Source organism: Faecalicatena orotica (assembly GCF_003149245.1).
GTDB classification, from domain to species: domain Bacteria; phylum Bacillota; class Clostridia; order Lachnospirales; family Lachnospiraceae; genus Faecalicatena_A; species Faecalicatena_A orotica.
Genome location: NZ_QGDL01000003.1, coordinates 1 through 115,343, shown reverse-complemented (window position 1 = coordinate 115,343; position 115,343 = coordinate 1). Strand labels below are relative to the sequence as shown.

The following is a 115,343-nucleotide window of genomic DNA, read 5'->3' as shown; positions in this document are numbered from 1 at the left end:
GCTGGAATTCCTTTCTCGATTTTATCAGTTGCGGGAATATTCCAAATAATCCAATGGGTGAATTTTTTTATTGGATGTGTTAAATCCTCTAACGTAATGGCTAACGTTTTGGCATTGGGCAACAAATTTTTAATAATAAACTCTGGTGATATGTTTTGTCCACGCCCAGTATATTCTATCGGGATTTTTTTACCCGTTTTCATTCCGGTACACACAAAATTCAATTCCGTCTTTTCCATAACAATAATTACCTTTCAATTTATTCAGCCCTAAAACTTCTAATTTTCCAGTTTAACAAACTGGAGGTTATGTATTATTTCAATCTACATTTTTACGAAATCTAATGGTAAAAACAAATGCTACAATTATCAAAATATGCAGTACAATATGATAAACATCAGGAACATATCTTCCATTTATACTCACAAGTTGAATGCAATCTTTGAAGTAGGTTATAAAGTGATAATAGGGATTATCATAAATATCCATTCATCTTTAAAAGCACCCTCAACTAAATATTTAGCCCCTATTTTCACACCGACCATTGCAAGAAAATACCAAATTAATAATATAATATTACTTATCAAAACACTTTTCTTCATATCTTATTCCCTATACAACTTCTAATTTTCCAGTTTGACAAACTGAAATTGTTACTACTCATATTTTAGAAATTCCTCCGTTTGGTCATGTAACTCGATAGAAGGATTTTCTTTTAGATGTTCCCCAGTTACTGTATTGACAATATCGTGTTTATTTTCGCTAAAAGTGGAATAGCCGTCAATCATTACCATGATTTGTGTAATTGCCTCATAAGTAACATCATACAGCATACTTTTAGTCGTTTTATCATCACACTTATGCTGTATCATGCAAATTTCAACACAGCTTTCTTGTATATTGGCTAAATGTTCAAAAAATCTTTTCTGCAATTCATTCATAATATACTCCTCCACAAAATTCTGATTTTTCTCTTTGGTAACTGGAATCTTACTATTTCTTTTTATAGGATTTAGACAATGAACCAATTGCAACTCCCAAAGCCAAACCTAATGCCAAATTATCCCACAAGAGCCCAAATAACAGTCCTAAACTTATTCCTATTGCTAAATTATTATTTGAATTTTCATCTTTATTTTTATTGTTTTTCATACCTGGCCCTCCTCATAAAAACTGGGCTTTAGTTATTGTCTTCCTTGCCTTATAACATATATAAATATAACCACCCAAAGTTATCTTGTACAGCATAATAAGTATACATGTCCAGTATACCATCAGTATCGTGTTTCTGGCAAATAAAAGAAGACGCTAATGCGCCTTCTCAGTTTGACTCTTTTAATTCGCTAATATATTTTGGTAATGCGCAATTTTGTCTTCCATTTGGCCCATCTTCTTTTTCTGTAGAAAGAGAGATATCAGTCGTGATAATATAATAAGAAGGCTGATTTCTTCCTGAGTCCATAATCGCAGCCCCGTACATTCGTCAAATCCAATCATTCCAGTGAATGTTTTATTCTCTATTATTGCACACTGCAGCGTGGATCGGATACCCTGTGCTGCTAAGATTTCTGCCTGTCCGGGATTTAATGTACGGATGTCCCTGCAGTAAAAAACTGTATTATCTTTAAAGAGGTCTTTATAATTTCCATGCTCGCTAAAGCTGAGATTCTGCAGATTTGCAATTTCTGATGTAACTCCCTCACTGCGCCATTCATATGTATTCGATGTATAGAGATTATCCTCTGAATTTTCAAATATATATGCCCGGCTGACATCGAACTTTTTCCCGATAATCTCCAAAACATCGTTTACAGATTTATCAAAGTCTTCCGAGTCATACAGGATTTCAAAAACATAACCCAGTAAATCACCGGAAAGACAGGCAGAATTATTCTCTGATTCAATTTTTGTTCGTGGCGTAAAGTATTTGTTATCCAGCCCACTCTCTGACGAAATATCATCATACAGCATATAATTGTTCTTGCCTAATTTTTTCACTTGATAAAGTGCTCTGTCTGCATTTGAATATAGATTTTTGAATGTTTCACCATTGTCTGGAAAAATAGCGATACCTATACTGCTACTGACAGAAACCGAATTCTTTTCATCTTCAAATAAATGGTCAAACGTTTCTATTAATGCCAGGTCATCACGGACTTCTGCCACATTATGCTCGATATAGTAATAAATTTCATCATATGGTCCGGAACTGGTCCAGTAATTACCAAAGTTATTGTTCTTTAAGGATGTGACAACGGAACGAGGATTATACAACCTAATTCCTGTTTTTGAATAATACCCGTCATACCAGCTCTTTAATCCTTCTCTTGTCAGGTGCGGTTTTTCTGTACCTTTCAGATACTTTTCATAAAGTTCATCTGTCTCTTCCTCCGTAAACCCGAAATATTTGGAGAACTTCTCTTCTGTTGCCATAGTATACTCCGTAAACATATTCAATTCAGAGCCACTGTAATACTTTGCAATCGGGAGGATTCCTGTCATAATTGTTCTGCCAAAAATGATACTTCAACAAACAATAATCGCTATTCACATGATATTAAAACTAAAAGATGCTATCCCCTCTTGCAAAGAAATAGCATCTTCTTAGTCTTAATAAAATTCTTGTTATACTTTTTCTTCTTTTTTACAATACTCCAGCACAGGAATATCACTCATGCCATATCCGTACCATACTTTCTGCATTGATATAAACCAATCTTTTCCGCCGCTTGCAGCCTTTACCTTGTGTTCCATAGTAGAAGTCACTTCAATACGCAAAAGGTTCTTTCCCTTCTTCCATGCATGAGTCAGTTCAAAACAAAATGGTGCGGCTATCGCATTTCCCACATATTTCCCATTACACCATACTTCTGCTGTCTCTCTGACTTGCGGGAGCTTTAGCATAATATAGTCTGCATCTCCCGGAAGCGTTCCCCCCGGAATCTGATACTCATAACAGATGGTTCCTGACCATCCGTCCTTCATGATACCGTCCAGACGTTCCGTAACCTCATAGGGAACAAATTCTCCGTTTTCTTTAAGGGAAATCGTCCATTTTCCGTTCAGCAAAGCAGTTCCTGTCATCTCTGGAAGTTCTTCTGTTGCCTCTATTTCTGCATCTGTCACTATAAACAGCGCACTCTCCATTGGATTTAATCGTACCGGTATACTGCCTCCCGCCAGTTTACGTCGGAAGATTCTGTTTTCCATAGGATCGTATCTATAGCATTTTCCATCAGCTTTGACTTTTAATCTTCCTTCAAAGGACGACCATGTAGACTCATTGAACAAAAAATAGACATGTCCTTCTCCTTTTTTAATCCCGTGATAAATCCGGATATCCGTATGGAACGGAGTAAGTGTTACATCTGTCATATCGGCTAGTATATCTGCCAAATCCAAAAGTCCTACTGTCGTTCCCTGAACATTCTTTGGAGCAAAATCCGAAAAATATACTGGGAAATCAACTGCTTTTGCCTTTTTACAGAATGCTGCTGCTTTCTCTCCCAAATATTCGCATCCCGGAATCACAAGAGCTTTATACTGCCTTCCATTCACTGTTAAAATCTTGTCTTTCAATTCTAACACTTCTGATGGAAGAATATCAAAATCAATCTGGTGTTCCCGTAGAATCCGTGCGCACTTCTGCATCTTCATCCAACGCTGACCGCTCCATGCAGCTTCCGCATGATAGAGGACGGCAACAGGGGCAGTATGCTGATAAGCAGACAAAATATGCGCGGTACGGTTCATATACGCCATCAGTTTTCCGAAAGCAGGGAACAGGATATCCTCTCCTCCCGCATAGAAGTGGGGCGGACAGTCAAAATCTGGAAATGCCTTTGCGGAAAAAGCATGAGGTACAAAATGATTCACACCGTCAGCAAGAAGGTGATCCGCAATATACTTCATGGTCTGAGTTCCTTCTGTCCAGCCATACGCGCCAAAACACTCGCATACACAGCGGTCCTTCTTCTTAGGGTCAATATGCGCCAGGGACGAACCGAGTTTCCCCAGAACATGATGATAAAATTCTCCGTCTCCGGAACCAGCAATAGATATATGCTCCACATTTGCGCCGCCAGCGGTAATCTGCGCGCCGATATCGTCGATTCCTGCCATATCCTGACCCCAAAGTCCCCGGAAGTAATGTCCTACGCTGGCGCCTAATCCCTCGGAAGCATTATTATCTTCGATAATGTGACCGATATATTCCACACTGTGATCTCTGCACCAGTTCCCGATCTGCTCGCTGAAACTTTTCTTTACCAGATCTGTAAGTGCGTTCATAAATGTATTCCGGATATCTGCGGTTTCCTCTGCGGTTCCCATCTCTCCCCAAAGTGCGGGAAGATTTACTGGATAGTTTTCTCCCCAGAGTTCTTTTAATGCTGTTTCCATTTCTTTACTCCATGGAAGCGGCATTCTTGTTTTTCCTACGATGCATCCCTGCGCATTTCCGGAAAGATTTCCGAGGAAAGGCTCATCTGAGAAAAATCCGGCGATTGTTTTTCCGAATTCATCCGCATAGCGCGCGTAATGAGCTTCGTATACCGTATCCAAAAGTATTTTACAAGAATCCAGAGCTACAAGATTGATGTAATCAGGAGATGCGCCGTTGTGGGTAACATAGAACGCAAATACTCTCCACATTCCCGCCGGCACGTCCCAGATGAGATATCCCTCTTCAATCTTGCCTGTCAGGACGACTGCCTCTTCCACATGATCTGGACCGTTGCCTATACCGCCGTCCAGACGGGCGGCAACAATTGCCAGCAGACAATCATCATCATAGTCCAGCGGCTGAGGTGCGATAGGATTTTGCGGCGTCGATGCCAGTTTACCTATATCAAGCCGAACCCTTCGCTGAGGTCCGAAAATATCCGTCATATTGCAGGCAAGATATTGTTTGTGAAGTTCTGCCGGTGCTGTCTTTACTGCTCCGGCAGCTGCTCCAGTGGGGAAATGCTGGTCGTCCAATATCCACACCTTCATATTCCGTTTTTTTGCCTCATCCAGAATGATATCAAGATCCTGCCACCACTTTGGCCCCAGAAAATCAGGATGAGGTCTGGATTCTAAGCAAACTGCCCTGATATTGGCTTCATGGATTGCTGTCATATAGGATCTTAATGTGGCTTCGTCTTCTTCATGGAGCCATAGAAATGGAAGAATATAGTTTTCTTCCATTCCATTTAAACACTCATTGATTGTTTTTAACATGCTTCTCCTCCTTTTTAACAGTACAAATCCGCATCCGAGGTTCCCTGCGCTTTTGCCATTAATTCAAAAGTTGCGTCGTTTGTCATTTTCAAAATCTCCTTCCGCATGTCTTATTTTTCAGACTACAGGTATCTCTACAACGACACTGTCCATTCCTTCTGCCGATACAGTCAGTCTTGCAGTTCCCTTTTCCTCTCCTGCACGTACCACTGCCAGTACGCGTCCATAAAAGGTCTTATGAGTCGTGTCATAATAATTTTCCTCGGTTCTCGGATCTGCCGAGCCGCTGGCCTGCAGGATGCCTGCCCCTGTCAGTGAAACTGTAACATCTTTCTGGACAGCGGTATTCAAGATACCATTTTCATCGGCCAGTTCAATATTAATAAAGCACAGGTCATTCGTGCCGGCACGGAGGCTCTCACTTTCTTTTTCAACCCGCAAACGCGGTGTACCGGCAGTTTTCAGACGGAAGCGTCCGGTCTCTTTCCCTCCGATATAAGTTACCGCCTCCACTTCACCTGTTTCATACACGGTATCCCACTGGCAGTAGAACTTTTTGAACTCGTCTCCTACAGGTTTTCTTCCCTGAGAGATACCGTTGATAAAAAGTTCCGCCTCCTCGGCGTCCGAATAGACTTCAGCTATGATCGGATGCCCCTCATATCCGGGCCATGTCCATGAAGAGATAGAATCCGTCCAGATATGATTGCCGTCAGCCGGCTTCTGGCCATAACGCCCCGGCCGCTGTACCGCGATATACGGCGTATGATTTCTTCCTCCCCATATGATTTCCCTCCAATAAGATATGGGACGCCTGAAACCTGTCAGATCGAAATCTCCGCTATATGCGGCAATCCACGGATAATCCCCGTAAAATCTGTCTATCTTATCATCTTCGTATCCGAAATGACCAATTCCTACTTCACCCAGATAATCCCATGAAGTCCAGCTGAAATCCCCAATGAGATATCCATGCTTTTCCACCAGTTCCCAGTTTTCTGCCAAAGCCGCCGGAGAAGTCTCCGAACCTACCACGATCCGGTTCGGGGATAGTTTCGGTTCGTTTTCATATCGCTCTGTCGTATAATTATATCCTATCACATCCAACACGCCGCAGGATTCTTCAATCCGCTCCTGCAGGATATCGCTGTTTAAAATCCATGAGCGCATATCCTGCTGCATATCTTTGGATACCTGATTGATCTCGCCGCTCTTCGCACCTGCGCTTTCCGGTTTCTGCGCTCTCATCATAGGCACAACTACATCCAGTATTGCTCCCGGAAGATTGAGCGCATTGGTAATATACCGGGTCTTGTCGATGGACCGTATTTTTTCCGCGATTTTTCTCCCCCATGACGCATCTGTAGGAGAGCCGGCTTCCGGTATCTCGTTGCCAATGGAATACAGTACTACGCAGGGATGGTTATAATCCTTGTACACCATCTGTTCTACATCCCGCTCCCACCACTCAGCAAAGCTGAAACCGTAGTCAAAATCACATTTACAGCTCGTCCATACATCTGTAAACTCATCCATGACCAACAGTCCTGTCCGATCGCAGGCGTCCAGCATTGCTTTCGACATCGGATAGTGGGCGGAGCGCAGGGCATTGTAGCCTGCCTTTTTATGCAGCCTTGCCCGGCGCAGTTCCGCATCTTCAAACGCAGCGGCCCCCAACATCCCATTGTCGTGATGGATACAGCCGCCTTTCAGCTTGACCGTTCTTCCATTGAGCTGCAGTCCCCGTTCCGGGTCCAAAGTCAACGAACGGATTCCAAACGAGACCGCTGTCTTATCTCTGATTTCCTCCGATTCCAGGATACTCTCACAGGTATACAGATACGGGGCGTCAAGGTTCCACAGCTTAGGATTCTTTACATAGATTCGCTGCTGTACCGTGAGTGTTCCCTCAGAAAAAACATGAAATTTCGTGCGCTCTTTCGCCACTTCCGCACCATCTTCATCCCGGATCACGGTTTTCAGCCATCCGCATCGAAATCCAAGATTCTCATTTTCTATCTTTGCCCGAACCTCCACAACTGCCCGATCGGATTCAGCAATCGGGGTAGATATCATCACTCCATCCATGGAGATATGCAGAGGCTCTCCCTTTATAATTTTCACATTGCGGTAGATCCCGCCGCCGGAATACCACCTGGAATTGGGCTGTGCTCCATTTTTGGCGATTACTTTAACCGTATTCTCTTCTCCAAAACGGAGAAAATCTGTGATGTTCACATAAAAATTGGAATAGGCATAGGGATGCTGCCCCGCGAATCCTCCGTTCACCCAGACGAATGCATACTGCATCACGCCCTCGAATTCCAGAAAGATGACTTTACCCTGGTCTTCCTTTGGAACAAAAAAAGTTTTGGTATATTCCAGATTCTCTGCTTTGAAAAAGGCGCCTCCGCCTGCCGTTGGATACTCCGGGCTTCGCTCTGAGCATATCATGGCGTCATGGGGCAGTTTCACGGGTTTGGGTTCCTGCACTTTCTCCGGATAAAAAAGTGCATCCAGAGCAGCAACACTCTTGCAGACCTTCCAGTTATCATTAAAATTTTCTCTAAGCATGATATAATTCCTCCTTATCCGCCGAATATATTGGATAGTTCAACCTATTTTCCTAACACGGCATCTATAAATCTTATCATCTTTTCATTTCCTGCTTTACCTGCCGGAGTTTCAGCCTGAGAAAGAAAGCCATGACCAAACTCCCCCATAGAAAGGGGGGGATAATACAGGTCACAGCGAACGCCAATTTCATCCAGCCTGACCTTCAGTTTCAAGGCGGACTGGATAAAGAAATGATCCGCAGTGCTTCCGGTAACAAAAGTTGGAATATAACTGTCCGCAATATGTTCCGGCACATCACAGAGGATGGAATTCGGACCATGTAGGAAATCTTCCTCTCCCACCCAGCATCCCAACATCGTATCCATCCCCTTTGGGTTTTTAAATGTATGAAAGCACAGGGCAGCTTCATCGATAATAAGACCTTTTATCTGCTCACGCCGGACTGTCGGTACAAAAGGAAATTGGGCAGCATAGGAACTGTCGGAAATCACCAGTCCATATATTTCAGTCATGTCCGCCCCAGCACTTCCGCCTCCCAGTAGCATCTGGTCAGAATCCAATCCATACTCTTTCCCATGCCCGCCTAAAAATCCCAATACCTGATCTACCTGTTTAATCTGAACAGGGAATCTGTATTCCGGAGCAAAGGCGTAGCTTGCACTGACTACTCCGATCCCTTTGTCTAAAAAATATCCGAACCATTCCCTCATGCCGGTGGGGTCCTTAGTCAGCGGATCTCCCATGCGGCGGTTCCCAAAAAGGAATCCGCCGCCGTGAAAGTAGACGAACACAGGTACTCCGTTTTCTCCTGCGCTCTCCATCCATTCTTTCTTCGGGAGATAAATATCCAAAAAACTATTCGGGTACTTCGTTCCATAAGGAATATCCGTAATCACACGCACGCCATCCTCTCTTACAATATCCACGGCTTCCGACTGTGCGTCAAAAGAATTTGGTTTACACTTAAAATACTTCCTACAGGCTGTATTCTGGATAAATCTTGCTCTTCGATCAAATTTAGTTTTCATAATGTTTGTCACCTTTTTCCTCATCCGCAATTACAGCGGCTTCCTTTTGAACACCGGGAGCATATTTACCCTCTTTCAGATCTGCCTCAATTTGTGGATAAATCTTATCCAAGGTATAAAACAGCATTATAATAATGCAGGTAATCGCCATAAGCGCCGGCATCCAGATATATCCGAAGCTAATCATATTCAACGTTTGCTGAGACTGAACCAGTGACTGCTCCACAAAGCCCGATATGCTGAGCATAAAACCAACAATAATCGTCCCAAGACTTCCGCTCGCTTTCATAGCAAAAGAATTTGCCGCGTTACCCATCCCCATATTACTGAAGCCGTTCTTCCACTCACCGTAAGTAAGCGTATCCTGGATAATACTGCCCGTGGGACCTGCTGTAATTCCGTATCCTAAGCCTTTAATAATACTGCCTATGTAGATAACCATAGTATTCATAGAGAACACAGGCAACAGGCAGCCGATCAGGTTTATTCCCAGCCCTACAAGCATAACATTTCGCTTTCCCAGTCTGGTCATAAGGGGAAGACTGATAAGCGTACCAGGAATCGCCGTCAGACTTATAAGAGATACAATTATGCCCTGAGCATCCAGATCATTCATAATATACTGAGAAAAATATACCGCCATAGTAGTATTTATCGTCAGTAATATGGCAATAAATACGCACACAACCAAAGTAGTTACCCAGAATTTATTTTTAATAAGAGACAGCAGTGATTTACCCGCGCTAATTTTCTCCCCTGTCACAGAGCGGAGTGTTTTATCTGTGATCTCATTTTCATTTCTCACCTGATTTACACGTTCATGTGTAAAAAAGTGATGAATCAATGTCAGGCAGACAAAGACAACCGCGTAAACAATCATAGCCATACTCCATCCTTTCTGACTATATTCATCTCCGCCGCCAAAGAACCTTGCAAAACGGAAAATCGTGTTGCTGGCAAAAATACCAGTTACCAGACTGAATATTCTTGCCACAACGCCGTTTCTTCCTCTTGAGATCTGGTTAGTAGTCATCAGACCATTTAATGACGTAAAGGAAATCCCAAGGGCTGTACCGCAGATTGTGGTCACCAAATTATAGGTGAGAAACATATAAATCACCTGACCTGCCCTCCCGATGCTATGAGGCACATTAAAGACGAGAAGCATGGAGATCACCATAGGCAGAATGAACCGAAAATACCATGGTTTCGCTTTTCCAATCTTGGTCTGCGTACGGTCAATAATGCGTCCCATGATCAGATCAGATAATCCATCCATCATTCTGGATGCAGCCAGTACACTGGTGGCAAGCAGCACATCCATCCCCAGAACCATCGTATAATAGATTAAAATGTAGTTTCCGATCATAGTTCCGGATACGTCGTTTGCTGCATTTCCGACGCCATAGGCGAGATGCTCGCCCCATCCTACCTTTGCATCTGACGCCATATTGATTTCTTTTTTCCCAAATAATTTTTTCATCATAATCTCCTTTCTCGCTTGTTATTTATCTATTTGATTTGGAACTTGTCTGAGCAGCTTGTCTAAATCTTCAATCTCTTCCTTTGTCCTGCCAAGCGCCTCCATAAGGAATCCCAAATTAAATTGATCTGCTATCACTTTCCCAGATTCTTTAAAGATGCCGCTGGAATAAGCGTCAATAGCATTGAGTACGGGAGTAAGCTCCTTGACCTCTGTAACAAACTTCCTGAGATGGCGGATCGAACATCTCACTGACAGAACCGGTTCAGCGTCTCCATTTATCTTGGTCTGACAAGCAGGGGCTCCCATTCCTTTCGGAGTAAGCCGTCCAAAGATATCCCAGAGAAACCCGACGGAATTCGGAACCCACTGAGGGATCCGGCTGCAGCCCTGTCCCAGTCCGATGTCTGACACTTCTCCGGTTGAAAAACCGTGTTCACCAAATGGATAGATGTGGCACTCATAGGTGATGGAATATTTATCCAGCACCGTCATGAAATCCACTGTGTTAGAAATCGGAACCACACTGTCATCCCGGCAAGCTGTCAAAAAGCAAGGCGGAGTCTCTGCATCGACATGATCTATTGGAGCAGGCGCGATTCCACCCGGCTGACATGCATCCGTAATCTCCTGCTTCAGCGCGGCGTATCCAAGGATTGCAGCAGCCGGACGATGCTTCGCCATCGTTGCGGCACATGCCGCCAGGTGACCTCCTGCGGAAAATCCGATAACAGCGATCTTGTCTGTGAGTACGCCCCACTCTTCTGCATGAGTTTCAATATACTCCATCGCCTGCTCATAGTCGTCCAGAGGATTCGGCCATGCTCTGTGCTCTCCTACGGAATAGCGCAGAACGAACGCATGAAATCCGGCTGCCAGATAGGGATATGCTACGATTTCCGCTTCCCAGTCAGAACACATGGCATAACCGCCGCCCGGAATGACCATAACGGCCGGACGTTCTGTAAATCCCCACGCTCCGCCTACTGTCTGTACCATAGCAGAAAGCGTAACATTTCGTTCTTGATTCAGGATGATTTTCTCAGTATTTATGGTCATTTTACTTCCTCCAAAAGTTCACTTTTTAAAACCTTTATAAGCCACTGCTCGCAATCTCTTGCATAAGCGCCTTGTTCCGCATTGATACGTCCGTCTGTGGATGGCTCGTAGTCCGGCCGGTTTACTTCCAAAAATCCATGCTCCGCATGTTCGTATTCTCTGAAATATACATTTACTCCATTGTCAATCAGCCGTTTCGCATAATTAAGCGCATGAGGTTTTAAATCATCCCTGCCGCATGCCACGATAACAGCCGGACAAAGTGCTTTTATCTGCTCATCCTCCGCCGCCATCGGTGAGATATGGCACTCTTCCAGATGTCCTTCCGGTACGACACTGCTGATAACCATGTTCATCCATCCGCAATTTGCCTCAGGACGAAGATCGACACAGGGATATACGAGAATCTGTAGTTTCATATCAATCCCGCATTCCTTTAATCGAAGTACTGTCCCTGCCGCGATATTCGCTCCGGCGCTGTGTCCGCCAATCGCCATTCTGCTGTTGTCAATTCCGTATTCTTCCGCATGTCCGGCAAAATATCTGACACAATCACAGGCTTCCGCCGACATTTCCGGAAGGGGAATCACATCTGCCTTATGATAATTGATATTGACAACGACTGCCGGTACACTCTCTGCAAGAAGCTGGCAAAAGCTTTCCATCATCATGGCATCGCCGGCGACCCATGCTCCGCCGTGCATATTAAAGAACACCGGCAGCTTTTCTGCGTTCTTTTTCTCAGGTCTGTAGATCAGCACGGGGACATTCTCTTTACTGTCTCCGCGCGGCACCGAAAACCGCTCCCCCACAGATGTTCTTTCTGCATAACCGGCTCTCATTTTTGCAAGGGAAGCTATCCCGATACCGGTCTTTTTGTCCGCCACTTCAATCCTTCCGATTTTCACTTTCGTATTCCTCCGTCTTATTATATTCGTTGTTCTTTTCATATCATTTCATGTTCTTTTTCATCTCTTTCCATGCACTGGATTTAAGCAGATACCGAAGGACGTGCATTGCACATCTCTGCAGATCGCCCAGTGCCAGATGACGTCCCCGGCGTATTCCTTTATAGGAAATTTTCTTTGATCCGTCCGGATTTTCACGAACAGAGGCGATGCCACTGTCTATGTATTTCTGAACCTCTTCTCCCACTTCTGTTCCTGCCAAAACGGTTGTCCTGCATATATCAGCGCCTTCTGCACACGGCAGGAATGAGCCCCATTCTTCGACAATATCCTGCTTAATTCCATCATATGAGATTACTGTCCGCTGCTTTACAGAACCATCCGTTTCAAATTCCGGTTCCCATCCTTCCAGTGCCTCTTCGATTGCTTCAACCTGGATTCCTCCCATGATGATGTCATTCCCTGCATGGATATCTGCCGGTTTGTAGGATTCGGAATGCCAGTCAGTCATAAACATACCCTGAAATCCCCATTCTCCGCGCACAATATCTTCCAGAAGCTCCCGATTTTCCGAAGAGTGTACTCCATTGACCTTATTATAGGATGTCATGATTGTCCCCGGATTCGCCTCTTTTACCACTATTTCAAATCCTTTCAGATAAATCTCACGAAGCGCCCGCTCGCTCAGGTTTGAGCTGGAAAATCCACGGTCTGTCTCCTGACTGTTGCATGCGAAATGCTTTAGTGCAACCATACATCCTTCATGACTTTGAACTCCTTTCGTAAAAGCCGCTGCCATCTTTCCGTTCAAAAACGGATCTTCTGTATAGTACTCAAAACTGCGTCCGCCCATAGGATCTCTGTGGATATTCATGCCGGGGCCAAGGATAACGGACTGATGATATGCCTCCATCTCTGTTCCGAACCCGTCTCCGGTCTTTTCCATCAGTTCTGTGTTCCATGTCTGTGCAAGGACCGTTCCCACCGCCCAGGCTGCCGTCGGTTTTCCGATCACGCGCACGCCTGCGGGACCGTCTGCGAGATAGGAATTAGGAATACCGAGCGTCTCCACATACTGTGCGGTAGTCCTTCCGGAAGAAGGAATCGCTTTTAACGGTTCTGCTTTCTTCTTCATCCGGCTGGGAACAGGATAGGGCGTTTCGTGGGAAACTCCGGTAACAAGACGAAGGAGTACTCCCTGATCCAGTGAGGCTACAAATTCTTCCATCGTCACCTTTCCTTCCGCCACATCCGGGAAGGTCGCATCCGGAACATTTCTGACAGTTTCAACCTTTTCTTTCGTCTCATACTTTAATCTGTACGGATTTTTCTCCACATACGGCTCATACTCCGCACCTTCCGGAATATAAGTCACGGTACATTCTGTGCCTGCGGCCGTGTGATCTTCTGCGTGAAATTTTGAAGCGTTGAGCATGAGCACAGGCGCGTCCGTCTGCTCATAGGTGATGGCAGGTGCTTTATAAAGATTCAATTCCTTTGGACACTGTACCTTTTTACCCAGCTTTTCAGTAATCACCTCATCGTCAAGTGACAATACTGCCGCAATTTCCGTCTCACGGCTGTTCTTTCCTACACGGATCAAATACTGACCTTTCTCCAGAACATAAGATGAACGTTCTGTATCAAAAGAGGCAAGCGATACCGTCTGAAAACTGATTTGCACAATTTCTTCCTCTCCCGGATTCAATTTCTTTGTTTTTACGAAGCCCCTCAGCTCCTGATACGGTTTCGGAAGCCGTTCGCTCTGCGGCGCGGACACATAGACCTGTACTACTTCTTTTCCTGAACGATTTCCTGTGTTCTTTACACGAACAGCCACTGTAACCTTCTGCTCGTCTGCATTCACATTCTCTGTTTCCATAGAAAATTCAGTATAGCTTAAACCGTACCCAAAGCACCAATGCGGAGTTACGTTAAAGCTGTCAAAATAGCGGTATCCCACGTAAATATCTTCCAGATAATCTTCCTCGTCCGTAATTCCGTCACTTGTAGAAAAAATCGCAGAAGCCGGATAGTCTTCGTACCTCCGCGCCCATGTATCTGTCAGGCGACCGGACGGATTCGCTTTTCCAAACAGAATATCTGACAGAGCCTTCCCTGCCATCATTCCAGGCAGGTTCATCAGAATTACTGCGTCGATACCCGGGATCTCTTCTATAAACCGCGGATCCATAACGGAAGTATTAAGAACTACCACGGTGTGTTCAAATCCTTCCGCAATCTTTGACAGATTCTCGTATTCCATATCAGATAAAAGGAAATCTCCTTTTTCATTCTTCCTGTCATAGCCTTCCCCTGTATTTCTTCGAATTACATATACAGCAGTCTTCGCTGCCTTTGCCTCTACAATTTCTTCCTCTGTAATCTCCGGCTCATCAATAAGGACCGTAATCCCACACCAGAGTCTCGTAAAGTCATCAATATCCAGTTCGTCATTGGCTTTCTTACTGGCCGCGGCAAATTTTTGCAGCCATCTTTCGGAGGTCAATTCACATCCGCTCTCTTTAAGTCCCTTTTCCACATTAATCTTAAGGGGAGGCTCAGTGGAACCGCTTCCAATTCCTCCAATAATCGTATCCACGGCGCCTGCTCCAAAAAGCGCCAGCTTTTTGTCGGAGAGCGGGAGTATTCCATCATTTTTTAAAAGAACCATCCCCTCTTCTGCTCCCTGCAGGCAGACCGCCTCTTCATTCTCTCCGGGCAGCGGTCCGATATTTCCCGGCCATCTTTTGATCCATTCATCTACAAAACTCATTTTTTACCTCCAGCTCATCTTCCTCTTTTTGTTATATTTACTGTATTACTTTATCGCTTCATCCACAATATCATCCGGCGGTAACTCACTTTTACTTTTGTATCATATTTCGATTTATTGGATTATCCGTTCCTACGGAAGAAAATCCATCTTTCCACAAATCATATGTGTTTCCCCCGTCCGCCTGCAACAAATATGTATTTTCTCTTTATTCGTAGTCCTCAATGCACCACTTATCTTTCCATTCAATCAGCACCTGTCCCTGCGGATGTGTCTTGTCAGGTTCCGTAAATTTCAGCGGAAGCCATACATAGTCCGCGACAGAAGTATCAACGCCAATTCCGAGAGATTCCCGGAACGGGATTTTTTCTGCAAGCGCCTTTAATTCTTTCTGCTTTTCAGCATTTGTTGCAGTATCCGGATCAGCGTAAAGCGAACAGGCTCTTTCACAGTCCTTATACAAAACATCCATTCTGTTTGGCAGCCACCGATCCGCGCACGCTATATAGAGATCTTTTTTCCCCGGAACTTTAAATACCGAAGAAATCTGGGAATGGAATGAAGTCTCACTCGAATCGTCTACATGCGGATTTCCTAATACCGTATATGGACCATGCCATGAGTCACCGACAGCAACCTCTGATGGATTCGGGTAATACCCGGTCGTTCCGCTGGTGATTATATAATGTCTTCCCTTCCGGACAAAATGCGCGGTCGCCTCACGGACATAAGGCGGAAGCGGATGCGGAAAGTGAGTACTGTAATAGCCTGTCACATCCGTATAGTCGTCTGTCAGATCCGCACAGATTGTCTCGCTGTGTACCCGTTCAAAATAGTAATATGCCTTATCATCCGGCGCCACTGCCAGATCAAAGTCACCCGCGCTCATTCCCAACGGCTTTATACCTTCGCGGACGATTTTATAAGGCCCTAACAAGTGATCTGCCGTCAATACGGTTTCTGTCTGCGGTCCATCTATCGTCATGATTTTCAGCCAGCAGACATATTTCTTTGTTACTTGATTATAAATAATATGCGGCCGGTCCATACATGCAGTCGGATGCAGGGAAGATCTTTTATCCTCTGTATTTGGCTCGATGATCACTCCCATATCTTCCCAGTTATACAAATCCGATGAGCGGTAGCATCGGACTCCCCAATGCCAGATAGAATCTTTTCCCGTTGTCTTTTCTTTGTTTTCACCATACCAATAATAATATCCGTCTTCATATAGCAGAGAACCGCCATGCGCCTGAATCCGCTTCCCTTCTGTATCCAGCCAGACCTGTCCAGGTCTTATACTATTATATACCATTTTTATATCCTCCTCGTGCTTTGGAAAAAGATGCTCTTTCCAATTATACTGTTTCAATAACAACTGATGTATCTTCACAACCTTCTGCCGAAAACCACACTGTTATTCTTCCTTTCTTTCCAGTACTGCGGACAGCCGCCATTACTTCTCCATCGTAAGTCTCCCATTCTGTATCATCATAATTTCTGAAAGGCTGCGGATCAGCGTTCCCATATCCCTGAAGTGTTCCTTCGCCTTCTACCATCACGATGACCTTTTTTCTGGCATATAGGTTGGGAGTCCCCATTTGATCTGTCAGCCGGCAGGTAACAAAAGCAATGTCCTGTCCATCCGCAGATATAGCGCTCCGATCCGCTTCAGCCCGAAGTTTCACCTGATCTCCGGCAGTTTTTAATTCATACCGCCCACTTTCTTTTCCGTTTTTATAAGTAACTGCTATCAGTTTTCCCGGTTCATAATAGACTTTCCACGCTGCGATAAAACCATAAGCTTTTCCGCACGGTTTCTTTCCAAGAGATCTGTCATTCAGGAAAAGCTCTGCTTCCTCATCGCAGGAATAAATATCCACCTCTGTTTCTTTTCCTTCCAGTCCCGGCCATGTCCAGCTGCTTATATTGTCTTTAAACAGCCAGTTTGTCCTGTTATACTCCTGTCCATACCGGTTTACTCGAATTACAGCAATATACGGTTCCTTTCTAAGCCCGAATACTATCTCTCTGAAATAGCTGATGGGACGTCTGTAACCGATCAGGTTGATGTCGCTGATATAAGAAAGCCGGTCTGGAAAATGATTTCCAAAATTTTTATTTCCATCATAATAAAATATCCCGCAGCCCGCTTCTCCGATATAATCATATCCCGTCCATGTAAAATCTCCCAGAATATGATGATACTCTTCCGCCGTTTTCCACAGATCCGCAATCTGTGCCGGAAAAGATTCTGTGGCGACAATCGGCTTGTTCGGATGAATTTCCTTCTCCAGCACATGCCGGTCCAACGAATAATTATAGCCGCAGATATCCGCTGCCTGCCCCGGTTCCTCCAATACTTCTGTCATCATCGGGTGGCAGGTAAATTCCGGGCCTTCTATAAACGTCATAAACATGTTCAACGCGCCTATTGTGTTCTCCACTAAAGACTTCTCTCCTGAATCTGAGGGAATATCTATCCCTTTCTCCTGCATGATAGACGCTGCGATTGCAGTGATTTTTCCAGCACCCGCCACGGCATTTAATCCGCTGCATCCGGTCGTCGTAAAGCGCGTACCGTCCACCTCATGAAACTTTGTACAAAGCCGCCGATTCCATCTCCCGCCGCTTTCATGTCCGATATCCAGAAGTTCATTTCCTGTTGAATAGATGATCACTGAAGGATGATTATAATCTTTACGAACCATTTTCTCAGCCTCTTCCTCCCAACACCTGTCAAACAGAATTGAAAAATCCTCCGCGTTTTTTTCGTCGTTCCACACATCTGACAATTCATCCATAACCAGAATACCATACTCGTCACAGGCCGAAAGCATTTCGCGGCTTACAGGGTTATGCGCGGAGCGAATGGCGTTAAATCCGGCTTCTTTTAATTCCCTCGCACGTTTTTTCTCAGCGGCAGCAAATGTCGCCGCACCGAGGATACCATTATCATGGTGGATACATGCTCCTCGGAGTTTTACCTCTCTTCCATTGATGCGAAGCCCTCGTTCCGCATCAACGGAAAGTACTCTCAATCCCGTCCTGACAACTGTTTGATCCAACTCTTTTTCTCCCTCAGCGAGCGTCACACAGATGTCGTACAGCGCCGGATGTTCTTCGCTCCACAGCTCTGCCTTCGGAATAAAAACAGTCTGCCGGAGTTTCTCCGTCTCTCCGCCATATACTGTTGCATAAACTATATCCTTTTTCACAGACAATCCTTCAAATGTTACCTCTGTATTAAGCTTTACTTTATGCTTTGATCTGCTGATATTTTGCAGTTCCGTCTCAATTTCCACCAGAGTGCCTTCTTCCGACGCCTCCTTTGTTGTAACCCTGACTCCGTCTTCCGCTATATGTACCGCCTCTCCTGTCAGCAGTTCCACATTTCGGTAAATTCCGGAGCCGGTAAACCAACGGCAGTTAGGTTCCCCAGTATTGTTGGCAACCACGCTGATTTCATTTTTCTGTCCATAATTGAGAAATTTATCAATATCAACGTAAAATTCTCCATAGCCATGCAGACAGCTTCCGGCAAAGTCTCCGTTCACCTTTACCCTGGCAGTTCGATATACACCGCCAAAAAAGAGTTTTACTGCCTTTCCTTCCCATTCTTTCGGGATATCAAGCATTTTTGTATATGTATACTCCCCTCCCGGGTAAAATCCGGTCTGTGCGCCGCTTTTTGTATTCTCCGAGGGAATCTCATGAATCATGGCATCATATGGAAGCGTGACATTTTTCGCTTCTGAAATGCTGCCTCCCCTCCTTTCCAGCAGCGTTCCTTTCTCTACTCTCCATCCGTCATTCAGCAATATCCTTTTCATAATTCCTTCTTTCCGCTATAAAGCTGCTCATTTTGATTGTGTCCTGTTACTTTCAAAATTTTTGCCCCACTATTTGCAGAGATTTATCAGTATACTCCATAAGCTCAATACGATTGCCGTCCGGGTCTGCAAACCAGCATTGCCATGTGAAGTCAGGTCCAAAGGTGATATCTGAAGTGGGCATAATCCCTTTATTCTTCAAATCCTTTACAGCTTTTTTTAGATTGTCGACCTGAAGGCTTAAATGGGAATATCCCACTCTTTCTTCGCCCGGTTCATTAAAAAGCTCCGGCATAATGAAATTTCCCATTGGATAGAAAACCTCCAATAACTGAGCGGGAACTATCTCCAGATACATCACCCATGGCATATCTCTTATTGATGAAAACTTCCTGAGCATACCGTCTATAATTTCTCCGGTTTTTTCTCCTAATGTCTTTGCCGCAACATACAGTTCCCTGTTTTCAGAAATCGCTTTTTCATAGTCAGCATAAGTCAACAGCGCTTTCTTTCTAAAGCCAAAACCATCACAATAAAATTTCAGAGTCTCACCCATATCCGAAGGATTAAATGCAAGATGAGAAATTGATACCACTTTCCAATTACAATTTGCTGTCTGCATACTTTATGTGCCTCCTTCAAAACGCCTGTAAGCTTCTATTGTTTTCTTTTACTTCCGAAATTCCCAGATTTAATATCCTGCTCGATTCGGGTATATTTTTCTCCGTCCAGATCATAAATAAACGCTAATACCACCATCCCTGCACATAATATTGCAGGGAATGTCGCATACATAAATGTAATCGCGCTCTGCGCCCCTGCTGCCTGAACTGATGCTGTGCTGACAAAGCCACCCCACTGTAATGCCCATCCAAGAGCTACTGTACCAAAAGCGTTTCCAAGTTTGTTTGCAAATGATCCGGCTGCGTTTCCCATTCCTACAGCTGAAAATCCGTCTTTCCACAGACCGTAAGTCAGAGAATCCTGCAGAATTGAGCCTGTCGGAACACTGGAAATACCAAAACCGATACCGCGGAGAACACCTCCAATGTGGAGTGCCATCGGAGAATTCGCTAATAACGGAAGAGCATATCCAATAGCCGCAATAGCTGAGCCAATGATAATCGTATTGCGTTTTCCTATCCTGCCAACAATAAATACAAGTGTTATTATGAGAGCCGCCAGCATAGTCACCGTATAAAGCTGTGTAATGGAAGCCTGCAGATCAAGATTACCCGCTACATACTGTGCATAGTATACTGTTGTACCACTGGTAGCGCCCATCAAAATATATACCAGCAAAGTGATTCCAGTACATATGAGCCAATATTTGTTTGTAATCAAACTTTTTACCGTCTTTTTCACCGGAATTTTTTCCTGTGCAGAATCTCCCGATTCTTTAATATCAGATACGCGTTCCCGTATAACCAGAAAGCAGATAAGGCTCAAAACTGCATATAAAATCAGAAACACAATAATAGTCTTTAAAAATCCTGCCTGCGTATAGGCGTCCCCTCCACCAAATGCTTCGCTGATCTTTAAAAAGTTACTTGTCACAACAAGCGGAACAATCACATTTACTCCAAGCATATGTATACCGCCGAGAAAACTTCTGGACTTTGCGTTCATCGTTGCATAACTAACGTATGAGAAATCCGGAACAGCCATAGCTGTATTGCAGACAGTAACCGCCAGATTGTAAGTCAGAAATACATATATGATCTGCATCGTCCCGTTCAGTCCGGCAGGCTGCCAGAATACCAGAAGTGCACAGATAATTGATGGAATGATCACCCGAAGATACCATGGGCGGCTTTTCCCATATTTACTTTTTGTATTATCAATCACTCTTCCCATGACGAGATCAGAAATACCGTCAAAAATCCTTGACATTGCAATAATAGAAGCCGCAATTCCCGGATCTATATGCATTACATTTGTATAGTAAACCAAAATGAACGTTCCAAAAAATATGGAATATGTCCCCACACTGGAAGCACCTGCCAGATATCCTAACTGCTCGTAAAATGGAATTGCCGCATCCGGACTCATATTTCTTTTATTCTTCATTCTCTTACTCCTCCTGTTTTTTATTAGATACCTCTATATTACCCTTCCTGACATAATTTCCGCTGACACACTTTCCATTCCTTCCGCAGAAGCCGTCACTTTTATCCTGCCTGCTTCTTTTTCGCTTCTTATAATCGCAATCACACGCCCATGCCAGGAAGTATAAACTCCGTCTGTAAACTTCTCTTCTGTCTCCGGATTTCCGCTTCCCACTGCCAGAAGTCTTCCCGGTCCCTCAACAGTTACGGAGATTTTCCTGTTTGTCATCATTTTCAGATTGCCTTTCTCATCCGTGACATGCACCGTGACATATGCAAGATCCTCCCCATCAGCGCGAATCACATCGTCCTCTTTGAGAATCGTAAGCCTTGTCTCTTCACCTGCTGTGACAAGGCTGTCTCTTGCGATTTCTTTTCCATCGCTGTCATAGCATACAGCCTCCAATACACCCGGTCTGTACGCTGTATGAAAATCGCATTTATACGCTTCCAGAGGTTTTCTGCCCATAGACTGTCCGTCCCGAAAAAGTTCCACACTGTCTCCTATACTGTATACTTCAATCTCCGCTTCTCTCCCTTCCTGTCCCGGCCATGTCCAGCAGTTCAGAGAATCTGTCAGGCGCCAGCGTCCAAGGGTATATTCTTCCCCGCTGTGGTTCACCGGACGGACGCCGATATAAGGCTTGTCATACGCTCCCCACATCACTGCCGAATAGTATGCCTGACTCTCCGGGAATCCGGTCAGGTCAAAAGAGCCGCAGGCTGCAGTCAGGCAGGGATAATCTTTGGAAAAAGGAGCCTGAGTCGTTCCATAGACCGGCTGACCCACACCGGCTTCCCCCAGATAGTCCCATGCAGTCCACATAAAATCTCCAATCACATAGTCATTCTGCTCCACAGCAGTCCAGTTTGTATCCATTGTTTTCGGAAATGTCTCGGTACTAAGGATGAGACGCTTTGGCGCCAGTTTATGAGTTCCTTCGTAAAGGTTGTGTCCGTAATTGTATCCCGGGATATCTACATAACTGATACATTCTCCGATCAAAGTTTCCAGATTTTCCGGTGTGATAGATGCCATGATCTTCGGGAGAAGAGTCAGGATGTCGTTCACATCTTCACTTCCTACATTCTTTTCTCCTGCTTTTCTTTTCTCAGCCTGCTTTGCAGCTAATACGGACAGCATACTGTTGACGGCGATCGTTGTAGGTCTTGTGGAATCCAACTGATGGAAGGCCTCATTCAGCATTCTGGATATCTCCGCTCCGGAAGGAAGTCCCGTATCCGTGATTTCATTGCCAATGCAGTACATCACTACGCAAGGATGGTTATAATCTTTTGAGACCAATGCCGTCACATCTTTCTTCCATTCCTTTGCAAAATACTGTGAGTAATCATAGGGAGACTGAGACAACTCCCATTGGTCAAATGTCTCGTCTAATACATACATTCCCAGCTCATCACAGACGTCCAAAAAATTTTTTCCCGCCGGATTGTGAGAATAACGGACCGCATTAAAGCCTGCTTCCTTTAATTTCTTTACTCGCCGATATTCCGCTTTGTCATAGGCACATGCGCCAAGCGGACCATGGTCGTGGTGGACACAGCCTCCTCTTAGCTTGACCGTGTTTCCGTTGATCTGAAATCCTTTTCCTGCTCCCCATGTGATCATGCGGATTCCAAACCGGGTCTGCGCTTCATCTACTATTCCATCCCCATTTTTCAGGACTGCTCTTAATGTATACAGTTCCGGATGTTCCGTATCCCAAAGTTTTCCGTTCGGAATTTGAACTGTTGAATACTCTCCAGCAAAAGATGCCACAATCTTTCCATCTTTGAGCACCTCGCACAGGATTGTCATATCTTCTGTTTTCTCTGCTTCTATACTGACTTCCACCTCCGCCGGATTTATAGAGACTGTCTTTATTTTGATTCCCTCCGGCTTAATATGATGTTTTTCGCCGGTCCACAGATTCACACTGCGGTAGATGCCGCTTCCGGAATACCATCTGGAATTTGGAGTCTCAGAATTATCAACGATCACTTTTAGCTCATTATCTTCTCCTATCTTAAGTCTGTCTGTCAGATCCACATAGAAATTCGTATAGCCATAAATCCAACCGCCCAATTCTTCCTCATTAAGAAAAACTTTGGAATTCATATAGACTCCCTCGAATTCTACCGAAACCGACTTTTCCCGAAGAGCTTCGGCCCCAAACAGATTTTTCGTATATATGTATTTCCCGCCCGGATAAAATCCAGTAGCATTCCCATTGGGAAGATCCGGCACCCTTTCCTCCGTCTGCATAGCATCATGAGGGATATTGATAAGTTGCTTCTCTGTTTCATGTCCGTCCTTCCAAAACAGCCAGTTGTCATTGATTCGTTCTTTTTTCATTTCTTTATTAGCTCTCCTTTATGTGAAATATCTCCTGTGATTATCTTTCATTAGTTTCCATACACACTGTTAAATACTTGTCTCAATCTTCTTCACAACACTCTGCACTCCACTGGTTATGATTTGGTTTACGATATCCAGAACATGGATTGCCAGACTGCTGTCTACCCTGCTTTTCGTCCCTGCCGCAATAGCTTCTGCCATTTGAGATGGTCCGATTCCCCTGCAGTTCCCAGTCAGATCAGAAACCGGCTCCAGAACAATCTCCTCACCTGCGGTCCTTGTTGTATTCGGTATCAATCTTACATCCCCGCCGAAAGAATTCATATCAGGCAGAATCAGTACTCCTTCCTCTCCATAAATGCGAAAATCAATAATATCCCACATATTGCTCTCGGCATTCATCATAAATGTTCCTGTGACACCGTTCTCCATCTGAAGGACTGCCGCCGCGATACTCTCCCCCTGCGAGTCAAACATACCGCCGTATCCGGGCATACCGGGCACCGAATGTTTTCTCACAGGTTTATAGTTCTGCCATCTGGCAAATACATTGTCCACTGGCCCTAAAAGTTCAACCAGCGCAGTCAGATGGTATACGCCGTAATCAAAACATATACCGCCTCCCGGCTCTCTTAAAAAGCTGTACAGGCTGGACAAAATATCATAATCCCTGTTTGCGCAGATATGGAAAGAAGTGACTTTCCCTATCCTTCCATCCTCGATTGCTTTTTTTGCCGTCTGTACTGCAGCGCCAAGAAACGTCTCGGGAGCCGCGCTGAGATATACGTTATGTTTTTCAGCAAGTTCTGCCAAATGCTTCGCGTCTTTCACCTCCAATGCCAATGTTTTTTCTGTATAGACATGTTTTCCCGCCAGAATCCCCTTTTTTACCAGCTCATAATGTGTCGGCGCAGGAGTCAGTATCAAAACCATTTCTATAGACGGATCTTCCAGTATCTCGTCATAAGTACAAGCGTGTATCCCATACTTTGCCGCAGCCTTCTGTGCGCTTTCAAAATGTGCCGCACAGCATGCCGTAATCTCAAGGTTTGTAAATCTTTTCTGTATATTATTGAAATAGACTTCACTGATCTGTCCACATCCTACCAGAGCAGCTTTCATTTTTCTCCCATGTTTTTCCAACCCTTTCCCTCCTTGTATTTTTCTGCCTGTATGATCTTTGCAACTTTGTTATATTTATTGTACCGTCCTGTGGTTGTATCAACAATGTCAGTAATCGTTCATTATTCTCCCATTTTATAACATATTTCAATCAAATTACTTTTTAGCTTTTTAAAATCGGAAGTTCAAGTCTTAAATCGTGTCATATTTTGATTATTTTCCCTTGTTATGTATCATAATTCGGTATATAATACTTTTATCCTTTCCTAAATGTGTTACATTAGTGATATAATCTGATTACAAAGGAGGTACTGACTTATGACTGTTATTTCTGATTTATCCGTTGTACAAAAAATAAAGGTTCTGGAGGAGGTCATCTCATTTCACGAAGTAGATGAATCTGCTCCCTTTTATCAGGAAATGAACACTCCCTTTACGATCTCACTCTCGGCATTCCATCCTGACTCCATAACTGACAGCGCTTTCTCTATTTTTACCCCGGATGTTCAGCTGAATCTTCCCGCTCTTGCACTCCAAAGGCATGATCGTATGCATCGGCATAACTGTTTTGAATTTACTTATATATTGTCGGGAAATATGTATCAGATCGTGGAGGGGAAACGTTATCTTTACACTTCGGGAAGCTGCTGCCTGATGAATAGAAACACACTCCATACCGAGGAGCTTTCATCAGACTATACGTGTATTTTCTTTTCTGTTTCTTCCGAATTTATAGAGCGGCTGACAAACTATGGAAATGATATGCTCTTTCCCATGGAGCAGAAACGTTTTGATAATCTGATTTTTCATTTTCTGGAACAGAATATGGAAGCAGACCATCCAGACTGCAAAGACTTTTTAGACTTTATCCCGCGCATCACGGAAAAAGAACAGAAAATCATAGTACATGATATTTTTGAAAAAATGCTCAGCACAATCCTGAATCCATACTACGGAGCGACTTACAGACTGCAGGACCTTTTTTTCCAGCTTATTGATATTCTGTGTGATTCTCGGTACTATCATGCTGAACATGTGACCGCAAAAAGCAATATGGAATCCCTGCTCTTCTCCCGTATTGACCAGATACTTGATGAACATCATGGCCGCATCAGCAATAAAGAACTGTCGCAGCTGCTGAATTACAACGGCACATATCTCGGAAAAATCGTTAAAAAATGTACCGGACAGAGTCTCTTTGACTATAGCATGAATTTTACAATGAAACATGCCGCCCATCTGCTCAAAAGCACGAAAAAAAGTGTATCCGAGATTGCCAGTGAACTTAAGTTCAACAACCGGACACACTTTTATCAAATCTTTGAAAAATATTATCAGACCACGCCCCGGGAGTATCGTGCTCAGCAGGCTAAATAGTCACAAGTGCGCTTCAGGGATTTAGGGAAATCTCCGTCGTCATCCACAACGAATTCCATGGTCATCCCGCCGTTGTAGCCTGCTTTTTCCAACTCTGCCGCAATGCCTTTTATGTCGATGATCCCAGTGCCAACCGGCGCAGTTGACATTTTCGTCCCGTCTTCTGCGTATTCCACCAGAAGACCTCCCGGCGGAGTCGGACGGTAATCTTTCATATGGACATAGCCGATTCTCCCTTCAAATGCTTTTAAGTATTCCAAAGGATCTTCTCCAACCAGAGTCATGTTGGCGCTGTCGTAGACCAGTTCCAGACCGGGAACCTTATCTAATACTTCCATCACATCCGCCGCTTTGCAAAGATGAAGTTTCAGATCCGGGGTATCTTCTATCACGACATGGCCGACTTTCTCTTTTGCATATTCCACGATGGGCCGCCAATGCTCTGTCAGACGCGTCCGAATCACTTCGGGCGCATACTCTCCGATTCCCTCCTGCGCCTGCGGGACAAGCATAAGAACGTCTGTCCCAAGCTCTGCCGCTGTATCTGCATCGTGCTTTCCCTGCTCGATTCGTCCTGCAAAACCTTCTTCATCCATCCGGGCATATTCGCCGAAGGCAATATAACTGTTCACAGACAGACCATGACCGGCAAGCATCCTCTTCACCCGCTCCAGACCAAGAAACTTTACCTCCCATGAAATCACATCCACTGCCTGAAAACCTGCTTCCTGGACCAAATCCAACATTTCCTGATATCCATCGACCAGATCTTCTTCATCCTGATCCGCCTGAAATTTAAAGAAAAGCCTGAAAAACATTGACATCGTCATTAAACCGGGTTTCTTCATCTCAGCATTCCTCCCTCTTAATTCCTGCACATAATCTGTCTGCGCTCTTTTTTAAATCTTCCATCATATCACCCAGACTTGAATCCTGATCCATGATGTGTCCTGTCTCCATCAGATGAAGTGTTTTTGACTCTTTTAAAATCTCCTCAAGAGGAAGTATCCCATCTCCAAGGGCTGTAAAGTTATAGCCGCCATTTTCCTCCTGCCCGCTCTCAACCATATCTTTAAAATGCAGGATCGCAATACGCTCCCCATAGGAACGCATCATCTCTGTCACATTCTCTCCCGCTGCTTTCACCCACCCTACATCTAACTGCAGGCGGATATCCGGGATCTGCTCCATAATATAATCAAGCGTATTTCTGCCATTCTCTCTCTTTATCTCAGCATCGTGATTGTGTAGCAGCAGTTCGATTCCCGCATCCTCAAATACTTTCACAGCTTCTTTTAACTCTTCACAGAACTTTTCCGCTTCATCGGGCGTTTTTGTCTGGGGGCTGAACACGCAGTAGCTGAGATTATTTTCCAGTGCGAACTGCTTTATCTGCTCTGCGACAGGCGACAGCGCTACCGGAAATGTTCCCGCATGGATTCCCGGAACTTCCACTCCCATCTCCCTGATATGCCGAATCTTTTCTGCCGCCGTATCAGCCATCCACATACTGCCGTCCGCATTCCATTTTCTGATTAACTCTTCTGCACAGTCTGACAGTTCCGCATCCTTATTTTCAAATATTACAAGCGGTTCTGCGGAGGAGTATCCCATCTCTTTAAGTTTAAGTATAGTGCCGTCAAAATCTTCTTTTAACTGTTTATTCAGTCCAAACAGATTTACTCCTATTTTCATACGCTTACTCCCCTTCTATTAGTTTTATTCCCATTCTGATTCCTTGCCGGGCACGCAAGATCCAGATATGCCGCTTCCTCTTCGCTCAGGCTGATATCCAGCGCATGGATGTTCTCTTTCATCCTTTCCGGTTTTGAAGTACTCACGACCGCGAAGGTATTCATGTTCTGGCGGAAAATCCATGTCATGGCGATCTGCGGTACGGAAACTCCCTTTTCCGCGGCCAGTTCCTCACACCGTTTCAGCCGCTCAAAATTTTCCGGATACGCGTATCCTTTCATTGCGGCGCTGTCCAGTATCTTCGAGGCACAGTCCTCATCCGCGCTTTTTAGCTTGCCGGAGAAAAAACCTCTTCCCAAACTGGAGTAAGCGATGACCGGCATCTGAGTCTCCTTGTACCATTCTCTCGCCCCTTTGTTCGCCGGACCTGAGATCGTAACGCATCCTCCGCCCCATGGATCTTTGACCTGATCTGCAAGACCGAAATTCGGACTCGATACACTAAACGGAATCATACTGTGCTTATAAGCATATTCATTTGCCTCCGCAATCCGCTCATGCGTCCAATTAGAGCCCCCAAACGCTCCGATCTTCCCTTCCGCGTGCATGGCATTAAAAATCTCTACGACCTCTCCTGCCTCTACTTCCGGATCATCCCGGTGCAGCATATAAATGTCGATATAGTCTGTCCTCAGATTGGAAAGAGATTTTTTTAAATCCTTGCGCATCTCTGTCTCATTGACGCGTTTTCTCCCAAAAACACTCGGATGTCCGCATTTAGAAAGGATTACGATCTCATTCCGGTTTTCTCTCGTTTCTAGCCAGTTTCCAAAGGACCGCTCCGCCAGACCGTAATTTCTGGCGGCGTCAAATGTATTGACGCCCAGTCCGTACATGGCGTCCAGTAGCTCATTTCCGTCTCCTCCGGCTGTAAAAGGCGCCATTGCCGTTCCAAACAGGATACGGGAGACTGGCTTTTTCACATAAGGAATCTTCTGATACTGCATATAGTTACCTTCTTTCTGCTCTTTTTTCTATTGTTCCAACCTCAGTCCTTATGACTTTTTTGAATATCTTATACCGATGAATACAGTATACTTTCTTTAAAGTACAGAGGCAATCACATAAAACGTTATTTCCAGCATTTATATGTATCATATACCGGTTTGAACAGCTTCAACATTCCAGTCCCAACACATAATCTCTGACTCCCATCATCTTCCACTCTACGAACCCGTCCAGTTTCTCGGCGTCAAACCGGATCGTAACTTTTCTTCCGGTCTTTGGCTGATAGATGGACGCGCAGCCTTCTTTATCCGCAAACTTATGATAATAACACCGTTCCACATATCCTGTCTGCGGTTTCTCCATTTTCAGACAGTTTTCTATATCTTCTGCTGCATGTTCATCTCTCGGTACGATTTCTTTCGCAGGAATCTCCACAATGCTGTCTTCGTCCAGCAATGGATATCTAGGATGCAGATAGGAACAGCTGTCCTTTTTTCCATTTTTCTGTCATACGAGCGGTCTTATCGCTTCATGTTTCTTCACAGCATAGGACAGGCCATTCACAAGAGTATGCTTTTTCTTCAGTCAGGTCTATGCCCATACTGTATATCGAGGGGATACCGTCCCGGCTGTCTTCACTGTTCACCTTATAAAGAGTAATAACCCATATCCTTTTCACACTCTGAACAATACTGGTTCTTACCATTTCGTTTTGCCTGATACATAAGGGCATCCGCTTTTGAAAAGAACTTCTCAATGTTCTCTCCTTCCACCGAAGGCTGCCCCTCGTAAATTCCGAAACTTAATGTAACATCTATGCCGCCCGGTTTTTCCTGAATTGTCTTAAGTCCTGTCTGTATCGTCTTCACTAAATGAACGGCGGTCTCCAGTTCTCTCCCTGGGAGAATCACAATGAATTCCTCACCCCCATACCGAAAGCACAAATCGTTTTGGAAAGACTGCTTCATGACATTCGCCACAGTTTGAATCCATTCATCGCCCACAAGGTGTCCATAGTTATCATTTATCTGTTTAAAATCATCAATATCACACAAAACACAAGTCAGTGGTATCTTCTTTTCAATACAGCGCTGCCATATCATAGGCGACATCTGCCCCAGCTTCTGTCTGTTATAGAGTCCGGACAGGGCATCTCTTTCGGCTGCTTCCTCCAGCAAAACCTGTCTTTTATAAGAGTTTATCCTGACTCCATAATATGTAAGGCTCGAAATTAAGGAAATAATAGCAAAAACTGAAAAATTAATAATATTTGCCAGAACGTCTTCTTTTGTATATAGACTTATGATAATAAGAATCAGCCCGCAGCCAGCCACATGAAAAATCATATAGAAAACTGGTTTCACAAACGAAACAATCGGCACAATTACCAGAATTGTAATAAAAATAATTCCTGAAAAGCTTCCATTGTAATATGTATCAACAGCCGTAATATAGACGGACCACACAATCAAAAATCCATCATACACTACACTTAGGGCTTCCACAATATGATATCTATGATCAATATCCCTGCTTACGGCTATTAAGATGATATATGCTGCTATACTACATAATAAAAGGGAGGTATATGCTATGAAATATGCAATATACTCCATGCTGCTAAAAAATCCTCCCCGCAGGAACCACATCCCCAGCATCATGATTTCGAAAAACATGATCGTTGGAACTGCTCTTTTTCCACTGGCCAAACTGTCAGCAGCTGCACGCTTTAACACGATTTCCCTTTCGGATTCATGTTCAAATTGATTATTAAAACTCAATTTTTCCAAAAATTCTATATTCATACGATTCGATTCCTTTATGTTTTCATACTGGGCGGCCTTTATACCGGCTTTTTATTTTATAATCAAAAATTTTGATAAATCTAGTTTACTATATTTCAGCCTGAGCGTCCATAACAACGTTGTTTTTGAGTGAAAATAAATACAACTGTTATAAGTGTCAACAAGAACTATGAAATAAAAAACAGGAATATCCTGTGGAAAATCATATGCTAAAAGGCACCTGATTCCACGGATATTCCTATTTTCGGGTTAAGGACTAACTATTTTCCCCCGAATGTAAAAAGAAATGCGATTTTCAATTTTCATAAAAAGAAATGCGGTTTTTCCCACCATGTTTTGAAGCATAAAGCGCTGCATCTGCATCTTTGTAAAAATATGGAAAACTTTTCCCCTTCGATGGTGCGATCCCCACGCTGAAGGAAACTTTGCCGCTTTTCCCTGACTCAGACATAAATCCTGATATATGGTCATTCAATTGTCTGATATATCTCTTAATCTGTTCCCTGCTGTGCACCTCCTGAAGGAAAATGCCGAACTCATCCCCTCCCAGTCTTCCGATAACTGCAGTTTCCGGAAAAGAAGCTTTCAGTAACTCTGCTATCCTAATCAGCACTTTATCACCAAACGGATGACCAAAAGTATCATTTATATCTTTAAAATTATCAATATCCAGCATAATAAAAATGCCTTCCTTCTGGTTGAGGAGACCTTCCACGGACTGAATAAATGTATCTTTATTATAAATCTTCAGACTCGTATCATATTCCGCCCTCTCCTGCATTGCAATCTCGCGACGCTTTGAATCGTTTATATTTTTCACATACATAATGCCCTTCTTCTCGCCAGTGACAATATCCGTGATCAGGCGTATAATCGTCACAACCCAGATATAGGTGCCCTCCTGCCCATTCAGCATACGGTATTCAAGCTTAACCTCCTGCTCTTTGTTTTGAAAGGCCTTATTAATATTTTTCATCAAAAAACATTCCAGATATGCTTCCCTGTCTTCCTCCTTCACATATTCTGCAATATACTCTATGGCAAACCGCTCATAATTGCTTCCTTCTTCTACATAGGCGCATATCTCGCAATTCAGTTGACATTTTTCATAAATATTTTTCGAAAAATTTATAATATAAAACGCAATAGTATCAGACAGCACTGCCATACGGTACTGTTCCTCCACAGCATAGACCTCGCCTCCTATTTTTTCCCGCAAGGTTTTCAGTGTTTTTTCTGCAAATCTAAGAGGATATGCTTCTATGTTTTCTTCTGTGACTACAGGAGCTGAGGCATGCAGACAGCAAATTTTCCAATCTTTCTCTTCTTTCATCAGGGTAAGAGATTGTGAGAACCTGCTTTTTGTTACTTTTTCATGGCATTTTGCTGTCACAATCACATCTGCACAGAGTACAGCTATATCTTCTCTGAGCATCCGTATCTCTATACGGCCAAAATCAAGGGTATGGGAAACTTCATTTTCATTTTTCTGGCCATCCAGGAAGACTTTTGTAACATCATATTTGGAAGTTACGAACCCCTGTTCACCGATTCCAATCCCCACTATGGAATCTGAAAGGCATTCCAAAACGCTATCCAAATCCTTTGAAATGAGGCCTCCATCTTCAAATTTATAAAGCACTTCTTTGATTCTGTCTTCCTCCGTCATATGCTTTCCCCCCTTATCTATATCCATCCACATCCTGAACCTTTGCTGGTTACTGCATTAAGTACGCAGGAGTAGACTCCGACAGATTATTCTACATTGGGCAAATATTTATACTTTTATTTTTCTTGGAACCTTATCCATATTATAATACTGTAAAATACTTTCATTTGCAATAAAAATAACTGTGATTCATACCTCCCGGAAGCCAGAAACTAACTGTAAATGGAAAACCGGGAAGGATATGGACGGTAATCACCTGACGGGTTCCCCCTCATACACATAATATTTCCTTCCTTTTTCCAGATATTTATCAATCTCCGCCCTGGCCAGGTCGGGCATATCCGTGGTGATTCCGGATGCACCCATCTGAAGGTAATTTGCCATATCATCATAATTATTGGATGTCCAGATATACACAGGAATCAGGCTGTTTCGAGCACGTTCCATAAACCTGTTGCTCGCAACGCCCTCCTCCACTGCGAGGAAATCAATATTATAATCCCAGACAGCATCCTCAATCTTCCCTGCACTGCCGAAAATGCAATAACCTACCCACCAGTCCGGGCGCTGTTCTTTCAACAGGGAAACACTTTTGTAATCAATCGACATAAATATACACTGCTTTTGTGCGCTGTTTTTTTCTACTACTCCAATCACTTTTCTGACAAGCTCCTCTTTCGTGTCTGAAGTTGGCTTTAACTCCACCAGCAGTCCTGCCCTGTTCTTCATTCCCTGAACTGCCTGAATCATCTCCTCAAACGTAGGGATTTTCCCCTGTTTTCCATTGGAAGTGATTGTCAGTTCCTTCAGCTCGGCAGCCGTCATGCTTTCTACCTTACCCGAAATGCCTGCAAGCCTCTTTAGGCTTTCATCATGAACAACAACAGGAACCCCGTCTTTTGAAAGCTTTACATCTATTTCTGCGTAGTCGGCCCCAAGACTAACAGCTTTTTCCACTGCGGCAATGGTATTTTCCGGTTCGTAGATACACCCTCTGTGGCCGATTGCCGGAGGCTTATGAACCAGAGGTGCTTCATTAAAATATCCGTTAATAACTGCCGCAATTAACAGGATGGCAAAACCTGCCCAGACTTTTTTGTGCTTTCTGGAATTCCAGAACTTTTTCCCTGTTCTGATAAGAGCTCTCCTGCCGCCCGCAGCGGCTGCAACAGTACGCCCCAAGGCCTTCGTATTCTTGATTCCCGGAAGTTCAGGGAGCTCCTCGTATTTATCCAGAATGTCAAACATAAATTGATAAATCAGTGCCATTGCCACACACTGAATCAGTACAAGAAGTATCCAATACAAGAATCCTGTACGAAATGACCCTGAATGAACCAAATATTTCAGCACCGATATATTGAAATCCTGACTTTGAATCAGTCTTCCCTGCAGCAGGTACACAATACCACCTTCTACGGCAATCCACAGGAAAAAGGCTCCCCAAAGCTTTATCTTATCCTTCCACTGCATGAGGCGGAACCAGTAAAAATTCTGTTGTACCGCTTTCAGGAAATTCGTACGCTTTAAAAACATGGCCGGTGGTACCAGGGCCAATGCAAGAAAGAGTATAATATATCCGGCCCGTCCAGCCAGAATACCCATACTGCCCAGAGTGGTCTTCTTAAGTTCATTCACCACAAATCTCGGGATATCAATCCGGCTGACCAGAGAATTCAGGTATCCCGCATGTACCAGCGGAAGGAATAATACAAAATAGACTCCTGCCAAAAGGATGGAAATATGCTTCAGCCCCTTCAGTGTCTCTGCGGAACTCCTTAAAATGTCTATAAGACCGGGCCGTTCCCCTTTCCTGCACCAATACAGTGTATGGAGGAGGCAGCTGATCTCATAACAGCACCACAGCGCGGCCGCCAGAAAAAGTACAATAGTAAGTATCAGTCTGACAGGTGAGAGGACGCTGAGGAACATCTCCTCATTAAATACCGGCGTATCCCCCAAGACCCAGACATTAAAAATCCAATTTAAAAGCGGCCCTATTACCAAAACAGAGGCAGGCTTAAAAAACGCTTCTACCTTCAATACTGCAAGACAGCTCTGCCCCAAAGCAAATGCTTTTCTTCTGTCCACTTTATCATCTCCTTTCCTGATCTGCTCTTTATTGTTAATTAGTATGACTCATTATAATCTTTGCCTATCTATGAGTCAATTATATATATATTTAATATTTTCTAAAGATTTTATAAGCTTACAAAAGGAAACTGGCAGGATAAATCACTTCGCCCTGCCAGTTTCCTTTTATATCTATTATTTTAGTTTCAGCCGCATATCATACCATACGGCACCACCGTGTACTGAATCAGACACCCCTTCATTCATAAACCCAAATTTTTCGTAATAATGAAGCAGTTTCTCCTTGCAAGTTAGTACTACCCCCAGCCGTCCCTGTTTCTTAGCGTCTTCTATTACCTCTCTGATTAATTTTTCTGCACATCCCTGCCTCTGGTATTCTGGAATCGTATCCACACCGAAAATCATCTGCCAGTCCCCATACTCATTATGCATAGATGCATTTTCATACATCTCATCACACAAAACCGATTTGTCCGATACCATTCCGTTCACAAAAGCGATGATTCTCCCATCATCCTCCAATAACCAGAAATGATCTGGATATGTCATCAGCCTGTTTTTGAATGCCTCCCTGTCAGCCGCTTCAGCTTTCGGAAAGCACGCTGCTTCAACCGCTGCTATTGCATCTAAGTCGCTTAATGCCGCTTTTCTTATAAACATATTACCTCCGTCAGTTCTATCCTTCCTTTACTACCATCGTTCTCTAATTAATTATTACCGATACACTTCAAAGTACCCCAGACTGCATCCCGTGAATTCGATATATTGAGTACTTGCTTCTTCCCCAGCCGACTCCAGCAGTTTTTTAAATCCTGCTTCATCCAAAGTACCTTTTCCGGCCTCTTTTTCTGCTAATTCTTTCACCTTCTGGTTCACCTTATTTATGAACTCCTCCCTTTCCTGCACGGTAAGTTTAGCGGCATCTGTGATGCGGTATGTGAATTCATATTGTCCATCGACACTGCCGACCTCTACTTTGTCCCCGTAAACATCTTCTATCAGTGGAACGTAGATATCCCCTGTGCAGCAAAAGTCTGTCTTTTCACCGGTATAAACTTCGGTCATCCTCGTATGGTATTCATCCAAAGCCCTCTGTACCGTATCGTGAAGGTATGTCCAGTTTTTGTCATTCTCAGACAGCGAAGCCATAACCATCTCATAGGCATACCCTGTCCCCTCCTCATCGCCAGTATCATCAATAAAAGCATTGTATATAGTTCGGTTATATTCGGAAACAGACATTTGTTCATAATTCTGCGGTTTGAATCTTTCCATCACCAGATTGTACTGCTTCTTTGTATAAGAAAAACTATCTTCTGAGGAGACATCTGTAGCCTCACTGCCGTTATCCTGCCTGAAATCATAAGGGGTATCCCAGTAATAGTCGAGATCAGCATTTCCGCCCCATGTGATTCCCCCGTCCAGAGATTTCAGCAGTTCTGTTAAATGTGAAGAAAGAGTTTTTTCCATCTTCTCTTCCTCTTTCAGTGCACCCGCCTGCTGCTTCATCATATATTCTTCCAGCTTATTGCCGATACTGTCCAGTAAATCATCGCGCTCTCTGACGGTCAGCTTCTGGTCCGTGTCCAGATTGTAGTCAAAGCTGAAGTCTGCATATGCACCCGTCAGCAGCACTTTATCCCCAAAAACATCTCCGTAGGTCTCATATAAAGCCTGACTGCTGTGCCAGGGAGCCTTCTCTCTTTCACATGTATTGAAGTGCTTTTTTTCACATTCATTCCATGTATTTCCCAGTGTAACCAATATAAAGTCCGCATTTTCATCTTCTTCTGAAAGCGTGGCAGAAACACGGGCTAATATATCTTCTGTTTTGTGGTACTCTTCCTCATCTTCCCAGTTCAGCACTTTATGGTTAAACTCTTCCACCGGCAGTTTCCCATATCCTTCCGTCTGGAAGGAAAGGAGAAAATCATAATCGGCCTTCGTGTACTTTTCTACAGGTTTTCCCCATCTGTATGCCTGATACCTTGTACCCGAAACAGCCTCAGGCTGTGCCGGTCTGGCAGGTGAGGATGCACACCCTGACATTGCAGCGATGGCCGCACTAATCAATAACAAAACGGTTGTCTGCTTTTTCTTATGGAACATATTGTTATCCTCCCCGCTTTAATAGCTTTCAATATTCGTTATTTTTCCACCGGTAAAAGAGATCTTATCTGTGGCATATTTTTTACCTGCTGTAGTCAAAATTTTCCGAAGGCCTTCTTCTGTAAAGGGATCTTCATAATTTTCATCTGCGTAATCCTGCATACTATGCATGATGTTCTGCAGGAAAGCATCTCTTTCCTTTACAGTCAGTTTATCCTGATGCAGGATGCGGTAACTAAACTCATAGTCTGCATGTCTGCCGCCTGTTACGACCCTGTCACCGAATACATCTTCTTCCAGTTCAAGTTCGACAGAACCATAGAACACAGGGTCGTTCTGCTCCCCTGAAAACACCTCATCCATACGTGCCGAATACTCTCCGAGGGATGCCTGAACAGTATTGCAGAGATAATCTGCTTCCGGATCGTCAGCAGGCAGAAAAGCCAGAATCTGTTCATACAATTCTCGCTGCCCGTCATTCTCCACAGACAGCAGTGCATTTATCCTGCGGTTAAATTCAGCGATGGACATCTCTTCATAACCTTTCAGTTTGATCCTCTTTAGCAGCTTCTGATACTGCGCCTTTGTATAGGAGGGTTCCTGAGGATATTCCGCATCAAAAACACTTTCCTGCACCGTTTCTCTGGATATGGTTTGCACCCCACTTGCGGAAGCACGCCCGGCAGGGGCAGAGGTTGCAAATACGATCGTGATAACCCCGATCAGGACAGCGGAAGCCACAAGGTTCTTCACTGATTTTTCCGGTGATTTCATAATGGCGGTGATCCGTTCTTTTAGGGCATTTCTGCTGAAGCAGTTTGCCAGAGGTGCAAATTCTGTCCGGCGTTCCTCCATTCCTACAAGTGTCAGTGCATAGTCGGCCCGGGACTGCTGTCCATACAGATGAAGCACGGATTCATCACAGGAAATCTCCAGATCACGGTTTGCCAGTATATACATGGCCCAGACAAGCGGGTTGAACCAATGCAGACATAATGCAGCGGCTAAAAACCACTTAATCAGGGCATCAAATCTGCGGATATGAGACATTTCATGTGCCAGAATATATCCCAGCAGCGCCTCATCAGACCAGTCTATCTCTGCCGGCAGCAAAATAACCGGCCAAAGTATGCCATAGGTCAGCGGGGCCTCTATTTGATCCGAGTACCGTACAAAAACAGGGCGCCTCAGGCGGTGACATTCGATCCACTGCCTGACCCACTGGCTTTCCGCCGGAAGTGATGTACGGTATATCCGCCGGTTCCTGATATGGCAGATCAGGATCCCAAGTGCCAGCAGCAGACCCCCGGCAAGCCATACAATGGCCCAGAAAGAAACGGGCACTGCCACTCTTCCGGATGAAGAAGCTGACGCCTGCGCAGCCACTCCCGGCAGCAGGATCCCGCTGCGTCCGGCATCGGAAAGCCCCGGTGTTACCGTGTAGATACTTGCCGGTGAAGATATGCGCACCGGCAGCAGTAAACGGGTTAATGCTACGGCCCATAACAGGAGAAATGCCTTTTTGGGCAGATGGTGAATCGTCAGGGAACGGACCAGTGTAATTGCCATAATGATTACCGATCCTTCGAGAGTCATCTCGATTAAGGACATCATAGATTGTCACCTCAATTCTTCAATCAGCGCTTTCATGCGCTCAATCTCTCCCTTGGAGAGCTTTCTGGCTCCAAGTAAAGAGGCTACTAGGAGGTCTGCAGACCCGCCGAAATTCCTCTGGATCAATTCCTCAGTCTCCTGTGTACAGATTTCTTCCCGGGTAACAAGGGGCCGGCAGTGAAATCCTGGATCGGTACGCTCTATAATTCCTTTATCAATACATTTACGTATCACCGTGTACGTTGTCGTCTTGCTCCATCCCACCTGTTCAGATAACTGCCCTGCAATTTCCTTTGCGCTGAGGCTGCCGCTGCTCCACAGGCATTCCATCACACGCCGTTCTGAATCAAAAAGTTTTAAGTCCATTTAACGCGCCTCCGTTCTACTGTAATAGAATATAGTTTCATTCTACTCGAATAGAACAGCGATGTCAAGAGTATTATGATAAGTTTGATCCATTCTGGCTGTTTCTTCTGAACTGCGGCAGATGGCCCTTATCATTATCCTGCTTAAGGCCGGACTTTCCCTCGATCTGTCAGATCTTAAAAAGGTGGGGCGGCCTGCGGTTATGATGTCATGTATCCCCGCCAGTTTTGAAATATTGGCTTTCTTTCTGTTTGCCCCACATATACTCGGTATCACAAAAATAGACGCCGCTGTTATGGGCGCCGTACTAGGAGCAGTGTCCCCGGCTGTCGTTGTGCCAAGGATGGTACAATTGATGGATATGAAATACGGTACATCCAAAAGTATCCCACAGCTTATTCTGGCTGGTGCTTCCTGCGATGATATCTTTGTAATTGTACTATTTTCAACATTTACCAGCATGGCACAGGGAGGGAATGCAAATCTCAAAGATTTTGTGAATATTCCTATCTCCATACTTCTTGGAATCGTACTGGGTGCCGCCGCGGGATTTATCCTCAGCCTGTTTTTTGAAACTGCATATGCACATGAACATTGTGTCAGAAACAGTATGAAGGTGATTATTGTACTTGGGACTTCGTTTATGCTGACGGCGATTGAGACATGGCTGAAAGATATCATATCGGTTTCCGACTTACTTGCAGTAGTAAGTATGGCCTGTGTACTCAAAATGAAGAGTACTGCGTTCGTATCAAAAAGACTGTCCGAGAAATTCGGGAAATTATGGCTTGCGGCAGAGGTTATCTTATTTGTGCTGGTAGGCGCGGCAGTTGACATTCGTTATACGATGGAGGCCGGACTGGCAGCAGTTGTAATGATTTTTACTGCTCTTCTGTTTCGTGCGGCAGGCGTTTATATTTGTCTTTTAGGGACCCGGCTTAATTTGAAAGAGCGCCTCTTCTGTATGATTGCATACATGCCGAAGGCTACTGTACAGGCAGCAATCGGCTCGGTTCCACTGTCATTGGGACTGCCCTGCGGCAAAATCATTCTGTCTGTTGCCGTATTAGCAATTCTTATTACAGCCCCTCTCGGAGCGATTGGAATGGACCAAAGTTATAAAAAACTGCTTTGCAGAGACAAAGACGGAGATTCCCATCTCCGTCCCTGATCCTTAAGTATTCGTTCTTTTCTGATATAGGTAAAGATAAAGTATCCGTTCCAGTTCTTTTATATCAACCGGCTTTGCAAGATGGGCATCCATACCTGCATGCAGTGCGGCCCGGACATCCTCTTCGAATGCATTCGCAGTCATGGCGACAATCGGTATACTCCCGGCGTCCGGCCTCTTCAGCCTCCGGATTGCCTTTGTAGCCTCATACCCGTCCATCTTCGGCATCTGGACATCCATGAGTATTAAATCATAGTATCCCTCTTCTGATGCAGCAACCTTATTCACCGCTTCCTCTCCGTTTACAGCCTCCTCAATCTGCACACCTGTATCACTGAGCAGTTCATAGGCAATCTCACGGTTTAATTCATTATCCTCGGCCAGAAGAATTCTACTGCCCGAATAGTCAGGCTTCCGGTCCACAAACTGCTCCTCTATGGATTCACCACTGCCGCTCAGTTCTCCCAACAGGCCGCAGATCTTTGAACGGTAAAATGGCTTTGAGATAAAGGCCGTTACACCTGCCGCCCTCGCCTCCTGCTCAATTTCCGACCAGTCATATGCAGTCAGCACAATAACCGGAATCCCATCGCCTAGTTTCATCCGTATCTGTCTAGTGACCTCAACACCATCCATACCCGGCATTTTCCAGTCGACAATGACCATATTAAATGGATCTGAAGTTTCCGCCTCACAAACTGCACACTGCACTGCCTTTTCACCATCTGTCACGAACTGGGCGCGCAGGCCCATCTCCTTCAAAAGTTCTGCCGCATTTTCACATGTCTGCACATCATCGTCCACAATCAGTGTCCTTATTCCAATCCATTCCTCAGGTACTTCATCTGCTTCAATATCCTGTACCTTGAGAGGTATTGTTACTGTAAATACAGACCCCCTGCCCAATGCACTCTCAACCTGGATATCGCCGTCCATCAGGTCAATTACATTCTTCGTGATTGCCATACCCAGTCCGGTTCCGGCTATCCGGCTGCTTGTCGAATCTTTTGCACGTTCGAACGGCTGAAACAGTTTATCCAGAAATTCCTCATTCATCCCGATTCCATTATCGGCACAGACAAATATGTACCTCTGGTAACCTTTACGTATGCACTGCTCCTGCCTTACCTCCACATGGATACAGCCGCCCTCAGGCGTATACTTTACGGCATTGCTCAGGATATTGAGGCATGCCTGCTGAATGCGGAGTGCATCCCCGGATACATCCTCATCCTTAATAGCCATATGTACATCCAGTTCCTGCTGCTTTTCATTCGTCTGGGGACGGATTAACTCAATCGAATTTGCAATCAGTTCCGCAAGATTAAATGGTTCCTCGCTCAGTGACATCTTGCCGCTCTCTATTTTTGACATATCCAGTACATCATTGATCAGACTAAGCAGATGGCTGCTGGAAAGGTTGATTTTTTTCAGGCATGCGGCCACTCTGTCCCTGTCGTCAAGATGGGCCGCCGCAATCGCAGTCATTCCGACAATGGCATTCATTGGTGTCCGGATATCATGGCTCATATTCGATAAGAACTGGCTCTTTGCGCTGTTTGCCGCCATTGCATTATCGAGCGCACTCTGAAGTGCCTGTCTTCTTTGTTCCTCCTCATATCTCTGCTCATCGATACAGCGTGAGATCAGAATTGCCAGCTTATCCTTTGAGTATGGGTTATCCACATGAATGATCTGTGTAGAGGTCCAGTGATAGACTCCGTCTCCAAAGCTCTGTTTTGTCTCCAGAAATACTTCTGTCTTGTTCTCTCCCAGAACTGTGTCAAGGTTTTCGAGTGAGAAGCGGGCCCTGAACTCCTCACGGCTGTCCGGATGTACACTGGATGCAAATACATCAAAGAACTCTGTGTAGGACTTCTGTTCCCCGAGACCGGGCATATCCTTGCTCTCTGTATAAATGAAAGTAACAGTATCCTTCGTCAGATTGATGCTGATGATTACCGGATAGGCATTAGATATCGCCCTGACCAGAGTCAGGCGTTCCTGGAGCTTCGCCTTCTCCTCTTCCTCCTCGGCCAGCTTCTTATCTGTAATATCGTGAAACGCAGCAATCAGAACTGGAGTGCCGTCCTCATCCAGCATTTTTTCTATAATACCGGCCGCCCATAAAAAACAGCCGTCCGATTTTTGGATGCGGTGCTCAAAAACATTTTTCCGCGAATGGGCAATCGTATCTTCAAGAACTCCCGCCATTTCCCTGTAATCATCGGGATAAATAATATCTTCCAGACACATTTCCCACATTGGTGTATCTTCCGGATAATCCAGAATTTTCAGGCCTTCCCTGTTCATCTGTATGATCCGGTAAGGCGGATCAACTGTCAAAAGCGCTACAGCATCCGGAATCGCATTATAAAGATGCCCGATATAGTCAGCCTGATTCCGGAGCTTTTTATTTGTCCTGTTTACATAACGGATATATAGAAGTATCAGCAGGCAGATTCCCACAATAATGCTTGCTATCAGCATCATGGAGCGCCTTAATATCTGATTTGTCTGTTCATCCACTACCTCTTTCGGAATAATGGAAATTAGATACCAGTCTGTCTCCAGTTTCAGCGGGGTATAACAGAATACCGTCTCCTCGCCCTGATAAACAAACACTGCATATCCGCTTTTCAGATTCTCCAGAGAGTCCCTGAACCGGCTCAGGCTTTTCGGGTCATTCTCTACTTCCGGCAGCATATCAAACAGATTCTGAACGGTTTTATTGCTGTCAGGATGCGGTGAACGGATCAGTACATCCCCCTGCCGATTGATCACATAGGAAAATCCGGCATTGTTATAAAATGACAGGCTGAAACTGTCAACAATACTCTCGATCTCGTACTCCTTCACGATCCATCCTTCTGTCCCGTCAGCCAGACTGACTTTTACAAACAGGTCAAACACATTCATTCCTGTAACACTGCTGATATGTGGATTGATAATCCCTTTTCCCTGCTTTGTATTCTCTAAGAAATTCCATGCATTCTCATCGATCACAGAACCATCCGGCATACATCTGCCGTCAGACAGATAAAGGCTGATCCCGCTCTCTATTTGTGAATAGCCGCTCATGGCCTCTTCTATATCTTCATCGCCCTCTCCCGGGCTGATTTCCTCTATGTTCTGTGCAGCCGTGCTCATTGTCTGGTAATCTTCTGTAAGCTGCACTTTCAGGGTACCGCACCCCTGTCTTGTACTCTCGGCAATTGTATTGACAGATTGTTCCCATAACTGTTCCTTAACACCTCTCACAAACAGGAACGTAAAAGTACAGAGCAGTGCGGCAACACACACAGCTGTTACTGCTATTTTCTTTTTAGATCCCCCGGAGCTTTTCTTTTCCATTACAAGGCTCCCCTTTCCAACTCTGCCTCTTTATCCATCTGATCCATGACAACTTCGAGTTTTTCCCCTGACAGCAGGCTCATGGAAGCTTCTGCCGTTAATTCCCAGACTGGCAGGTAAAGCAGGCTGTCTGTACCGATCACATCCCGCCCCTCCTGATAGCATGGGACCAGAGGCTGGATTTCTTCCACAGAAGAAGGGGTTCCACCTTTCAGTGGGCTGAATGATGACTGCTGGTCTGCCAATTTCCGGATGTTCTCCTCCTGCGTAAAATACTCCAGAAACCGCATCGCCGCTTCAGTATGTTCGCTCTGCGCATTCACACTCAGACGTACATCCGGATTGATTACAAGCAGTGAGCCATCCTCCAGAACCGGATATGGCACAACTTCAAAATCAAAATCTGGTTCCATATTATGTACGCGGCCGGCCGCCCACGCTCCAGTCAGCATAAACGGACATTCCCCTTTTACAAATTCTTCCAGATCGTCCGAGGTCTTCTTTGTATCAACAGCCTTCCCGGCATCGATGTATCCTTTACTGATGAATTCCTCCGCAACCGAAAAGCCAGATGTCAGATAATCACTGAGCCTGTCTTCCCCACTGTTCAGGCGCTCCATGACTTCTTTCTGTCTGCCCTCCTGATATGTATAAAAGAAGCCCTCCCCGATTGCCAGAGTCTTCAGTGAAATATCATTATTGGCAATAACCGGGGTAATTTCCTGCTTTACAAATATTTCACAGATTTCCTTCCATTCTCCCAGATTCTCCGGCACTTCCAGATCATACTCTCTTAAAAGATCCAGATTGCAATACAGCCCGAAGGAAGACACCGTTGTAGGCATCCAATAGATCTCTCCATTATCCATCATCTGGTCAACCATCTGATCAGTATATTCCTCTATGGTACTTAAATCCGAAAGATCCGCGAGCTGTCCCTTTGCCTTCAGTTCGAGAACCGCGTCATGGTTCACCATGAACACATCGTCTCCCTTGCCGGCCTCCATCCTCTTTTCCAGTGCGGTATAATAATCATTTCCCTTTAAACTTTCGTATGAAACCCGGATGTCGGGGTTTTCTCTCATAAATCCGGATATGATCTCTTCGATTACAGTCACATTCTCCGGTTCGTATTTGTTGCCAAAGAAGGTGATAGACGTAACGTCCTCCTTCGTTTCCTCATAATTAACAACACTCCCTTTTTCGGAACAGCCGGTAAGAAGAAAGATACTGGCTGCGGCTAAGGAGCATAATTGCTTTTTTCTGACTTTGTTCATGTTAATCTCCTGGTATGTCCATAATGTATTTTTTCGATCGGCCCATACACATTTCTATTAATTCTAACATACAGGAAATGAATGCGCAATGAATTTAGAAATACCCGATAACAACAAAAAAACGGCAGGACGCTGATATCCCGCCGCTTTTGGCAATCACCACATCTGGCCGTAAGCATACTTCAGCTAAAGATTCTTCCATACAGCCTCAATATCTTTCATATCCATCTGCTTTTCAATCTGGTTTACGATCTTGTCGCTGCTGACATTTGCCACATTTACTTTTCCGTAATCCATCCAGACATAACAGACGAAGCAGAGAATGCCGAGTGACAAACGGAAGAAAAAACTGTTTTTCGGCCTTTCCTGCATACCGTCGTCATACAGGTTATTGTAGATATTACCGTAACGTGGATGTACTGCCGGTACAAAGCCGTCCTCGTTATAAAGCTTTCTTGTCTGGCGGAGCAGTTCACGGCGCCGCGCCTCTGATTCATTCATGGTTCACGACCTCCTTGGTTTAAAAAAGGCATATGATACGTCTAACATATCATATGCCTTTTGTGCCCTTACTAGAACTTCCCGCCTCTTATCTGTCTGCAAGTTCATTTGTAATATCATCCCATGTAATTCCCCGCTCCACCATGAGAACCATTGCGTGGTAGAGGAAATCGGACATCTCATATTTAATTTCTTCCGGGTTCGGATTCTTGGCGGCAATGACGATCTCCGTCGCCTCCTCTCCGACCTTCTTCAGTATTTTATCGATTCCCTTATCGAACAGATAGTTTGTATAGGATCCTTCCTTCGGATTCCGTTTCCGGTCCAGAATCGTTTCATATACGGACTCAAATACCTGGAGCGGATTCTTTGCATCGTAATCGCTCCCCACTACGGGCTGGAAGAAGCATGTACGGTTACCTGTGTGGCAGGCGGCACCAACCTGTTCTACCTTCGCAAGCAGTGTATCCTTGTCGCAGTCGATCGTCAGTGTCTTTACGTACTGGTAATGTCCGGAGGTCTCGCCCTTCACCCACTGTTCCTTCCGGCTCCTGCTGTAATATGTCATCCGTCCGGATTTCACGGTATGCTCGAAAGCCTCCTCGTTCATATAGGCCATCATCAGCACTTCATTTGTCTTGTAATCCTGAACGATGACCGGGAGCAGTCCGTCTGAATTCAATTTAAACTCTGAAAAATCCATCATGCTCTCGAATGAGGTCATCTTAATCCCCTCTGATGTACAGATATTCTTAAACGAATTAAAGTCCATATCCCGCTGGCTGATGAACATACCGGATACCCCTTTTACACCACTGCATTTCAGAATCTTCAGTATTTCCTCCTGTTCCATTGTATCGGTTACTACGACACATGGAATCTGCGTCACATTCATGACTGAATTCAGGTCCAGCCTGTGCATAAAGATAATCTCCGTGCTGTACTCCTCAATCAGGTGCTGCTGTTTGAACAGCGCATCAAAATCATTCAGGGACACGGCAATCCGCTCTTTGCCGAAACGCTTGGATACCTCCTCAATCAGGTCTATGGACAGGTGTTTGGAAAAGTTCAGCATTGCACGCTTCGCGCCTGCATACAGAATCTTCTTCACATCCTCCTGTCTGCGGATATTTCCACCCGCAACCATCGGGATGCTGATGACACGGTTGATCCGCTTCATCAGGTCGATGGATTCCTCGTGTTCTTCATCAGAGCTGGATAAATCAAAGATAATCAGCTCATCCGCACCCATTTCTCCATAATGCTTTGCAAGAGAAACTACGTCTTCCGCGATCACTTCTCTGTCATCAAACCATTTTACAGCCTTCCCGCCATCAATAAAAATGCAGGGAGTCAATCTCTTGTAACTCATTTGTCATCTCTCCTTTATCCGATTAAAGGCTGCCCTTTGTGGACCACACCTCTTTCATTCTCGGTTCTTCCATTGTCGCCATGTCCAGCGCCTTTCCGAATGCTTTAAATAAAGCCTCCGCCATATGGTGGTTATTGCCCTCATCCAGTATCTTCAGGTGCAGGTTCATGGCCCCGCTGTAAGATACCGCATAGAAAAATTCTCTGACCATCTCCGTATCCAGACCGCCGACTTTTTCCACGGTAAACGGCGCACTGTAATTCAGATAGGGGCGCCCTGACAGGTCAATTGCACACAAAGCCAGTGTCTCGTCCATCGGAAGCATGAAGCTCCCGTAGCGTTTGATTCCGGCCTTGTCACCCAATGCATTGGCGATTGCCTGTCCAAGTACAATGCCTGTGTCTTCAACCGTATGATGGCAGTCTACCTCCAGGTCTCCCTTTACCTTTACTTCGAGATCGAATAAACCATGCCTTGCAAATCCATCCAGCATATGGTCAAAAAAAGCGATTCCCGTATCAATCTGGTTCTTTCCCCTTCCATCCAGATTGATCGTTAAAGTAATCTCCGTCTCCTTCGTTTTACGCATACAGCTTCCTGTCCTGTCCATCATACATCCCTCCCTAAAACAATTTATTGTTCTTCCTTCTCAAAACGGACTTTGATTGAGTTTGCATGGGCGGTCAGCTGCTCCGCCTCCGCAAACTTTTCAATATCCAGATGCACTGCCTCAAGCGCTTCTTTTGAATACGCTATGATACTGGATTTCTTCAGGAAATCATCCACGGACAGCGGTGAGAAGAACTTGGCGGTCCCGTTTGTCGGCAGGACATGGTTCGGCCCCGCAAAATAGTCCCCCAGCGGTTCGCTTGAATATTCCCCGATAAAAATGGCTCCTGCATTGCGTATCTTCATCATGACCTGATAAGGATCTTTTGTCACGATCTCCAGATGCTCCGAGGCAATCTCGTTCGCCGCGGCGATGGCATCCTCAAGCGTATCAGCCACGAGTATATGTCCATAATTATCCAGTGACTTCTGAATAATCTCTCCCCTGGAGAGCTCTTTCACAAATGCATCTACCTGCGCGGACACTTTCCGGGCCAGTTCCTCACTTGTTGTCACGAGAATCGCTGATGCCAGCTCATCATGTTCAGCCTGGGAAAGCAGGTCCGCAGCAACATATCTCGGATTGGCAGTCTCATCCGCAAGTACGAGGATCTCACTTGGTCCGGCGATGGAATCGATGCTCACGTGGCCGTATACTGCCTTTTTCGCAAGTGCTACATAAATGTTTCCCGGCCCCACGATCTTATCTACCTTCGGAATACTTTCAGTTCCATAAGCCAGCGCGGCGATCGCCTGTGCCCCGCCCACCTTGTAAACCGCTGTCGCACCGGCCTCTTTTGCGGCAACCAGCGTAGTCGGGTTCACCTTTCCGTCTTTCCCCGGAGGCGTAGCCATAACGATCTCATCCACTCCCGCAACCTTGGCAGGCATAATGTTCATCAGGACAGAGGACGGGTACACTGCCTTGCCGCCGGGTACATATACACCGACACGTGCAAGCGCCGTTACCTTCTGTCCGAGCAGCGTGCCGTCCGGTTTGCTGTCAAACCAGCTGTACTGCATCTGCTTTGCATGATAAGATTCAATATTCTTCAAAGACTTCCTGATGATTTCAATCAGAGAATCATCGACCGCATCGTAGGCCTCTTTCACTTCTTCTTCCGTCACAAGGATATTCCCCGCATTTACATCCGCACCATCGAATTTCTTCGTATAAGTAAAGACTGCCTCGTCCCCTTTTTCCTTCACTTCATCCAGAATCACATGAACACTTGCCTCATACTGGCCATAATTGTTGGGGCTGCGTTTTAAAAGGTCATCCAAAAGATTCTGTCTCGTGCTTTCATCTAATTTCTCTATACGCATTACGCTTCCTCCTGTAGTAAATTCCGAAGATTCATAATCAGTTCCTTGATCCTGTCATTCTCCATCCGCATACTTACCGGGTTGACGATCATCCGGGCGGAAAGCGGGCATACTTCCTCCAGTACGACAAGCCCGTTTTCTTTCAATGTGGAACCGGTCTCCACGATGTCGACAATCACCTCGGAAAGGCCCACGATCGGCGCCAGCTCGATGGAACCATTCATTTTGATGATCTCTACTGTCTGATGCTTTTTATTGTAAAAATAATCCTTCGCAATATTCGGATACTTCGTTGCCACACGGATCAGTTCATGGTGCTTTAAAAGCTCTGCCGCATCCTCCTGTCCGCACACGCACATCCGGCATTTCCCAAAGCCTAAATCCAGCACTTCATGGACCTTTCGCCCTTCTTCCACAATTGTATCCTTCCCGACTACGCCGATGTCCGCAGCGCCGTATTCCACGTAAGTCGGAACATCCGGCCCCTTTGCCAGAAAGAATTTTAATTTCAGTTCTTCATTTACAAAAATCAGTTTCCGGGAGTTCTTATCCTTCATCTCATCGCATGTGATTCCCAGTTTTTCAAGCATTTCCAGTGTTTTACTCGCAAGACGCCCTTTCGTGAGGGCAAATGTTAAATATCTCATATCAGACTTCCTCTATTTCCTTTTTCCAGCATTAATCAGCTTCTCTTCCCCGTTTTTCAGGTTCACCATCTCGATCGTCAGGTCATCCTTCAGATACAGCATGCTGACCGCCTGTGTCCGTCTGCCATACTCCAGATATTCCTCCCGCTCATCATCCGGATTCCTCTTGAGCATCTCTACGCACTTTCCTTTTGAACGGAAGTTCCTGGCAAGGGAAATCGCCCATTTCTGCGTCGCCTGCGTATAGACGATCAGGTTCGTATGTGCAGCCTCTATCTGTATTTTCTGCCGGCTTAAAGCACTCATTAGTTCATCTACAATAACCGCAAACCCGATGGACGGCGTATTCTTTCCAAATTTCTCAAGAAGATGGTCATAACGTCCGCCGCGTACAATGGCATCTCCGGTTCCATATGTATAGGCACGGAAGATAATTCCGGTATAGTAACCATAACTTCCACTCATGCTCAGGTCAAAAGTAATATGGTCCTGTACCCCGTACAGCGTGAGTATCTTATAGATCTGCTGCAGGCGGGAAACAGCCAGCTTCGCACTGATATTCGGTGCAATCTCCATTGCCTGGTTTAAAATTTCCACATCCCCGATTAGTTCGGGAAGTATCTGAAACGCCTGTTTGATCGTATCTTCAACATCCCGGTTGTCCAGAATCTCCTCTACACCAAAATAATTCCTGTTCGTGATCAGATGATGGATCTCTGTCCGTTCTTCCTCCTCAAGGCCGGTCGCCTCCAGAAGGCTCTGGATAAAGTCCACGTGGCCGATATTGATCTGGAATTCTTTCAGGCCCACTTTCCTAAGGCCGTCTGCAAGCATGGCAAGCAGTTCGGCGTCAGCTTCTATAGAATCCACGCCAATCAGCTCTGCCCCCATCTGGGTATTCTCCTTCAGCCTCCCTTGGTAGCTGGAATGATTGATGAATGTATTCCCCATATAACAGAGGCGGATCGGGAACTCCTCGTCCTCAAACAGCGTCGCAGCAGCCCTCGCGATGGAAGGGGTAATATCCGGGCGCAGAGCCAGTGTATTCCCATCCCTGTCAAAGAACTTATATAGCTCACGGGAGGAGATGGTTCCGATCTCCTTTCTGAACACGTCAAAATATTCAAATGTCGGTGTCTGTATGTCCTGATATCCGTAGAGGTGCAGGACGTCCAGAAGCTTTCCCTGTACGGACAGCTTCTTCTTGCATTCTGTATTGTAAATATCCCTGACTCCTTCAGGAGTATGTAATTTCTGTTCCATAGTTTAATGCCCTTTCACTTTATCGTGCTAATACGCTAAATTACTTTGTAAATTATACGCAGTTTCTTGTGCATTGTCAATCCCTGGAGTCTAAATCCTTCTGTATATAATCCAGATATGGCACAAAACAATTATTTTTCAGTTTCATAAAATAGGCAGGGTCCAGTTCTTCATAGCGGAAGCTCTTACGCCCGCCTTCTGAAGCCCTGTCCCAGAATTTCCTGATTTCTTTGTATCTCATATAATATAATTCGTTGTTGCTGCTGTAATAAATAATCAGAAAGGAAAGCCCTCCCTGTTTCTCAAACTTCTCCATAAATACCATCTGGTGCTCATGCACGTTCTGCAGTGGAAATGTATCCGCACTGCATTCCTTTGCATCAAAACAGACCGGAATCCCCTGCACTGCCCCGATATAATCCACCGTACTGATCTTGTCAAAGTAGGCCAGCGTAATATGGCGGCGCTCCTTGTCTATCCTGACAGGTGTAATGGGGGTCGGGATCTTCTGGATCAGCGCCAGCCCCATCTCTTCATATCGTTCATTCGTACGGTTGATCAGATCTTCCAGTGTCGATCCCCTTAACCCTCTGGAATTCCATGTAGCCATCTTATAAAACTCCCTTATCTGCTGCTATTTCGCAAAACTCCTTTGTAAGAGGCGCGATAAATTCTTTTTGGGACAGGTTCGAAAGTGCCCCTTTCAGTTCCGGGAAGATGAGCCTGTACGCATGAAGGAGCTGGTGCTCCAGTCCGTAAGCTTTCCTGTAGCTGTCGTTAACATTCCGGTTCCCGTACTTATAATCCCCGATAACCGGATGTCCTACTGAAGCCAGATGCGCCCGGATCTGGTGCGTCTTCCCGGTAATCAGGTGGACCTCCAGAAGCGTCACGTCCCCGTCTGCCTTCAGGGGGCGGTACTCCGTCTCAATCGGGTCTGCACCATCTGTCTTCACGGTACGGACAGTTACCTGATTCGTCTTTTCGTCCTTTGCTAAATACCCCTGTATCCGTGACGGTTCCGTTATATTTCCCGCAGCGAGGCAGAGGTAATATTTCCCGAGCGTCCTGTCCTTAAAGAGGCGGCTTAACTCCTGCAGGCCTTTCAGGCTTTTCCCTGCGGCGATCATCCCGCTTGTATTCCGGTCGAGACGGTTGCAGACAGAAGGCTTAAACGTCTTCAAATCCTGCTCTGAAAGCTGCCCGGAAGTAAGCAGGTATGTGATCAGGTGTTCCACCACCGACTCATCCGAATCCACCGCTTTCTGGGAAAGCATTCCTGCCGGCTTATTGATCAGCAGGATGTTCTCATCTTCATAGAGAATATCCAGTTTTTCCTTCGTATACTGCACCAGACTGCTGGAGAATCTGGCAATCGTTTCATCGGAAAGAAACAGCTTCACCTCGTCACCGCTCACCAGCTTTTCATTTCCCGCCGCTTTTTTCCCATTCAGCGTGATATTTTTCTTGCGGAGCATTTTATAGAGAAAACTCTTCGGCGCCTCATTCAGATACTTCGCAAGCATCTTATCCAGCCGCTGTCCGGCCTCGTTGTCTTTAATGATAATCTGCTGCATTCGTAAACCTTCCTACATTGAAATATTTAAGATAACATGTGCCATCTGTTCTTCCAGTTCCTTTGTGTCACTCTTTTCCACGGCCGCGATGGAATTCAGTCCCTCAGCCCTCGCCAGAAAAGCAGTGTAATTATTCAGGATCTTAACAGATACATCCGGGAACTGGTTCTGGTTCAAAATCCCCCTGATATGGGAGGCCGCATATTTCACGTCCACTTTTTCACTATTCGTATAGCCGAAAATCGTATTGCCGGATATCACGATGCAGTCCATCGGCATGACTTTCTCACGGCTTGTAATAATCATATCATATATCGCCGTAATATACCCTGTCTTGTCTTTAATTTCTTCTGCGCGGATACTTGCAATGGAAGGATACGGAAAACGGGTGATCACCCCCACCAGTGCTTTGGATGCAGGCAGGCAGCCGAGTATCGCGACAATTGTCAGAAGATTTTTCTTTGTGTGGGCCTGGCTGTAACCGAGAAAAAAGACCGCTGCCACAAGGGCAAAATAAATAATCGTGCGGATGATCTCCACCTTCTTCTTATAATCCAGATAGCCGGGATTTCCCTTTATTATCTTTTTCATTCGTATGTCTCCTCAATTCTCTATATCTAGTTTGAAAGTAAATCCATGATAACACGGTGAGGCATAAGCTTCGCGCCAAGCTCTGCGCCCTTCATTGCAATTCCATAAACGGATATTTCTTTTTTCTTCCTCACGTCGAGAAGTGCCTTTTTCACTACCCTGTCCGGTTTCGCCATCACGGCATCCTTCCATTTGTTGGGAAGTTTTCCCGAGACATCGAAAAACTCTGTTGCCACGGGTCCCGGGCAGACTGCTGTCACATAAATGCCCGTGCGCTTCAGTTCTGCACCAAGGGCCCTTGAAAAACTCAGAACATAAGATTTCGTAGCCGCATAAACGGCAAAAGACGGCTGCGGACAGAATGCCGCCGCGGAAGCCAGATTCACAACCCTGCTCCCAAGGCGCAGGTAAGGCAGGCAGATGAGAGTCATCCTTGTGAGCGCCCGGCAGTTCAGATCAATCATCGCCGTCTGGGCTGACGGTTCCCTGTGGGCAATCTTCTTCACCTCACCTACCTTCCCGAATCCGGCCGCATTCACAAGCATCCGTATATCCGGTGTTTCTTCCTTTAACGCATGTTCTAACTTCTGGTAAATCTCACCCTTGCATAAATCGCCTGCAAAGATCCTGCATGGAACGGCACTTCCTTGTGCAAGGGCGGCGAGTTTCTCCTCCCTGCGGGCAATGATCCAGATCTCATCCAGATTATGGTAAAAATACGGAAGCTGTCGGACAAATTCCCGCCCCATACCCGAGGAAGCCCCCGTTACAATCGCAATTCTCACATCAAACACCTTCTTCTCTCTAATCACCTTCCGGCTTTTTTCCTGCTGACGCTGCGGGCAGGCTTCTTTTGTAAAGGTCTGCCGGCTTTTGTTTTTCCCTGTGTCTGTTTCCCCACAGGGTGCTTCTCACTTGAAAACTTTCTGGGCCTGATCAGGCACTGTTTCCCAAACCCGACCAGATCCATCCGCCCCGCCTTTTTCAGCGCCTCCATCACAAGGTCATAATTATCCGGATTCCTGTACTGGATCAATGCCCTCTGCAGTGCCTTCTCATGCGGGTTCTTCGGTACATACACCTTTTCCATTGTACGCGGGTCAAGCCCGGTATAGTACATACATGTGGAGATGGTGGACGGAGTCGGATAGAAATCCTGTACCTGCTCCGGCATATATCCCAGATCCCGGCAGTATTCTGCAAGCTTCACAGCCGCTTTCATGTCGGACCCTGGATGGGAAGACATCAGATAAGGCACAAGAAACTGCTGTTTATGGAGTTTCTTGTTCATATCCTGAAATTTTCTTGTAAATTCCTCATATACCTGATGCTTTGGCTTGCCCATTTTACTTAAGACTTCATCCGCGACATGCTCCGGGGCAACTTTGAGCTGCCCGCTTACATGGTATTCGCACAGTTCCCTTAAGAATGTTTTATCCTTGTCTGCAAGCAGATAATCAAACCGGATGCCGGAACGGATGAATACTTTTTTTACCTTCGGCACATCTCTCAGCTTTCTCAGCAGTTCCACGTAGTCTCTGTGGTCTGCATCCAGGTTCCGGCACGGCTGCGGAAACAGGCACTGTTTCTCCTTGCATACACCGTGCTCCAGCTGCTTTCTGCAGGACGGATGGCGGAAATTAGCCGTCGGCCCGCCTACATCATGAATATATCCCTTAAAATCCGGCTCATTTGTTAAAAGCTCTGCCTCCTCCAGAAGAGATTCATGGCTGCGTGTCTGGATAATTCTGCCCTGATGGAAGGTGAGTGCACAGAAGTTACATCCGCCGAAGCACCCCCTGTTGCTGATCAGGCTGAATTTAATCTCGGCAATGGCCGGGACTCCCCCTGCCTTTTCATAGGAAGGATGGTACGTCCGCATATAGGGAAGTGCATAGACATCGTCCATCTCCGTCTGGCTAAGCGGTCCAGGCGGCGGGTTCTGGACCACATACAAGTGGTCTGAATACGGCTCCACAAGGCGTTTTCCTGTAAAGGGATCTGTATTCTGGTACTGCGTATAAAAGCTTTCAGCATATGCCCGGGGCGACTTCACCAGTTCACCATAGGACGGCAGGACCACCGCGTCATATACGGAATCAAGACTTTTTGTCTTTACGACGGTCCCGTCAAGATAGGTCAGGTCCGATACATCAATACCCGCATCCAGAGCCTCCGCAATCTCAATAATGGAACGTTCCCCCATCCCGTAAGATATGATATCTGCGCCGGAATCCAAAAGGACGGAGCGTTTGACCTTGTCAGACCAGTAGTCATAATGTGCAAGCCTGCGAAGACTCGCTTCAATGCCTCCCAGAATAACCGGCGTATGCTTATACGTCTGCCGGATCAGATTGCCATAGACGACTGCAGCATAATCCGGACGTTTCCCCATCTCCCCGCCGGGTGTATAGGCATCCTGACGGCGCCTCTTCTTAGAGACCGAAAAATGGTTCACCATAGAATCCATATTTCCCGCCGAGACAAGGAAGCCGAGACGCGGCTCCCCGTATACCGTCACGCTTTCTTTCACCCTCCAGTCCGGCTGTGCGATAATCCCCACCCGGTACCCGTGGGACTCCAGAATTCTGGTAATAATGGCATGTCCAAAAGACGGGTGGTCGACATAGGCATCTCCAGAGACATAGACGAAATCAACCCGGTCCCATCCCCTGTCCTTCATATCCTGTTTACATAGTGGTAAAAACCCCTGGTTCATCTTCTATACCTCATAGGTGTTATTTTTAATATCATAATAATCATGGATAAAATAATCGGCCAGACGCTTTTTCTCGGCCTCATCCGGTCTTGAAAATTCATCATCCACGGCACATACAGTCATCCCCGCATTTAAGGCCGCCTCAATCCCTTTCGGAACATCCTCGAATACCAGACAGTCCTTCGGGTCTACATTAAGGTCTTCGGCAACCTTCAGGTAAACATCCGGTGCAGGCTTTCCGGCGGCCACTTCGCATGCCGTTCTTACAGAGGTAAAAAACTCCTCCGCATGGAGTGCTTTCAGGACCGCATCTACAAGCTCTCTTGCGTTGCTCGTGGCGATCCCCATAAGGATCCCCTGTTCCTGCATCTGTTCCAGAAATTCACGTGCCCCCGGCTTGAAAGGAACCTTCGATGCATACAGCTCCATCGTCATGTTCTTCCATTCCTCGCGGACATCATCGAGGGTGCACTCCAATGACGGGAATGTATCCAGAAAATACTGTGCCGTTTCTGTGTAGCTCATCCCCTCGATCGCCTTATGGAAATCCTCCGGCTGTGTCAGGTTGTATTTTTCCATATATATGTCATCCACCTCCGGCCAGATCCACATGGAATCAACCAGTGAACCGTCCAGATCAAATATTACCGCTTTTTTATTCTCTAACATAATTGTGCTATCTCTTCCTTTGTCAATTCTCTGTATTCTCCCGCCGCAAGGGTTTCATCCAGCAAAAGAGGTCCCATACGGATACGTTTCAGGTAAACAACTTCCTTGTCCACCGCCTGAAACATCCTCTTCACCTGATGGAATTTTCCTTCCTGTATGGTCAGTTCAATCCGTGATATCTCGTCTGATTCAAGAATCTCAAGCTTTCCCGGCAGGGTCTTTTGCTCTTCCCCGATATCAAGGCCTCCGGCGAAAGCGTCCACATCCTCTTTGGTGACCTTTCCTGAAACCTCCGCGTAGTACACCTTGTCAACATGTTTCTTTGGCGACAGGAGCCTGTGGGCAAGCGCCCCGTCATTTGTAATCAGGAGCAGCCCTTCTGTATCCTTGTCCAGCCTTCCCACCGGGAACAGGTCCTTACGTCTTTTGCTTTCAATTAAATCAACCACCGTCCGGTCCCTTTTGTCCTCTGTTGCCGAGACAACGCCGGAGGGCTTGTTCAGCATATAATATTCATACTCCGTATAGCCGACAATCATCCCCTGGCAACAGACGGTGTCTTTCTCCGTGTCGATCTTCGTCTCCGGCTTTTTAACCACTTCCCGGTTCACGGTTACCTGCCCCTTTGCGACTGCCTTTTTCACCTCACTGCGGGTTCCTGTCCCCATGTCGGCAAGATATTTATCCAGTCTTAACTTCATATTTTTACTGCCCACTTCCCATCCATCTCCAGCCCGGGAGGTACTTATTCTTCAGTGTCTGGCCTAAAAGTTTGCCGAATCCGAGCGGATATCCGTCCACGCAGACCAGATACCAGCCTTTCTCCTTTGCAGACACCATATCTTCCAGATCCAGCGTATCCCCTTTCAGATACTTGATGACACGCTCATCCGCCAAAGGCAGGTCTAATACCCTTGCATAATCTTTACGTTTCAGGCACATGGCAAGTGCCTGGCTCGGTTCAAAGCGGTTTTTCTTTAGTTCTCCCAATAAAAGGCCGGAACGTAAAAAACGGACCCCCTTCAGGTCAGGCAGGCCTTCCGGCATATAGTAGACACGCTCTCCATGTATATCAAGGCGGGACGCATCCAGTTCCCAGTCCACATCCTGAAAAAATGCATCCAGTTCCTCAGGCAGCTTTTTCTTCCTCCCTGCCGTTTTCCCGGCCCTGTCTGCATCTGCTTCATGGTTCTCTTCACAATGCCCTTTCTTTAGCAGAGCAAGGTAATGCCCTTCCCCCTGCATCCTGTGGGGGAAGATGCGGACCGTCTTCTTAAGTTCCTGATTCCCGCTCTCCCCCGTTTCCGGCATTCCTTCGGCAAATCCTTCGTAAGGCCGGATACTGCAGATTTCAAATTCCGGATATTCTGACAGCAGATATTCGATCGTCTGCTCGTTTTCGGAAGGGTCAAAGGTACAGGTGGAATATAAGAGCATGCCGCCTGTCTTCAGCATAGAAGCGGCCTGTGTAATAATACTCCTCTGGATCTTTGAGAAGAATTCAGGTCCGTGTTCCTCCCATGCCTTCACCATCTTCTTATCCTTGCGGAACATCCCCTCTCCGGAACACGGGGCATCGATTAAAATCTTATCAAAATACCCCCGGAAATACTCCGTCAGCTTCCCGGGCTCCTCACTGAGCACCATCATATTCCCGATTCCGAACAGTTCCAGATTCTTCAATAATCCCTTTGCTCTGGAACTGCTGATGTCATTCGCAATCAGGACGCCCTTTCCCTGAAGCTTCGCTCCGAGCTCAGTAGCCTTCCCCCCCGGGGCCGCACAGACATCCAGCACCTTATCCCCCGGATCCACCGGGAGCCTGTCGGCCGGAGTCATGGCACTCGGCTCCTGCAGATAATACAGTCCCGCAAAATAGTACGGGTGCTTTGCAGGCTGAACACTATCCCCGTCATAATAGAACCCATTGTGTATCCACGGGATCGGCTCCAGCTTCCACGGCGCAATCTTTAAAAACTCTTCCACAGTAATTTTATTTGTATTCACACGCAGCCCGTAATGCCGCGCCTCGTCAAAACACTTCTCATAATCCGCATACTCTTCATGCAGCAGGCTTCTCATTTTCTCTTCAAATGCTATCGGTAAATTCATATCGTTTCCTCCACATGGGATTGATTATATCATAAATCCCTGACTCGTGAAAGACCCCGCTTACTAATACACACATTTGATTTTACGATTTTCCAGATACTTAAGAACCCAGTACGGATTTACACTGATCTCTTCCTCTCCGTGAAAAATGTAGATTCCTACATGGAGGTGCACCGGGAAGTTGCCTGTTGTCCCCTCTGTTTTGCTGTAGCCGGTGTCCCCCATATAACCAAGCAGGTCTCCGGCGCGGACCGTGTCCCCCTCCTCAATATCCGCATAGGAATCCATATGTGCATAGTAGAAATATGTACCACCGGGTGCAACGATCCCGAGCCTCCATCCCCCCTGTTCCAGCCAGCCTTTGTGGCGCACTACACCATCCGTCATACTGACGACCGGATAGAGTCCGCGTGTATTCTCCTCTGCCATAATATCAGTTCCCTCATGCCCCCTCTTTCCTCCATAGCTGCGCTCAAACATCCATGAATCAACAAAAGATGTCCCGTAATCCTTGCTGCCTGCCGGCTCCGGTATCGGGAAATACCTGACATCGTTCCAGATTCCCCTGCACTGGGCAAGGTAAGCATCCCATCCTTCCCTCCCTGCCCACTTCTTCTCCATTTCATACAACACCTGTTTATCCGGCACCGTTTTCAGTGGTTTCTTCCCAAAATCAGTTTCCAACAAATAAAGACCCAGGTCTTTTCCCGGGTCTTTTGTATTCTGTATGTAATTCAGAAACTCTTCATTCAGAGTCTGCCTCCTGAACCCGTCTGACGTAACCGTATCTTCATTCAGCCTTGCAAAGCCCCCTATTGTGAGAACTTCGTGTATACCAATCGTAAGAAACAGAGCCAGAAGCAGATTCAGGAGCACATAATTATGTAACTTTCTTCGCTTCACGCTTTTAAGAACAACCCCTTTGATATGTTAGTCATTCTAATATATGAAGCACTGACTGTCCTACTTGCATTCTTTCAGAACTTCTTTGATAATGTTCCACATTCTCCATGTGGACGCAATATCCAGACGCTCATTTACAGAGTGTATGTCATACATCCTCGGTCCGAAAGATACGCAGTCCAGTTCCGGCTTCTTGCCGGAGAGGAGTCCGCACTCTAATCCTGCATGGATCGTTGAGATGTTCGGCGTCTTGCCATATACCTTCTCGAATACCTCTGCTACGATCGGACGGATCTTTGAATTTTCCTTATACATCCATGCCGGATATGCCCCGGAGAGTTCATAGGTCCCGCCAAGGAATTCAGCCCAGCTGATGAAGGCTTCTTTCATTTCCTCCATTTTCGAAGAAACAGAACTTCTGATCAGGAAGACAAAGCTTACTTTGTTCTCTTCTGTCGTAACAACACCGAGATTGTCTGATGTCTCAACCAGTCCCTTTAAGGAGCGGCTGAAGCCATACACACCGTTCTGGCAGTTATTGATAAAGAAGATTACTTTCTTCATGTCCATGTCAGACATCACAGATTTCTCTATGTTCTCTGTCTTTGTTACGATAACCTCCAGCTCAGGTTCGTCCTCGCCAAATTCCTGTTTCCAGACATTCTCCATGTTCTCGATTATCATCTCTGCCTTTACACTGTCGTGTACGACAATCGTGAATGTGCAGGCTGACGGAATAACATTGTCTTTGGCACCTCCCTGGACTTCTGCCAGTGAAATATCCATGTTCTGGTTCAGGCGGTTCAGGAGACGTCCGGCAAGTTTGTTCGCATTGCCTCTCTGGTGGTGGATCTCCATTCCGGAATGTCCTCCCTTTAACCCTCTGATAGTAACCTCGAGGCAGTCTCCTGTTACCTGCTTTCTTCCGACCGGCAGATTCATGCAGAAGCTCAATCCGCCTGCACAGCCTGCAATAATCGTCCCCTCATCTTCTGAGTCAAGGTTTATGAGCATCTTTCCCTTCAAAGGTGTCAGGTCGATTCCGCCTGCCCCTCCCATTCCCACTTCTTCATCCACTGTGAATACTGCCTCAAGCGGCGGATGCGGGATCGTATCACTGTCGAGCAAAGCAAGTGCGATCGCCACTGCGATTCCATCGTCAGCCCCCAACGTCGTATCTCTTGCTTTTACAAATCCGTCCTCCACATAGAGGTCTAACGGATCTTTTTCAAAATCGTGATCTGAAACTTCCGTCTTCTCACACACCATATCCAGATGTCCCTGAACAATAACCGGCTCACTCTCTTCATACCCTTCTGTCCCCGGCTTTTTGATAATAACATTGTTCAGTTCATCCTGAATGACCTCGAGTCCTCTGTCATTTGCAAACTTCACGCAATAATCGCTTACTGCTTTTGTGTTGAATGTCCCCCTTGGAATCTGACTCAATTCTTCAAAATAGTGAAAGACTTCCTGTGGTTCTAATTCTTCTAATACTGCCATTGTTTCATTCCCCTTCCTGTTTAAGTTGCTATCATCATTTTGTCACAGGAGGCATAAAAAATCAACCAATTTCATATATCTTTATTAATATTTATTGTCAAAATTCACGAGGAGACCTTCTTATGAAACGTAATCTGGCCGGAATCGGAATTGTCATACTGTTTGCAATCATGCTGATCTCTCCGAAAGCGGTATTTAACGGTGCCAGTGAAGGTCTTCTTTTATGGTTTCAAATCATACTGCCAACCTTATTTCCTTTCATCATCATTACAAATCTGCTGGTCTGTACAGACAGTATCCATTACATATCCGGCGCCGTCGGGGCGGTCCTTAAGAAAATTTTTAAAGTATCAGACAACGGGAGCTTTGCCATCATCACGGGATTCCTTTGCGGTTACCCTATGGGGGCAAAGGTGACGGCCGACCTGATTGGCAGCAGCTATGTGTCCGAGGATGAAGGCCGCTACCTTCTCTCCTTCTGCAACAATACAAGCCCGGTGTTTATCCTGAATTTTATCGTCTGGAAAACGCTGGGGAAAGAAGAGCTCATCGCTCCATCCCTGCTTATTCTGCTCGGGACACCAATGCTGATGAGCTTCTTTTTCAGACGGTTCTACCTCAAAGGCAGAAAACAATTTTCCGGCTTAAAAGAAGCCGGGCACACAAAAGCAAATTGGAATTTTAAAATCGTGGATACATGTATTATGGATAGTTTTGAGACGATCACCAAGGTTGGAGGGTATATTATCCTCTTCTCGGTTATTCTGGAGCTTGTCCGGTCAGCACCCTTTGAGTTTCCGTTTATTACATATCTCCTGCCCACTCTGGAAGTGACGAACGGAATCGCCCTGCTTGGAAAATCCGCCCTGCCTTTTGACATGCAGTACTGTGCGATCCTTGCCCTGACTTCATTCGGTGGGATCTGTGCGGTGGCGCAGACACAGTGTATGATTCAGAAAACCAGCCTTTCCATCCTTCCGTATACATTAGAAAAGCTGGCAACCGCAGTGGTTACCAGCCTGATTGCTTTTCTGTATTTACATTTCACCTAAGCCGTCCTGAGGAATGTCATACTGGCTGCCATCGTCCTCAGGAACCTCGAGTTCTGCACGGTTAGTGCGCACAACATCGTAACACTCCTGAAGGGAATTGATGAGTCCGTCATACTTTGTCGTGTAGCTGTCCAGTGTATGGCCGATAATGCTCTCTGCATTCGCCAGCAGGTCATCTGTATACTGGATGGCTCCGAGCCGGATTGCATTGGCATCCTCTGTCGCGTTGTCTATAATCTCCTGCGCCTGAGCCGTTGCCTGGGTAACGATCTCGTTCGCCTGGGCATATGCCTGCTGCATGATCTCATGCTCGCTGACCAGCTCTGTCGTCTGTACCTGTGCTTCCTCAATCATGGCGTCCGCTTTTGCCTGTGCATCGGCAAGAATGGCGTCTCTGTTTGCTATGATCTTCTGATATCTCTTAATCTCATCTGGTGTCTTCATCCTGAGTTCCCGCAATAACTCATCCAGATGTTCCTTATTCACGATAATCTTTGTCGTAGACAATGGCTGGAACTTACAGTCCCTGTCAATGTACTCCTCGATCTCTTCAATAATCTGCTCAATGCGGCTGCTCATAGTTACACTCTCCTTTTTGCTTTCATCTTTTTCTCCAGTTCCACTGCTACAGCTTCCGGCACAAATTGTGATATATCTCCCCCAAAAGCTGCGATCTCTTTCACTGTAGTAGAACTTAAGTAAGAATATTCAATGCTTGTGGTCAAGAACATAGTCTCGACACCTGGTTCCAGTTTATGATTGGTCTGGGACATCTGTAACTCGTATTCAAAGTCAGTAATCGCTCTCAGTCCCCGGATTACGACAGCTGCCCCCTGTTGTCTTGCGAAATCAATTAATAATCCATTAAACAGGACAATTTTCACATTTGTCAAGTCTTTTGTTACTTCCTCTAACATTTTAACACGTTCTTCCGCAGAAAACAACGGCATTTTCGCATTATTATTCAGCACTCCGACAATTAACTCATCCACGATTTTACAAGATCTTCTGATCACATCGAGGTGTCCGTATGTAACCGGGTCAAAGCTTCCCGGATAAATTGCTTTTAACATATTTCTTCCTTTCCAGCCTTTTCAATTAAGACATGCTTATTGGTTTTGTAGGTCTTCTCCCTGATCAGGGAAAAACCCAGTTCTTCCAGGTATGAAAAATCAGTTTCTTTCGATGCTTCCACAATAATCACGGTATCTTCGTAAACAAGCTGTGAGTCTGCCAGATAATTGAGCACCTTCTTTTCAAGCTCTCTGTCATACGGAGGGTCCATAAATATAAAATCAAAGCTTTTTTCACCCTCCAGCTGATACAGCGCCGTCATAACGTCCCTCGTCACCGTCAGTGCCTTGTGGTCCAGCTTCGTAAACTTCAGATTCTCTTTTATAACAGCCATAGCCTTCGGATTATTTTCTACAAAGACTGCTTCACGGGCGCCGCGGCTCAATGCCTCAATCCCTATCCCGCCGCTTCCACTAAATAAATCAAGAAATATACTGTCGTAAATACCCGGGGCTATCATATTAAATAATGTCTCTTTGATCCGGTCAGTCGTCGGCCTTGTGTCAAGTCCGTCCAATGTCTTAAGTTGTAACCTTTTGGCAGTTCCTGCAATGACTCTCATCTTAAACACCCTCATTCTTCTAACTATGCTGAATTTTAGCAGAAAAAAGCACTTAGGTCAATCCTAAGTGCTTTTTCTTACGAAATTTGCTTATTTACCAGCCATCTGTCTTTCCTGCTGTTCGATCATTTTCTTAACCATATAACCGCCAACAGATCCGTTCTGCTTAGATGTTAAATCTCCGTTGTAACCGTCAGAAAGCGGTACTCCCAGCTCGCTTGCTACCTCATATTTGAATTTGTCCAGTGCACTCTTTGCCTCTGGTACGGCTGCTCTGTTTGATGAACGACTTGCCATGATAATTTCCTCCTTCTCGTAACTTTTCTTCGTTACTTTTTCAGATTTTTTAGTAACACTCTTGTGTGTTACAACCATAGTATATGGAGGATTCGCTGTTTTACTCTTGGAAGTTCCTTCCTTCTTTAGTGATTTTTGTAAATTGCTAAAAAAGGCGGATTTTACAGGCTTTTAAAGCATTTTCCCGGGAGCGTCAGAGCGTATTCTCCAGCATAATCTCAGACATATAGTGGTTAATATGGTCTCTCAGCTTTTCATGTCCCTCTTTTATCAGTTCCGGATCTTCCTCTAAAAGTTCTGCCGCGGCTTCATTCGCCATCTTCAGGATTTTAGAATCCTGGAACACGTCACCAAGCCTGAAATCCAGAAGCCCGCTCTGGCGGATTCCGAACAGATCGCCGGGACCCCGCAGTCTTAAGTCCTCGGATGCAATAAAAAATCCATCATTTGATTTATTCAAAATTTCAAGACGTTCTTTTGTCTCTTTTGATTTAGATGCACTCATAAAAATGCAGTAGGACTGGTGTTTCCCCCTTCCCACCCGGCCCCTGAGCTGGTGGAGCTGGGCGAGGCCGAACCGTTCCGCATTCTCTATCAGCATGACCGTCGAATTCGGGACATCGATCCCGACCTCTATGACCGTAGTGGAGACAAGAATCTGGATCTCATTCCTTCCAAACGCTTCCATAATGATATCTTTCTCCGCCTGCTTCATCTTGCCATGCAGATAAGCAATGTGGATGCCGTTTCCGAGAGATTCTTTCAGCATCTGGGTGTAGTCGATTACATTTTCCGCCTCCATGCTCTCGCTTTCCTCAACCATCGGGCAGATCACATAGCACTGCCTGCCCTCTGCCACCTGTTTCTGCATGAATTTATAAGCCGTGCCGCGGTATCCTGTGTCTACCACACAGTTCTTAATCGGAAGCCTGTTCTTAGGCAGTTCATCGATAACCGAAATGTCCAGATCGCCATAAAGGATGATTGCCAGCGTCCGTGGAATCGGCGTGGCGCTCATGACAAGAATATGTGGCATAACACCTTTTCCGGCCAGCGTCTCTCTCTGCTTCACACCAAAACGGTGCTGCTCATCTGTTACGACAAGCGCCAGATTACGGTACTGTGCCTTCTCCTGAATCAGGGCATGGGTCCCGATGATAATATCGGCCTCCCCGGAGGCAATCCGTTCATAAGCCTCCCGCTTCTCCTTTGCCGTCATCGAACCGGTCAGCAGTTCTGTCTTCAGCGGGATATCATACTGCCCGAACATCGAAGTGATATTCTCATAATGCTGCTTTGCCAGCACCTCCGTCGGGGCCATCATCGCCCCCTGATATCCATTCAGCCCGGCATACATCAAACCTAAAAGCGCCACTATCGTCTTGCCGGAACCTACGTCTCCCTGCACAAGCCGCGACATGATATGCTCTCCTGACATATCCCGCTTCATCTCAAGCCATACCTTTTTCTGTGCATTCGTCAGCTCATACGGGAGTGCACCTAAAAAGGCGTCGATCTTTTCCTGATCCCGGAACAGAAATCCGTTCTTCGCCTTGTCCTCCCTGCTTTTGAGATTCTTAAGAGATAAGACGAACACAAGAAATTCTTCAAATACCAGACGTTCTCTGGCATGGAAAAATTCTTCTTTATCTTCCGGGAAATGAATCCCCCTCACAGAATAATTATACTCAGCCAGACCATATTTCATCCGGATATCCTCAGGCAGGAATTCCTGCTTCAGATCCAGATATTCGACCGCCTGCAGCATCGCTTTTTTGACTGCATTATTCGTAAGCCCTGCCGTAAGAGGATAGACCGGCTGCAATGTACCCTGTTTCTCCTCGTACTTCGCACTCGGATAAAAGATCTCGGGATGTTCCATCACAAGTCCGTCGCGCCTTCTTACAATTCTGCCCCGCAGTGTAATGATGCCTCCGCGTGCAAGCGTATTTCTCAAAAACGGCATGCGGAACCAGATCACCTTCAGCGTCCCTGTAATATCCTTCAGGTATATCGTGGTAACCTGCATATTCCGGCTGCCGCCCACCTGTACCTTTCCGTATATGGCACCGGTTATGGCGACCGTCCTGCCCTCCACTGCCTCCCCGATAGATACCGGGTCATCATAAACATCATATCCTCTTGGATAGTATCGCAGCAGCTCGCCGATCGTACGGATTCCGGCTTTCACAAATAATGCCTCCGTCTTTTCACCTATTCCTTTTAACGCACTGATTTTAGAATCTTCGTTCATAGAATTATTATTCTCCTGCCTGAATTTCCTGACACGTTTTGGTCTATAACTTTCGAAACGGGTCAGCTGCCCTCTTCTGGGTGCTGGCCCGTTCCTGTATTTATGTCTTTCGTTATTCTACAGATAATACATAGTAGTAAATCGGCTGGCCGCCTGAATGTGCATCCACATCCACGTCCGGATACAATTCCTCGATCTGCTCTGCAAAGTGTGCCGCATCCTCCTCGAGGACATCCTGTCCATAATATAAGCTGATCAGTTCTGTATCGTCATCGACAAGCTGGGAAAGCATATCCTTCGCCGTCTCCTCTACAGACTGTCCGACAGAAAGGATTCCGGCATCGCCGATTCCCATGATATCTCCCTCATGGATCTCCTTGTCATCTATCTTCGTATCTCTGACCGCATAAGTAACCTGTCCTGTCTTAACGTTCTTGATCTCCTCATTCATCGTCTCCGCGTTCGTATCAATATCCGCCTCCGGCATGTAATTGATCACGGCTGTAATTCCCTGAGGGACTGTCTTCGTCGGAATTACCAGGATATCTTTATCCTTTGTCAGCATCTGTGCCTGATTGGCAGCCAGAATGATATTCTTGTTATTCGGCAGAATAAAAATGTGGTCAGCATTTACTTCATCGATTGCCGTCAGCATGTCTTCCGTACTCGGGTTCATCGTCTGGCCGCCTTCGATAATATAGTCAACACCCAGTTCTTTGAATATCTCATTCATTCCCTCACCGATTGAAACCGCGATGAAGCCGACAGACTTCCTCGGAACCGTAACCTTCTTCTCTTCTTTCTGCTGTGCGGCGAGCTTCTCAGCATCTTTGATCAGCTTCTCCTGATGCTCCTCACGCATGTTATCAATCTTCATCCTGGAGAGCTGTCCATAGGTCAGTGCCTTCTGGATTGCCAGCCCCGGATCGTTCGTATGCACATGGATCTTCACGATATCATCATCTGCCACGCAGACGATGGAATCGCCGATCGATTCCAGATATGCCTTGAAATCTATCTCGTCATCATCCGTAAATTCCTTCTCCACCATAATAATGAATTCCGTACAGTAACCGAACTTGATGTCCGCCTCGGCCTGAGCCGTCGGTTTCACCATCTTTGTCCCGGCGCTTGCCTCAATCGCACTGTAGTCGATCTCTTTCCCCTGGAAAGCATCATACGCACCATTTATCACTTCTAAAAGTCCCTGTCCGCCTGAATCCACAACACCAGCCTCCTTCAGGACCGGAAGCATCTCTGGTGTCTTGGAAAGAACATACTCCGCATGCTTAATCACTTCCGGAATGAATACTTCCAGATCATCTGTTGTCTCGGCCATCTCTGCCGCCTTCTGAGCGATCCCCTTTGCCACAGTCAGGATTGTTCCCTCCTTCGGCTTCATGACCGCCTTATAGGCTGTCGCACGGGCACGCTCACATGCCTGTGCCAGTACCGGCACATCAATCTCTTTGAACTCACGGATCTCCTTCGTAAATCCACGCAGCAGCTGGGACAGGATGACTCCTGAGTTCCCTCTGGCGCCACGAAGGGAGCCGGAAGAGATTGCCTTGGATACAGACAGCATATCCGGGTTTTCCAGACTGCTGACTTCTTTGGCCGCAGACATGATCGTCAGCGTCATGTTCGTCCCCGTATCCCCGTCAGGAACCGGGAATACATTCAACTCGTTAATAAATTCCTTTTTTGCCTCCAGATTTGCTGCCCCCGCTAAAAACATCTTCGTAAGCAGCTCTGTATTTATCGTTTTTGTTGCCACGACAAGTATCCTCCTTAATCAATCACTCTGACACCTTCGACGAAGATGTTTATTTTATCTACAGTCATGCCGGTAAATTCCTCTACCTTATACTTCACATTGTTCATCAGATTGTCAGAAACTGAAAGAATATTCACTCCATAAGCAACAATCACGTGAAAATCTAATGCCAGGACATTATCCTCAGAAATCTCCACATGGATTCCGTGGGTCAGGCTTTCTTTCTTTAAAAGCCTTACTAATCCGTCTTTCATATTGACCGCAGCCATACCGACGATGCCAAAACACTCTACCGCAACAGATCCTGCATACTTGGAAATTACGTCAGGATTGATCGTAATAATCCCCAGATCTGTACTCATACTACCCTTCATCATATATTACCTCCAATTCTTATATGGATTTTCGCGATAATCAACACAGGTATTATACTCTCTTTATCCGAATTTTACAATATCGATTCATAAAGTGCTGCCAAAACATCGAGAATCTGCTCCTCACAGACACTTCCACTGTTCAGGCAGATGTCATACTGTGTCATATCTTCCCATTTCTGGTCTGTAAAATAGTTATAATAATATCTGCGCTGTTTATCAATCTTTTTAATCAGAAGTGATGCTTCCCTCTCATCAACAGACGCCCTCTCCATAATGACTTCTACCCGTTTCTCAAACGGGGCATGAATGAACACGCTCCTGCATCCCTCATACCCTTTCAGGATGTCATTCGCGCAGCGTCCGACAATAATGCAGTCTTCTTTTGCAGCCAGATCCTTAATAATCTCTACCTGTGTATAAAAAAGCACATCATTCATAGGTTCGAAGCGGAACTGCTTCGCCATCTGGACTTCATCCTCCACCGGATACCGCCACGGATTAGCCCTCTTTTCATCTACTTTGAGTAATTCTTCATAAGTAATGTTCTGCATCTCACCTGCAATCTTGATTAATTCCTTGTCATAATAATGAATCCCAAGACGTTCAGATAATTTTTTAGCAATTCTATGCCCGTTGCTCCCGTACTGTCTCCCAATTGTAATCACCCGTCTGCCCATAGTCTTCCCCGCTTTCTTCGTTCCCGGGATAGTATGTACCATATCATCTCCCGGTTCGGTTTATTTATATTGATTTTATCATGAATTCCAGATTATGTGAACCGTAAAAGAAAAGGAAAAGGAAAAATTTGAAAAAGTGCTTGCATAAACCACCCCTATCTGCTAAAATAACAGTGTTGTGAGTCTGTATGGACTATTTCAGATTGTTAGGAGGTGCAATGATGGCTAAATGTGCTATTTGTGAAAAGGGTGCTCATTTTGGAAACAACGTAAGTCACTCTCATAGAAAATCACCAAAAATGTGGAAATCAAATGTGAAGTCCGTTAGAGTGAAAACAGAAGGCGGATCTAAAAAAATGTACGTTTGTACATCCTGCTTAAAATCAGGACGTGTAGAACGCGCTTAATAAACATTGAACTGACACGGGGGTACTCACTTATGTGGGTACTTTTTTTGTACCTTGTAAGGCAGAATTTCATTATATCCTAATAAAAACTAAATGTAAACGGCAGGATTTTATTATGACACTACAGCAGTTAAGATATGTAATTAAAATTGTAGAATGTGGTTCCATCACGGAGGCGGCAAGGCGGCTCTTTATCTCACAGCCCACCCTGTCCACCGCTGTAAAGGAACTCGAGGCAGAACTGGGGATTGAAATATTCTACCGGACACCAAAAGGCATTTCCTTATCCGCGGACGGAACGGAATTTCTTTCCTATGCCCGCCAGATCATTGAACAAACCCAGCTGCTTGAACAGCGGTATACAAATAAAAAGCCTTCGAGGCAGCTCTGCTCCGTCTCCACCCAGCATTATGCATTCGCTGTCAACGCCTTTGTAAACCTGATCTCTTCTCTCGAGGCAGATGAATACGAGTTTACTCTGAGGGAGACAAGGACCTATGAGATTATAGAAGATGTGGCAAACATGAGAAGTGAAATAGGAATTCTTTATTTGAGCTCCTTTAACGAAAAAGTGCTGAAAAAACTTCTGAAGGAGAATGCCCTGCGCTTTACACCGCTGTTTGATGCCATTCCCCATGTTTTCATTCATTCCGGACATCCTCTGGCAGGCAGGAAGCAGGTCGCACTGGAAGATCTGGACGATTACCCGTTTCTTGCGTTTGAGCAGGGAACCTTTAATTCCTTCTATTTTTCCGAGGAGATACTCAGTACCGCGCCCCATAAAAAAACAATCCATGTCAGCGACAGGGCAACTCTGTTTAATCTCCTTATCGGTCTGAACGGATATACAATCTGTACCGGTGTACTTAACAGTGACCTCAACGGAGATAATATTGTTTCCGTAAAGCTGGAGACTGATGAGAGGATGAAGGTGGGGCTGATTTCTCATGAAAAGGTACCGTTCAGCGCATCCGCCTCCCGGTACATAGAAGAATTAAAAACACTGATAACAGAATACGGATATTCATGCTGCGATTAACCTGTGTACGGCCTCATATATCCGCGATGCAATATAGGGGTTATTCATCGTGTAAAGATGGATTCCGTCAACTCCCTGCGATATCAGGTCCACGATCTGATTGATGGCATATGCAATTCCGGCATCCCTCATAGCTTCAGGATTGTCTTCATAACGTTCCATCATGGTGACGAATTTGGACGGCAGGTGCACCCCGCAGAGTGACACCATCCGTTCGATCTGTTTCTTATTGGCCACAGGCATGATTCCGGCTTCTATGGGAACATCGATCCCGGCCAGGGTGCACCGCTCTCTGAATTTATAAAAGTAATCATTGTGGAAAAACAACTGTGAAATCAAATGGGACGCCCCTGCATCTACTTTTCTTTTCAGATTGCGGATGTCCGCAACAATATCTGCGGACTCATTATGCCCTTCGGGGTAGCAGGCCGCACTGATATGAAAGTCACCATTCTCCCTGATAAAGGAAATCAGCTCATCCGCATGCTGAAAATCGCCCCTCGACTCCAGTCCCGGCACATAATCTCCCCTGAGTGCCAGAATGTTCTCAATCCCTGCCTCTTTAAACTGGCCAAGCTGCGTCAGGATGTCTTCTTTTGTCAGCCCCATGCACGGCAGGTGTGCCGCACTCTCAATCCCATAATCATTCCTGATGGCTGAAGCAATGTCCAGTGTCGTCCTGCAGTTTTCGCTTCCGCCAGCCCCATAGGTAACACTGATAAAATCTGGGCGGAGTTCTTTCAGTTCATCCAGAGTACGGTATATTGTATGGATGGACCCCGTCCTTTTCGGTGGAAACACCTCAAAAGACAGAACCGTTTTTTGTTTAAATAATTCCTTTATTTTCATCTTTCAATCTCCCTGCAATCTAATTTTCATTTGTTTCGTGCTTAAAATTATAGCATGGAGATACTGCCATAGGATAATCTTTATATTTTATGGCAACATATAGTTAAAATTTATGTCCCGGCCAATTACTATTGCCGGCAATAGAAAAAGCTGTACTTTACGACAATTATTGTCTGTAAAATACAGCTTCATTACTTTTTTTGTTCTGCTAGCAGCTGCAAAACAGCTTATATCCCACCGCCAGGCATATAAAGGTGATGATCAGTCCTATCCCATTCGGCAGAATCAGCATAAGGAACATTCCTATTGCAAACCAGAGTAATGCGAATCCTATTACTTTTTTCATAGCTGCCAGCCTCCGGCAGGTTCTTTGGTTTATTCTATGCGGATTCTTTAAATGCGTGCATCATTTTCATCTGATTCTTCAGAATTCAGGATATCCATGACGTCTTCCTCTGTCACCTTATCTTCTTTTCTTGTCGTAAACTTGTCTACCATATCGGGAACCATATCCAGTATCTTTGTGATGGTATCCTGATTTTTAATATTAACAAGCTTCGTCGACCCGTTTCTGATAACCAATACCGCACTCGGGGTCACTTTTCCGCCCATACCGCCCATGCCTTTGTTCTTTTTATCAGCGTTGAATGAGCCCGCCCCGATTCCAAATGAAACATCCACAAGCGGCAGGATAATCGTATCCCCCACATTGATTGCGTCCCCTACTACGGTCTTGGATGTCACAACACTGTCCATCCCCTGAAATAATGCTTCCACTGTTGCTTTGAAGTTGTTTTCTTCTGCCATGCCTGATTCCTCCTATAATTCAAATTTCCGGATATGTTTTATTGTGGTCCGTACGTTTTTATTCCATACCAGATTCCAGAGCATGATGATCATGTAAAGAACACGCACCTTTCCTGAAATCATAATACTGCCTTCCAATACTTTCTGTTCAAAGTCCGGCTCAATGTCTACATGATCCCCAAGAAATGGATAAATCACGCTTAGTACCGCCAGTACCTGTCCTGTATAATACGGGTCCTCGAAACCAAAATGGACATCCGCTTTAAGTTTCTTTGGTTTCAGGAAGCGCAGAAGCCTCCTCACCTCCACGAGTACGGCGCCCAATGCTGATTTATGGACTTCATCCGTAATAAACAGGATCAGCTTGTCTTTCTTATCCGACGTTGTTTTCATAGTATCACAGATTTTAAGAAATGTATATTTTAACTTTTCATATAATTTCTTTACCTTTTCGGTGAAACCCCGAAACAGGTTCCCAATCCTGCTGAATAAACCGGGCCCCTTCTCCTCTTCTTTTTCTTCAGGTTCAGGGAAAGGTATCTGCTTTACTTCCTCCTGCATGAGCTTCTCCAGACGCTTCGCATCAGATTCAAATTCTCCCGGCTCTTTCTCTTTGTCTGGCTCTTTTTCTCTGCCCGGCTCCTGCTTTATCTCTTCCTGCGCCGGTTCTCCCTGACGCATGTTTTCCCCAGGCACCTCAAGTTCATCCAAAACGGATTCCTGCACCGGTTCTTCCGACGACATCTTCTTCCATGCAATCCTGACCGTCCAGCTTAACTTACCTTCCTCATACACGGCAATACCGCTGACCAGATGCCAAAGCCAGGAAAAACGGATTTTCCCGTACAGGGAGTCAAAAGTTCCCTTACAGCTTCCGTCTGCGCGGTAGCAAAGGGGCACAAAAAAGACGACACAAAGAAGCAATACAATAAGTCCCAGTATCGCAAGCAATATCCATCCTATAATTTTTAAAATCAACAGGATTATATGTAACATCTGCTCTTACACTCTGCCTTCCTCATATTCTATCTGACGCTTCTCGATGTATCCCCGTACATCGGTATCATCCGTCCGGTCATAAATTTCTCTGACGATTTGTTCCACCAAGTACATAGCATCGTCATATCCGTCTGCAATTCCCACAACAAACAGAGGGGTATCTTCATAAATATGCTGTTTTAAAAGCAGGGAAGAATAAAATTCCAGATGGTTCTGTCTCCCCTGTGCAAGGGTTATTACATAAACCGAAGGCTGTGCCTTGTTTTCCCGAAGTTTCTGCATTACCTTCTCTTTTTTCTTCCCCAAATCTTCACTGACATATAAGTCACAGTAAATTGTCATCTGCATTTTCTTCACCACTTTTGGCCCTATATTTTAATAATAGTAAGCATCCAGCACCTGCTTAGCGATAGGCACTGCCTTTGCTCCTGCATCTCCGTCATAGCCTTCGATAATGACACTGATCACAAGCTCCGGGTTGTCAACATTGGTAAATCCCATGAACCAGGAATGTGTCTTCTCCCCGTCGTCAAGACTGTACTCAGCTGTTCCTGTTTTTCCTGCCGCCGTATAGGACTGACCACTCAAAAGCGTTGCCGTTCCTTCGTCCACAACCGCCCGCATATAATCTTTCAGCTGGGATGCCTCATCAGAGGTCATCAGCTTTCTATAACTCTTCGGGACATTCTTACTGATCTCTGTTCCATTGTAATTCGTTACTTTTTCGACAAGATATGGTTCCATCAATGTTCCGCCGTTGGCAATTGCGGACGTAATCAAGGCCATGTGGTAAGGACTGACCAATGTCTCCCCCTGTCCCATTGCCGTCATCATCATATCGGCGCTTGTAGACTTTTCATTAATCTTAAAAGAGCTTCTGGAGTAGTCCATTACAGACGGAAGCTTCTTATTAAAGAGCAGGTCCTCCGCGGTTTTCCGGTACGATGTCTTGTTTAAAGATAACCCGATATTGGCAAATGAGGAATTACAGGAGTTCGCCATAGAACTACGCAGGTCCTCCAGCCCGTGAACGGTACTGTCAAAGCAGTGGATCGTCACATTATCCGCCGTGATCTCACCATTGCATTCATAGCTGTAATTCGCATAATCACTATGTTCCCGCATATATTCCAGCGCCGTGACTACTTTGAATGTTGAGCCGGGGGCATACTGCCCCTGTGTCGCCCTGTTTAACAACGGGCTGTTTGTATCGTCTGAATTCAGGACATCCCAGTTACTCTCCACGCTGTTCGGATCATAGGCCGGCCCCGAGACCATAGCCAGTATCTTTCCTGTGCCCGGCTCCATTACGACAATTGCACCTTTATTACTGCCAAGTGCATTATAGGCAGCCTGCTGCAGATCCGCGTCAAGAGTCGTAACAACCGTATCCCCCATATTCTTTTCATCTTTAAACTCGTTCATTAACTTTTCTACAAAAAATGAGTTCGAGGTAAGCAGTTCAAAATTCTCAATTGATTCCAGGCCGCTTTTGCCAGCAGCAGAATTGCTGAATCCGACTACATGTGCGAAAGCAGCCCCATAAGGGTAGCTGCGCACCTCGCTTCCATCCTCCGCAACCTCTGTCGTTGCAAGGACATTGCCGTTCCTGTCTGCAATGTTCCCTCGTATGACCCGGTCGGCAAATGCATCCTGACGCTCATTATACGGACTGTTTACGATTGTCTTTGCCCGCACAATGTTAAAATATACAATATACGCCATCAACGCCAGAAACAACGCGACAAAGAGATAGGTAACTCTAGCGAACTCTTTGTTGCGGAACTTCTTCGAACGCTGGTTTTTTCTTCCGCGGCTGTCTTGGCTGTTGTTTTGGCGGCTGTTTCTTCCCCGGCGCCCTCCCCCCTGGCTCACTTCTTCGAATATCTCTTTCTCTTCTCTTCTCAATAATCTCTTCCTCGTCTTCTCTTAAAATATACAGGCCCTGTATAATCCCAAACATAATCATTGTACTCAGCATGGAGCTTCCTCCATAGCTGACCAGCGGCAACGTCACCCCGGTAGACGGAATGAACTTTGTAACACCGCCGATTGTCAGGAATACCTGGAAAATATAGCAGGTTCCAAGACCAAGAGCTATTAATTTATAGAACTGGTTGCGGATCGCCATTGCAATGTTTAAAAACATTACGTAACAGCTCACGCACACGAGTATCAGGCACAGCGCGAATATCAGTCCCATTTCTTCTGAAATGGCGGAAAAAATAAAATCTTCGGCTGCTACCGGTATGCTGTCAGGCAGTCCCTGATACAGCCCCATCCCGAACCAGCTCCCCGTCCCGATTGCAAACAAAGACTGTGCGACCTGGTAGCCGCCCTCACTGTAAGAGGCAAACGGGTCCTGCCAGGCTGAAACCCTGACTTTAATATGGCTGAACATATGATAGCCCAGCACGGCGGCCACACTCCCTCCCCCGATGCCCGCAATTGCATAGAACGGATTTCTGGTCGCCACGTAGAGCATAACCAGATAAACAACAAACATAATCAAAGCGGCACCAAGGTCCGTGGAAATAACAAGGATCAGAACATGTGCGGCCGCTATGGCCGTCGTGATCACAACATTTTTAAAACTTGTCGACCTGTTCAGGCTCGCCGCCACAAAAAACACAAACAAAATCTTGATAAATTCAGAAGGCTGTACCCCGAATCCCGCTATTGTAAATCCAAGCTTCGCCCCGTCAGATATCTGCCCCAGTACGGCAACAGCCCCCAGTGCGAGTATCCCGATGCCGGCATAGATATACCCCCAGTCCTTTAAGAACTTCAGTTTTCTTATCAGCACCGGTACGAACAGCCCGATCACGGTTCCCAGCACCGCAAATATAAACTGCTTCACTGCTTTTGAGTAAGTCAGCCTTGTAATCATGATAAATCCGATGCTCAGCAGCATACACATATTATTTACAATCAGTCTGGATACTTTCGGATATAAAACTCTGTACAGTACAAGGATCGCAATCAGCAGTACCACCTGGGCCAGATAAAAGAAGACAAGCTTCTTCTCCTCTGTCTGCAGATACATGACCAGATATGCCGTGAACTGAATCAGGAACATCAGGACATTCTGCCTGATCAGTATCCACTTCTTATCTTCTTCATATACCTGGGCAAATACCGAAAAGCATGAAAATGTGTATACAGCCATCAGTATGATCATAATATACTTTGATAATTCTACTATTACATTAACCATTTTTCACCTGCTTTATAAGTCGTTAAGAACTAGGTTACCCCCCGTTTAAAATGTCCTCTGGTAAAATCTGTGTCTTTCAAATCAGCCGGCATGTCCCTGTGGTAAATATCCCCGCATAACCGGATGATACGTGCCGTCTCTTCTGCATCTTCCAGCGAAAACTGCATCCTCAGCCCGGCCGGGGAAAGCCCCCTTAAAGATTCTTTTAAATCCGCCGTAAAAAGTGGAGAGGTATAATATATGATATTATAACAAAAACGGCAGCAATTCCTGACTGGAAATTCTTTCTGGTACCTGTCACTGATCCTCGTGATACCGGGCACCCTGCTGCATCCGTCAGTCGTTTTTAAGATACACTGGGCCGTAACCATCGCGGGAAGCCTTCCATATGCGACCAGTTCGGCCTCACTGATGCCTAATTCCTTTAATTCCCCTTCGTTTAGCTCGGCAGGTGCCGTAAATGAAATCTGCCCCTGTCTGTTCCAGAACTGCTTTGCCTTCTGATTGAACACATATAGATTATGGTCCAATATGACCTTCTTGTCAAATTCATGTTCCTTTAAATAATGAAAACTTTCATAATTCCTTACCAAAACCCCGTCAAATCCAAACTTCAGAAAGTCCTCCCAGCCCGCGTCAAAAAACGCAGCCGCCTCCTTTCGGAAAATATGCGGCATGGCAAGAAAGAACTCCTTTCCCGTCTCTTTGCATTTATCTCTCAGACCGGCAAGTTCATGATCCCGGAAAATGTCACCTTCAATGACGCTGTCTATATAAATCCTGTACAGGTCATCAGAATCTGCCGCAGCCCTCAGCTGATCCTTTGATTCCACCAGTGCAGACAGCCGGGGAAACCATTCCTCCTGATAAAGACTGCCTGAAATCACTTGATCCATCATCCGCTCTCCGTAAAGGGTGCCCTCTTCTTTCCGCCGGAATCCGTCACAGATTTTCTTTTCCAGCAGTTCCAGTGCCCGGCGCCTAAGTTCGTTAATCCTCTGCATGGGAAGAAAAACTGCCCCTTCTGTTACAATTTCCAGATTTTCAAAATTAAATTCTGTATTCCCGGTCTTTTGAAGCTGCTTTCTGAGGCGGGTCTCATCCAGAGGCTGGTTCTTGGCCTCCTCTGTAAGCTCTTCTGCCCTGACCGTTACGGATACCTCGCCGCGGCTGACTGTCAGCACGGCCTTCTCACCCTGTCTGAGCTCCATTCTTCCGGTGATTGGCTCCCAAACGGCACCTCTGCCATAACGTTCCCCAATATCATCCAGCAGGCTCTGGTTACGAAGGCGGTATAATACAATCCCCTTCGCATATTTCCTTCCCTTCGGAACAAGAAGTGAGACACCGCTTCCCCTGCCCGCATCCTTCCCAAAGGTATAGTTATTCTTTGTATCCATATGGTCTCTGGAACTGTCGAGTTCCAGTATATCACCTTTGTGGATATCCGTCAGGGCCTCACCGAAAACTTCCCGGCCTTTCTGCCCCGTCACCCTTACGGCAGGAACCCCGGCATGGTTCGGCCGCTTCAGGGATAACATGTCTCTCCCGTTATGCTGCCTGTAATATCCGGTGCTAAACCCTCCGCGGTTGTAAATATCCATCAGCATTTCTTTATCCTGGTCCGTAACCCGAAATGCTTCTTTCCCTTCCTCCAGATATAAATCTGTATATTTCCGGTACATAGAGGTTACTAAGGCCACATATTCCGGCTTTTTCATCCTGCCCTCTATTTTAAAGGAATCGATCCCTGCCTCAACAAGCTCTGGAATCAGTTCCAGTGTACAAATATCTTTCAGGCTCAGTAAATGCTCTTTCTTTTTATCCGTCGTAAAAGGAAGTCTGCACGGCTGTGCACACTGTCCCCTGTTGCCGCTTCTTCCACCGATCAGGCTGCTTAGCAGGCACTGTCCTGAATAACAGTAGCAGAGTGCCCCATGTACAAAGCACTCGATCTCCAGCCCTGTCCTGTCAGCAATCTCCCTGACCTCTTCCAGAGAGAGCTCTCTTGCCGGTACAACCCGCTCCACCCCCTGCTCTTCCAAAAACAGAGCGCCCTCTGCATTTGTAATCGTCATCTGGGTGCTGGCATGTACCGCCATCTTTGGAAACTGCGTTCTCATGAATTCCAGGACCCCTGTATCCTGAACAATCACTGCATCCAGCCCCTGACGGTACAGTGGTGCAAGATACTCATATAAGTGATCCGTCTCCGCATCCTTAAGCAGTGTATTAACAGTCAGATACAGCTTTCTGCCATGTAAATGTGCATAATCGATGGCTTTTAAAAGCATATCTTCCGTAAAGTTATCTGCAAAAGCCCGCGCACCAAAACGAGGGCCGCCTGCGTAAACCGCATCCGCCCCTGCTCTTATAGCCGCCAGAAAGCTCTCATAAGAACCTGCCGGCGCCAGTATCTCTATTCTTCGTCTATCCTGATTACCCCTTGTCAATCTTGCTCCTCCAAGTTTAGTCTATACATAGCAAAGTTGTCCATAAGATGAAATAAGCTGTCTTAAGACAGCCTATCCCTATTTCCTGCGGTTCTTCATCTCGGTCTCTAATTTTACGATCTGCATCTGCAGGTCATTATTCTCTTCCTTCATCTTCGCCAGTTCTTTTTCAGCATTCTCAAGCTTAATCTGAACAGATATCAATTCGTGCTTCAGGTCGTACATCTCTTTGTCTTTCAGTTCGATATCACTTTCAAGGGAATCACCCTGTTTCTTCGCTTTAAAGTAGTCATCTGCGATGTTCAGGGCAAGGAGTACGTTCCGGGTATCAGAGCTCTGCCGTCTGAATCCTTCACTGTTGGCACATTCTGTAATTTTATGGTTCAGATAGGAAGAAACTTTTTGAAGGTATTCCTCACCCTCAAAGCCGCTCAATGTGTAGACCTTTCCTCCAATTAAAACTTCCGTATAATGTTTAGCTGAACTCATAGCATCCTCCTCGCGTTTCTTATCTGTTATTATAAACTATATGAATACAAAAACCAACCATTTTTTCAAGTTATTTCCTTTTCCTCCCCAAAGGCACGGGCTCCTTATTTAAGGAAACGGAATGCCGAGATGGGCATATGCCATCTCCGTCGCCACTCTTCCACGGGGGGTCCGCTGTATAAATCCGCTTTTCAGCAAATAAGGCTCGTAGACGTCCTCAAGCGTGCCTGCATCCTCTGAAATGGTAGCCGCCAGTGTCTCCAGGCCGACAGGCCCGCCCTGGAACTTCTCGATCATAGTCAGCAGGATGTTCCTGTCTATGTGGTCCAGACCATATTTATCGACATCCAGCAGATCAAGGGCGTAATTGGCTACTGCCTCCGTGATCACACCGTCATATTTGACCTGTGCGAAGTCCCTGACTCTTTTCAGCAGGCGGTTTGCCAGCCTCGGCGTGCCTCTGGAGCGTTTTGCAAGTTCCAGGGCCCCCTTCTCGTCAATCTCTACTCCGAGCACGTGTGCCGACCGCAGGATAATGGTCTTTAATTCTTGTTCCGTATAGAACTCCAGATGATTGACAACGCCAAACCGGTCCCTTAATGGCGCAGTCAGCATCCCGGCCCTTGTCGTGGCCCCAACCAGTGTAAACTTTGGCAGGTCCAGCCGGATCGAACGGGCGGTAGCGCCCTTTCCTATCATAATGTCTATGGCATAATCCTCCATAGCCGGGTACAGAACCTCTTCCACCTGGCGGTTCAGGCGGTGGATCTCATCCACGAACAAAACATCGCTTTCCTGAAGATTATTCAGGATAGCCGCCATTTCCCCCGGTTTTTCAATTGCGGGACCAGATGTAATCTTAATATTCACACCCATCTCATTTGCAATAATACCTGCAAGTGTTGTCTTTCCAAGCCCCGGAGGGCCGTAAAAAAGAACATGGTCCAATGCTTCGTGCCTCTCCTTCGCGGCCTTAATATATATGTTCAGTGTCTCCTTCGCCTTCTCCTGTCCGATATAGTCCTCCAGAAACTGGGGCCTGAGACTGCTTTCGATCTTAATGTCTTCTTCCAGATTTTCCGTAGTGATAATTCTTTTTCCCATACTCTCCCTCTATATCTTTAAAGCATTTTCTTTAAAGCTTCTTTCAGTACATCTTCTACTGAAGCATTCTCCAGCTCCACCTGTCTGACAGCACGCAGACTCTCGGTGCTTCCATAACCAAGTGCCACCAGTGCCTGCACTGCCTCAGACTGAATCCCTCCTGAGACATCCGTATCCGGCGCCCTGTCGCTTTCGATGGCATGGTTTAAAACATCCTCTATATCCAGCTTGTCCTTTAATTCAATGATCAGCTTCTCCGCCGTCTTCTTCCCGATCCCGGGTGCAGCAGAGATGGCCTTGACGTCACCGGACAAAACAGCATACCTCAGATCATCCGGGCTGAGCTTCGATAAGATACTTAATCCCCCCTTCGGACCGATTCCGCTGACGCCGATTACAAGCTTAAAAATCTCCAGGTCATCCCTTGTCAGGAATCCAAACAGCTGCATGGCATCCTCCCGTACATTCAGATATGTATGGATCTTCACCTCACTGCCGGGCTGTGGAAGCACGGCAAGTGCCTGTCCGGGCATATAGATGCCGTATCCGACGCCCCCCACATCCACAATTACTTTCTCTTTTTCTACAGCGGCAAGTTCGCCGCGAATATATGAAATCATAACTTTCCTTCTCCTTAATACAGATTGATATTCCTGATCCGTTTCAACACCTCATTGGACACAATGCCGATCAGCATTCCGGTCAGCATTCCGGCGATCAGAAGAACCGGGAGATAGTAACCTACCCGGTATGTCTCCACAACGGCCATTGCGACGGCAAGCTGTCCGATATTGTGGCATACGCCGCCGGCAATACTGACGCCCATCACGCTGAAACTGCCGCGCCCCTTCAGAAACGCCATCACCGCCAGGCTCAAAATCCCACCGGCCAGACTGTATATAATACTGAACATATTTCCAAATATAAATCCGGACAGGACGATTCTGACAACGGACAGAAGCAGTGCCTCCTTCGGCCCGCATTTATATAACATGATCACGATCAGGAGATTCGCCAGCCCCAGTTTAATCCCCGGCACACCGAACTGAATCGGAATCAGCATTTCCACATAGCTGAAAATAAGGGCGAGGGCCGTGAATACTCCAAAATATGCTGCTCTATTTTTCACCGGTCATCCTCCTACTTCGCAACCCCGTCAAGTTCACTCTTTTCTCCGCCTTCAATGGTTACCACCACTTTATTCGGCAGACAAATGATGCTCTCACCGTCTCTGGAGATTGCCTTCTGATGCACACACAGCTTGTCCGGACAGTCCGCGGCCTTCATAGCTGCCTTCCCGTCCCTGATCTCGAGAGTATTCGTACCGTCTATCTCTATTATCTGGTCCGCTGACAGTGCATATCTGCCATATGGCTCTCCATCAACGGTGACCACAACATCTGCGTTAACACTCTTCCCCTTCAGGAATTGGTAACCAATGAACGCGGCAGCCAGACATAAAATCATTCCAACTAATATTAAATCATTTTTCTTCATCACAGCCTCCAGCAATTATCATAGCACACCGACTTTTAGAATGCAATGTTCCTGTTCACACTACGGTGTGAACAGGAACAATACAATCACATGTTCGATTGTAATTTTCCTTTGAAATGGGTATAATGATTCAGATATTGTATTATACGAAAAGAGGAACCTTATGAAAAGATTTACGAAACATATGCTGCCGTTCCTGGTATCGGCAGCCATGCTTTTTTCACTCACCGGCTGCACGACTCCGCCCGCCAGTGAACCTCTCGAAACAGTCGGTGTTTATTTCGACACCATTATATCCATAAAAATATGGGGCGGCAGTCAGGATATACTCGATCACTGCAAGGAAATGTGCTCAGATTATGAACAGTTATTCAGCCGCACGATTGATACAAGCGATATTTCAAGGATCAATGCAGCACACGGACAGCCTGTCGAGGTGGATGACGAGACTATCGAACTGATTGAAAAAGGACTGTACTATAGCCAGCTTTCAGGAGGAAGGTTTGATATCACAATTGCACCCTTAAGTGAACTCTGGGATATCAAAAACAATCCCGGCAATATTCCGGATGAAGCCTCCATTGATGAAGCCGTAAGCCATATAGACTACAGAAATGTTCTGGTCGAAGGCAATACTGTCACCCTGAAAGATCCGAAGGCAGCGATCGACCTTGGAGGTATCGCAAAAGGATTCATCGCAGACAAGCTGAAAGCCTGGCTGAAAAGTGAAGGCATCGAACACGGGCAGATCGATCTGGGCGGGAACCTGCTTACAATAGGAAGTAAGACGGATGGCAGCGATTTTCACATTGGCATCCAGAAACCCTTTGCTGAAACGAATGAGGCCATCACAACTGTCGACATCCATGACCAGTCTGTCGTCTCCTCCGGGATCTACGAACGTTATTTTAAGAAAGACGGTAAGATTTACCACCACCTTCTTGACCCGGAAACAGGTTATCCGTTCGATAACCACCTGCTTCAGGTAACGATCATCTCCGACCAGTCTGTGGATGGCGACGGGCTGAGTACAGCCTGCTTCGCACTGGGGCTTGAGCAGGGAAGCCAGCTGGTTGAAAGTCTGGACGGCATACGGGCCATCTTTGTAACAGATGACTACAGCCTGCACTATATAAATTAATAAATCATTCTCTATGGAACAAAAACGCTGCATACAGGAAGCCTTAAGCTTCCCATGCAGCGTTTTCTAATGACATTACCGCTATAGTTCTTATGAAATCGGTATCTTTCTCGGTGTAATAATCTTTCTCGGGCACTTGTCGGCACAAACGCCGCAATTCGTACATTTCTCCGGATCAATGTGTGCCAGGTTATCTGTCACTGTCACGGCACCGAACTCACAGTTCTTCACACAGAGACGGCAGCCAATGCAGCCAACCAGACAGACATCCATCAGTGCTTTTCCTTTATCGTTGGAATTACACTGTACAAATGTCTTCTGATCATACGGGATCAGCTCAATCAGATGTTTCGGACATGCTGCAACACACTTAGAACATGCCTTACATTTTTCCTTGTCTACAACTGCGATTCCTTCGATAATATGGATTGCATCGAACGGGCACGCCTTCACACAGGTGCCATAACCGAGACATCCATAGTCACAGCCTTTTGGTCCGCCATCCTGCATCATATTTACCATAGTGCAGTCTTCGATTCCAAAATACTCATATTTATTCTGCGCCTTTTCACAGGTACCGGCACATTTCACGAATGCAACCTGACGAACCTGATCTCCTGCCGCCATTCCCATAATCTCACCGATACGGGCCGCAACAGGTGCACCGCCGACCGGGCATCCGCTAACTTCAGCCTTTCCTTCTACGATTGCAGCCGCCAGACCTGAACATCCTGCATAGCCGCAGCCGCCGCAGTTGTTGCCCGGGAGCACGCCCATAATAGCCTCTTCCCTTTCGTCAACTTCTACCGCAAACTTCTTTCCTGATATCCCAAGGAAGACACCGATGAATAATCCGGTTCCGCCGACGATTGCCGCAGCTATTAAAATTCCTGATATACTCATGTTTCTTCCCTCCTAAATTAATCCTGAAAATCCGAAAAATGCAATTGCCATCAGTCCCGCAGTTACAAGGACAATCGGAGTTCCCTGAAACGATTCCGTGATATCATTGTGCTCTATCTTCTCACGGATACCTGCCATCAGCACGATCGCCACAAGGAAACCAAATGCTGTTGCAATCCCGTTAATCACGCCTTCCAGAATACTGTATGTTTTCTGGACATTTGTCAGCGCGACACCGAGCACTGCACAGTTTGTTGTGATCAGCGGCAGGTAAACACCAAGCGCATTATACAAAGGCGGCATCGCCTTTTTCAGGAACATCTCTACAAACTGTACAAGCGCCGCAATAACAAGAATGAAGACGATCGTCTGTAAATATTCAAAATTTGCCGGCACAAGGATGAATTTATAAATTAAACTTGTTACAAATGATGCAATTGTAATAACGAAAATAACAGCACCGCCCATACCGCCTGCGGTCTTTACATTTTTAGAAACACCGAGGAACGGACAGATTCCAAGGAACTGGCTGAGTACAACGTTATTCACGAATGCAGCGCCAACTGCAATTAAAAGTAGTTCTTTCATCTACACTCTCCTCCTATTCCTTCTCATTTTTTGCTGTTTTCTTTGATTCCGGGGTCACATCTATAAACATTGAACCTCCGCAGGTCTCTTTCTTCCCGCATGTTGCACATCCTGATCCGCAGCCGATCTTTTCAGCGATTGGATCACCCTTTTCTGCCGCTTTCTTCTTGAACTTGTTCTGCAGGGCAGTCAAGGCTGCAAGCACGAAGAACGCGCCGGGCGCCAGAATAAAGATTGTGACCGGTTCATAGGATGTTGGCAGGATCTGGAAGTTGAATGCCTTTCCTGAACCAATAATTTCTCTTACAAGGCCAATTGCCGTGAGACCTACCGTAAATCCAAGTCCCATACCAATTCCGTCAAATATGGATGGCAAAACAGGATTCTTAGATGCATAGCTTTCGGCCCTTCCAAGGATAATACAGTTAACAACGATCAAAGGGATATAGATTCCCAGTGAATCATAGAGACTCGGGACGAATCCTTCCAACAGGAACTGCACCATCGTTACAAAGGATGCCACGACAACGATAAATGCAGGCATTCTGACGGAATCCGGGATAATCTTCCTCAGCATGGATATTAGCATATTGGATAATACAAGTACAACTGTTGTTGAGAGTCCCATACCGATTCCATTGATCGCCGACGTTGTAACCGCCAGTGTAGGACACATACCAAGCATCAGCACGAAGGTAGGGTTTTCTTTGATCAGACCGTTATACAGTCTTTCCGTATACTTATTCATTGACACTACCTCCTAACACATTCTGAAAATATACCAGGGCAGAGTCTACCGCATTCGTTACGGCGTTTGTCGTGATTGTGGCGCCACTGAGCGCATCAATCTTGTCATCGCCCTTCTCACCGGTCTTTGTATAGGAAAACTTTTCGACCTGCTTATCCTTGAACTGGTCCTTAAACGCAGGTTCCGTGGATTTCATACCAAGTCCGGCTGTTTCACTGATCGAAAGCATCTCGATTCCCTTCACAGTACCGTCGCTTAAGATTCCGACAGAAATCTTGATATCCCCGCCGTAACCCTCATGAGAAGTTACAGTCACAACATATCCCAAATCTTCGCCGTTCTCGTCTTTTGCTACGGCTACTTCTGTGATGTCATCCCCTGTATAGCCGCCTTCTTTTAACACTTTGGCCGCCTCATTTTCATTAAAATCCGCATACTCTTCAAATACAGCCGCATCTGCAAGGACCGTCTTATACGCTTCCTGCTTTGCATTCTCCTGCGCCTTGGCGATAGGAGCTTTTGTCACTTCATAGACGAGGCCCAGAAGTGTTCCTGCGACCAGAGTAATTATCGTGAGTATCAATGTGTTCTTTACTATTTTATTCATTATTTTTCTCCTCCTTTACCGAATGGTTTTGGAAGAGTAACCTTTTCGATCAGCGGTACTAAAAGGTTACTGATGATGATCGCATAAGACACACCCTCTGCCGATCCGCCAAACAGTCTGAAAAGACCGGTCAATAGACCTAAACAGACACCATATACAATCTGCCCCCGTTTTGTAATAGGCGAAGTAACATAATCCGTAGCCATGAACCATGCCCCCAGCATCAGGCCGCCTCCGCAGAGATGTGCGGTGATGTACTGCGGGTCAAGCCCGTGTCCGCCGAAAATCGTAATGAAAATGACAAATGTTACAAGATATGTACCGGGTATCCTTAAATCAATAATCCCCATCAGAAGAAGGAACATGGCACCAATCATGATTGCAAGCACGGAAGTCTCACCAATCGTACCACGGATATTCCCCATCAGCATATCCATTGTGTTCACTGCCTCACCCGCTTTGAGCTGTGCAAGCGGTGTTGCGCCTGTGACACCATCATATACAAAGTAGGTCATACGCCCCGTAAAAGAAATAAGCAGGAAACATCTCGCTCCCAGTGCCGGGTTCATAAAGTTCTGCCCCAGGCCGCCAAAAAGCTGTTTTACCACTATGATAGCAAATACGGAACCAAGCGCCCCCATCCATAACGGGAGTGTCGGCGGCAGATTCAATGCCAGCAAAAGTCCTGTGACAACCGCACTGAAATCTTTGATTGTGATCGGCTTATGCATCAGCCTCTCATATAAGTACTCAGTCAACACCGCAGTTCCCGTCGTAACTGCAACCAGAAGCCATGCATTTTCGTGTCTGAAATTATAGATTCCAAAGATTGTTGCCGGCAGAAGCGCAATCACAACATACAGCATGATATTGCTTGTGGTTGCCTTGTCTCGTATATGCGGTGAAGATGATATGTTATAATTCTCGTTCACTTTTGATTCACCTCTTTCGTTATTTTTTCTTTCTGTTCGCGAGAGCAATCTTGCGCATAGAACCAATTGACTGCTTCAGCGGTCTTTTTGCCGGACAGACATAACTGCAGGAACCGCATTCCACACACTCCAGTCCGTTCTGTGCAGTAAAGGTCTCTTCATCGTGTCTCTCCGCATAATCCGCAAGTCTGGACGGAATAATTCTGCTCGGGCATATTTCCACACACCGTCCGCAGTTGATGCAGGGACCTGGTTTTGCCTTCTCCACTTCATCCTCTGTAAATCCAAGGATGGAGGAAGATGTCTTTGTGACCGGGGTATCCAGGGTCATCATTGCAAATCCCATCATCGGGCCGCCTGAAATCACTTTCTTCGGCTCTGTCTTAAACCCGCCGGCAGCCTCAACAAGCTCCTGCTGGTTCGTTCCTAAAAGTACCCTGAAGTTGCCTGGCTTTGCAACCGCATTACCGCTGACTGTCACGACACGCTCCATAAGAGGTTTTCCTTCTACCACGGCACGATGGATGCTCACAAGAGTCTCCACGTTATCCACGATACAGCCCGCATCAGCCGGAAGCATCGCAGAATTTATGGCACGCTTCGTTACCGCGTAGATCAGCTGGCGCTCAGCCCCCTGCGGATATTTCGTCTGCAGCACATTGACCTCCATACGCGGTTCATCCTTAACTGCCTCTTTTAATTTCTCAATACAGTCCTTTTTATTGTCTTCTACACCGAATATACCTTTTGCATTTTCAAACAAGGATAATATAACCCTCATACCACTTACCAGCTCTTCTGTATTCTCTAACATTCTCCGGTAGTCTGCTGTTATGTACGGTTCGCATTCTGCACAGTTCGCTATGATATATTCAATCTTGTCAGGTTCTTTCGGAGAAAGCTTCACTCTTGTAGGGAATCCGGCACCACCCATTCCGACAATTCCGGCATCACCGATCATTTTGATGACTTCTTCCTTCGTAAGCTCATTAAGCGGCTTCACTTCAGGATACTCTACCTCTGCATATTCCCCATCGTTTTCAATTACGATACAATCCACTTTGCTCCCTGTCGGATTGAAATGCTTTTCCAGGCCTTTGACAGTACCTGAAACAGACGCATAAACTGGTGCGGAAACAAATCCGCCAGCTTCAGCAATCTTCTGGCCTTTTAACACATGGTCGCCCTTTTGTACAACCGGACTTGCAGGGGCACCGATATGCTGTGAAAGCGGATATACCAAATCGCCTTTCGGCAGTACTTCTGCAATCGCCTGATCCTTTGCCAGACTTTTACCGTCATTTGGATGTATTCCGCCTTTAAAAGTTAAAAGTCCCATTCTTTACTACCTTCCTTTCTCTTATCGCAATAATAGTATTGTACTAAAAATTGTATGCAAAATCCAGTAAATTCACATATTTTATTGCACATAAATCCATACATCTTGTCGTTTTTTTAACATTTACCACAAAACAAAGATAGAGGCTTGTCAGCCTCTATCTCAAAGTCCCATATAGATGTTAAAACATATACTACTCTTCTGTATACTCCTGTGCCTCAGGCTCTTCCAGAGCCTTCATGCTCAGGCTGATCTTCTTATCTGCCTCATTCAGGTCCACAATCTTAGCCGTAATTTCCTGTCCGATAGAAAGTACATCAGACGGTTTCTCAACATGTGCCCTCGAAATCTGGGAAACGTGAAGCAGTGCGTCAACTCCCGGCGCAAGCTCAACAAATGCTCCGAAATCTGTCATACGTGCAACTTTTCCTGTAATAACTGTGCCTACTGCAAAATCCTCTGTAGCATTAGCCCACGGATTCGTCTCCGGGAACTTCAGGCTGAGTGCAACCTTTGTATCATTGATGTCTTTTACAAGAACTTTTAACACATCTCCAACCTGGAAGACTTTCTTAGGATTCTCAACTCTTCCCCATGACATCTCAGAGATATGTAACAGTCCGTCAACACCGCCGAGGTCAATAAATGCTCCAAAGTCTGTTACATTCTTAACAGTTCCTTCAATTGTATCGCCAATCTGCAGCTTAGCAAACAACTCTTTCTGTCTCTCTGCTCTCTCTGCAACGAGAAGCTGTCTTCTGTCACCGATCACGCGGTTTCTTCTCGGGTTGAATTCGCTGATTACAAATTCAATCTCCTGGCCTTCATATTTGCTCAGGTCCTTCTCATAAGAATCAGAAACAAGGCTTGCCGGAATGAATACACGTGCTTCTTCAACTGTCGCACATAATCCACCACCAAGGATCTGAGTTACTGTAGCCTTCAGAACTTCTTTGTTCTCATAAGCCTCTCTTAACCTCTCATTTCCCTTTTCAGCAGCAAGTCTCTTATAAGTCAGCAACATCTGGCCTTCGCCGTCGTTCACCTTTAATACCTTCACTGTCATCGGATCACCAACTTTTACAACAGTTGTCAGATCTAATGACTGATCGTTGGAATACTCACTCTTAGATATGATACCATCCGCTTTACATCCGATATTCAGGATAATCTCGTCCGGCTTCACGTCAATGACTGTCCCATCTACTACCTCTCCGTTGTGAATTGTTTTAAATGATTCGTCTAACATTTGTTCAAAAGATAATTCTGACATTATTTTGAACCTCCTCAATTATATTGTTGGGCGTGGATGCCCCTGCTGTAATACCTACTGTTTCCACTGACCCTAATTGATTCAAATCCAAATCGTCAAGTGTCTGTATATAGTACGTATCTTTACATGCGTTCTGACATATTTCAAATAACTTCTGGGTGTTGGAACTATGTTTGTCACCAATCACTATCATAGCATCCACCTCTTCCGCAATACTGCGAGCTTCGGTCTGACGCTCTTTCGTTGCATTGCAGATTGTATTTAAAACACTTACATCATAACTCTTTTTTGAAAGAATTTCAACTAATTCTTTAAATTTATTGTAATTAAATGTCGTCTGGGAGACAATACAGACCTTCTTTCCCTCTCCGGCGGAAAATTTTTCAGCCTCTTCAGGTGTCTGTACGACGGTCACATCAGCCCCTGCCCAGCCGCGGATTCCCTCCACTTCAGGGTGGTCCGGGTTCCCGATAATCACGATGTGTTTTCCTTCGCCGCTCTCTTTTTTTACAATATTATGGATTTTTTTTACAAAAGGACAGGTTGCATCAATAATTTCCAGACCGTTTGCCTCCATCTCCCTGTAAACCTGTTCCGCCACCCCGTGTGAACGGATGATTACGGTTCCTTTTTCCAGCTGTTTTAGTTCTTCTTCTGTCCGGAGCACCCTGACCCCTTTTTTCTCCATATCCTTCACAACCTCTTCGTTGTGGATAATCGGGCCAAAGGTATAGATGCCGGTGTTTTCCCCGCCATTCTTTTCTAACTGTTTATACACGGTTTCTACGGCCCGTCTGACGCCAAAACAGAAGCCCGCCGTCTTTGCACGAATGATTTCCATCCTTTTCCCTTTCTTGCTTTATGCCTGTTACTATTTCGTATCTGCGACCTATTTACCTGCAGTGTCTGATAATCTCTTTTACAACTTCTTCAATCGTCATCTCAGAACTGTCGACAAGGACTGCATCCTCTGCCTGTTTAAGAGGGGCAGTCTCACGGCTCATATCCCTTCTGTCGCGCTCCTCGATATCTCGGGCGATTTCGTTATAATCACATTCGATCCCTTTTTCCCTGAGTTCATCATAACGTCTCTTTGCCCGTGTTGCAACACTGGCCGTCAGATAAATCTTCACATCCGCATCAGGAAGGATATTCGTCCCGATATCCCGTCCGTCCATAATCACATCTTCCGATCTTGCCAGCCCCCGCTGCAGTTCCAGAAGCTTTTCACGCACTTTAGGCACCGCTGAACTAACGGATGCCATATTTCCGACACTTTCCTCTCTCAGTCTGGACGTTACATTCTTCCCATTTAAATAAACCTGCTGGACATTGTCCTGATATTTAATACTGACATCTGCATCTTTACAGGCTCCAACGATCCCTAACGTATCCTCCGGACGAATGCCGCATTCCAGAAAATGAACCGCAAGAGCGCGGTACATCGCCCCTGTATCTACATATATATATCCTTTTTCTTTTGCAACCAGTTTTGCAATCGTACTTTTACCGGCCCCTGCCGGTCCGTCTATTGCTACATTATATCCCATTATATATCCTCCTTATATCCTGTATACTTTCTGCTTTAGACAGAAATACCGGCAAGGTATGCCGTAGACCATGCAATCTGCAGATTAAACCCGCCTGTCAGGGCATCCAGATCCAACACTTCGCCAATAAAATACAGTCCCGGAACGAGTCTGGATTCCATCGTGCCCGGATCAATCTCCTTCACATCCACACCGCCCTTGGTAATAATCGCTTCTTTAAAATCTCTCAGTTTCACAAGGGTGACCTCAAAGTTCTTGATCAGGGCAGCAAAATGCTGCCTTTCCTCTCTGCTGACCTCATTTACCTTCTTCTCCGGATCGATCCCGCTGCGTTCTATCATCACCGGCTTTAATTTCGCTGGAAAGAGTTTATCTACTGCATTCTTAAACTGCTTATTCCTGTTCTCTTCAAAGTCCCGCAACACTCTTGCATCAAGCTGTTCAAAAGTCAATGCCGGCTTTAAGTCGATCAGAAGTCTGAGGCTGCGCTTTTTTAAGGCCTTCCCTATCACACTGCTGGCACTGATGATAACCGGGCCGCTCACGCCATAATGTGTAAACAGCATTTCGCCGAATTCTTCATATATCTTCTTTTTCCCGTCATAGATGCGGGCATTCACATTGCGAAGGGAAAGACCTTGTAAAGCCTTCACATCATCCTCTTTAGCCTCGACCGGCACAAGAGAAGGCAGAAGCTCTGTGACACGGTGTCCTGACTCTCTGGCAAAACGATAGCCGTCCCCGGTAGACCCCGTAGCCGGATATGAGACTCCCCCTGTCGCAACGATACAGGCATCTCCTTCCAATTCCTTTCCGTCAGAAAGAAGCAGACTGTGATAACAGCCGTCTTTTACCCGTATTTCCTTCACATTACAGTGCAGGTGGATCTGTGTGTGCAGCCTTTTAAGTTCTCTTTGCATAGCCCCGATAACATCCGAGGAATGGTCAGACTGGGGAAATACCCTGTTCCCCCGTTCAACTTTTGTTTTCACGCCTAATTCTTCAAAAAAATGGATTGCCTGTTCATTTGTAAAGCTGTAAAAACCACTATAAAGAAACTTCGGATTTGTCATCACAGACGCAAAAAGAGTGTCCATGTCACCGGCATTCGTTATATTGCAGCGCCCCTTCCCCGTAATAAAGAGTTTCTTTCCAAGCTTTTCGTTTTTTTCATATATATGGACCTCATGCCCGTTCCTTGCGGCAAATATCCCTGCCATCATTCCTGCGGCGCCGCCGCCTATAATCTGTATTTTACTCATCTGTCTTCCCTTCCAAATTTTCCGGCACAACAGGAAGTTTATCGTTGACATGGTTCAGCTCATCACCACTGTACACCTGGTACTCATCCCATATCTCTTCCAGTGTCTCAAGCGTGGTGACGACTTCCTTCTGCTTCTTCATACAGAGGGCCACCACGAGCGCATTCACAACACTGAGGGGTGCCACAAGGGAATCCACGATAGACGCCATATCACTTCTGGCAATCAGGTTGCAGGAAGAATACAGTGTCATAGGAGAATGCACGCTGTCTGTCAGTGTAATCACCTTGGCCTTCCGGTTGCTGGCAAACTCAAGTGCTTTCAGGGTACGCATGGAATAGCGCGGAAAACTGATGCCGATGATCACATCATCCGCATTAATCCGGATCAACTGCTCAAATATTTCACTGGAGCTGTTTGTATTCACTGCTGTTACACTCTCACAAATCAGATTCAGGTAAAAGCTTAAAAATGCCGCCAGCGGCGCACAGCTTCTGATCCCGATCACATAGATCCTCTTTGCATTCAGAATGGTGTCAATGGCAAGTTCAAAGACCTTCTGGTCAATCCCTGCGAGTGTCAGCTTGATCTTATCTATATCGGACTGCAGGACAGTTGCCAGTATCTCAGACTGGCTGATTCGCCCATATGTCACTTCCATTCTCTGGATTGAATTCAGCTTATTACGGACCAGTTCCTCCAAAGCCTTCTGGAATCCCGGATATCCCTTGTAACCCAGCTGAGTTGCAAAACGCACCACTGTGGACTCACTGACACCGACAATTTCCCCCAGCTTTGCGGCCGTCAGGAAAACCGCTTTATCATAATTTTCACAGACATAATTGGCGAGACGCTTCTGCCCCTTGCTGAGTTTTTTATATTTCTCTTCAATTCGAAGCAGCAGTTCGTTCGTGCCGCTCTCATTCGTGTTTACTTTATTTCCGCTCACATTCATTCCTCTTCCCGGTTCAAAATACCTTTTGACCCCAACATCATTCTGATTATACAATACCCTCAATTTGTTTGCAAGGCGCTATTACGCAAAAAGAGGCCAGACCGCTTATACATGGCCTGTGGCCGTCAATAGTAATGCTGAACAAGAACAGGGCTGTGCTGCATTTCCTTACGGAAAATGCGGCACAGCCCTCGTGTCCTTTAATATCAGGTCCGGATCTGTCTGACCCGTCCCTTAGATTTCTCTTGTATATTCTTTCAGCCACTCCTGCTCTTCCTCTGTCAGGTGTGGTGCAATCAATTCGTATACCTTCTTATGATAATCATTTAAGAGTTGTTTCTCTTTTACTGACATCAGGTCCGGATTAATCGCATCCAGATCGATCGGTACGAATGTGATTGGTTCGAAGTACATGAACTGTCCGTATTCGTTCTTTTCACCGTTGCATACGAGAAGTTCATTTTCTGTACGGATTCCGTGAGAACCTTCAATGTAGATTCCCGGCTCGTCAGTAATGATCATGTTCGCTTCGAAAGGATGGATCTCATTCGGACGGAACTGCCAGCGGAAACCTGTCGGCGGCTCATGGATATTTCCGAGGTAGCCTACTCCGTGTCCCGTACCGTGGTTGAAGTTTAAGTTCTGTCTCCAGAATGGTTCTCTTGCCACATAGTCCAGATTCATTCCTGAGCACCCGTACAGGAACTTCACATCCGCCAGATTCAGCATGCTGACCGCTACGGCTGTAAAGTGGTCTTTTTCAATCTGGCTCACTTCACCTAATGCAACCGTACGCGTAATGTCTGTTGAACCTTCGTAATAATGTCCGCCGGTGTCTGTCAGGAACAGCGCGCCTTCCTTCAGTTCAACATTTGTCTCCGGGGTAGATGTATAATGTACAATCGCCCCATGTTCCTTATAGGCACAGATTGGTTCGAAACTTGGCCAGAGGAAATTATCCTGCTCTGCACGGAATTCTTCCAGTTTATCAGATGCGCTTAACTCCGTCATCTCAATCTTGCCCACATTTTTCTTCAGCCAGTACATAAACTTCGTATGTGCCACTCCGTCTTTGATATGTGCCTTTTTGATATTCTCAACCTCAACGTCATTCTTGACTGCTTTCATAAGAATGGTAGGGTTCTCCTGTTTTACAGTCTGGACACTGTCAGGAATGTTATTATACAGGGCATAATTCATTCTTCTCGGGTCAATCATAACCACATCATCTGCTCCGAGCTTTTTGACAGCCTCATAAACATCATTGTATGCATGTATACAAACATGATTTTTCTCAAATTCCGCCTTGATTTCATCATTCAGCTTACGCTCGTCCACATAAAGCTCAACCGAATCCATTTTTACAACCGTATAAGAAAGAAGCAGCGGGAAGTATTCAACATCATCTCCCCTTACATTCAAAAGCCAGCCCGTATCATCCAGACTTGTAATGATATGTGTATTAGCCCCTGCCTCCTTCATCGCAGCCCGTACGCGTTCCAGCTTGGAAGCAACAGTCTCGCCTGCATACTTTACATCCAGAAGGAATGCCGGTTTCTCAGAAAGCGGCGGTCTGTCTTCCCAGATCTCATCCACGAGATCATAATCATAGATCACACTGCCCTTCTTTTCTGCCGCAATATCAGCATAAACCTGTCCTTCATCCACTCCAACAGTGCGTCCGTCAAAACCAATCACACAGTTTTCACCTAATGTTTCTTTCAGATATTCCTCGACAGAAGGCACTCCCGGTTCGCCCATCTTGCGAAGCATAACACCTGTCCCTTCCATCTGCTGTGAAGCCTGAATGAAATATCTTCCATCTGTCCACATTCCCGCTTCATCCTTTGTGAATACGGCTGTCCCTGCGGACCCTGTAAAACCAGTCATAAATGCCCTTACCTTGAAGTGTTCCCCAACATATTCACTCTGGTGGTAATCAGCCGTTGGCACGATGTATGCATCCATGCCTTTCTCCTCCATCAACTGACGGAGCTTTTCAACTCTCTCTGAAACTTTCATGAAAAAACCTCCTTTACATTCATACGCCCATTATACCACAAAAAAGTGGCGGTGGGGTGAAAAAATTTCTGTTTGGAGGGGGGACGCCATTCAGGAGGCGGGGGTGGTTTCGGGGGCGGGCGTTTAGCGGGGAAGTACTAGCAGGAAAAGAGGGGGAGCTTATGGCCCGGTCGCATTCGCTTTGAAATCTAATGATTTCAAAGCTCAGGCGGCCTTAAAAAATGATTCGGAATCATTTTTTATCCATAAGCTCCCCCTCTTTTCCTGCAAGTGCTTCCAACCGCACACTAGACGCTCCCGAAACCACCCCCGCCTCCTGAATGGCTGCGCGCATCAAATTGGAAAATTTCTTTCGCCGGCTTAAGGCCGAGCGAAAGAATGGCTAAGTCGGAAAGTTACACTGCAAAAAGCAGAGAAAATGTGAACTGTAACTGCGTACATCATTTTCTCTGCTTTATATTATAGGAATACTTATTCCAATTTACTGCTTTATGGACGTTCTTATCGTGCACCCGACAGGTTTTTACATGTCTAGTATACACACAAGGGATTTCTTATTTAAACCGGATAAGCTCCGTCCTCTGTGTCTGCTACTTTTGCGTCTACTTTGGTCTGCTGTGCCTGTCTGTATTTGAAGTAGTCTACTGCTACCTGTGGGAACAGTGCGTATGTCAGGACGTCTTCATCCTGCTGTATCCACTGCTCGCATTCTTTGCGTAGTGTATCCAGCTCGTTTGGAATCAGGTCGGCAGGGCGGCAGGTGATAACTTCTGCGTCCCCGATAACCTTCTTCTGTACTTCTGGATTGAACGGTTTTGCTGTTGCACCGTATTTTCCTGATAATACGTCTTTTGTTTCTTTTGTTGCCATCTTGTAGCGTTCGCCCATCAGGACGTTGAATACAGCCTGTGTTCCGACAATCTGTGAAGATGGTGTAACAAGCGGGCATTCTCCGAGGTCTTTACGTACGCGAGGTACTTCTTCAAGCACTTCGTAGAACTTGTCTTCTGCCCCCTGCTCTTTGAGCTGGTTTGTCAGGTTGGAAAGCATTCCTCCCGGTACCTGATAGAGAAGTGTCTTGATATTTACACCCATGTTCTTTGGATTTAACAGCCCGCTCTCTAATGCTTCATCCCTGATCGGCCTGAAGTAATCAGCGATTTCTGCGAGCAGGTTCTGATCGAGTCCTGTATCGTATGGTGTTCCCTTGAAAGTCTCAACCATAACTTCTGTTGCCGGCTGTGATGTTCCCATTGCGAATGGTGACATTGCAGTATCAATGATATCTGCTCCTGCCTCGACTGATTTCAGATAAGTCATTCCGCCCACACCTGATGTGTAATGTGTATGCATTTCAATCGGAATGCTTACAGCTTCTTTGAGTGCTGTAACAAGTTCTGTCGCCTCATATGGAACAAGAAGTCCTGCCATATCCTTCACACAGATGGAATTAGCACCCATGTCTTCGATTCTCTTCGCAAGGTCCATCCAGTAATCACGTGTATAAGCATCACCGAGTGTATAGGACATTGCTACCTGTGCATGAGCTTTTTCCTTATTTGCCGCCGTAACCGCCGTCTGCAGGTTACGGATATCATTCATACAGTCAAAGATACGGATGATGTCGATTCCGTTAGCAGCGGATTTCTGTACAAAGTACTCAACCACATCATCTGCATAAGGACGGTATCCAAGAATGTTCTGGCCGCGGAATAACATCTGCAGCTTTGTATTCTTAAATCCGTCACGGAATTTACGGAGTCTGTCCCACGGATCTTCATGCAGGAAACGTAAGGAAGCATCAAATGTAGCACCTCCCCAGCACTCTACTGCATGGTATCCGACTTTGTCCATCTTATCTACGATCGGCAGCATCTGCTCTGTTGTCATTCTTGTGGCAATCAGGGACTGATGAGCATCTCGCAGGACTGTTTCTGTTATTTTAACTGGTTTCTTTACGATCTCTGCCATTTATTTGTCCTCCATTATTATTTAACACCAAAGATAGCCATAAATGTTCCGGCTGCGACTGCAGTACCGATAACACCTGCTACGTTCGGTCCCATTGCGTGCATCAGCAGGAAGTTTGTAGGATCCGCCTCTGCTCCGACTTTCTGTGAAACTCTGGCTGCCATTGGTACCGCAGATACACCTGCAGAACCGATAAGCGGGTTAACCTTTCCGCCTGTTGCCCTGCACATAATCTTACCAAAAAGTACTCCGGCTGCCGTACCAAATGCAAATGCAATCAGACCGAGGGCTACGATTTTTAACGTATCCCAGTTCAGGAATGCTTCTGCACTCGTTGTCGCACCAACTGAAGTTCCGAGCAGGATAACAACGATATACATCAACGCATTGGCTGCAGTCTCCTGAAGCTGTCTTACAACACCGGACTCCTTGAACAGGTTACCAAGCATTAACATACCAACCAATGGTGCCGTTGTTGGAAGAATTGAACAAACAACGATTGTTACGATAATCGGGAACAGAATTCTTTCCAGTTTAGAAACCGGACGCAATTGTTCCATCTTGATCTTACGCTCTTTTTCAGTCGTCAAAAGTTTCATAATAGGCGGCTGGATAATCGGCACCAGTGACATATAGGAATACGCCGCCACCGCGATTGGTCCTAAAATAGCCGTCTGCTGCAGTTTACCTGCAAGGAAAATAGATGTAGGTCCGTCTGCCCCGCCGATAATAGAAATTGCTGCCGCGGCTTTGTCTGAGAATCCCATTGCCATAGCGCCGAGATAAGCAGCAAAAATACCGAACTGCGCTGCCGCACCAAGGAGAAAACTCTTCGGGTTGGCGATCAGCGGTCCGAAGTCAGTCATAGCACCAACTCCAAGGAAAATCAGAGATGGAAGGATTGACCATTCATCAAGCTTATAAAAATAATAGAGAAGTCCGCCTGTTCCGTTCGCAGCATCTTCTGCATGCAGCATAATATCCGGGTAGATATTAACCAGCAGCATCCCAAAGGCAATTGGAACAAGCAGCAGCGGCTCGAAGCCGTGTCTGATTGCTAAATATAGGAATACACATGCAACAGCGATCATAACCAGATTTCCAACGGTCAGGTTCATGAATGCAGTCTGCTGCACGAGGTTTCCTAATGTATTTGAAATATATTCCATTTGTCAAACCTCCTGGTAAACTAGTTTAATGTAGCTAAGACTGCTCCTGATTCAACGGCATCGCCTACTGCTACATCAATACTAGCAACTGTACCTGCCTCTGGGGCTACTACAGGGATCTCCATCTTCATAGCTTCGATGATAACAATCGGATCTCCTGACTGAACACTCTGTCCTACGTTTGCTTCTATCTTAAATACTTTTCCGGCTGCTCCTGCCTTCACTTCAATTCCGCCTGCTGCTGCCTTCGGTGCTGCGGCCGGTGCCGGTGCTGCCTTAGGAGCCACTACTGGTGCGGCTGCTGCAGCCGGTGCTGCGCCTGCTCCTTTTTCCTCTACTGTTACATCATATACATTGCCATTTACTGTAATTGTATAATTTTTCATCTTTTATCTCCTCCTGATTAACTCCATCTGTTTGACTTTCTTCTCTTAATAGAGCGGACAATAAATCCATCTGTAGAAGTGCCCTCAGCCGCTGCAATTGCTGCCGCGATAACTGCCGCAAGCTCTCCGTCATTATCTGCAGCCTGTGTGACCGCCGGTGCTGCCGGTGCCGCTTTTGGAGCCGCAGGTGCTGCCGGTGCCGGTGCTGCATTATTCGTTTTAGCCTTTTTACTGAATTTCTTTTCAATTGCAGGTATGAACTTAAATAAAGAAATAATAAATGAAATGAAAATCAATACAACGAATACAGTTCCCATTCCAAGGATTGTGTTAAGTCCTGCTTTTTTCAGTATCTCACTTGTTGCGTAATCCGCATTTACTGTCAAACTCTCCATATTCATTTTGTCATCGAATGTAAAGGAAAGTTCGCCGTCCCTGTCTTCAAACTGGGCCTTGGTAGTCAGTACTGCGCCGCTGTTAGTTGTTGTAAATTCATATTCGCCGACCTCTACAAGAGCCCCGCATTCTTTCTGTCCGGCCTTCCATGCCTCGATCATAGTCACAAAGTCATCGCCTTCAATCGGAAGTCCTGACTGCATCAATGTCAGATTCAGTTCCAGATCTGACATGTCCTCAAATCTGTTCAGGTCGTCATCCGTCATGTTATTGAAGCTCTGGACAATCGTGTCAGCGTAGTTCTGCATCGTAGCCTGATCATAATCTGCCGTGTCTTTTGCTTTGCTTCCGCATCCTGTGAAACTGAAGATGAGGAGAAAGACAAGACCTAATATACTGATTTTTTTCTTCACTTTGCCTCACCTCACTAAACCGTTCCGTGTTTTTTGTCCGGACGATCCTCTCTCTTTGTGAACAGCATTTCGAATGCCCCTATTACATATTTTCTTGTATCAGCCGGTTCGATGATTGCATCCACGTATCCTCTTCTTGCCGCGGAAACCGGACTGGACTGAAGTTCTTTGTATTCTGCCGCTTTCTCTTTCAGAGTATCGGCGTCGGCGTCTGCATACATAATCTTTGCTGCCAGTGAAGCATCCATCATACCGATTTCAGCTGACGGCCATGCATAAACCATGTCTGCCCCGATTGATTTACTGTTCATTGCTACATATGCGCTGCCGTAAGCCTTTCCAACAATCACGTTCACCTTCGGTACTGTCGCATTTGCAAACGTATAAGTAAGTCTTGCAACGGCTCTTGCCATGTTCTTTTCGGATTCGATTGTAGCAGTAAAGCCTGTCACATTTGTCAGTGTGAGAACCGGAATGGAAAAGGCATCACAGAAGTTCACAAAATCAATTGCTTTCTTGCATCCGTCAACAGAAAGTGCTTTATCAAACTCTTCTGCAACATTTCCTTCTGCATCATATACCTTGGAGCGGTTAGCTACAGCGCCGACCGTCATGCCATTCAGGCGGATAAATCCTGTTACCATGTCTTTTGCATATTCTTTCTTTGTCTCGAAGAATATATTGCTGTCAGAAATAGCTGCAAGAGCGATCCCTGTATCTTCTGCTGCATTCTCAATATCAGCGCAGACACGGTTGAGGTCATCCAGACATTCCGAATAGGAAAGGTCGTCTTCATTATTGGCAGGAATCATGCTGACCAGCACGCGGATCTGTCCGAGAATATCAGCTTCATCGCCAATCCCGTCAACCAGACCTGCTGTCTTGCTCTGATACTCTGCTGAAGAAGTATCACATTTGGAATCAATGTTGCCTTCCAGAGCATTTGGAGAATTTACAAATAACTTGCCTTCTTTACTCTCCATGAATGTGAAATCTGTAAGTCCCGGCACTACTGCAAGACCGCCGCCGCACATTCCAAATATCCCTGTAATCTGCGGAATCACACCTGAAGCCATAGACTGCTTAAAGTATAAGCTTCCAAAAGCTTCCAGAGCATCTGTTGCCTCCTGAAGTCTCAGGCCTGCGCAGTCGACCAGTCCGATAACCGGTGCCCCCATTTTCATTGCCATGTCATAAATGTTTGCAATTTTCTTTGCATGCATCTCACCGACGGATCCTTTTAAAACTGTAGCATCCTGGCTGTACACGTAAACAAGATTGCCGTCAATTACCCCGTAACCTGTGATGACACCATCAGCCGGAGTATCTTTTGTCTGCAAGTTAAAATCTGTACTTCTCGCTGTAACAGCGCCGCCGATTTCAACAAAGCTCCCCTCATCAAGCAGCATGGCAATTCGCCTGCTTGCTGAGTTTTCTGTAGCATTGTAGCTCATAATCTAGCCCTCCATATTATAAAATTTGTTTAAATTAAACCAAAATTTCTGCCTATTCTAGTATATACCACTTAATATAAAATTTCAATTAATAAATACACATTCTGATATTTTTTTCACAGAATATGCCACCGCTTCCTGATGAGCAGAAAAAGAAGCACAGAACCCTGTGCTTCTCCACTAATAGACAGCAAATATTATTCGCTGGCAGCTCATTAATAATTATGCACCTGACGCTCAAAATACGCTTTTGTATACATGCATACAGGACACGTTTTCGGAGCCTCCGGCCCCTCATGTATATATCCACAATTCCTGCACTTCCAGCCTAGCGGTGCTTCCCCTTTAAAGGTCTTTCCGGCCCTGTAATTTTCCAACAGACGAAGGTAACGTTTTTCATGCTGTGCTTCAACCTTGGCTACAAGTTCAAACTTTGCCGCAATTGCATCATACCCTTCTTCGCGTGCTTCTTCCGCCATGCGTCTGTACATCTGAGTCCATTCTTCGTTTTCCCCCGCCGCTGCGTCAATCAGATTCTGTTCTACCCCATTAATACCGTGGAATAAACTGAACCACATTTTAGCATGTTCTCTTTCCTGTTCGGCTGTTTCCATGAAAATGGCCGCCATTTGCTCCAGACCATTTTCTTTTGCTACACCAGACCAGTATGTGTATTTGCTTCTCGCCATAGATTCGCCTGCAAAAGCTTCCATCAGGTTCTTTTCTGTTTTCGTTCCCTTTGCAGGAGCTTCCTCAGGTCTCTTCACGGCCGTATCTGCCTGTACTGTCTCTTCAGATACGTCAGCCGTTACATCTTCTATCACCTCCGCAAACCGATCCGCCGGAACCTTGCAGATCGGGCACTGCTCTGGCGGGTTCTCCCCCTCATGAATATAACCGCATACTGTACATTTCCACTTTTTCATTGTTTCGTTCTCCTTTTCTTCTATATTAATGTTCCTGTTAGTTTCTGAATTTTCTTCTGCCTCGTTAATATGTAATTTCCCTTCGGGTCCAAGATCCTTTGAGCGATCCCTGTATGATGTATGCAGCATCTGTTCCGCTAGTCCGGAAAGCGGTGCCTCGTAGAATTCGTCATACAGCTTTTTGATCTCCTGATTCTCATGACTATACCTGAGCTGCATCCCGGAATCTTTTGTATACAAGGATGCAATCCTTGCCTTCCGTATTTCATCGGTCATCGGAATCTCTGTTTTCGGCTGGCCGCCCCCACCGATACATCCACCTCGGCAGGCCATTACCTCTACGAAATCATAGTGGGGCTGATCTTCCTTCCACTTGTCAAGAAATTTTCTGGCGTTCTCAGTACCATGAATGACGGCCAGCTTAAGAGATGTATCCCCAATCTTTACATCAGCTTCACGAATCCCGTCCATCCCGCGTACCGGATTCAGTTTCAGGTAGTCATCAGGGGGATTCTCGCCGGTTATCAGGAAATGGGCTGTTCGTGCAGCCGCTTCCATAACACCTCCTGTATTTCCGAAAATCACACCAGCCCCAGAAGCCTCTCCCATCAGTTCATCATAGCCGCTCACTCCCACGTCTTTCAGTTCGATTCCCTCTTCACGCATCCAACGGGCAAGTTCTCTTGTCGTTATCACATGATCCATATCCCGTAAATTCGCAATGTCCAGCAAATAGGCAGAATCATTCATTTCATCTCTTCGTATTTCAAATTTCTTAGCCGTACACGGTGTAACTGCGACATTCACGATTTTTTCCGGGTCAATTGCCCTGCTTTTTGCAAAGTACGTTTTGACCGTCGGCCCCTGCATGCCAATCGGACTCTTTGCACTGGAAATATGCGGCAGGATCTCAGGATAGAATGTCTCCACAAACTTAACCCAGCCCGGACAGCAGCTCGTAAACTGTGGAAGCGGCTTGTCGTTTTCTGTTACTCTGCGTACCAGTTCGGATGCCTCTTCCATAATGGTGAGGTCCGCTGCAAAGTTCGTGTCAAGCACATAATCTGCCCCAAGCCTTCTTAATGCTGCCACCATCTCTCCTTCAACGAAGCTTCCATAAGGCATTCCGAATTCTTCCCCCAGACCCACTCTTACTGATGGTGAAGTACTGAAAATCACCACTTTTTCCGGATCCCGTATTGCTTCTTTTACTTTCTGATACTCATACACCTCTGTGATTGAACCAACCGGACAGACATTAGCACACTGTCCACAGTGGATGCAAATTGCCTTATCAGAAGTGCTCTTCAGCGAATACAGCTTTCCGACCCCGATTTCTTCTTCACAGACCCTCCTGCACTGCCCGCATTTGATGCACAAATCCTCGTTCCTTTTTATAGAAGGATTGTCTTTTTCAATAGGGATTCTGATTTCCGTAAACTGATGCATTTTTCTTCCTCTCTTTCGTATAAAATCAATAATAATTACTGTTATTATATTCGCATAATTTCCTATATTTGTCAATATCTGGGCATGAAATAATTAGTTTATTCCTTTTTTCTTTAATTTTCGCGCAATAATAAGGTTCACTTATAAACTCCCTGTAAAATTTTATTAATAAAATATAAAGTTTTGTTTGTCCTTTTGTATAAACTATGGTACAATCTCCTCATGGAGAAAATTTTAACGAAGGAGGAGGTTTTTCTAACGCAAAGAGAACATAGTCTAGAACATAGTCTATTTTCTCACAAACCCGCACAGTATGTGCAAAAACAATAAAAAACTAATTGGAGGGTTTTTATTATGGAAACAGCAAAAAAGAAGAGACCTTTTGGCTTTTATGTATGTGCTTTAGGTTTCACATTTGAACGTTGCGCATTCTATGTAGTTAAATACATGCTCGCTATCTGGATCGCAACAACTGTAGGCGGCGGCGGACTTGGATTATCAGATGTTTATGCATCTTCAATCTCTGCAGGTTTCGTAGCAGCTACATATATCACACCTATGGTTGGAGGATACATCGCTGACTACTGGTTAAGCCCAAGACTCTGCGTTATCATAGGTATGATCTTAATGGGACTTGGTTACTTATGTACATGGCAGGCTCACTCAATGACTCTTGTATGGGTTATGATCGTTCTTGTCGCAGTAGGAACAGGTTTATTCAAAGGAAACCTTTCAGGTGTTAACGGTCTGTTGTTTGAAGACAAGGATGAATTGAACAGTGCATTCTCCATTCAGTATTCATTCGTAAACATCGGTTCATTCATCGGAACAACATTCGTTATACTTCTTATCGGCCCTAAAGGATTCAACTTTGTATTCTTACTCTGTGCAATCTTCCTTTTCGTAGATGCACTCTGGTTTGGACTGAACTCAAAAGCTCTTGGTGATGCTGGTAAAAAGCCATTCAAACATGACCAGAGACAGTTCGTAGACAAGGCAAAGAAGAAAGAAGCAGAAAGCAAACCGCTTACAAGCGGAGACAAGAAACGTATCTTCGCTATTGTTTTAGTAACACTGTTCTCAGCAGTATTCTGGTTTGTATGGTACCTTGCTTATATGCCGGCTTACTTCTACTTTGGATGGGGCGATGGCGAGAACTTCCTGAACCACGCAAACTGGGTAATTGGAAGCTTCACAGTTCCGACTGCATGGTTTGACTCTATGAACGCACTGACATGTATTATCTTAGGACCTGTACTCGCTGTAGTTTGGGCTAAGATGGCAAAACGTCCGAAGGGTGACATGAGTATGTTCAAAAAGACTGCTCTTGGAATGATGTTAGTAGGTCTTGCATACATCGTTATGGTTGCTGCTGATTTAATCAGAGGTGACGGCCAGGCTTCCCTGCTTTGGATCGTACTTGTATCTCTGTTAATGTCAATCGGTGAAATGATCTTCTCACCGCTTGGTAACTCATTTATCACAATGATTGCACCTGCGAAAGTGCTTGGTCTTCTGTTAGGTTTCTGGCCAATCGCAGTATTTTTTGCAAATCTGTTGTATCCATACTTATATGGATGGCTGAAGACTACTACATTCTGGGTTGGCTACGGCGGACTTGGTGTTATTGTAATTGTTTTAGGTCTTGCTCTCTGGATTGGAAGCAAGAGTCTGGATCATCTGGCTTCAGAACAATAATTGCAAAAGCAGACAATTGCTTAATGAGAAAAGGGGTATTGGTTTCTTTAAGAAATCCAATGCCCTTTTTTGCAGACTAATCTCCTCCTTCTGCACAAAAGAAATCCCTGTCGGAACACTTATTGTTCCGACAGGGATCTTGCTTTATTTTCTATTTCTAAACTGCACCGGTGTCATGTTATACATCTTCTTAAACACTCTGTTGAAATGTTCTACATTCTGATAACCAACCGACTCTGCAATACTCTCCACTGTAGCATTGCTGCTCTTAAGCATCGCCCTTGCCTTTTTCATCCTGACTTTTTTCAAGATATCTCCAAACGTGATTCCTGACTTTTCCTTGATATACTTTGACAGGTACGGTTTGGAAAGAAAGAACTTTTCTGACAGATCATCCAACGTAACATCTTTATAATTTGCATAAATATAATTCGTAATCTCCAGCAGCCTTTCGTCTTTACATGTCTCGGAATTTTTGATCTCTTCTATCTTATTCACTGCTACAACAAGTGCTTCCACGGAGGCCTTGATGATATCGGCATCGATCCCGACTCCCCAGTATTTCTTCTTATTGCACACAACCCCCACGTATGCAACGGCCTTTGAGGAAGATCCTTTTGTCAGGGAGTGTTCTTCGTAAAATGCAAGCTCATAGCTGATATCAAAATAATGTTTGATTGCATTGCTGACTGCGTCCAGACGTCCGTTTCCGACGCCTGTGATAACTCTGTTGCTGCCTGCATGGTGAATCGTAGCTTCTGCAACAATGCCGTCTTCCTGTTTGTAATGGCACTCATCCACTGTAAAGATTGATTTCGCGTTGATATAATTATCTTCAAATATATGGTAAACCCAGTCAGGAGTCAGTTCCTTATGTGCCTTGTCAGAAACGTCTTTGACAAGATATCCGACCTCTTCTTTCATCTTCTCCGGCAGGCTGATGCCGAAGCTCTGCTTCAGTATGTAATTTACGCCGCCTTTTCCTGACTGGCTGTTGATCCTGATTACATCTGAATCGTATCTCCTCCCCACATCCTTCGGGTCGATCGGGAGATATGGAACAGTCCAGTCATCGCATTCTCTTTCCTCACGCCATGTCATTCCTTTGGCAATCGCATCCTGATGTGATCCGGAAAATGCCGTAAATACAAGTTCTCCGGCATAAGGCTGGCGGGGGGATACCTTCATCCTTGTCAGTCTCTCATATGTTTCAGAAATCTCACTCATGTTAGAGAAATCCAGTCCCGGATCCACACCCTGGGAAAACAGATTCATCGCCAGTGTGATAATATCCACGTTACCTGTCCGTTCTCCGTTTCCGAACAATGTTCCTTCAATCCTGTCTGCCCCGGCAAGGATTCCCAACTCAGCGTCACTCACTCCAGAGCCCCTGTCATTATGTGGATGCAGTGAAAGTATTACGTTCTCACGGCTGTAGAGATTTTTATCGAAGTATTCCACCTGACTTGCAAATACATGGGGCATCGCATTCTCAACTGTAGTCGGCAGATTGATAATTGCCTTATTCTTCTTCGAAGGTTTCCATACCTTCAGGACCTCATTACACACCTCCAGTGCATAATCCACTTCCGTTCCCTGAAAGCTCTCAGGACTATATTCGAACGTAAAATTTCCTTCTGTCTCTTTTGCCAGCTTTTTCAGTAATTTCGACCCATCAACAGCAATTTTCTTGATTTCCTCTTTATTTTTCTTGAAAACCTGCTCGCGCTGGGCGACTGATGTTGAATTGTATACATGTATTACAGCATGCGGTGCTCCCTTTACTGCCTCAAAAGTTCTCTTTATAATATGTTCCCTTGCCTGCGTCAGTACCTGAATCGTCACATCATCCGGAATCATGTTCTGTTCAATCAGAGCACGCAGGAACTGATACTCCGTTTCAGAAGCAGCCGGAAACCCGACTTCAATTTCTTTGAATCCGACATCAACCAGAAGCTGGAAAAATTCAATCTTTTCATCCAGACTCATAGGTTCGATCAATGCCTGGTTCCCGTCTCTTAAGTCAACACTGCACCAAACGGGCGGTGCAGCGATATGATCTTTTTTCACCCAGTCATAACAGGGTTCGGGGGGCATAAAATACGTTCTTTGGTATTTCTCGTAATTCTTCATAATAACATCTCCTTATATTTAATCAAATTAGTTGTCTTTTTTTATCTTTACCTATACTAACATAAGAATCTGTCATTATCCAGTGGTAAAATTAATCATTTACATTGATGTATTTTAATCATCTAATCTGCTCCTATAAAATACATGCTAAATATCGTTTTTAAGTACCATTCAAAAGTCTTTTCCCTGATTCCTGAGGATGTCGATATGTCATATGTCCTTAATATTTCCCCATTCAGGGAATATTTGACCTCGCCCACTTTCTGTCCTTTCGTAACCGGTGCCTCCAGACTTTCTTCCTTATCCCATGTCACTTCTGCCTGCTCATTGTCTTTCAGGAGCATTTTCCAGTCTTTGTCCTCTCCCATCACAGTCAGGCTGATTTCTGTTTCCATATCAAAGGGCTTTTCTTTATTGATCCCGTTTTTCACTTTGATACTGCCGGGATCGATATCCTGCCACAGACTGCGGTATTCGTAGTTTTCCAGGCCATAATTCATCAGAGCCTTCGCATCGGCCCATTTATAGCTTTTGTTATTCGGCCATCCACAGGCAAGCAGTGCCACTATGAACGTTCTGTCATCACGCCGGAGTGCCCCTACATAGCAATATCCCGCGTCTGCTGTAAAACCAGTTTTCCCTGAAAGCGCCCCGTCCATCATCTGCAGAAATGCATTATGATTTGTGCAGGAGTAGGAATTTTTGCCGGAGCAGTCCGTAAACTGGTAGTTTGCAGTCCTTGTAATCTCCAGAAACATATCCTTCCGGGGGGAATCCATAATGCAGTATTTCATGATTCTCCCCAGATCTTCTGCCGTTGTATGGTGGATTCCGTTGTCATCCGCCGCATCCAGTCCGTTCGGGGTAATAAAATATGTATGGCTGCATCCGAGTTCTCTTGCCTTCGCATTCATCATATCGGCAAACCCTTCCACGCTTTTCCCGATATTCTCTGCAATGATAACCGCAGAATCATTATGGGATTCCAGCATCAGGGAATACAAAAGGTCCCTGAGGTAAAATGTCTGCCCGGAAGCCACCCCCAGATGGACCTTCGGCTGCGATGCAGCATGGTCACTGACGGTCATTACATCATCCATACTGCCATATTCCAGTGCCAGTATACAGGTCATAATCTTTGTGGTGCTCGCATTTGCCCTTTCTGTCTGTCCATTTTTAGAAAATAAAATACGCCCGCTGTCTGCATCCATCAAAACTGCCGACTGGGCGTATAGATTCTGCGGTTCACCTTCCTCTGCCTGAACCTCTGCAATCAGGTTCTGCCTCCCGGGGACCCCTGTTATGGCAAGGCCGAAGATTAGTAAAAACACCGCAATTCTTTTCCATATGATAAGGGGTCCTGCCGTCCCTTTTTCTTTTCTTTTTTCCTCTTTTCTCACGATAAAGCACTCCACACCATACTATATTATTAGTATTTATGTGTAACTTTACCGTATTAGAACCTCATTTTTCCCGAACAGCAGTACTTTCCGGTAAATTCACCTTATATATCCAGCTTCAGCTGTGCCTCATCTTCTGCCTCTTCTTTAAAGTGTTCCACCTGTTCCGGATTAATGACCGGAAGTTCATCCAGAGACTGTACGCTGAATCTGCGCAGGAATTCCTCCGTAGTACCAAATAAAAGCGGCCTGCCCGGTGCATCCATCCTGCCGACTTCCTCCACGAGTCCATACTCCACGAGCTTGTTAACGGCATGGTCCGATTTCACCCCACGGATCTTCTCAATCTCAAGCTTCGTAACCGGCTGCTTATAGGCAATGATAGACAGCGTTTCCAGCAGCACGTCCGTCAGGACATATTTTTTCGGCTGCTTTGCTATCCGGATCAGATATTCATACACTTCTTTTTTTGTACACATCTGAAAAGAATCCCCAAGTTCAATAATACGGATTCCTCTATTCTCCTGTTCGTATCTGTCCATCATATTATGTATAATCTTTTTCGTTGTGTCCTCATCATGTTCAATCGCTGCAGCAATCTTACCCAGCTCTACAGAATCCCCCATTGTAAAAAGGATTGCTTCGATGATACCCTGCAGTTTTTCAATTTCCATATCCTCTTCCATCCCTTTCAAATCAGCGAGTCAATCATGATATCCCCGCATGTATCCTCCTGTTCTACCCGAATGGTCCCCATCTTCATCAATTCCAGTACTGCCAGAAATGTCACTACGACATGCATCCTGCTTACCTGCTGCTCCAGAAGCTGCCGGAAGCTGAACCTCTTATGTGACTTTGCATAGTCCTCTACATAATTCAGTTTGACAGGCAGCGGAACCTCTTCTTTCTCAATCTTCCCGAACTTACTTCTTACGGGATCTATCTTATCATCCTGCCGCCTCATGACCTCTTTGAATATACGGTTCAGCCTTGTCAGGGTCAGACCGTCCAAAAGCAGGTCTATATCTACCGGTTCCACATATCCCTTCACTTCCTCCGGAATCGTCGGGCTTTTGTAGAGAACCTGGTCTGCATCGATCTGGCGGTCTTTGAGTTCATACGCCATATATTTATATAGTTTATATTGAAGAAGCTGTTCCACCAGTTCCTTACGGGGGTCTTCTTCCTCTCCCTCCTCATTCACCTCTTTGGGAAGGAGCATTTTACATTTGATATCCAGCAGCGTAGCTGCCATTACAAGGAATTCACTCATGATATTCAGGTCTTCATGCTGCATATCACGGATATAATCCATATACTGGTTCGTTATCCCGACGATCGGGATATCATAAATATCAATCTTATTCTTATCTATCAAATGTAATAAAAGGTCCAGTGGGCCTTCGAACACTTCTAACTTTACTGGTATTCCCATTCTTTCACTCTCCGGGCATTTTTTCGCACTGTATTCTATTATACGGGAATTCCCGCGATTGTACAAGTCATACTTAGAGGGAATCCGTGTTACGGCTCCCATCCTGTCAGCGTAATGACAGGATGGGATTGAACAGTAACAGGTGGTCAGGATGGAATCAGTTCGATTACTACAACCTCGGCATAATTGCAGAACCTGAGATTGACTGTATGTGTTCCAAGCCCGCGGCTCACTGCTATGGCCTGTTCCCCTTCCACGGTCAGCTCCCCTGAGTACTTAGGGAAGAGTACAAATTGAGGCGTGATAATCCCGCCAAGGCCGGGGATACGGATGATCCCGCCATGAAGGTGGCCGGAAACCGTCAGGTCTGCCCCCCAATTTTTATATGCAGGAAAAAATGCCGGATTATGTGCAAGCAGTATCTGGTATTTATCTGATTCACTTCTTCCAATGCAGTCCTCTATATCCCTGGCTGAAACATCATGCCTCTTAAACTTCTCATATGTACTCATGGGAAGCTCAATCCCCAAAACCCTCACAGGAAGCCTGTCCATCATACACTCTGCCATCTCATTTTCCAGAAAAATAACCCCTGATTCTTTCAATTTATCCCTATATTCCCGGAAAATACTGTCTCCGTATTTCTGCGGATCCTCTTTCATGCGCTGTTCATGATTCCCGAGGCTGTAGTAAACAGGCGCTATTGACGGAAGCTGCGCCATAAACTCCATTGCTTCCTTATAATATACCTTGTCCTTACCTACAAGCATATCTCCCGGGACAAGGATCATATCAGGCTTTTCCCTGCGGACTGCGTCCAGAAGTTCCCCATTTTTTGTACCATACACTTTATTATGCAGATCTGCCAGCAGGATCACCTTTTTAGCCGAATCTAATGCTCTAAATTTGGGTACGTTTAACTTGTATCTGGTCACTTTAAAGAACTTAAGTTCTCGTCTCCCTTCCGCTATCAAGATCAGGAACAGCAGGAGGCACACGGCACACAAGATCAGAAGTGTCTTTATCATGATTTCATCCTCTCAGCTTTCACTTCTTCCGCTTTCTGAGATTTAACAATCTTAACCCCCGAACTTGTCCCCAGACGGTCCGCTCCCGCCGCAGTCAGTTTCTTCGCTGTCTCCAGCGTGCGGATTCCCCCGGATGCTTTCACTCCCATGACAGGGCCTACAGTCTTTCTCATCAGGGCCACATCATGTACCGTCGCACCTCCGGTCGAAAAACCAGTTGAAGTTTTTACAAAGGCAGCCCCTGCTTCTTTCGCAATCTGGCACACCCTGATTTTCTCCTCATCTGTCAAAAGACAGGTCTCAAGAATCACCTTTACGGCCGCATTGCCTCCTGCTGCTTCCACGACAGACTCGATATCCTGTTTCACATACTCCCATTCCCTGCTCTTCACCATACCTATGTGCACTACCATATCAATTTCCTGTGCGCCGTCATTGACAGCCGTAAGTGTCTCTGCCGTTTTCCCCTCAGTAGACATGGCCCCGAGCGGGAATCCAACAACCGTGCACACTTTCACATCGCTGCCTTTTAAAAGCTGTGCACAATAATACACAAAACTGGAATTTACACATACTGAACAAAATCCATATTCTATTGCCTCCCGGCAGAGTCTTTCCACTTCTGCCTTTGAAGCATCTGGTTTTAATATTGTATGATCAATCATTTTTGAGTAATCCATGTTCTCTCTCCTCTTGGTATACTTGTATACAATTTATTGTATTCCCTGTATCACTTAACTATCCTACCATTTTTTACTATGAAATTCAATTTTTTCTTTACACCGGAATGATGGTAATAGATTTATTGTTACTATCTGCACCGTGCCGTGCCCCCGCTGCACGGCATCGGTCCGTGAAAGCCTTACGTCCGGAATCTGGACAGAACTTTTTTCAAATAGTCAGTAAATCCGGCTTTCTTTACATTTTTAGTAACAATAATATCGACCTTCCCGATTTCCTTACCATTTAATTCATAAATCAGGCTGCCTGCTTTGTCGCCCTTTTTCACAGGGGCATCCAGACTTTTTTTCATCTTTAATTTCTTTGTAATCCCGGCCAGATTGGCTCCGGTCGTATCCAGATAACTGAATGTGCTGCCATACTCACACGGCACACTTTCCTGTACACCGCCTTTTATCTCAATATCTTTCAAATTTCCGGGGTTCTCATCTTTGTATAACTGACATTTTCCAAATCCATAATTCAATAATGCGGTTGCATCCCTGAATCTGGCTTTGGAATCTTCAGCCGCCATGATAACTGCAACCAGTTCAATATCATTTTTCTTAGCCGAAGCAGATACACAGAACTTTGCAAGTCCCGTTGACCCTGTTTTCAGGCCTGTGGCATACTCGTACTGGCGCACCAGTTTATTCGTATTTGTAAGGCCGAATTCCGTTGTTCCCTTCTTTGTCGTGTGCGTGATATTCTCCATCCAGATCATACAGTAGTCGTGTATCTGGGGATATTTTGTGAGAAGCTCACGCGACATGAGAGCAATGTCTCTGGCCGTTGTCACATGCCCGTCTGTGTCAAGCCCGTTGCAGTTCACAAAGTGAGTATTCTCCATCCCAAGCCCTTTTGCACGTTCATTCATCTGTTTGACAAATTCTTCTTCACTTCCGGATATGTATTCTGCCATTGCCACACAGGCGTCGTTGGCACTTGCAACAGAAATGCATTTAAGCATTGTGTCAACGCTCTGGGTCTCACCCGGCTCTAAGAAAACCTGGGAACCACCCATTGATGCGGCAAATTCGGAAGTGGTCACCTGATCTTCCAGTTTGATTTTTCCATCTGCTATCGCATCAAATATGAGCAGCATTGTCATGATCTTGGTTACACTTGCCGGAGGGCGTGCTGTATCTGCGTCTTTCTCATAAATGATTTCCCCGGTTGATGTTTCCATCAAAATGGCAGACGGTGCGCTGACTTCAGGCCCGGAAGCATCTGCCCCTTCTTCTGCTGTATCGTCTGGATTCTCTGCATCCGTTTCATCCTGCGCAGTCTGATCCTGCTTTTGAGTATCTTCATAGGCAATATACTCTTTTGCCGGCATTGCATATACATTCTGTACGCACAGTAATGCACTTAAAATTAACGCCAGGACTGATTTCATGAAAAAACTCCCTCTGCTATATCGTCTATTACCAATATAGTAAAGGGAGCCGGATATTAGAACCTGTTTTACAGAATTACAAGGGCAAACCGTCCTATGGCGTCATAGATATACTCGAATTCATCCATATCTCTCACCACAATGCCTTCCAAAGGATCGTGTATCGTAACCGTCCTGTTCTCCAGATCATAGCCGGTCAGTACTGTGCAGTGTTCATTCTCATACCAGTTGTAGCAGATTCCGTCCTGCTCGAACCCATCTTCATACAGCCATATATCATATGACATATACATTGTGCACCAGACAGCAGCGGGGATGCCGTTTGCCACATAATAACACAATTCACCCAGACTCTTACCCGAAATATTTTCTGCATGAAGTTCAGAGTCATTTTCTTCTAGGAATCTCTCTGCTGTTCTGGCCAGAGATGGTGGAAAGCACCCCGCGCCCTCGTAAGAATAGGGGTTTCCCACATATCCGTCTGCGAAATCCCCGGTTTCACTGTAAATGAGATATTCGTCTGCAATATCCGTCTTCCCCAGCTCGAACCCCTCATACATAAGGAGCATGGTCAGAGCGATGGACTCGCAGCCTGTCGGAAGCTCCGGTTCCTGATATACAATCGGCACCTCCAGCTGCCATGAATCCGGAAGCTCACCCGTTTCGATGATCATCATGGATTCATCCAAATTCCGTTCAAGGGGGGGCTCCGGCACATCTATGTCTTCCTTTACAGGCAGTGACTCTCTTATGTCCTGGTATACTTCCATGCTTTTTTCATCGCTCAGAATGAACCCCGAACTCCAGAAAATCATAGAAATGGTAAGCAGCACCGCTAAAAAGAAGCTTATCACTCTTTTATATAATGTCATCTTTTGTGAGTCATCTCTTTTCTATGACGGCCGTTCCAAAGCAGTTATACTCTGACTGCACATTTAATCATACCGTCCTCTTTATTTTCAAATATCTGGTAGGCTTCCATGATATGGTCCAGCGTCGTCCGGTGTGTAATCATACATTCCGTATCAAGTTTGCCGTTTTCAATCAGCCGCAGAATCTCCTCACAATTAGAAGCATCTACACCTCCGGTCTTGAATGTAAGGTTCTTCCCGTACATCGACGGAAGAGGCAGAACCTGATCTTCTTCATACATCGCAACAACACCGACTACTGCATTTGGCCTTGCAATCCTCCAGGCCGTCTCAAAACTTTCCTTACTTCCGGCAACCTCCAGCACAGAATCTGCACCGCGCCCCTCCGTCATATCTCGAACCACTTTTTCCACATCATCCCTCAGGGGATTCAGAACAACATCAGCAATCCTGTTCTTTCGGAGAAGTTCCAGCCTGGAGTCATCAATATCAATTCCTATGATTCGGGAAGGATTATACAGGCCGACACATTTCATGACAGCAATCCCGGCCGGACCTGCACCAATGACGGCAACCGTATCTGAAAGCCTGATATCCGCCATCTTAGCCGCCCAATATCCGGTAGACAGCAGATCGCCTGTAAACAACGCCGCCTCGTCACTCACGGAATCCGGTATTTTTGTCAGGCAGTTATCAGCAAAAGGAATCCTGACATATTCGGCCTGTCCGCCGTCAATCCTGCACCCCAGCGCCCAGCCCCCGTATTTGTCAGTACAGTTATTGACATATCCTCTTTTACAGAAATAGCATTTGCCGCAGAAAGTCTCAACGTTTACAGCCACCCTGTCAGCCGGGCGGATTTTTTTGACATCATGTCCGACCCGTACAACCTCACCTACAAACTCATGCCCCAGAATGATATTTTTCCTTGCACGGGGCACAGCACCATGCTTAATATGTATATCGCTGGAACAAATCGTCGTCAGGGTGACTTTGACAAGTGCATCCGTATCTTTCTGGATATCCGGGATCGGACGGTCTTCAAGACGGATGATGCCATCGCCTTTATAAACAACCGCCTTCATATTCTTCATACACTTCTCCTCCTATCTTTAAAACATCTGCAAAAACGAGTCCATTCCAAAATTGGATTCGTTTTTCAGCCGTTCTTCCACCATGTTTTTATTGGAATCAGAATGTTCAATCTCTCTTGCATAACGTCTGGCGGCCTCCATGAGATCGCACATTGCTGCATTCCGGTCGGCCTTGCTTCTTTTGTTTTGAATCCATACGGCCCTGCTGATTTCCCTGATTAAAAGTGTCCCCATCAATGCAAATTTCATCTTGCTGTATGCCTGCCGGTCATAGACTGCACCGCAGAAATATGTATACACAAAGTACACCATCAGCTGCTCCCACTGTACATCAAATCCATCCGGTATTTCCGGCTGAACAGCAGGACCTGCCGTAAAAATTGTATCCTTGGCATTCTCAAGATATGAAGTCCAGTCACCCTTCAATACTTCCAGTCCGTCTAAAACAGAGAATGCCGCCTTAAACGATTTCATCCGCTTCTCTTCTCTTTTCCCGTCACGCTCGTATAAGGCCACCCTGTCCTCAAACCACCGTACAGCATTTTCGTTCTGGTATCTTTCGATTAGACTGTCGACCTCATATAACGCATTTTTATCGATTCTCTGCTGCAGGTCATGGGCTAACGCAAGTACAAATGCAAACCGTACATTAATTCTGATATTCCGGTCCTGAAGGATCCTAAGGATCAGATCCCTTGCGTCCTCAAGCTTTGTGAAAAGGAGATAATCGAATTCTTCATATTCCTCATCCGCCATTTTCTCCACATCTTTTGTAATAAAACGTACCGGTTCATCACTTCCCAGAATCAGTTCAGCCGCTGCCGGACAGGACAGCGACAGAGAGACTTCCTTCAGCCCTTCAAACTCTTCGATATGCCGGGGATACATTCTGCATGTCCGGCAGAACATCTTGCTGCCGCCCTCCAGATACAGGTCGCACAGGTTATCCCCGTTTAAAAACGCACAACGTCCCTCATACTGCCGGAATGTTCCTTCTTTCCAGTCAATCTCGTTGTGCAGCCTGTTTCTTAAGATACCTTTCTGCCTCTTATATTTTTTCAGTGACCGGTCATCAATCACAATCTGCCATCCCGCACAGCAGGTGTCCGGACATTCTCCCGCAATGCATTTAAATCTGCTGTAATAATGCGGTGCTGTATACTGCATACTTCCATTCCCTTCTATAATAAATTCAAAAAATATATAGTGACATTATATCATTTTATCTTCCGGAAAAACAGTATGATGTTAAAAATCCAACACATACTAATATAAAAATGAAAGGAGATTTCAAAATGATAAATAATGAAGAACTTCCGATTGGTTTCACGATGGCCCTTGC

Annotated in this window: 102 protein-coding genes (1 of these 102 running past the window's edge); 7 read left to right on the top strand and 95 right to left on the bottom strand. The window is 45.6% G+C overall.

The genetic code is table 11. The annotated features are described in order from the left end of the window. The 17 genes from A8806_RS06290 to A8806_RS06210 all read right to left on the bottom strand — a co-directional run. Nucleotides 1–239: the 5' portion of a YbhB/YbcL family Raf kinase inhibitor-like protein gene (locus A8806_RS06290; protein ID WP_109730339.1), read on the bottom strand. The gene continues 223 nt to the left of window position 1, outside the view; the window shows 239 of its 462 coding nt (coding positions 1–239); the start codon lies at nt 237–239; its stop codon lies off the left edge, out of view. Nucleotides 240–656: 417 nt separating this feature from the next. Continuing rightward, a complete protein-coding gene (locus A8806_RS06280; protein ID WP_109730338.1) occupies nt 657–941 on the bottom strand; it encodes a hypothetical protein in 285 nt (94 codons plus the stop codon). A gap of 52 nt (nt 942–993) precedes the next feature. Continuing rightward, entirely contained in the window at nt 994–1,152 is a 159-nt protein-coding gene (locus A8806_RS25980) for a glycine zipper domain-containing protein (RefSeq protein ID WP_146203257.1), read from the bottom strand. A 183-nt stretch (nt 1,153–1,335) separates the two neighbouring features. Beyond that, nucleotides 1,336–2,502, bottom strand: coding sequence for a diguanylate cyclase domain-containing protein (locus tag A8806_RS06275; protein ID WP_109730337.1), 1,167 nt, complete (start codon nt 2,500–2,502; stop codon nt 1,336–1,338). 123 nt (nt 2,503–2,625) lie between these two features. Then, nucleotides 2,626–5,223: a glycosyl hydrolase gene (locus tag A8806_RS06270; protein ID WP_109730336.1), complete on the bottom strand. Its 2,598-nt coding sequence runs from the start codon at nt 5,221–5,223 to the stop codon at nt 2,626–2,628. 117 nt (nt 5,224–5,340) lie between these two features. Then, on the bottom strand, nt 5,341–7,797 hold the full coding sequence (locus A8806_RS06265) for a glycoside hydrolase family 2 protein (RefSeq protein WP_109730335.1): 2,457 nt from the start codon (nt 7,795–7,797) through the stop codon (nt 5,341–5,343). A 44-nt stretch (nt 7,798–7,841) separates the two neighbouring features. Further along, nucleotides 7,842–8,828: an alpha/beta hydrolase gene (locus A8806_RS06260; protein ID WP_181368606.1), complete on the bottom strand. Its 987-nt coding sequence runs from the start codon at nt 8,826–8,828 to the stop codon at nt 7,842–7,844. Next, nucleotides 8,818–10,314 (bottom strand): MFS transporter, encoded by a 1,497-nt coding sequence (locus A8806_RS06255; RefSeq protein WP_109730333.1) that lies wholly within the window; start codon nt 10,312–10,314, stop codon nt 8,818–8,820. Before A8806_RS06255 ends, A8806_RS06260 begins: the two co-directional genes overlap by 11 nt. Before the next feature lie 18 nt (nt 10,315–10,332). Further along, nucleotides 10,333–11,370, bottom strand: a complete 1,038-nt coding sequence (locus tag A8806_RS06250; protein WP_109730332.1) for an alpha/beta hydrolase — start codon at nt 11,368–11,370, stop codon at nt 10,333–10,335. Next, the gene (locus A8806_RS06245; RefSeq protein WP_181368605.1) at nt 11,367–12,278 is read right to left on the bottom strand and encodes an alpha/beta hydrolase; all 912 of its coding nucleotides are present in this window, start codon (nt 12,276–12,278) and stop codon (nt 11,367–11,369) included. The genes A8806_RS06250 and A8806_RS06245 overlap by 4 nt, the downstream gene beginning before the upstream one ends. A 43-nt stretch (nt 12,279–12,321) precedes the next feature. After that, nucleotides 12,322–15,054: a glycoside hydrolase family 3 protein gene (locus A8806_RS06240; RefSeq protein WP_109730330.1), complete on the bottom strand. Its 2,733-nt coding sequence runs from the start codon at nt 15,052–15,054 to the stop codon at nt 12,322–12,324. 208 nt (nt 15,055–15,262) lie between these two features. Continuing rightward, nucleotides 15,263–16,369, bottom strand: a complete 1,107-nt coding sequence (locus tag A8806_RS06235) for a family 43 glycosylhydrolase (RefSeq protein ID WP_109730329.1) — start codon at nt 16,367–16,369, stop codon at nt 15,263–15,265. A gap of 43 nt (nt 16,370–16,412) precedes the next feature. Continuing rightward, nucleotides 16,413–18,887, bottom strand: coding sequence for a glycoside hydrolase family 2 TIM barrel-domain containing protein (locus A8806_RS06230; protein ID WP_109730328.1), 2,475 nt, complete (start codon nt 18,885–18,887; stop codon nt 16,413–16,415). Nucleotides 18,888–18,939: 52 nt separating this feature from the next. After that, nucleotides 18,940–19,509 carry a VOC family protein gene (locus A8806_RS06225; RefSeq protein WP_109730327.1) on the bottom strand — a complete coding sequence of 190 codons (570 nt, stop codon included), beginning with the start codon at nt 19,507–19,509 and terminating at the stop codon, nt 18,940–18,942. Nucleotides 19,510–19,544: 35 nt separating this feature from the next. Further along, complete coding sequence (locus A8806_RS06220) at nt 19,545–20,957, bottom strand: MFS transporter (RefSeq protein WP_109730326.1); 1,413 nt, start codon at nt 20,955–20,957, stop codon at nt 19,545–19,547. A gap of 33 nt (nt 20,958–20,990) precedes the next feature. Further along, entirely contained in the window at nt 20,991–23,351 is a 2,361-nt protein-coding gene (locus A8806_RS06215) for a glycoside hydrolase family 2 TIM barrel-domain containing protein (RefSeq protein WP_109730325.1), read from the bottom strand. A 69-nt stretch (nt 23,352–23,420) separates the two neighbouring features. Continuing rightward, nucleotides 23,421–24,497 (bottom strand): Gfo/Idh/MocA family protein, encoded by a 1,077-nt coding sequence (locus A8806_RS06210; protein WP_109730324.1) that lies wholly within the window; start codon nt 24,495–24,497, stop codon nt 23,421–23,423. A 297-nt stretch (nt 24,498–24,794) separates the two neighbouring features. Here A8806_RS06210 and A8806_RS06205 point away from each other — a divergent pair, with 297 nt between their 5' ends. After that, nucleotides 24,795–25,853, top strand: coding sequence for a helix-turn-helix domain-containing protein (locus A8806_RS06205; RefSeq protein WP_109730323.1), 1,059 nt, complete (start codon nt 24,795–24,797; stop codon nt 25,851–25,853). On the opposite strand, the gene A8806_RS06200 is transcribed toward A8806_RS06205, so the two are convergent. From A8806_RS06200 to A8806_RS06150, 11 genes are all read right to left on the bottom strand, one after another. Further along, a complete protein-coding gene (locus A8806_RS06200) occupies nt 25,838–26,701 on the bottom strand; it encodes a sugar phosphate isomerase/epimerase family protein (RefSeq protein WP_109730322.1) in 864 nt (287 codons plus the stop codon). The genes A8806_RS06205 and A8806_RS06200 overlap by 16 nt on opposite strands. A 1-nt stretch (nt 26,702) precedes the next feature. Beyond that, nucleotides 26,703–27,548: a sugar phosphate isomerase/epimerase family protein gene (locus A8806_RS06195; protein WP_109730321.1), complete on the bottom strand. Its 846-nt coding sequence runs from the start codon at nt 27,546–27,548 to the stop codon at nt 26,703–26,705. Continuing rightward, nucleotides 27,545–28,555 (bottom strand): aldo/keto reductase, encoded by a 1,011-nt coding sequence (locus A8806_RS06190; RefSeq protein ID WP_109730320.1) that lies wholly within the window; start codon nt 28,553–28,555, stop codon nt 27,545–27,547. The genes A8806_RS06195 and A8806_RS06190 overlap by 4 nt, the downstream gene beginning before the upstream one ends. Nucleotides 28,556–28,724: 169 nt before the next feature. Next, a complete protein-coding gene (locus A8806_RS06185) occupies nt 28,725–29,012 on the bottom strand; it encodes a DUF4432 family protein (protein ID WP_242995968.1) in 288 nt (95 codons plus the stop codon). 191 nt (nt 29,013–29,203) lie between these two features. Beyond that, nucleotides 29,204–30,361 (bottom strand): GGDEF domain-containing protein, encoded by a 1,158-nt coding sequence (locus A8806_RS06180; RefSeq protein WP_109730318.1) that lies wholly within the window; start codon nt 30,359–30,361, stop codon nt 29,204–29,206. Nucleotides 30,362–30,656: 295 nt separating this feature from the next. Further along, nucleotides 30,657–32,030, bottom strand: coding sequence for a diguanylate cyclase domain-containing protein (locus tag A8806_RS06175; RefSeq protein WP_181368604.1), 1,374 nt, complete (start codon nt 32,028–32,030; stop codon nt 30,657–30,659). Nucleotides 32,031–32,282: 252 nt separating this feature from the next. Next, nucleotides 32,283–34,121: a glycerophosphodiester phosphodiesterase family protein gene (locus A8806_RS06170; protein WP_109730316.1), complete on the bottom strand. Its 1,839-nt coding sequence runs from the start codon at nt 34,119–34,121 to the stop codon at nt 32,283–32,285. A gap of 177 nt (nt 34,122–34,298) precedes the next feature. Beyond that, entirely contained in the window at nt 34,299–34,784 is a 486-nt protein-coding gene (locus A8806_RS06165) for a GNAT family N-acetyltransferase (protein ID WP_109730315.1), read from the bottom strand. Between the two features lie 54 nt (nt 34,785–34,838). After that, entirely contained in the window at nt 34,839–36,233 is a 1,395-nt protein-coding gene (locus tag A8806_RS06160) for a hypothetical protein (protein WP_109730314.1), read from the bottom strand. Between the two features lie 18 nt (nt 36,234–36,251). Then, nucleotides 36,252–37,847 carry a M56 family metallopeptidase gene (locus tag A8806_RS06155; protein ID WP_109730313.1) on the bottom strand — a complete coding sequence of 532 codons (1,596 nt, stop codon included), beginning with the start codon at nt 37,845–37,847 and terminating at the stop codon, nt 36,252–36,254. A 6-nt stretch (nt 37,848–37,853) separates the two neighbouring features. After that, nucleotides 37,854–38,213 (bottom strand): BlaI/MecI/CopY family transcriptional regulator, encoded by a 360-nt coding sequence (locus tag A8806_RS06150; protein WP_109730312.1) that lies wholly within the window; start codon nt 38,211–38,213, stop codon nt 37,854–37,856. A gap of 91 nt (nt 38,214–38,304) precedes the next feature. On the opposite strand from A8806_RS06150, the gene A8806_RS06145 reads away from it, so the two are divergent. Beyond that, nucleotides 38,305–39,384, top strand: coding sequence for a cation:proton antiporter (locus A8806_RS06145; RefSeq protein WP_330405298.1), 1,080 nt, complete (start codon nt 38,305–38,307; stop codon nt 39,382–39,384). A gap of 3 nt (nt 39,385–39,387) precedes the next feature. Here A8806_RS06145 and A8806_RS06140 read toward each other — a convergent pair whose 3' ends face one another. The 18 genes from A8806_RS06140 to A8806_RS06055 form a co-directional block, all read right to left on the bottom strand. Next, nucleotides 39,388–42,738 carry a response regulator gene (locus A8806_RS06140; RefSeq protein ID WP_109730310.1) on the bottom strand — a complete coding sequence of 1,117 codons (3,351 nt, stop codon included), beginning with the start codon at nt 42,736–42,738 and terminating at the stop codon, nt 39,388–39,390. Beyond that, the gene (locus tag A8806_RS06135) at nt 42,738–44,015 is read right to left on the bottom strand and encodes an ABC transporter substrate-binding protein (protein WP_109730309.1); all 1,278 of its coding nucleotides are present in this window, start codon (nt 44,013–44,015) and stop codon (nt 42,738–42,740) included. Before A8806_RS06135 ends, A8806_RS06140 begins: the two co-directional genes overlap by 1 nt. A 186-nt stretch (nt 44,016–44,201) precedes the next feature. After that, nucleotides 44,202–44,516 carry a hypothetical protein gene (locus A8806_RS06130; RefSeq protein WP_109730308.1) on the bottom strand — a complete coding sequence of 105 codons (315 nt, stop codon included), beginning with the start codon at nt 44,514–44,516 and terminating at the stop codon, nt 44,202–44,204. Between the two features lie 88 nt (nt 44,517–44,604). Continuing rightward, nucleotides 44,605–45,888 (bottom strand): bifunctional phosphoribosyl-AMP cyclohydrolase/phosphoribosyl-ATP diphosphatase HisIE, encoded by a 1,284-nt coding sequence (hisIE, locus tag A8806_RS06125; protein ID WP_109730307.1) that lies wholly within the window; start codon nt 45,886–45,888, stop codon nt 44,605–44,607. A 22-nt stretch (nt 45,889–45,910) separates the two neighbouring features. Then, nucleotides 45,911–46,501, bottom strand: a complete 591-nt coding sequence (gene hisB / locus A8806_RS06120; RefSeq protein WP_109730306.1) for an imidazoleglycerol-phosphate dehydratase HisB — start codon at nt 46,499–46,501, stop codon at nt 45,911–45,913. A gap of 20 nt (nt 46,502–46,521) precedes the next feature. Next, entirely contained in the window at nt 46,522–47,823 is a 1,302-nt protein-coding gene (hisD, locus tag A8806_RS06115; RefSeq protein ID WP_109730305.1) for a histidinol dehydrogenase, read from the bottom strand. Next, entirely contained in the window at nt 47,823–48,470 is a 648-nt protein-coding gene (gene hisG / locus A8806_RS06110; protein ID WP_109730304.1) for an ATP phosphoribosyltransferase, read from the bottom strand. The genes hisD and hisG overlap by 1 nt, the downstream gene beginning before the upstream one ends. A gap of 12 nt (nt 48,471–48,482) precedes the next feature. Further along, entirely contained in the window at nt 48,483–49,733 is a 1,251-nt protein-coding gene (gene hisZ / locus A8806_RS06105; RefSeq protein ID WP_109730303.1) for an ATP phosphoribosyltransferase regulatory subunit, read from the bottom strand. 76 nt (nt 49,734–49,809) lie between these two features. Continuing rightward, entirely contained in the window at nt 49,810–50,343 is a 534-nt protein-coding gene (locus A8806_RS06100) for a Holliday junction resolvase RecU (protein ID WP_109730302.1), read from the bottom strand. 1 nt (nt 50,344) lies between these two features. Next, nucleotides 50,345–51,310 (bottom strand): RluA family pseudouridine synthase, encoded by a 966-nt coding sequence (locus A8806_RS06095; RefSeq protein ID WP_109730301.1) that lies wholly within the window; start codon nt 51,308–51,310, stop codon nt 50,345–50,347. A 12-nt stretch (nt 51,311–51,322) separates the two neighbouring features. Further along, a complete protein-coding gene (locus tag A8806_RS06090; protein WP_109730300.1) occupies nt 51,323–51,901 on the bottom strand; it encodes a hypothetical protein in 579 nt (192 codons plus the stop codon). Between the two features lie 26 nt (nt 51,902–51,927). Then, the gene (locus A8806_RS06085) at nt 51,928–52,686 is read right to left on the bottom strand and encodes an SDR family NAD(P)-dependent oxidoreductase (RefSeq protein WP_109730566.1); all 759 of its coding nucleotides are present in this window, start codon (nt 52,684–52,686) and stop codon (nt 51,928–51,930) included. A gap of 23 nt (nt 52,687–52,709) precedes the next feature. After that, nucleotides 52,710–54,620, bottom strand: a complete 1,911-nt coding sequence (locus tag A8806_RS06080) for a YgiQ family radical SAM protein (protein WP_109730299.1) — start codon at nt 54,618–54,620, stop codon at nt 52,710–52,712. 3 nt (nt 54,621–54,623) lie between these two features. Beyond that, on the bottom strand, nt 54,624–55,289 hold the full coding sequence (locus A8806_RS06075) for an HAD family hydrolase (RefSeq protein WP_109730298.1): 666 nt from the start codon (nt 55,287–55,289) through the stop codon (nt 54,624–54,626). Next, nucleotides 55,283–55,990 (bottom strand): pseudouridine synthase, encoded by a 708-nt coding sequence (locus A8806_RS06070; RefSeq protein ID WP_109730565.1) that lies wholly within the window; start codon nt 55,988–55,990, stop codon nt 55,283–55,285. The genes A8806_RS06075 and A8806_RS06070 overlap by 7 nt, the downstream gene beginning before the upstream one ends. A gap of 4 nt (nt 55,991–55,994) precedes the next feature. Next, on the bottom strand, nt 55,995–57,401 hold the full coding sequence (locus A8806_RS06065) for an RsmF rRNA methyltransferase first C-terminal domain-containing protein (RefSeq protein ID WP_109730297.1): 1,407 nt from the start codon (nt 57,399–57,401) through the stop codon (nt 55,995–55,997). A gap of 63 nt (nt 57,402–57,464) precedes the next feature. Further along, nucleotides 57,465–58,304 carry a M23 family metallopeptidase gene (locus A8806_RS06060; protein WP_242995966.1) on the bottom strand — a complete coding sequence of 280 codons (840 nt, stop codon included), beginning with the start codon at nt 58,302–58,304 and terminating at the stop codon, nt 57,465–57,467. Between the two features lie 60 nt (nt 58,305–58,364). Further along, a complete protein-coding gene (locus A8806_RS06055; protein ID WP_109730296.1) occupies nt 58,365–59,807 on the bottom strand; it encodes an aminoacyl-histidine dipeptidase in 1,443 nt (480 codons plus the stop codon). A 122-nt stretch (nt 59,808–59,929) separates the two neighbouring features. On the opposite strand from A8806_RS06055, the gene A8806_RS06050 reads away from it, so the two are divergent. Then, nucleotides 59,930–60,859, top strand: a complete 930-nt coding sequence (locus A8806_RS06050) for a transporter (protein ID WP_109730295.1) — start codon at nt 59,930–59,932, stop codon at nt 60,857–60,859. On the opposite strand, the gene A8806_RS06045 is transcribed toward A8806_RS06050, so the two are convergent. From A8806_RS06045 to A8806_RS06010, 8 genes are all read right to left on the bottom strand, one after another. Beyond that, on the bottom strand, nt 60,845–61,438 hold the full coding sequence (locus tag A8806_RS06045) for an ATP synthase subunit B family protein (protein ID WP_109730294.1): 594 nt from the start codon (nt 61,436–61,438) through the stop codon (nt 60,845–60,847). The two genes, A8806_RS06050 and A8806_RS06045, sit on opposite strands and share 15 nt — an antisense overlap. Nucleotides 61,439–61,440: 2 nt before the next feature. Then, complete coding sequence (gene coaD / locus A8806_RS06040) at nt 61,441–61,932, bottom strand: pantetheine-phosphate adenylyltransferase (RefSeq protein WP_109730293.1); 492 nt, start codon at nt 61,930–61,932, stop codon at nt 61,441–61,443. Beyond that, nucleotides 61,926–62,495, bottom strand: a complete 570-nt coding sequence (rsmD, locus tag A8806_RS06035; RefSeq protein ID WP_109730292.1) for a 16S rRNA (guanine(966)-N(2))-methyltransferase RsmD — start codon at nt 62,493–62,495, stop codon at nt 61,926–61,928. Before rsmD ends, coaD begins: the two co-directional genes overlap by 7 nt. Before the next feature lie 90 nt (nt 62,496–62,585). Further along, nucleotides 62,586–62,792, bottom strand: coding sequence for an alpha/beta-type small acid-soluble spore protein (locus tag A8806_RS06030; protein ID WP_009004297.1), 207 nt, complete (start codon nt 62,790–62,792; stop codon nt 62,586–62,588). Between the two features lie 193 nt (nt 62,793–62,985). Beyond that, a complete protein-coding gene (gene recG / locus A8806_RS06025; protein WP_278321105.1) occupies nt 62,986–65,112 on the bottom strand; it encodes an ATP-dependent DNA helicase RecG in 2,127 nt (708 codons plus the stop codon). 46 nt (nt 65,113–65,158) lie between these two features. Then, nucleotides 65,159–66,823, bottom strand: a complete 1,665-nt coding sequence (locus A8806_RS06020; RefSeq protein WP_109730290.1) for a DAK2 domain-containing protein — start codon at nt 66,821–66,823, stop codon at nt 65,159–65,161. Between the two features lie 14 nt (nt 66,824–66,837). Then, the gene (locus tag A8806_RS06015) at nt 66,838–67,197 is read right to left on the bottom strand and encodes an Asp23/Gls24 family envelope stress response protein (RefSeq protein WP_181368622.1); all 360 of its coding nucleotides are present in this window, start codon (nt 67,195–67,197) and stop codon (nt 66,838–66,840) included. A 74-nt stretch (nt 67,198–67,271) separates the two neighbouring features. Then, the gene (locus A8806_RS06010) at nt 67,272–67,919 is read right to left on the bottom strand and encodes a cytidylate kinase-like family protein (RefSeq protein ID WP_242995964.1); all 648 of its coding nucleotides are present in this window, start codon (nt 67,917–67,919) and stop codon (nt 67,272–67,274) included. Between the two features lie 179 nt (nt 67,920–68,098). Here A8806_RS06010 and rpmB point away from each other — a divergent pair, with 179 nt between their 5' ends. Together rpmB and A8806_RS06000 are read left to right on the top strand one after the other, a co-directional pair. Continuing rightward, nucleotides 68,099–68,284 (top strand): 50S ribosomal protein L28, encoded by a 186-nt coding sequence (gene rpmB, locus A8806_RS06005; RefSeq protein ID WP_025657513.1) that lies wholly within the window; start codon nt 68,099–68,101, stop codon nt 68,282–68,284. Between the two features lie 115 nt (nt 68,285–68,399). Then, nucleotides 68,400–69,323, top strand: a complete 924-nt coding sequence (locus A8806_RS06000) for a LysR family transcriptional regulator (protein ID WP_109730288.1) — start codon at nt 68,400–68,402, stop codon at nt 69,321–69,323. On the opposite strand, the gene metF is transcribed toward A8806_RS06000, so the two are convergent. The 13 genes from metF to A8806_RS05940 all read right to left on the bottom strand — a co-directional run bounded on the left by metF (nt 69,309) and on the right by A8806_RS05940 (nt 80,738). Further along, on the bottom strand, nt 69,309–70,172 hold the full coding sequence (metF, locus tag A8806_RS05995) for a methylenetetrahydrofolate reductase [NAD(P)H] (protein WP_109730287.1): 864 nt from the start codon (nt 70,170–70,172) through the stop codon (nt 69,309–69,311). The two genes, A8806_RS06000 and metF, sit on opposite strands and share 15 nt — an antisense overlap. A 208-nt stretch (nt 70,173–70,380) precedes the next feature. Then, nucleotides 70,381–70,518, bottom strand: a complete 138-nt coding sequence (locus tag A8806_RS26095) for a hypothetical protein (RefSeq protein ID WP_181368603.1) — start codon at nt 70,516–70,518, stop codon at nt 70,381–70,383. 47 nt (nt 70,519–70,565) lie between these two features. Beyond that, nucleotides 70,566–70,979, bottom strand: a complete 414-nt coding sequence (locus tag A8806_RS05990; protein ID WP_109730286.1) for a GerW family sporulation protein — start codon at nt 70,977–70,979, stop codon at nt 70,566–70,568. 12 nt (nt 70,980–70,991) lie between these two features. Continuing rightward, complete coding sequence (locus A8806_RS05985) at nt 70,992–71,975, bottom strand: DUF2953 domain-containing protein (RefSeq protein ID WP_109730285.1); 984 nt, start codon at nt 71,973–71,975, stop codon at nt 70,992–70,994. Between the two features lie 6 nt (nt 71,976–71,981). Beyond that, on the bottom strand, nt 71,982–72,326 hold the full coding sequence (locus tag A8806_RS05980; protein WP_109730284.1) for a hypothetical protein: 345 nt from the start codon (nt 72,324–72,326) through the stop codon (nt 71,982–71,984). A gap of 27 nt (nt 72,327–72,353) precedes the next feature. Beyond that, entirely contained in the window at nt 72,354–73,703 is a 1,350-nt protein-coding gene (locus tag A8806_RS05975; RefSeq protein WP_109730562.1) for a peptidoglycan D,D-transpeptidase FtsI family protein, read from the bottom strand. A gap of 37 nt (nt 73,704–73,740) precedes the next feature. Continuing rightward, on the bottom strand, nt 73,741–75,195 hold the full coding sequence (locus A8806_RS05970; protein ID WP_109730283.1) for an FtsW/RodA/SpoVE family cell cycle protein: 1,455 nt from the start codon (nt 75,193–75,195) through the stop codon (nt 73,741–73,743). A gap of 29 nt (nt 75,196–75,224) precedes the next feature. Beyond that, the gene (locus A8806_RS05965) at nt 75,225–77,648 is read right to left on the bottom strand and encodes a U32 family peptidase (RefSeq protein ID WP_109730282.1); all 2,424 of its coding nucleotides are present in this window, start codon (nt 77,646–77,648) and stop codon (nt 75,225–75,227) included. Nucleotides 77,649–77,726: 78 nt separating this feature from the next. After that, nucleotides 77,727–78,137 (bottom strand): cell division protein ZapA, encoded by a 411-nt coding sequence (locus A8806_RS05960; protein ID WP_109730281.1) that lies wholly within the window; start codon nt 78,135–78,137, stop codon nt 77,727–77,729. A gap of 108 nt (nt 78,138–78,245) precedes the next feature. Beyond that, on the bottom strand, nt 78,246–79,241 hold the full coding sequence (gene ruvB, locus A8806_RS05955; RefSeq protein WP_109730280.1) for a Holliday junction branch migration DNA helicase RuvB: 996 nt from the start codon (nt 79,239–79,241) through the stop codon (nt 78,246–78,248). Nucleotides 79,242–79,258: 17 nt separating this feature from the next. Next, a complete protein-coding gene (ruvA, locus tag A8806_RS05950) occupies nt 79,259–79,861 on the bottom strand; it encodes a Holliday junction branch migration protein RuvA (RefSeq protein WP_109730279.1) in 603 nt (200 codons plus the stop codon). Between the two features lie 14 nt (nt 79,862–79,875). Further along, the gene (locus A8806_RS05945) at nt 79,876–80,370 is read right to left on the bottom strand and encodes a Gx transporter family protein (protein ID WP_109730278.1); all 495 of its coding nucleotides are present in this window, start codon (nt 80,368–80,370) and stop codon (nt 79,876–79,878) included. An 11-nt stretch (nt 80,371–80,381) separates the two neighbouring features. Continuing rightward, the gene (locus tag A8806_RS05940; RefSeq protein WP_109730277.1) at nt 80,382–80,738 is read right to left on the bottom strand and encodes a NusG domain II-containing protein; all 357 of its coding nucleotides are present in this window, start codon (nt 80,736–80,738) and stop codon (nt 80,382–80,384) included. Nucleotides 80,739–80,901: 163 nt separating this feature from the next. On the opposite strand from A8806_RS05940, the gene A8806_RS05935 reads away from it, so the two are divergent. Beyond that, nucleotides 80,902–81,879: an FAD:protein FMN transferase gene (locus tag A8806_RS05935; RefSeq protein ID WP_109730276.1), complete on the top strand. Its 978-nt coding sequence runs from the start codon at nt 80,902–80,904 to the stop codon at nt 81,877–81,879. A 90-nt stretch (nt 81,880–81,969) separates the two neighbouring features. Here A8806_RS05935 and A8806_RS05930 read toward each other — a convergent pair whose 3' ends face one another. From A8806_RS05930 to rbr, 18 genes are all read right to left on the bottom strand, one after another. Then, entirely contained in the window at nt 81,970–82,782 is an 813-nt protein-coding gene (locus A8806_RS05930; protein WP_109730275.1) for an RnfABCDGE type electron transport complex subunit B, read from the bottom strand. A gap of 12 nt (nt 82,783–82,794) precedes the next feature. Further along, on the bottom strand, nt 82,795–83,370 hold the full coding sequence (locus tag A8806_RS05925; RefSeq protein ID WP_109730274.1) for an electron transport complex protein RnfA: 576 nt from the start codon (nt 83,368–83,370) through the stop codon (nt 82,795–82,797). A 13-nt stretch (nt 83,371–83,383) separates the two neighbouring features. Continuing rightward, nucleotides 83,384–84,118: an electron transport complex subunit RsxE gene (gene rsxE, locus A8806_RS05920; protein ID WP_109730273.1), complete on the bottom strand. Its 735-nt coding sequence runs from the start codon at nt 84,116–84,118 to the stop codon at nt 83,384–83,386. Next, nucleotides 84,111–84,725 (bottom strand): RnfABCDGE type electron transport complex subunit G, encoded by a 615-nt coding sequence (locus A8806_RS05915; RefSeq protein WP_109730272.1) that lies wholly within the window; start codon nt 84,723–84,725, stop codon nt 84,111–84,113. The genes rsxE and A8806_RS05915 overlap by 8 nt, the downstream gene beginning before the upstream one ends. Further along, entirely contained in the window at nt 84,725–85,657 is a 933-nt protein-coding gene (locus tag A8806_RS05910; protein ID WP_109730271.1) for an RnfABCDGE type electron transport complex subunit D, read from the bottom strand. Before A8806_RS05910 ends, A8806_RS05915 begins: the two co-directional genes overlap by 1 nt. 19 nt (nt 85,658–85,676) lie before the next feature. Further along, nucleotides 85,677–86,996 (bottom strand): electron transport complex subunit RsxC, encoded by a 1,320-nt coding sequence (gene rsxC, locus A8806_RS05905; RefSeq protein ID WP_109730270.1) that lies wholly within the window; start codon nt 86,994–86,996, stop codon nt 85,677–85,679. Nucleotides 86,997–87,189: 193 nt separating this feature from the next. After that, nucleotides 87,190–88,269, bottom strand: coding sequence for a 30S ribosomal protein S1 (rpsA, locus tag A8806_RS05900; protein ID WP_109730269.1), 1,080 nt, complete (start codon nt 88,267–88,269; stop codon nt 87,190–87,192). Then, nucleotides 88,250–89,110, bottom strand: a complete 861-nt coding sequence (ispH, locus tag A8806_RS05895; RefSeq protein ID WP_109730268.1) for a 4-hydroxy-3-methylbut-2-enyl diphosphate reductase — start codon at nt 89,108–89,110, stop codon at nt 88,250–88,252. The genes rpsA and ispH overlap by 20 nt, the downstream gene beginning before the upstream one ends. A 52-nt stretch (nt 89,111–89,162) precedes the next feature. Then, nucleotides 89,163–89,819, bottom strand: a complete 657-nt coding sequence (gene cmk / locus A8806_RS05890; protein WP_109730267.1) for a (d)CMP kinase — start codon at nt 89,817–89,819, stop codon at nt 89,163–89,165. 35 nt (nt 89,820–89,854) lie between these two features. Then, nucleotides 89,855–91,081: a BaiN/RdsA family NAD(P)/FAD-dependent oxidoreductase gene (locus A8806_RS05885; protein ID WP_109730266.1), complete on the bottom strand. Its 1,227-nt coding sequence runs from the start codon at nt 91,079–91,081 to the stop codon at nt 89,855–89,857. Beyond that, complete coding sequence (locus tag A8806_RS05880) at nt 91,074–92,030, bottom strand: MurR/RpiR family transcriptional regulator (RefSeq protein WP_330405264.1); 957 nt, start codon at nt 92,028–92,030, stop codon at nt 91,074–91,076. The genes A8806_RS05885 and A8806_RS05880 overlap by 8 nt, the downstream gene beginning before the upstream one ends. A gap of 240 nt (nt 92,031–92,270) precedes the next feature. Next, on the bottom strand, nt 92,271–94,058 hold the full coding sequence (locus A8806_RS05875; protein ID WP_109730264.1) for an aminopeptidase P family N-terminal domain-containing protein: 1,788 nt from the start codon (nt 94,056–94,058) through the stop codon (nt 92,271–92,273). A 558-nt stretch (nt 94,059–94,616) separates the two neighbouring features. Beyond that, the gene (locus A8806_RS05870) at nt 94,617–96,029 is read right to left on the bottom strand and encodes an oxaloacetate decarboxylase subunit alpha (RefSeq protein WP_109730263.1); all 1,413 of its coding nucleotides are present in this window, start codon (nt 96,027–96,029) and stop codon (nt 94,617–94,619) included. Nucleotides 96,030–96,046: 17 nt separating this feature from the next. Continuing rightward, on the bottom strand, nt 96,047–97,198 hold the full coding sequence (locus A8806_RS05865) for a sodium ion-translocating decarboxylase subunit beta (RefSeq protein WP_109730262.1): 1,152 nt from the start codon (nt 97,196–97,198) through the stop codon (nt 96,047–96,049). A gap of 20 nt (nt 97,199–97,218) precedes the next feature. Beyond that, complete coding sequence (locus tag A8806_RS05860; RefSeq protein WP_109730261.1) at nt 97,219–97,584, bottom strand: biotin/lipoyl-containing protein; 366 nt, start codon at nt 97,582–97,584, stop codon at nt 97,219–97,221. A gap of 17 nt (nt 97,585–97,601) precedes the next feature. Next, complete coding sequence (locus A8806_RS05855) at nt 97,602–98,393, bottom strand: OadG family transporter subunit (protein ID WP_109730260.1); 792 nt, start codon at nt 98,391–98,393, stop codon at nt 97,602–97,604. Between the two features lie 14 nt (nt 98,394–98,407). Then, a complete protein-coding gene (locus A8806_RS05850) occupies nt 98,408–99,847 on the bottom strand; it encodes an acyl-CoA carboxylase subunit beta (protein ID WP_109730259.1) in 1,440 nt (479 codons plus the stop codon). 215 nt (nt 99,848–100,062) lie between these two features. After that, the gene (gene rbr, locus A8806_RS05845; RefSeq protein ID WP_109730258.1) at nt 100,063–102,222 is read right to left on the bottom strand and encodes a rubrerythrin; all 2,160 of its coding nucleotides are present in this window, start codon (nt 102,220–102,222) and stop codon (nt 100,063–100,065) included. A 354-nt stretch (nt 102,223–102,576) separates the two neighbouring features. Between rbr and A8806_RS05840 the strand changes: the two genes are divergently transcribed. Then, complete coding sequence (locus A8806_RS05840) at nt 102,577–103,920, top strand: peptide MFS transporter (RefSeq protein ID WP_109730257.1); 1,344 nt, start codon at nt 102,577–102,579, stop codon at nt 103,918–103,920. Between the two features lie 144 nt (nt 103,921–104,064). Here the strand turns inward: A8806_RS05840 and A8806_RS05835 are convergent, their stop codons facing one another. The 10 genes from A8806_RS05835 to fliB form a co-directional block, all read right to left on the bottom strand. Further along, nucleotides 104,065–106,053 (bottom strand): 2-isopropylmalate synthase, encoded by a 1,989-nt coding sequence (locus A8806_RS05835; protein ID WP_109730256.1) that lies wholly within the window; start codon nt 106,051–106,053, stop codon nt 104,065–104,067. Between the two features lie 122 nt (nt 106,054–106,175). Further along, the gene (locus A8806_RS05830; RefSeq protein ID WP_330405262.1) at nt 106,176–107,453 is read right to left on the bottom strand and encodes a D-alanyl-D-alanine carboxypeptidase family protein; all 1,278 of its coding nucleotides are present in this window, start codon (nt 107,451–107,453) and stop codon (nt 106,176–106,178) included. A 104-nt stretch (nt 107,454–107,557) separates the two neighbouring features. Continuing rightward, nucleotides 107,558–108,127 carry an SMC-Scp complex subunit ScpB gene (scpB, locus tag A8806_RS05825; protein WP_109730561.1) on the bottom strand — a complete coding sequence of 190 codons (570 nt, stop codon included), beginning with the start codon at nt 108,125–108,127 and terminating at the stop codon, nt 107,558–107,560. Between the two features lie 17 nt (nt 108,128–108,144). Next, a complete protein-coding gene (locus A8806_RS05820) occupies nt 108,145–108,888 on the bottom strand; it encodes a segregation and condensation protein A (RefSeq protein ID WP_109730254.1) in 744 nt (247 codons plus the stop codon). A gap of 146 nt (nt 108,889–109,034) precedes the next feature. Next, nucleotides 109,035–109,916: a metallophosphoesterase gene (locus A8806_RS05815; protein WP_109730253.1), complete on the bottom strand. Its 882-nt coding sequence runs from the start codon at nt 109,914–109,916 to the stop codon at nt 109,035–109,037. Continuing rightward, the gene (gene deoC / locus A8806_RS05810; protein ID WP_109730252.1) at nt 109,913–110,596 is read right to left on the bottom strand and encodes a deoxyribose-phosphate aldolase; all 684 of its coding nucleotides are present in this window, start codon (nt 110,594–110,596) and stop codon (nt 109,913–109,915) included. The genes A8806_RS05815 and deoC overlap by 4 nt, the downstream gene beginning before the upstream one ends. A gap of 182 nt (nt 110,597–110,778) precedes the next feature. After that, nucleotides 110,779–112,035 (bottom strand): D-alanyl-D-alanine carboxypeptidase family protein, encoded by a 1,257-nt coding sequence (locus A8806_RS05805; RefSeq protein ID WP_109730251.1) that lies wholly within the window; start codon nt 112,033–112,035, stop codon nt 110,779–110,781. A gap of 68 nt (nt 112,036–112,103) precedes the next feature. Further along, entirely contained in the window at nt 112,104–112,907 is an 804-nt protein-coding gene (locus tag A8806_RS05800) for a C39 family peptidase (RefSeq protein WP_109730250.1), read from the bottom strand. Nucleotides 112,908–112,951: 44 nt separating this feature from the next. Next, on the bottom strand, nt 112,952–113,992 hold the full coding sequence (locus A8806_RS05795) for an alcohol dehydrogenase (RefSeq protein ID WP_109730560.1): 1,041 nt from the start codon (nt 113,990–113,992) through the stop codon (nt 112,952–112,954). Between the two features lie 27 nt (nt 113,993–114,019). Continuing rightward, nucleotides 114,020–115,168: a flagellin lysine-N-methylase gene (gene fliB, locus A8806_RS05790; protein WP_109730249.1), complete on the bottom strand. Its 1,149-nt coding sequence runs from the start codon at nt 115,166–115,168 to the stop codon at nt 114,020–114,022. Nucleotides 115,169–115,343 lie beyond the last annotated feature (175 nt).

Excerpts from the sequence above, each read along its gene's own strand:
- hisB (WP_109730306.1), bottom strand. The coding sequence starts at position 46,501 with ATGATGGACAGGACAGGAAGCTGTATGCGTAAAACGAAGGAGACGGAG.
- A8806_RS05970 (WP_109730283.1), bottom strand. The coding sequence starts at position 75,195 with ATGGTTAATGTAATAGTAGAATTATCAAAGTATATTATGATCATACTG.
- A8806_RS05990 (WP_109730286.1), bottom strand. The coding sequence starts at position 70,979 with ATGGCAGAAGAAAACAACTTCAAAGCAACAGTGGAAGCATTATTTCAG.
- A8806_RS05960 (WP_109730281.1), bottom strand. The coding sequence starts at position 78,137 with ATGAGTTCAGCTAAACATTATACGGAAGTTTTAATTGGAGGAAAGGTC.
- A8806_RS05925 (WP_109730274.1), bottom strand. The coding sequence starts at position 83,370 with ATGAAAGAACTACTTTTAATTGCAGTTGGCGCTGCATTCGTGAATAAC.
- A8806_RS06165 (WP_109730315.1), bottom strand. The coding sequence starts at position 34,784 with ATGTTTATAAGAAAAGCGGCATTAAGCGACTTAGATGCAATAGCAGCG.
- scpB (WP_109730561.1), bottom strand. The coding sequence starts at position 108,127 with ATGGAAATTGAAAAACTGCAGGGTATCATCGAAGCAATCCTTTTTACA.
- A8806_RS06140 (WP_109730310.1), bottom strand. The coding sequence starts at position 42,738 with ATGGAAAAGAAAAGCTCCGGGGGATCTAAAAAGAAAATAGCAGTAACA.
- A8806_RS06050 (WP_109730295.1), top strand. The coding sequence starts at position 59,930 with ATGAAACGTAATCTGGCCGGAATCGGAATTGTCATACTGTTTGCAATC.
- A8806_RS06265 (WP_109730335.1), bottom strand. The coding sequence starts at position 7,797 with ATGCTTAGAGAAAATTTTAATGATAACTGGAAGGTCTGCAAGAGTGTT.
- A8806_RS06090 (WP_109730300.1), bottom strand. The coding sequence starts at position 51,901 with ATGAAAAAGATAATAAAGGGAAATCCCGGCTATCTGGATTATAAGAAG.
- A8806_RS06010 (WP_242995964.1), bottom strand. The coding sequence starts at position 67,919 with ATGGTACATACTATCCCGGGAACGAAGAAAGCGGGGAAGACTATGGGC.
- A8806_RS05865 (WP_109730262.1), bottom strand. The coding sequence starts at position 97,198 with ATGGAATATATTTCAAATACATTAGGAAACCTCGTGCAGCAGACTGCA.
- A8806_RS06000 (WP_109730288.1), top strand. The coding sequence starts at position 68,400 with ATGACACTACAGCAGTTAAGATATGTAATTAAAATTGTAGAATGTGGT.
- A8806_RS06045 (WP_109730294.1), bottom strand. The coding sequence starts at position 61,438 with ATGAGCAGCCGCATTGAGCAGATTATTGAAGAGATCGAGGAGTACATT.
- hisD (WP_109730305.1), bottom strand. The coding sequence starts at position 47,823 with ATGCGTATAGAGAAATTAGATGAAAGCACGAGACAGAATCTTTTGGAT.
- A8806_RS06240 (WP_109730330.1), bottom strand. The coding sequence starts at position 15,054 with ATGAGTTTTGTAGATGAATGGATCAAAAGATGGCCGGGAAATATCGGA.
- fliB (WP_109730249.1), bottom strand. The coding sequence starts at position 115,168 with ATGCAGTATACAGCACCGCATTATTACAGCAGATTTAAATGCATTGCG.
- rsmD (WP_109730292.1), bottom strand. The coding sequence starts at position 62,495 with ATGAGAGTCATTGCAGGAACTGCCAAAAGGTTACAACTTAAGACATTG.
- A8806_RS05980 (WP_109730284.1), bottom strand. The coding sequence starts at position 72,326 with ATGCAGATGACAATTTACTGTGACTTATATGTCAGTGAAGATTTGGGG.
- cmk (WP_109730267.1), bottom strand. The coding sequence starts at position 89,819 with ATGGGATATAATGTAGCAATAGACGGACCGGCAGGGGCCGGTAAAAGT.
- hisZ (WP_109730303.1), bottom strand. The coding sequence starts at position 49,733 with ATGGAACAGAAATTACATACTCCTGAAGGAGTCAGGGATATTTACAAT.
- A8806_RS06065 (WP_109730297.1), bottom strand. The coding sequence starts at position 57,401 with ATGAATTTACCGATAGCATTTGAAGAGAAAATGAGAAGCCTGCTGCAT.
- A8806_RS06235 (WP_109730329.1), bottom strand. The coding sequence starts at position 16,369 with ATGGTATATAATAGTATAAGACCTGGACAGGTCTGGCTGGATACAGAA.
- A8806_RS06195 (WP_109730321.1), bottom strand. The coding sequence starts at position 27,548 with ATGAAAATAGGAGTAAATCTGTTTGGACTGAATAAACAGTTAAAAGAA.
- A8806_RS05875 (WP_109730264.1), bottom strand. The coding sequence starts at position 94,058 with ATGAAAGTTTCAGAGAGAGTTGAAAAGCTCCGTCAGTTGATGGAGGAG.
- A8806_RS06095 (WP_109730301.1), bottom strand. The coding sequence starts at position 51,310 with ATGCAGCAGATTATCATTAAAGACAACGAGGCCGGACAGCGGCTGGAT.
- rsxC (WP_109730270.1), bottom strand. The coding sequence starts at position 86,996 with ATGGGACTTTTAACTTTTAAAGGCGGAATACATCCAAATGACGGTAAA.
- deoC (WP_109730252.1), bottom strand. The coding sequence starts at position 110,596 with ATGGATTACTCAAAAATGATTGATCATACAATATTAAAACCAGATGCT.
- A8806_RS06070 (WP_109730565.1), bottom strand. The coding sequence starts at position 55,990 with ATGAAGTTAAGACTGGATAAATATCTTGCCGACATGGGGACAGGAACC.
- A8806_RS06250 (WP_109730332.1), bottom strand. The coding sequence starts at position 11,370 with ATGACCATAAATACTGAGAAAATCATCCTGAATCAAGAACGAAATGTT.
- A8806_RS06190 (WP_109730320.1), bottom strand. The coding sequence starts at position 28,555 with ATGCAGTATCAGAAGATTCCTTATGTGAAAAAGCCAGTCTCCCGTATC.
- A8806_RS06055 (WP_109730296.1), bottom strand. The coding sequence starts at position 59,807 with ATGGCAGTATTAGAAGAATTAGAACCACAGGAAGTCTTTCACTATTTT.
- A8806_RS06160 (WP_109730314.1), bottom strand. The coding sequence starts at position 36,233 with ATGTTCCATAAGAAAAAGCAGACAACCGTTTTGTTATTGATTAGTGCG.
- metF (WP_109730287.1), bottom strand. The coding sequence starts at position 70,172 with ATGAAAATAAAGGAATTATTTAAACAAAAAACGGTTCTGTCTTTTGAG.
- A8806_RS06205 (WP_109730323.1), top strand. The coding sequence starts at position 24,795 with ATGACTGTTATTTCTGATTTATCCGTTGTACAAAAAATAAAGGTTCTG.
- A8806_RS05820 (WP_109730254.1), bottom strand. The coding sequence starts at position 108,888 with ATGGGAATACCAGTAAAGTTAGAAGTGTTCGAAGGCCCACTGGACCTT.
- rbr (WP_109730258.1), bottom strand. The coding sequence starts at position 102,222 with ATGCATCAGTTTACGGAAATCAGAATCCCTATTGAAAAAGACAATCCT.
- A8806_RS06255 (WP_109730333.1), bottom strand. The coding sequence starts at position 10,314 with ATGATGAAAAAATTATTTGGGAAAAAAGAAATCAATATGGCGTCAGAT.
- A8806_RS06200 (WP_109730322.1), bottom strand. The coding sequence starts at position 26,701 with ATGAAGAAACCCGGTTTAATGACGATGTCAATGTTTTTCAGGCTTTTC.
- A8806_RS06135 (WP_109730309.1), bottom strand. The coding sequence starts at position 44,015 with ATGAACAAAGTCAGAAAAAAGCAATTATGCTCCTTAGCCGCAGCCAGT.
- rpsA (WP_109730269.1), bottom strand. The coding sequence starts at position 88,269 with ATGTCAGAATTATCTTTTGAACAAATGTTAGACGAATCATTTAAAACA.
- A8806_RS06180 (WP_109730318.1), bottom strand. The coding sequence starts at position 30,361 with ATGAATATAGAATTTTTGGAAAAATTGAGTTTTAATAATCAATTTGAA.
- A8806_RS06130 (WP_109730308.1), bottom strand. The coding sequence starts at position 44,516 with ATGAATGAATCAGAGGCGCGGCGCCGTGAACTGCTCCGCCAGACAAGA.
- A8806_RS05805 (WP_109730251.1), bottom strand. The coding sequence starts at position 112,035 with ATGAAATCAGTCCTGGCGTTAATTTTAAGTGCATTACTGTGCGTACAG.
- hisIE (WP_109730307.1), bottom strand. The coding sequence starts at position 45,888 with ATGAGTTACAAGAGATTGACTCCCTGCATTTTTATTGATGGCGGGAAG.
- A8806_RS06150 (WP_109730312.1), bottom strand. The coding sequence starts at position 38,213 with ATGGACTTAAAACTTTTTGATTCAGAACGGCGTGTGATGGAATGCCTG.
- ruvB (WP_109730280.1), bottom strand. The coding sequence starts at position 79,241 with ATGGGAAAAAGAATTATCACTACGGAAAATCTGGAAGAAGACATTAAG.
- A8806_RS05885 (WP_109730266.1), bottom strand. The coding sequence starts at position 91,081 with ATGAGTAAAATACAGATTATAGGCGGCGGCGCCGCAGGAATGATGGCA.
- A8806_RS05870 (WP_109730263.1), bottom strand. The coding sequence starts at position 96,029 with ATGGCAGAGATCGTAAAGAAACCAGTTAAAATAACAGAAACAGTCCTG.
- rpmB (WP_025657513.1), top strand. The coding sequence starts at position 68,099 with ATGGCTAAATGTGCTATTTGTGAAAAGGGTGCTCATTTTGGAAACAAC.
- A8806_RS05815 (WP_109730253.1), bottom strand. The coding sequence starts at position 109,916 with ATGATAAAGACACTTCTGATCTTGTGTGCCGTGTGCCTCCTGCTGTTC.
- A8806_RS05985 (WP_109730285.1), bottom strand. The coding sequence starts at position 71,975 with ATGTTACATATAATCCTGTTGATTTTAAAAATTATAGGATGGATATTG.
- A8806_RS05915 (WP_109730272.1), bottom strand. The coding sequence starts at position 84,725 with ATGAATAAAATAGTAAAGAACACATTGATACTCACGATAATTACTCTG.
- A8806_RS06260 (WP_181368606.1), bottom strand. The coding sequence starts at position 8,828 with ATGAAAACTAAATTTGATCGAAGAGCAAGATTTATCCAGAATACAGCC.
- coaD (WP_109730293.1), bottom strand. The coding sequence starts at position 61,932 with ATGTTAAAAGCAATTTATCCGGGAAGCTTTGACCCGGTTACATACGGA.
- A8806_RS05835 (WP_109730256.1), bottom strand. The coding sequence starts at position 106,053 with ATGAAGAATTACGAGAAATACCAAAGAACGTATTTTATGCCCCCCGAA.
- A8806_RS05930 (WP_109730275.1), bottom strand. The coding sequence starts at position 82,782 with ATGAGTATATCAGGAATTTTAATAGCTGCGGCAATCGTCGGCGGAACC.
- A8806_RS06230 (WP_109730328.1), bottom strand. The coding sequence starts at position 18,887 with ATGAAAAGGATATTGCTGAATGACGGATGGAGAGTAGAGAAAGGAACG.
- A8806_RS06100 (WP_109730302.1), bottom strand. The coding sequence starts at position 50,343 with ATGGCTACATGGAATTCCAGAGGGTTAAGGGGATCGACACTGGAAGAT.
- ruvA (WP_109730279.1), bottom strand. The coding sequence starts at position 79,861 with ATGATTTCATATATTCGCGGCGAACTTGCCGCTGTAGAAAAAGAGAAA.
- A8806_RS05795 (WP_109730560.1), bottom strand. The coding sequence starts at position 113,992 with ATGAAGGCGGTTGTTTATAAAGGCGATGGCATCATCCGTCTTGAAGAC.
- A8806_RS26095 (WP_181368603.1), bottom strand. The coding sequence starts at position 70,518 with ATGAAAAAAGTAATAGGATTCGCATTACTCTGGTTTGCAATAGGAATG.
- A8806_RS05800 (WP_109730250.1), bottom strand. The coding sequence starts at position 112,907 with ATGACATTATATAAAAGAGTGATAAGCTTCTTTTTAGCGGTGCTGCTT.
- A8806_RS05860 (WP_109730261.1), bottom strand. The coding sequence starts at position 97,584 with ATGAAAAATTATACAATTACAGTAAATGGCAATGTATATGATGTAACA.
- A8806_RS05840 (WP_109730257.1), top strand. The coding sequence starts at position 102,577 with ATGGAAACAGCAAAAAAGAAGAGACCTTTTGGCTTTTATGTATGTGCT.
- A8806_RS06270 (WP_109730336.1), bottom strand. The coding sequence starts at position 5,223 with ATGTTAAAAACAATCAATGAGTGTTTAAATGGAATGGAAGAAAACTAT.
- ispH (WP_109730268.1), bottom strand. The coding sequence starts at position 89,110 with ATGGAAATCATTCGTGCAAAGACGGCGGGCTTCTGTTTTGGCGTCAGA.
- A8806_RS06275 (WP_109730337.1), bottom strand. The coding sequence starts at position 2,502 with ATGACAGGAATCCTCCCGATTGCAAAGTATTACAGTGGCTCTGAATTG.
- A8806_RS06015 (WP_181368622.1), bottom strand. The coding sequence starts at position 67,197 with ATGAAGGGTAGTATGAGTACAGATCTGGGGATTATTACGATCAATCCT.
- A8806_RS06175 (WP_181368604.1), bottom strand. The coding sequence starts at position 32,030 with ATGACGGAGGAAGACAGAATCAAAGAAGTGCTTTATAAATTTGAAGAT.
- rsxE (WP_109730273.1), bottom strand. The coding sequence starts at position 84,118 with ATGAATAAGTATACGGAAAGACTGTATAACGGTCTGATCAAAGAAAAC.
- A8806_RS25980 (WP_146203257.1), bottom strand. The coding sequence starts at position 1,152 with ATGAAAAACAATAAAAATAAAGATGAAAATTCAAATAATAATTTAGCA.
- A8806_RS05975 (WP_109730562.1), bottom strand. The coding sequence starts at position 73,703 with ATGGCGTATATTGTATATTTTAACATTGTGCGGGCAAAGACAATCGTA.
- A8806_RS06080 (WP_109730299.1), bottom strand. The coding sequence starts at position 54,620 with ATGAACCAGGGGTTTTTACCACTATGTAAACAGGATATGAAGGACAGG.
- hisG (WP_109730304.1), bottom strand. The coding sequence starts at position 48,470 with ATGAGATATTTAACATTTGCCCTCACGAAAGGGCGTCTTGCGAGTAAA.
- A8806_RS06075 (WP_109730298.1), bottom strand. The coding sequence starts at position 55,289 with ATGTTAGAGAATAAAAAAGCGGTAATATTTGATCTGGACGGTTCACTG.
- A8806_RS05940 (WP_109730277.1), bottom strand. The coding sequence starts at position 80,738 with ATGAAGAAAAATGATTTAATATTAGTTGGAATGATTTTATGTCTGGCT.
- A8806_RS06220 (WP_109730326.1), bottom strand. The coding sequence starts at position 20,957 with ATGAAGAATAAAAGAAATATGAGTCCGGATGCGGCAATTCCATTTTAC.
- A8806_RS06215 (WP_109730325.1), bottom strand. The coding sequence starts at position 23,351 with ATGAAAAAAGAACGAATCAATGACAACTGGCTGTTTTGGAAGGACGGA.
- A8806_RS06155 (WP_109730313.1), bottom strand. The coding sequence starts at position 37,847 with ATGATGTCCTTAATCGAGATGACTCTCGAAGGATCGGTAATCATTATG.
- A8806_RS06280 (WP_109730338.1), bottom strand. The coding sequence starts at position 941 with ATGAATGAATTGCAGAAAAGATTTTTTGAACATTTAGCCAATATACAA.
- A8806_RS06225 (WP_109730327.1), bottom strand. The coding sequence starts at position 19,509 with ATGCAGACAGCAAATTGTAATTGGAAAGTGGTATCAATTTCTCATCTT.
- A8806_RS05850 (WP_109730259.1), bottom strand. The coding sequence starts at position 99,847 with ATGAGCTACAATGCTACAGAAAACTCAGCAAGCAGGCGAATTGCCATG.
- A8806_RS06030 (WP_009004297.1), bottom strand. The coding sequence starts at position 62,792 with ATGGCAAGTCGTTCATCAAACAGAGCAGCCGTACCAGAGGCAAAGAGT.
- A8806_RS05935 (WP_109730276.1), top strand. The coding sequence starts at position 80,902 with ATGAAAAGATTTACGAAACATATGCTGCCGTTCCTGGTATCGGCAGCC.